Source organism: Sporolactobacillus sp. BBK16-2 (assembly GCF_059878335.1).
In genome coordinates this window covers 1,266,450-1,381,792 of the sequence record NZ_CM187611.1, presented here as the reverse complement: position 1 = coordinate 1,381,792, position 115,343 = coordinate 1,266,450, and the positions used below count along the sequence as shown (strand labels likewise).

Annotated in this window: 107 protein-coding genes, 2 pseudogenes and 2 other annotated features (1 of these 111 only partly in view); of the genes and pseudogenes, 35 read left to right on the top strand and 74 right to left on the bottom strand. The window is 42.0% G+C overall.

Translation table 11 applies throughout. The annotated features are described in order from the left end of the window. From AC6F33_RS06860 to AC6F33_RS06850, 3 genes are all read right to left on the bottom strand, one after another. Positions 1 to 2,682: the 5' portion of a pyruvate carboxylase gene (locus AC6F33_RS06860; RefSeq protein ID WP_500778000.1), read on the bottom strand. 762 nt of this gene lie to the left of the window's left edge; 2,682 of the gene's 3,444 nt are visible here — the first part of the coding sequence; its start codon is at positions 2,680 to 2,682; its stop codon lies beyond the left edge, outside the window. Continuing rightward, positions 2,663 to 3,829, bottom strand: coding sequence for an FtsW/RodA/SpoVE family cell cycle protein (locus AC6F33_RS06855; protein WP_500777999.1), 1,167 nt, complete (start codon positions 3,827 to 3,829; stop codon positions 2,663 to 2,665). Before AC6F33_RS06855 ends, AC6F33_RS06860 begins: the two co-directional genes overlap by 20 nt. Before the next feature lie 192 nt (positions 3,830 to 4,021). Further along, positions 4,022 to 4,303, bottom strand: coding sequence for an Fpa/YlaN family protein (locus AC6F33_RS06850; RefSeq protein ID WP_500777998.1), 282 nt, complete (start codon positions 4,301 to 4,303; stop codon positions 4,022 to 4,024). A 167-nt stretch (positions 4,304 to 4,470) separates the two neighbouring features. Between AC6F33_RS06850 and AC6F33_RS06845 the strand changes: the two genes are divergently transcribed. Next, on the top strand, positions 4,471 to 4,683 hold the full coding sequence (locus tag AC6F33_RS06845; protein ID WP_500777997.1) for a YlaI family protein: 213 nt from the start codon (positions 4,471 to 4,473) through the stop codon (positions 4,681 to 4,683). Positions 4,684 to 4,748: 65 nt separating this feature from the next. Here the strand turns inward: AC6F33_RS06845 and typA are convergent, their stop codons facing one another. Next, positions 4,749 to 6,602 (bottom strand): translational GTPase TypA, encoded by a 1,854-nt coding sequence (gene typA / locus AC6F33_RS06840; RefSeq protein WP_255746108.1) that lies wholly within the window; start codon positions 6,600 to 6,602, stop codon positions 4,749 to 4,751. A gap of 193 nt (positions 6,603 to 6,795) precedes the next feature. On the opposite strand from typA, the gene AC6F33_RS06835 reads away from it, so the two are divergent. After that, a complete protein-coding gene (locus AC6F33_RS06835; RefSeq protein WP_255746106.1) occupies positions 6,796 to 6,981 on the top strand; it encodes a hypothetical protein in 186 nt (61 codons plus the stop codon). 12 nt (positions 6,982 to 6,993) lie between these two features. On the opposite strand, the gene AC6F33_RS06830 is transcribed toward AC6F33_RS06835, so the two are convergent. Together AC6F33_RS06830 and AC6F33_RS06825 are read right to left on the bottom strand one after the other, a co-directional pair. After that, the gene (locus AC6F33_RS06830; protein ID WP_500777996.1) at positions 6,994 to 7,824 is read right to left on the bottom strand and encodes an inositol monophosphatase family protein; all 831 of its coding nucleotides are present in this window, start codon (positions 7,822 to 7,824) and stop codon (positions 6,994 to 6,996) included. Between the two features lie 167 nt (positions 7,825 to 7,991). Beyond that, positions 7,992 to 8,180, bottom strand: coding sequence for a YkzI domain-containing protein (locus tag AC6F33_RS06825; protein WP_255746102.1), 189 nt, complete (start codon positions 8,178 to 8,180; stop codon positions 7,992 to 7,994). A gap of 216 nt (positions 8,181 to 8,396) precedes the next feature. On the opposite strand from AC6F33_RS06825, the gene AC6F33_RS06820 reads away from it, so the two are divergent. Beyond that, the gene (locus AC6F33_RS06820) at positions 8,397 to 9,053 is read left to right on the top strand and encodes a YktB family protein (protein WP_500777995.1); all 657 of its coding nucleotides are present in this window, start codon (positions 8,397 to 8,399) and stop codon (positions 9,051 to 9,053) included. A gap of 61 nt (positions 9,054 to 9,114) precedes the next feature. Here the strand turns inward: AC6F33_RS06820 and lpdA are convergent, their stop codons facing one another. The 4 genes from lpdA to pdhA all read right to left on the bottom strand — a co-directional run bounded on the left by lpdA (position 9,115) and on the right by pdhA (position 14,031). After that, positions 9,115 to 10,524 carry a dihydrolipoyl dehydrogenase gene (gene lpdA / locus AC6F33_RS06815; RefSeq protein ID WP_255746099.1) on the bottom strand — a complete coding sequence of 470 codons (1,410 nt, stop codon included), beginning with the start codon at positions 10,522 to 10,524 and terminating at the stop codon, positions 9,115 to 9,117. 2 nt (positions 10,525 to 10,526) lie between these two features. Next, the gene (locus tag AC6F33_RS06810) at positions 10,527 to 11,813 is read right to left on the bottom strand and encodes a dihydrolipoamide acetyltransferase family protein (RefSeq protein WP_255746097.1); all 1,287 of its coding nucleotides are present in this window, start codon (positions 11,811 to 11,813) and stop codon (positions 10,527 to 10,529) included. A 152-nt stretch (positions 11,814 to 11,965) separates the two neighbouring features. Then, the gene (locus AC6F33_RS06805; RefSeq protein WP_480947477.1) at positions 11,966 to 12,943 is read right to left on the bottom strand and encodes an alpha-ketoacid dehydrogenase subunit beta; all 978 of its coding nucleotides are present in this window, start codon (positions 12,941 to 12,943) and stop codon (positions 11,966 to 11,968) included. Beyond that, complete coding sequence (gene pdhA / locus AC6F33_RS06800) at positions 12,940 to 14,031, bottom strand: pyruvate dehydrogenase (acetyl-transferring) E1 component subunit alpha (protein WP_304654741.1); 1,092 nt, start codon at positions 14,029 to 14,031, stop codon at positions 12,940 to 12,942. Before pdhA ends, AC6F33_RS06805 begins: the two co-directional genes overlap by 4 nt. A gap of 393 nt (positions 14,032 to 14,424) precedes the next feature. Between pdhA and def the strand changes: the two genes are divergently transcribed. Next, complete coding sequence (gene def / locus AC6F33_RS06795) at positions 14,425 to 14,982, top strand: peptide deformylase (RefSeq protein ID WP_255746091.1); 558 nt, start codon at positions 14,425 to 14,427, stop codon at positions 14,980 to 14,982. A 56-nt stretch (positions 14,983 to 15,038) separates the two neighbouring features. Here def and AC6F33_RS06790 read toward each other — a convergent pair whose 3' ends face one another. Next, complete coding sequence (locus AC6F33_RS06790; protein WP_255746089.1) at positions 15,039 to 15,827, bottom strand: Cof-type HAD-IIB family hydrolase; 789 nt, start codon at positions 15,825 to 15,827, stop codon at positions 15,039 to 15,041. A gap of 274 nt (positions 15,828 to 16,101) precedes the next feature. Between AC6F33_RS06790 and AC6F33_RS06785 the strand changes: the two genes are divergently transcribed. Then, a complete protein-coding gene (locus AC6F33_RS06785; protein ID WP_255746088.1) occupies positions 16,102 to 16,311 on the top strand; it encodes a DNA-dependent RNA polymerase subunit epsilon in 210 nt (69 codons plus the stop codon). 4 nt (positions 16,312 to 16,315) lie between these two features. Then, entirely contained in the window at positions 16,316 to 18,022 is a 1,707-nt protein-coding gene (gene rnjA, locus AC6F33_RS06780) for a ribonuclease J1 (protein ID WP_255746086.1), read from the top strand. A gap of 55 nt (positions 18,023 to 18,077) precedes the next feature. Here the strand turns inward: rnjA and AC6F33_RS06775 are convergent, their stop codons facing one another. The 7 genes from AC6F33_RS06775 to ccpC all read right to left on the bottom strand — a co-directional run bounded on the left by AC6F33_RS06775 (position 18,078) and on the right by ccpC (position 26,935). Beyond that, positions 18,078 to 19,094, bottom strand: a complete 1,017-nt coding sequence (locus tag AC6F33_RS06775) for a cytochrome d ubiquinol oxidase subunit II (protein ID WP_500777994.1) — start codon at positions 19,092 to 19,094, stop codon at positions 18,078 to 18,080. Between the two features lie 224 nt (positions 19,095 to 19,318). Next, positions 19,319 to 21,133 carry an ABC transporter ATP-binding protein gene (locus AC6F33_RS06770; RefSeq protein ID WP_500777993.1) on the bottom strand — a complete coding sequence of 605 codons (1,815 nt, stop codon included), beginning with the start codon at positions 21,131 to 21,133 and terminating at the stop codon, positions 19,319 to 19,321. Continuing rightward, complete coding sequence (locus AC6F33_RS06765) at positions 21,130 to 22,899, bottom strand: ABC transporter ATP-binding protein (RefSeq protein ID WP_255746082.1); 1,770 nt, start codon at positions 22,897 to 22,899, stop codon at positions 21,130 to 21,132. The genes AC6F33_RS06770 and AC6F33_RS06765 overlap by 4 nt, the downstream gene beginning before the upstream one ends. A gap of 378 nt (positions 22,900 to 23,277) precedes the next feature. Next, entirely contained in the window at positions 23,278 to 23,826 is a 549-nt protein-coding gene (locus AC6F33_RS06760) for a peroxiredoxin (RefSeq protein WP_255746080.1), read from the bottom strand. Between the two features lie 331 nt (positions 23,827 to 24,157). Continuing rightward, the gene (locus AC6F33_RS06755; protein WP_500777992.1) at positions 24,158 to 25,267 is read right to left on the bottom strand and encodes an N-acetyldiaminopimelate deacetylase; all 1,110 of its coding nucleotides are present in this window, start codon (positions 25,265 to 25,267) and stop codon (positions 24,158 to 24,160) included. Between the two features lie 41 nt (positions 25,268 to 25,308). Then, positions 25,309 to 26,019, bottom strand: coding sequence for a 2,3,4,5-tetrahydropyridine-2,6-dicarboxylate N-acetyltransferase (gene dapD / locus AC6F33_RS06750; RefSeq protein ID WP_255746076.1), 711 nt, complete (start codon positions 26,017 to 26,019; stop codon positions 25,309 to 25,311). Between the two features lie 46 nt (positions 26,020 to 26,065). Then, the gene (gene ccpC, locus AC6F33_RS06745) at positions 26,066 to 26,935 is read right to left on the bottom strand and encodes a transcriptional regulator CcpC (RefSeq protein ID WP_255746074.1); all 870 of its coding nucleotides are present in this window, start codon (positions 26,933 to 26,935) and stop codon (positions 26,066 to 26,068) included. 150 nt (positions 26,936 to 27,085) lie between these two features. Between ccpC and AC6F33_RS06740 the strand changes: the two genes are divergently transcribed. Continuing rightward, entirely contained in the window at positions 27,086 to 27,295 is a 210-nt protein-coding gene (locus tag AC6F33_RS06740) for an aspartyl-phosphate phosphatase Spo0E family protein (RefSeq protein WP_255746072.1), read from the top strand. A 251-nt stretch (positions 27,296 to 27,546) separates the two neighbouring features. Here AC6F33_RS06740 and AC6F33_RS06735 read toward each other — a convergent pair whose 3' ends face one another. Beyond that, the gene (locus AC6F33_RS06735) at positions 27,547 to 28,554 is read right to left on the bottom strand and encodes an inorganic phosphate transporter (protein ID WP_255746619.1); all 1,008 of its coding nucleotides are present in this window, start codon (positions 28,552 to 28,554) and stop codon (positions 27,547 to 27,549) included. A 128-nt stretch (positions 28,555 to 28,682) separates the two neighbouring features. Beyond that, positions 28,683 to 29,303: a DUF47 domain-containing protein gene (locus tag AC6F33_RS06730; protein ID WP_255746071.1), complete on the bottom strand. Its 621-nt coding sequence runs from the start codon at positions 29,301 to 29,303 to the stop codon at positions 28,683 to 28,685. A gap of 390 nt (positions 29,304 to 29,693) precedes the next feature. On the opposite strand from AC6F33_RS06730, the gene AC6F33_RS06725 reads away from it, so the two are divergent. Beyond that, on the top strand, positions 29,694 to 30,962 hold the full coding sequence (locus tag AC6F33_RS06725; RefSeq protein ID WP_500777991.1) for an MFS transporter: 1,269 nt from the start codon (positions 29,694 to 29,696) through the stop codon (positions 30,960 to 30,962). A gap of 48 nt (positions 30,963 to 31,010) precedes the next feature. Next, entirely contained in the window at positions 31,011 to 31,613 is a 603-nt protein-coding gene (locus tag AC6F33_RS06720) for a TetR family transcriptional regulator (protein WP_255746068.1), read from the top strand. 56 nt (positions 31,614 to 31,669) lie between these two features. On the opposite strand, the gene yfkAB is transcribed toward AC6F33_RS06720, so the two are convergent. From yfkAB to AC6F33_RS06680, 8 genes and pseudogenes are all read right to left on the bottom strand, one after another. Beyond that, a complete protein-coding gene (gene yfkAB / locus AC6F33_RS06715; protein ID WP_255746066.1) occupies positions 31,670 to 32,800 on the bottom strand; it encodes a radical SAM/CxCxxxxC motif protein YfkAB in 1,131 nt (376 codons plus the stop codon). 116 nt (positions 32,801 to 32,916) lie between these two features. Beyond that, the gene (locus AC6F33_RS06710; protein ID WP_255746064.1) at positions 32,917 to 33,183 is read right to left on the bottom strand and encodes a hypothetical protein; all 267 of its coding nucleotides are present in this window, start codon (positions 33,181 to 33,183) and stop codon (positions 32,917 to 32,919) included. Positions 33,184 to 33,408: 225 nt separating this feature from the next. Beyond that, positions 33,409 to 33,474, bottom strand: a pseudogene (locus tag AC6F33_RS06705) (YjcZ family sporulation protein); the annotation flags it as partial. A gap of 255 nt (positions 33,475 to 33,729) precedes the next feature. Then, positions 33,730 to 34,332, bottom strand: coding sequence for a response regulator transcription factor (locus AC6F33_RS06700; RefSeq protein ID WP_500777990.1), 603 nt, complete (start codon positions 34,330 to 34,332; stop codon positions 33,730 to 33,732). Further along, entirely contained in the window at positions 34,329 to 35,447 is a 1,119-nt protein-coding gene (locus tag AC6F33_RS06695) for a sensor histidine kinase (protein ID WP_255746062.1), read from the bottom strand. Before AC6F33_RS06695 ends, AC6F33_RS06700 begins: the two co-directional genes overlap by 4 nt. 110 nt (positions 35,448 to 35,557) lie before the next feature. Beyond that, on the bottom strand, positions 35,558 to 36,280 hold the full coding sequence (locus AC6F33_RS06690; protein WP_255746061.1) for an ATP-binding cassette domain-containing protein: 723 nt from the start codon (positions 36,278 to 36,280) through the stop codon (positions 35,558 to 35,560). A gap of 10 nt (positions 36,281 to 36,290) precedes the next feature. Beyond that, on the bottom strand, positions 36,291 to 37,016 hold the full coding sequence (locus tag AC6F33_RS06685) for a hypothetical protein (RefSeq protein ID WP_500777989.1): 726 nt from the start codon (positions 37,014 to 37,016) through the stop codon (positions 36,291 to 36,293). Between the two features lie 191 nt (positions 37,017 to 37,207). Continuing rightward, positions 37,208 to 38,461 carry a coiled-coil domain-containing protein gene (locus AC6F33_RS06680; protein ID WP_255746058.1) on the bottom strand — a complete coding sequence of 418 codons (1,254 nt, stop codon included), beginning with the start codon at positions 38,459 to 38,461 and terminating at the stop codon, positions 37,208 to 37,210. 324 nt (positions 38,462 to 38,785) lie between these two features. Here AC6F33_RS06680 and AC6F33_RS06675 point away from each other — a divergent pair, with 324 nt between their 5' ends. From AC6F33_RS06675 to AC6F33_RS06665, 3 genes are all read left to right on the top strand, one after another. Beyond that, positions 38,786 to 39,292 carry a hypothetical protein gene (locus tag AC6F33_RS06675; protein WP_500777988.1) on the top strand — a complete coding sequence of 169 codons (507 nt, stop codon included), beginning with the start codon at positions 38,786 to 38,788 and terminating at the stop codon, positions 39,290 to 39,292. Between the two features lie 370 nt (positions 39,293 to 39,662). Continuing rightward, positions 39,663 to 41,651, top strand: a complete 1,989-nt coding sequence (gene ltaS / locus AC6F33_RS06670; protein WP_480947484.1) for a lipoteichoic acid synthase — start codon at positions 39,663 to 39,665, stop codon at positions 41,649 to 41,651. A gap of 143 nt (positions 41,652 to 41,794) precedes the next feature. Further along, positions 41,795 to 42,520, top strand: a complete 726-nt coding sequence (locus AC6F33_RS06665) for a metallophosphoesterase family protein (RefSeq protein ID WP_370645901.1) — start codon at positions 41,795 to 41,797, stop codon at positions 42,518 to 42,520. A 191-nt stretch (positions 42,521 to 42,711) separates the two neighbouring features. Here the strand turns inward: AC6F33_RS06665 and AC6F33_RS06660 are convergent, their stop codons facing one another. The 10 genes from AC6F33_RS06660 to AC6F33_RS06615 form a co-directional block, all read right to left on the bottom strand. Then, positions 42,712 to 42,945 (bottom strand): YtxH domain-containing protein, encoded by a 234-nt coding sequence (locus tag AC6F33_RS06660; protein ID WP_255746048.1) that lies wholly within the window; start codon positions 42,943 to 42,945, stop codon positions 42,712 to 42,714. A 140-nt stretch (positions 42,946 to 43,085) separates the two neighbouring features. Next, a complete protein-coding gene (gene tyrS, locus AC6F33_RS06655) occupies positions 43,086 to 44,336 on the bottom strand; it encodes a tyrosine--tRNA ligase (RefSeq protein ID WP_255746045.1) in 1,251 nt (416 codons plus the stop codon). An 89-nt stretch (positions 44,337 to 44,425) separates the two neighbouring features. Then, positions 44,426 to 44,651 (bottom strand) — a binding site (T-box leader). 177 nt (positions 44,652 to 44,828) lie between these two features. Next, a complete protein-coding gene (locus tag AC6F33_RS06650) occupies positions 44,829 to 47,033 on the bottom strand; it encodes an ATP-dependent Clp protease ATP-binding subunit (protein ID WP_255746043.1) in 2,205 nt (734 codons plus the stop codon). Positions 47,034 to 47,218: 185 nt separating this feature from the next. Beyond that, a complete protein-coding gene (locus AC6F33_RS06645; RefSeq protein ID WP_480947485.1) occupies positions 47,219 to 47,662 on the bottom strand; it encodes a universal stress protein in 444 nt (147 codons plus the stop codon). A 227-nt stretch (positions 47,663 to 47,889) separates the two neighbouring features. Next, positions 47,890 to 50,133: a CDP-glycerol glycerophosphotransferase family protein gene (locus AC6F33_RS06640; RefSeq protein WP_304654740.1), complete on the bottom strand. Its 2,244-nt coding sequence runs from the start codon at positions 50,131 to 50,133 to the stop codon at positions 47,890 to 47,892. Between the two features lie 96 nt (positions 50,134 to 50,229). Continuing rightward, entirely contained in the window at positions 50,230 to 51,387 is a 1,158-nt protein-coding gene (locus AC6F33_RS06635) for a CDP-glycerol glycerophosphotransferase family protein (RefSeq protein ID WP_255746040.1), read from the bottom strand. Continuing rightward, on the bottom strand, positions 51,380 to 51,778 hold the full coding sequence (gene tagD, locus AC6F33_RS06630; RefSeq protein ID WP_255746038.1) for a glycerol-3-phosphate cytidylyltransferase: 399 nt from the start codon (positions 51,776 to 51,778) through the stop codon (positions 51,380 to 51,382). Before tagD ends, AC6F33_RS06635 begins: the two co-directional genes overlap by 8 nt. Before the next feature lie 239 nt (positions 51,779 to 52,017). Continuing rightward, positions 52,018 to 52,446: a GtrA family protein gene (locus AC6F33_RS06625; protein WP_255746035.1), complete on the bottom strand. Its 429-nt coding sequence runs from the start codon at positions 52,444 to 52,446 to the stop codon at positions 52,018 to 52,020. After that, positions 52,439 to 53,428 carry a glycosyltransferase family 2 protein gene (locus AC6F33_RS06620; protein ID WP_255746032.1) on the bottom strand — a complete coding sequence of 330 codons (990 nt, stop codon included), beginning with the start codon at positions 53,426 to 53,428 and terminating at the stop codon, positions 52,439 to 52,441. Before AC6F33_RS06620 ends, AC6F33_RS06625 begins: the two co-directional genes overlap by 8 nt. A gap of 155 nt (positions 53,429 to 53,583) precedes the next feature. Then, a complete protein-coding gene (locus tag AC6F33_RS06615; RefSeq protein ID WP_255746030.1) occupies positions 53,584 to 54,216 on the bottom strand; it encodes a hypothetical protein in 633 nt (210 codons plus the stop codon). A 273-nt stretch (positions 54,217 to 54,489) separates the two neighbouring features. On the opposite strand from AC6F33_RS06615, the gene AC6F33_RS06610 reads away from it, so the two are divergent. After that, the gene (locus AC6F33_RS06610; protein WP_304654739.1) at positions 54,490 to 54,675 is read left to right on the top strand and encodes a YjcZ family sporulation protein; all 186 of its coding nucleotides are present in this window, start codon (positions 54,490 to 54,492) and stop codon (positions 54,673 to 54,675) included. Between the two features lie 167 nt (positions 54,676 to 54,842). After that, positions 54,843 to 56,171: a hemolysin family protein gene (locus AC6F33_RS06605; protein ID WP_255746027.1), complete on the top strand. Its 1,329-nt coding sequence runs from the start codon at positions 54,843 to 54,845 to the stop codon at positions 56,169 to 56,171. Positions 56,172 to 56,232: 61 nt separating this feature from the next. Here AC6F33_RS06605 and cydC read toward each other — a convergent pair whose 3' ends face one another. The 5 genes from cydC to AC6F33_RS06580 form a co-directional block, all read right to left on the bottom strand. Beyond that, a complete protein-coding gene (gene cydC / locus AC6F33_RS06600; RefSeq protein WP_255749621.1) occupies positions 56,233 to 57,993 on the bottom strand; it encodes a thiol reductant ABC exporter subunit CydC in 1,761 nt (586 codons plus the stop codon). Further along, positions 57,993 to 59,717, bottom strand: coding sequence for a thiol reductant ABC exporter subunit CydD (gene cydD, locus AC6F33_RS06595; RefSeq protein ID WP_255749642.1), 1,725 nt, complete (start codon positions 59,715 to 59,717; stop codon positions 57,993 to 57,995). The genes cydC and cydD overlap by 1 nt, the downstream gene beginning before the upstream one ends. A 71-nt stretch (positions 59,718 to 59,788) precedes the next feature. Further along, positions 59,789 to 60,802, bottom strand: coding sequence for a cytochrome d ubiquinol oxidase subunit II (gene cydB, locus AC6F33_RS06590; RefSeq protein ID WP_255749622.1), 1,014 nt, complete (start codon positions 60,800 to 60,802; stop codon positions 59,789 to 59,791). Further along, positions 60,789 to 62,192: a cytochrome ubiquinol oxidase subunit I gene (locus AC6F33_RS06585; protein ID WP_255749623.1), complete on the bottom strand. Its 1,404-nt coding sequence runs from the start codon at positions 62,190 to 62,192 to the stop codon at positions 60,789 to 60,791. Before AC6F33_RS06585 ends, cydB begins: the two co-directional genes overlap by 14 nt. A gap of 359 nt (positions 62,193 to 62,551) precedes the next feature. Next, entirely contained in the window at positions 62,552 to 62,884 is a 333-nt protein-coding gene (locus AC6F33_RS06580; protein ID WP_255749624.1) for a MerR family transcriptional regulator, read from the bottom strand. 195 nt (positions 62,885 to 63,079) lie between these two features. Here AC6F33_RS06580 and ykzB point away from each other — a divergent pair, with 195 nt between their 5' ends. Next, complete coding sequence (gene ykzB, locus AC6F33_RS06575; RefSeq protein WP_255749625.1) at positions 63,080 to 63,217, top strand: protein YkzB; 138 nt, start codon at positions 63,080 to 63,082, stop codon at positions 63,215 to 63,217. A gap of 63 nt (positions 63,218 to 63,280) precedes the next feature. Next, positions 63,281 to 63,451, top strand: a complete 171-nt coding sequence (locus AC6F33_RS06570; protein ID WP_255749626.1) for a Fur-regulated basic protein FbpA — start codon at positions 63,281 to 63,283, stop codon at positions 63,449 to 63,451. Between the two features lie 33 nt (positions 63,452 to 63,484). On the opposite strand, the gene AC6F33_RS06565 is transcribed toward AC6F33_RS06570, so the two are convergent. Then, positions 63,485 to 64,060 carry an RBBP9/YdeN family alpha/beta hydrolase gene (locus tag AC6F33_RS06565; RefSeq protein ID WP_255749627.1) on the bottom strand — a complete coding sequence of 192 codons (576 nt, stop codon included), beginning with the start codon at positions 64,058 to 64,060 and terminating at the stop codon, positions 63,485 to 63,487. A gap of 257 nt (positions 64,061 to 64,317) precedes the next feature. Next, a complete protein-coding gene (locus AC6F33_RS06560; RefSeq protein WP_255749628.1) occupies positions 64,318 to 64,923 on the bottom strand; it encodes a phosphatidylglycerophosphatase A family protein in 606 nt (201 codons plus the stop codon). A gap of 544 nt (positions 64,924 to 65,467) precedes the next feature. On the opposite strand from AC6F33_RS06560, the gene AC6F33_RS06555 reads away from it, so the two are divergent. Continuing rightward, the gene (locus tag AC6F33_RS06555) at positions 65,468 to 66,151 is read left to right on the top strand and encodes a DUF421 domain-containing protein (protein ID WP_480947490.1); all 684 of its coding nucleotides are present in this window, start codon (positions 65,468 to 65,470) and stop codon (positions 66,149 to 66,151) included. An 85-nt stretch (positions 66,152 to 66,236) separates the two neighbouring features. Here the strand turns inward: AC6F33_RS06555 and AC6F33_RS06550 are convergent, their stop codons facing one another. Both AC6F33_RS06550 and AC6F33_RS06545 read right to left on the bottom strand, forming a co-directional pair. Next, positions 66,237 to 67,232, bottom strand: coding sequence for a hypothetical protein (locus tag AC6F33_RS06550; protein ID WP_480947491.1), 996 nt, complete (start codon positions 67,230 to 67,232; stop codon positions 66,237 to 66,239). A gap of 161 nt (positions 67,233 to 67,393) precedes the next feature. Further along, the gene (locus AC6F33_RS06545; protein WP_480947492.1) at positions 67,394 to 68,530 is read right to left on the bottom strand and encodes a BMQ_0737 family morphogenetic spore coat protein; all 1,137 of its coding nucleotides are present in this window, start codon (positions 68,528 to 68,530) and stop codon (positions 67,394 to 67,396) included. 226 nt (positions 68,531 to 68,756) lie between these two features. Here AC6F33_RS06545 and AC6F33_RS06540 point away from each other — a divergent pair, with 226 nt between their 5' ends. Continuing rightward, a complete protein-coding gene (locus AC6F33_RS06540; protein ID WP_255749632.1) occupies positions 68,757 to 69,059 on the top strand; it encodes a hypothetical protein in 303 nt (100 codons plus the stop codon). Positions 69,060 to 69,113: 54 nt separating this feature from the next. Continuing rightward, entirely contained in the window at positions 69,114 to 69,353 is a 240-nt protein-coding gene (locus tag AC6F33_RS06535) for a hypothetical protein (RefSeq protein WP_255749633.1), read from the top strand. A gap of 6 nt (positions 69,354 to 69,359) precedes the next feature. Here AC6F33_RS06535 and fabI read toward each other — a convergent pair whose 3' ends face one another. Beyond that, positions 69,360 to 70,136 (bottom strand): enoyl-ACP reductase FabI, encoded by a 777-nt coding sequence (fabI, locus tag AC6F33_RS06530; protein ID WP_255749634.1) that lies wholly within the window; start codon positions 70,134 to 70,136, stop codon positions 69,360 to 69,362. 293 nt (positions 70,137 to 70,429) lie between these two features. On the opposite strand from fabI, the gene AC6F33_RS06525 reads away from it, so the two are divergent. Both AC6F33_RS06525 and prpE read left to right on the top strand, forming a co-directional pair. Further along, on the top strand, positions 70,430 to 71,596 hold the full coding sequence (locus tag AC6F33_RS06525; protein ID WP_255749635.1) for an FtsW/RodA/SpoVE family cell cycle protein: 1,167 nt from the start codon (positions 70,430 to 70,432) through the stop codon (positions 71,594 to 71,596). A 127-nt stretch (positions 71,597 to 71,723) separates the two neighbouring features. After that, positions 71,724 to 72,464, top strand: a complete 741-nt coding sequence (gene prpE / locus AC6F33_RS06520; RefSeq protein ID WP_480947495.1) for a bis(5'-nucleosyl)-tetraphosphatase PrpE — start codon at positions 71,724 to 71,726, stop codon at positions 72,462 to 72,464. On the opposite strand, the gene AC6F33_RS06515 is transcribed toward prpE, so the two are convergent. From AC6F33_RS06515 to yjbM, 3 genes are read right to left on the bottom strand one after another with little or no spacing between them, the layout of a single operon-like run. After that, positions 72,445 to 73,383 (bottom strand): RluA family pseudouridine synthase, encoded by a 939-nt coding sequence (locus tag AC6F33_RS06515; RefSeq protein ID WP_255749637.1) that lies wholly within the window; start codon positions 73,381 to 73,383, stop codon positions 72,445 to 72,447. The genes prpE and AC6F33_RS06515 overlap by 20 nt on opposite strands. A gap of 32 nt (positions 73,384 to 73,415) precedes the next feature. Continuing rightward, complete coding sequence (locus AC6F33_RS06510; RefSeq protein WP_500778139.1) at positions 73,416 to 74,255, bottom strand: NAD kinase; 840 nt, start codon at positions 74,253 to 74,255, stop codon at positions 73,416 to 73,418. Between the two features lie 56 nt (positions 74,256 to 74,311). Beyond that, a complete protein-coding gene (gene yjbM / locus AC6F33_RS06505; RefSeq protein ID WP_304654946.1) occupies positions 74,312 to 74,938 on the bottom strand; it encodes a GTP diphosphokinase in 627 nt (208 codons plus the stop codon). Between the two features lie 171 nt (positions 74,939 to 75,109). On the opposite strand from yjbM, the gene AC6F33_RS06500 reads away from it, so the two are divergent. From AC6F33_RS06500 to AC6F33_RS06490, 3 genes are read left to right on the top strand one after another with little or no spacing between them, the layout of a single operon-like run. Continuing rightward, entirely contained in the window at positions 75,110 to 75,694 is a 585-nt protein-coding gene (locus AC6F33_RS06500) for a CYTH domain-containing protein (protein ID WP_255749639.1), read from the top strand. Between the two features lie 7 nt (positions 75,695 to 75,701). Then, complete coding sequence (locus AC6F33_RS06495; RefSeq protein WP_500777987.1) at positions 75,702 to 76,436, top strand: lytic transglycosylase domain-containing protein; 735 nt, start codon at positions 75,702 to 75,704, stop codon at positions 76,434 to 76,436. 16 nt (positions 76,437 to 76,452) lie between these two features. Further along, positions 76,453 to 76,617 (top strand): hypothetical protein, encoded by a 165-nt coding sequence (locus AC6F33_RS06490; protein WP_480947496.1) that lies wholly within the window; start codon positions 76,453 to 76,455, stop codon positions 76,615 to 76,617. 70 nt (positions 76,618 to 76,687) lie between these two features. Here the strand turns inward: AC6F33_RS06490 and AC6F33_RS06485 are convergent, their stop codons facing one another. The 3 genes from AC6F33_RS06485 to AC6F33_RS06475 all read right to left on the bottom strand — a co-directional run bounded on the left by AC6F33_RS06485 (position 76,688) and on the right by AC6F33_RS06475 (position 81,676). Then, positions 76,688 to 78,382, bottom strand: a complete 1,695-nt coding sequence (locus AC6F33_RS06485) for a M3 family oligoendopeptidase (protein ID WP_480947497.1) — start codon at positions 78,380 to 78,382, stop codon at positions 76,688 to 76,690. 204 nt (positions 78,383 to 78,586) lie between these two features. After that, positions 78,587 to 79,933: an ISLre2 family transposase gene (locus AC6F33_RS06480; protein WP_255749778.1), complete on the bottom strand. Its 1,347-nt coding sequence runs from the start codon at positions 79,931 to 79,933 to the stop codon at positions 78,587 to 78,589. A gap of 486 nt (positions 79,934 to 80,419) precedes the next feature. Next, the gene (locus AC6F33_RS06475; RefSeq protein ID WP_255749748.1) at positions 80,420 to 81,676 is read right to left on the bottom strand and encodes an MFS transporter; all 1,257 of its coding nucleotides are present in this window, start codon (positions 81,674 to 81,676) and stop codon (positions 80,420 to 80,422) included. A 353-nt stretch (positions 81,677 to 82,029) separates the two neighbouring features. Between AC6F33_RS06475 and AC6F33_RS06470 the strand changes: the two genes are divergently transcribed. After that, a complete protein-coding gene (locus AC6F33_RS06470; protein ID WP_500777986.1) occupies positions 82,030 to 82,908 on the top strand; it encodes a LysR family transcriptional regulator in 879 nt (292 codons plus the stop codon). Positions 82,909 to 82,983: 75 nt separating this feature from the next. Here AC6F33_RS06470 and AC6F33_RS06465 read toward each other — a convergent pair whose 3' ends face one another. Then, positions 82,984 to 83,964 (bottom strand): YitT family protein, encoded by a 981-nt coding sequence (locus AC6F33_RS06465; protein WP_480947500.1) that lies wholly within the window; start codon positions 83,962 to 83,964, stop codon positions 82,984 to 82,986. Between the two features lie 417 nt (positions 83,965 to 84,381). Between AC6F33_RS06465 and AC6F33_RS06460 the strand changes: the two genes are divergently transcribed. The 4 genes from AC6F33_RS06460 to AC6F33_RS06445 all read left to right on the top strand — a co-directional run bounded on the left by AC6F33_RS06460 (position 84,382) and on the right by AC6F33_RS06445 (position 87,324). After that, a complete protein-coding gene (locus tag AC6F33_RS06460) occupies positions 84,382 to 85,284 on the top strand; it encodes a DsbA family protein (RefSeq protein WP_255749751.1) in 903 nt (300 codons plus the stop codon). A gap of 194 nt (positions 85,285 to 85,478) precedes the next feature. Next, the gene (locus tag AC6F33_RS06455) at positions 85,479 to 86,708 is read left to right on the top strand and encodes a DNA polymerase IV (RefSeq protein ID WP_255749752.1); all 1,230 of its coding nucleotides are present in this window, start codon (positions 85,479 to 85,481) and stop codon (positions 86,706 to 86,708) included. Then, the gene (locus tag AC6F33_RS06450) at positions 86,705 to 87,070 is read left to right on the top strand and encodes a YhjD family protein (RefSeq protein WP_480947501.1); all 366 of its coding nucleotides are present in this window, start codon (positions 86,705 to 86,707) and stop codon (positions 87,068 to 87,070) included. The genes AC6F33_RS06455 and AC6F33_RS06450 overlap by 4 nt, the downstream gene beginning before the upstream one ends. Positions 87,071 to 87,153: 83 nt before the next feature. Next, positions 87,154 to 87,324, top strand: a complete 171-nt coding sequence (locus AC6F33_RS06445) for a hypothetical protein (protein WP_255749754.1) — start codon at positions 87,154 to 87,156, stop codon at positions 87,322 to 87,324. A gap of 60 nt (positions 87,325 to 87,384) precedes the next feature. On the opposite strand, the gene pepF is transcribed toward AC6F33_RS06445, so the two are convergent. The 3 genes from pepF to mecA all read right to left on the bottom strand — a co-directional run bounded on the left by pepF (position 87,385) and on the right by mecA (position 91,401). Next, positions 87,385 to 89,199, bottom strand: coding sequence for an oligoendopeptidase F (pepF, locus tag AC6F33_RS06440; protein WP_500777985.1), 1,815 nt, complete (start codon positions 89,197 to 89,199; stop codon positions 87,385 to 87,387). Positions 89,200 to 89,283: 84 nt separating this feature from the next. Further along, a complete protein-coding gene (locus AC6F33_RS06435) occupies positions 89,284 to 90,567 on the bottom strand; it encodes a competence protein CoiA (RefSeq protein ID WP_255749756.1) in 1,284 nt (427 codons plus the stop codon). A 132-nt stretch (positions 90,568 to 90,699) separates the two neighbouring features. Then, entirely contained in the window at positions 90,700 to 91,401 is a 702-nt protein-coding gene (gene mecA, locus AC6F33_RS06430; RefSeq protein ID WP_255749757.1) for an adaptor protein MecA, read from the bottom strand. A 309-nt stretch (positions 91,402 to 91,710) separates the two neighbouring features. Here mecA and AC6F33_RS06425 point away from each other — a divergent pair, with 309 nt between their 5' ends. Further along, positions 91,711 to 92,394: a TerC family protein gene (locus tag AC6F33_RS06425; RefSeq protein WP_255749758.1), complete on the top strand. Its 684-nt coding sequence runs from the start codon at positions 91,711 to 91,713 to the stop codon at positions 92,392 to 92,394. Positions 92,395 to 92,501: 107 nt separating this feature from the next. Here the strand turns inward: AC6F33_RS06425 and spxA are convergent, their stop codons facing one another. Both spxA and bcaP read right to left on the bottom strand, forming a co-directional pair. Continuing rightward, positions 92,502 to 92,897 carry a transcriptional regulator SpxA gene (spxA, locus tag AC6F33_RS06420; protein ID WP_255749736.1) on the bottom strand — a complete coding sequence of 132 codons (396 nt, stop codon included), beginning with the start codon at positions 92,895 to 92,897 and terminating at the stop codon, positions 92,502 to 92,504. A gap of 309 nt (positions 92,898 to 93,206) precedes the next feature. Further along, positions 93,207 to 94,628 (bottom strand): branched-chain amino acid transporter BcaP, encoded by a 1,422-nt coding sequence (gene bcaP, locus AC6F33_RS06415; protein ID WP_255749737.1) that lies wholly within the window; start codon positions 94,626 to 94,628, stop codon positions 93,207 to 93,209. Between the two features lie 743 nt (positions 94,629 to 95,371). Here bcaP and AC6F33_RS06410 point away from each other — a divergent pair. Continuing rightward, positions 95,372 to 95,533, top strand: coding sequence for a hypothetical protein (locus AC6F33_RS06410; RefSeq protein WP_255749738.1), 162 nt, complete (start codon positions 95,372 to 95,374; stop codon positions 95,531 to 95,533). Positions 95,534 to 95,570: 37 nt separating this feature from the next. Here AC6F33_RS06410 and AC6F33_RS06405 read toward each other — a convergent pair whose 3' ends face one another. The 5 genes from AC6F33_RS06405 to AC6F33_RS06385 all read right to left on the bottom strand — a co-directional run bounded on the left by AC6F33_RS06405 (position 95,571) and on the right by AC6F33_RS06385 (position 101,405). Further along, entirely contained in the window at positions 95,571 to 96,566 is a 996-nt protein-coding gene (locus AC6F33_RS06405; protein ID WP_255749739.1) for an ABC transporter ATP-binding protein, read from the bottom strand. Beyond that, the gene (locus AC6F33_RS06400) at positions 96,559 to 97,584 is read right to left on the bottom strand and encodes an ABC transporter ATP-binding protein (RefSeq protein WP_255749740.1); all 1,026 of its coding nucleotides are present in this window, start codon (positions 97,582 to 97,584) and stop codon (positions 96,559 to 96,561) included. The genes AC6F33_RS06405 and AC6F33_RS06400 overlap by 8 nt, the downstream gene beginning before the upstream one ends. A gap of 18 nt (positions 97,585 to 97,602) precedes the next feature. Continuing rightward, positions 97,603 to 98,610 carry an oligopeptide ABC transporter permease gene (gene opp3C, locus AC6F33_RS06395; protein WP_500777984.1) on the bottom strand — a complete coding sequence of 336 codons (1,008 nt, stop codon included), beginning with the start codon at positions 98,608 to 98,610 and terminating at the stop codon, positions 97,603 to 97,605. Continuing rightward, entirely contained in the window at positions 98,607 to 99,539 is a 933-nt protein-coding gene (locus AC6F33_RS06390; protein WP_010027719.1) for an ABC transporter permease, read from the bottom strand. Before AC6F33_RS06390 ends, opp3C begins: the two co-directional genes overlap by 4 nt. Positions 99,540 to 99,719: 180 nt before the next feature. Then, entirely contained in the window at positions 99,720 to 101,405 is a 1,686-nt protein-coding gene (locus tag AC6F33_RS06385; protein ID WP_500777983.1) for a peptide ABC transporter substrate-binding protein, read from the bottom strand. A gap of 282 nt (positions 101,406 to 101,687) precedes the next feature. On the opposite strand from AC6F33_RS06385, the gene AC6F33_RS06380 reads away from it, so the two are divergent. Both AC6F33_RS06380 and trpS read left to right on the top strand, forming a co-directional pair. Continuing rightward, on the top strand, positions 101,688 to 102,071 hold the full coding sequence (locus tag AC6F33_RS06380; protein ID WP_255749744.1) for a DUF3899 domain-containing protein: 384 nt from the start codon (positions 101,688 to 101,690) through the stop codon (positions 102,069 to 102,071). Between the two features lie 63 nt (positions 102,072 to 102,134). Further along, positions 102,135 to 102,382, top strand: a binding site (T-box leader). Positions 102,383 to 102,445: 63 nt separating this feature from the next. Further along, positions 102,446 to 103,438, top strand: a complete 993-nt coding sequence (gene trpS, locus AC6F33_RS06375) for a tryptophan--tRNA ligase (RefSeq protein ID WP_255749745.1) — start codon at positions 102,446 to 102,448, stop codon at positions 103,436 to 103,438. 81 nt (positions 103,439 to 103,519) lie between these two features. Here the strand turns inward: trpS and AC6F33_RS06370 are convergent, their stop codons facing one another. The 5 genes from AC6F33_RS06370 to AC6F33_RS06350 all read right to left on the bottom strand — a co-directional run bounded on the left by AC6F33_RS06370 (position 103,520) and on the right by AC6F33_RS06350 (position 110,099). Further along, complete coding sequence (locus AC6F33_RS06370) at positions 103,520 to 104,395, bottom strand: helix-turn-helix domain-containing protein (protein WP_255749746.1); 876 nt, start codon at positions 104,393 to 104,395, stop codon at positions 103,520 to 103,522. 245 nt (positions 104,396 to 104,640) lie between these two features. Next, the gene (locus tag AC6F33_RS06365; RefSeq protein ID WP_255749747.1) at positions 104,641 to 105,390 is read right to left on the bottom strand and encodes a DUF3603 family protein; all 750 of its coding nucleotides are present in this window, start codon (positions 105,388 to 105,390) and stop codon (positions 104,641 to 104,643) included. Between the two features lie 447 nt (positions 105,391 to 105,837). After that, on the bottom strand, positions 105,838 to 107,166 hold the full coding sequence (ltrA, locus tag AC6F33_RS06360) for a group II intron reverse transcriptase/maturase (protein ID WP_255749773.1): 1,329 nt from the start codon (positions 107,164 to 107,166) through the stop codon (positions 105,838 to 105,840). Between the two features lie 676 nt (positions 107,167 to 107,842). Further along, the gene (gene fabF, locus AC6F33_RS06355; protein WP_255747074.1) at positions 107,843 to 109,081 is read right to left on the bottom strand and encodes a beta-ketoacyl-ACP synthase II; all 1,239 of its coding nucleotides are present in this window, start codon (positions 109,079 to 109,081) and stop codon (positions 107,843 to 107,845) included. Positions 109,082 to 109,163: 82 nt separating this feature from the next. Then, the gene (locus tag AC6F33_RS06350) at positions 109,164 to 110,099 is read right to left on the bottom strand and encodes a beta-ketoacyl-ACP synthase III (RefSeq protein WP_255747072.1); all 936 of its coding nucleotides are present in this window, start codon (positions 110,097 to 110,099) and stop codon (positions 109,164 to 109,166) included. 202 nt (positions 110,100 to 110,301) lie between these two features. On the opposite strand from AC6F33_RS06350, the gene AC6F33_RS06345 reads away from it, so the two are divergent. Continuing rightward, positions 110,302 to 110,652 (top strand): YppG family protein, encoded by a 351-nt coding sequence (locus AC6F33_RS06345; RefSeq protein ID WP_255747070.1) that lies wholly within the window; start codon positions 110,302 to 110,304, stop codon positions 110,650 to 110,652. A gap of 90 nt (positions 110,653 to 110,742) precedes the next feature. Here the strand turns inward: AC6F33_RS06345 and AC6F33_RS06340 are convergent, their stop codons facing one another. Both AC6F33_RS06340 and AC6F33_RS06335 read right to left on the bottom strand, forming a co-directional pair. Continuing rightward, positions 110,743 to 111,417, bottom strand: a complete 675-nt coding sequence (locus AC6F33_RS06340; protein ID WP_500777982.1) for a hypothetical protein — start codon at positions 111,415 to 111,417, stop codon at positions 110,743 to 110,745. 430 nt (positions 111,418 to 111,847) lie between these two features. Continuing rightward, complete coding sequence (locus AC6F33_RS06335) at positions 111,848 to 112,174, bottom strand: metal-sulfur cluster assembly factor (protein WP_370645942.1); 327 nt, start codon at positions 112,172 to 112,174, stop codon at positions 111,848 to 111,850. A 183-nt stretch (positions 112,175 to 112,357) separates the two neighbouring features. On the opposite strand from AC6F33_RS06335, the gene AC6F33_RS06330 reads away from it, so the two are divergent. Next, positions 112,358 to 112,609 (top strand): NifU N-terminal domain-containing protein, encoded by a 252-nt coding sequence (locus AC6F33_RS06330; RefSeq protein WP_255747067.1) that lies wholly within the window; start codon positions 112,358 to 112,360, stop codon positions 112,607 to 112,609. A gap of 145 nt (positions 112,610 to 112,754) precedes the next feature. Here AC6F33_RS06330 and nagE read toward each other — a convergent pair. Both nagE and AC6F33_RS06320 read right to left on the bottom strand, forming a co-directional pair. Then, a pseudogene (gene nagE, locus AC6F33_RS06325) lies at positions 112,755 to 114,664 on the bottom strand (N-acetylglucosamine-specific PTS transporter subunit IIBC). Between the two features lie 216 nt (positions 114,665 to 114,880). Continuing rightward, entirely contained in the window at positions 114,881 to 115,081 is a 201-nt protein-coding gene (locus tag AC6F33_RS06320) for a hypothetical protein (RefSeq protein WP_255747064.1), read from the bottom strand. Between the last annotated feature and the right edge of the window lie 262 nt (positions 115,082 to 115,343).

Below are 115,343 nucleotides of genomic sequence, written 5' to 3'. Positions count from 1 at the left end.
ATTATTCTGTACCATATAAAGTGTCATATCACCGACAACTTTGGATGACGGCGTTACTTTGACAATATCGCCAAACAAAAGATTAACGCGGCGATACATATCCTTTACTTCTTCAAATCGATCGCCAAGTCCAACGGCAATTGCTTGCTGACGAAGATTGCTATATTGTCCGCCAGGCATCTCTAGTTTGTAAATCTCAGCATTCGATGTTTTCATTCCGCTTTCAAATGGGTAGTAGTATTGACGAACTTTTTCCCAATAATGGCTCAGCGATTCTAATGCATTAATATCAACATCCGGTTTCCGATCATTTGCACCGAGCGCATAGTATAAGGAATTCATACTTGGTTGAGAAGTCATGCCTGCCATCGCTTCAATGGCAACGTCGACAATATCGACACCGGCTTCAATTGCCCGAACATAGGTATAAATGCCATTTCCACTCGTATCATGTGTGTGCAAATGTATCGGAAGTGAAACTGTATCTTTTAATTCTGAGATCAATCGATAAGCAGCTTCAGGCTTAAGAAGACCTGCCATATCCTTGATTCCGAGAATATGGGCTCCGGCCGCTTCTAAGTCTTTCGCCATTTTTTTATAGTAGTCCATATTATATTTTGTCCGAGATGCATCCAAAATGTCGCCTGTATAGCAAATGGTTCCTTCAGCAATTTTTCCACTTTCAATAACCGCATCAAGAGCGACACGCATACCGTCAAGCCAATTCAAGCTGTCAAACACGCGAAAGACATCGACACCATGCTTTGCTGCTTCTTTAACAAATGCCTTAATCAAATTATCAGGATAGTTCTTGTAACCCACTGCGTTGGATCCGCGCAGCAGCATCTGGAGAAGAACATTCGGCATTTTTGCTCTTACTTTGTTCAATCGTTCCCACGGATCTTCTCTTAGAAAACGGTAGGTTGTATCAAAGGTCGCACCGCCCCATGCTTCTTCTGAGAATAAATTCGGTAGCAGATGCGCTGTTTGTGCTGCGACCCGCACAATATCCTTAGTCCGCATACGAGTGGCGAGCAGGCTTTGATGTGCATCGCGAAACGTTGTATCCGTTAAGAGTACTTGTTTTTGGGCTTTAACCCAATCAGCTACACCTTGTGCGCCATGCTGCTCCAAAATTTGCTTTGTGCCCCCAGGAAACGGTTCGGACAACTTAACATCAGGTACCGGCGGAACATCAAAAACCGGCTTTTTATTTTTATGAATACCAGGATAACCGTTAATTGTAATGTTGCCGATATAGGACAACATTTTCGTTCCGCGATCAAGGATTTTATCAAATACAAAAAGTTCCGGAGTTGTGTCAATAAAGGTTGTAGACACATTACCCTCCAGAAAATCCGGATGTTGGACAACGTTGATTAAAAAAGGAATGTTTGTTTTGATTCCTCTGATCCGAAATTCCTTCAAGTTGCGAAGCATTTTGACCGCAGCGCTCTTGAATGTACGTGCAGAGGTAGAAAGCTTCACGAGTAACGAATCATAATACGGCGTAATAACTGATCCTGTAAAAGCATTGCCGGCATCAAGTCGAACGCCAAAACCTCCGCCACTTCGATAAGCAACAATTTTCCCTGTATCCGGCATAAATTGATTGCTAGGATCTTCTGTTGTCACGCGACATTGTATCGCATAACCATAAGTACGGATATCTTTCTGTTCAGGAATAAGAACAGGATCTTCGTGCAATCCATAGCCTTCCGCAATAAGTATCTGTGAAGATACAATATCGATACCGGTAATCAATTCTGTAATTGTATGTTCAACCTGAACACGCGGGTTGACTTCAATAAAGTAAAATTCTCCTGATGGTGTCACAAGAAATTCTACAGTCCCGGCGTTCAAATAATTGACACTTTTCATTAATCGGACAGCGGCATCACAAATATCGTGGCGCAATTTGTCTCCAAGTCCGCGACTAGGAGCAACTTCGACAACTTTTTGATGTCGTCGCTGCACGGAACAGTCACGTTCATAGAGATGAACAATTTCGCCGGATTGATCCGCCATAATCTGTACTTCAATATGACGTGGATGATCCAAATATTTTTCAACGTAGACATCTTCTTTGCCGAACGTCTGCTTTGCTTCAGAGGTCGCTCTTGCATAAGCTTCTTCAACGCCCTGAGCGCTGCGTACAATTCGCATACCACGGCCGCCGCCGCCAAGCACAGCTTTAATAATAATCGGATAACCATGGGTACTTCCAAATTCTTTCACTTCATCTACCGAAGTCACCGGACCGCCGGAACCAGGAATGACTGGAATATTTGCACTGACTGCTGCTTCTCTTGCCGCTGCTTTATCGCCAAAAGTAGTCAGATGTTCCGATTTCGGACCAACAAAAATAATTCCTTCTTCTGCGCAACGCCGCGCAAAGTCAGCATTTTCAGAAAGAAATCCGTAACCGGGATGAATCGCATCAACGTGATGCGCTTTTGCCACTTCAATAATACTTTCAATATCTAAATACGCTTCAATTGGATTTTTTCCCTGGCCGACCAAATAAGATTCATCTGCTTTATAACGATGATACGAGCTAATGTCTTCCTTGGAATAAATGGCAACCGTTCGAATACCAAGTTCCGTGCAGGCACGGCAAATTCTAATGGCAATTTCGCCTCGGTTAGCAATCAACAATCGTTTAATTTTTTGCTTTAACATTCTCTCTCTTCCCTTCTACTTGGCTATTCGACCTTTTCATATTAACAAATGCAGAAATGTTTATTAATACACATATAGAAAAAACCATCATAATCAATGATGAACCGCCGTAGCTCACAAACGGCAATGTGACACCTGTAATCGGCAGCAATCCGGTAGCAGCGCCTAGATTGACAATTGTTTGAATCGCCAGCATGCTGGAAATGCCAATTGCGAGCAGACTGCCAAACACGTCCTTGCATCGAATTGCAGTCACAAAGCCCTTAAACACAAGATAGCCAAGACAAAAAACCACAAACAAAATTCCCAACAAACCAAGCTCTTCTCCAATGATTGAAATAATAAAATCAGTTTGCGGTTCAGGAAGAAAACCTGTTTTTTCGATGCTGTGCCCAAGTCCTCTTCCGGCAAAGCCTCCTGAAGCAATAGCTATATATGAATTAATCAGTTGTCGTCCTGTATTATCGGCAACCGAAAAAGGATCATATGCAGCCGCAAAACGTCCTAATTGATTACTGCTTAAAAACTTTTTGTAAAAGAGCAAGACGAAAAATGCAGCGATCCCGCCCAAAACAAATAAGTGTTTTGCCCTAAGCCCTGCACATAATACCATCACTGTCGCTATGGAGATTAGAATCATGGCAGTACCAAAGTCAGGCTGAGCAGCAATCATACAAAAAAAGGCGATCACAACAATAAGTGGTGGAAGCACAGACGTTTTGAAATCTGAGATCGCGTTCTGTTTATTGGAAAAAACAGATGCTAAATACAAAATCACAGTAAATTTCACTAGCTCTGCCGGCTGAATATTAAATGAACCCAGATGAAACCATGATTGTGCATTATTAACTGTATTTCCAAGTGCAAAAAGCAGAAAAAGTAAACCAAGCGATAAAATAATCAGCGGTTTGACTAGTTTGTGATATGCCTGATAAGGAAAAATCAGGCCGAAAATGCCGGCTGGAATTGCTAGACAAAGCCAAATTAACTGATGAATAAAAAAATAGCTTGGCGACTGCGGAATTTCAAAAAAAAGTCTTGCCCATACTGAACCGGCACTGTAAACCATGATTAAACCGAAACCAATTAAAAGCAGCATGACTACAAGCAGAGAGTAATCATAATGATGCAACAGCCTTTTCAACATGAGATCCACCTATCTGATCCATTATCGTGATATTCGGGATACCTTCATAGGTCCACACGTATGAAAGCTTGTCACCTTCATGTCCATCCAGAACGTAATTTCTCTACTGGAAGGCAACGCAATCTCACTTTGCTCGACAAAAAAACCCAAACTGTAGCCGGAAAACAGGCTACAAGTTTGAGCAAATTAGAATCATTTTCGTGTCGATGCTTCGTGAAGTGCAGAAACCTGTCGTTCAAGAGAACTGAGCAGTTCTCTTCCCTCGTCCGCACGCACAACACCTAAGCGAACCGCGAAATCAATTTCACGGGACAAACCGAACATTTGGGTATCCAATACTTCTTCATACAGGGGGCATTGGGGCATAGTCAAATTATCCATTTGTACCCCTATCAGCTTCAGAATTTTCTGTGCGTCGGCCTGCAACAATTCATAGGCTTTTTCCCGTTTGCCTATTTTTATTTCGACTGACATCCTGCTCCCCCCTTGTCTCATTTACTTGCCTAATTTTTATCTTACCCTCTGTTTTACTAAAATGCAAGATTAATCACAATTACAGATCATAAATGATTTTAAATTGAATCAGTCGGATTTCGTCAGCACGTTTAAACCTGTTATACTATGTCCAAGGAGGTTTTTCCATGCAAGTAAAATGCGCACTATGCGAGAAGATATGCCGGCTTGACGATCAGTCAGTGATCGCGAAACGACTCAGAAACCGGCCGATCCATACTTATTTATGCGACACCTGCAAAAAGAGAATCAGTGAACGTACACGAGCACGCTGGGCAACCGGAAAATTTACTTTGCACCTGCCAGTAAATGAGGACAAAAAGAAAGCAAAGCGTTCTTGATGAGCAAATAAAAAAAACGTCTGCAATCTCCAGTTAGGAGTACAGACGTTTTTTATTTGTTTCGATCAGCCATTAAACTTAGGAATTTTGCTTCCACGTCTTTCGAAACGTTCACGTTCACCCTTATTCAGAATTTTTTTGCGCATACGCACACTCTTCGGTGTAATTTCGCAATATTCATCATCATTCAAATAGGATAGTGAATCTTCAAGAGACAATTTACGTGCTTCCTTCAACGTTACCGTTTGATCCTTATTGGAAGAACGTACGTTGGATGCGTGTTTTGCTTTCGTTACGTTTACCGTCAAATCGCTTTCGCGGTTATGTTCACCAACGATCATGCCCTCATATACATTGACACCAGGACCCACAAACATTTCACCGCGATCTTCAAGAGCCGCCAGAGAATAAGCAGTTGTCTGACCTTGATCCATTGAAATGAGCACACCATTACGGCGTCCGCCAATTTCTTCTTTGATGAACGGTGCGAAGTGATCAAACGTATGGTTCAGAATTCCATAACCGCGTGTATCGGCCATGAACTGACGGTTATAGCCAATCAAGCCACGAGAAGGAATTATGAAAGTCAGACGTGTCTGTCCTGGTTGTTCCTGCCTCATGTCTTTCAATTCAGCTTTACGTTTGCCCATTGATTCAATGACTGCGCCTAAATATTCTTCAGGTACGTCGATTTGAACATCTTCATAAGGTTCACATAGCTTTCCGTCAACTTCTTTTGTGATAACGCTTGGTTTCGAGACAGACAATTCATAGCCTTCACGACGCATCGTTTCAATCAGGATGGACAAATGAAGTTCGCCTCGTCCAGACACTACCCAAGAATCATGAGAGTCAGATGCGGATTCAACTTTCAGACTGACATCACGTTCCATTTCAGACATCAGACGATCTTCAATCTTCCGGCTCGTTACATGATCGCCTTCCTGACCCGCAAATGGACTCGTGTTAGGCAGAAAGGTCATTTTTAAGGTCGGTTCGTCAATACGCAGTGGGGCCAGCGGGTCCACTTTGTCGACATCATTGATCGTATCACCAATATCAATATCCGAAACACCGGTAATCGCGATAATATCTCCGGAGCATGCTTCTTCAATTTCTGTTCTTTTCAGAGCATGATAACCGAATAACTTAGTGATTCGGAACTTTTCAACACTTTTTCCAGCATCTTTAACCAAAACAGCTTCTTCACCAAGTTTAATCTTGCCGCGATAAATACGGCCGATCCCGATACGGCCAACATAGTCGTTATAATCAAGCATCGTAACTTGGAACTGCAAGCTTTCGTCACGATTATCAACCGGAGCAGGTGCATATTTCAGAATCATATCCAAAACAACACTCATATCCTGATCAACATGTTCCGGATCTGTACCCGCAACACCATTTACAGCTGATGTATACACAACAGGGAATTCCAGTTGATCTTCATTAGCACCGAGATCGATAAACAAGTCAATAACTTCATCAACAACTTCAGCAGGTCTTGCCATTGGCTTATCGATCTTATTGACGACAACAATTGGCTTCAGATGTTCTTCCAAGGCTTTCTTCAATACAAATCGTGTTTGCGGCATACATCCTTCATAAGCGTCAACAAGTAAAAGAACGCTGTCTACCATCTTCATAATTCGTTCAACTTCACCGCCAAAATCGGCGTGCCCGGGCGTATCCACAATATTTATTGTATGGTCTTTGTAAGAAAGACTCGTGTTCTTCGCCAATATTGTAATGCCGCGTTCCCGTTCAATTGCGTTCGAGTCCATTGCGCGTTCGTTAATGTGCTGATTCTTACGGAAAGTTCCCGATTGCATCAACAATTTATCAACCAAAGTGGTTTTTCCGTGGTCGACGTGTGCGATAATCGCGATATTCCGCAATTCTTCCCTAAATTTTGTCATTTATTCTTTACTCTCCTCATAATATCCAATCGCTTCGCGTGAGATAGCCGAAACATACACATGCAAATTATTCTCTCACAAGAAACCGTTAGTTGTCAATTTTTTCTGTTGCCATCGAAATTTAATTTCATTTTATTTGTTTTCTTTGTGCTTTTTCCTAATACGCTTTATCATATCTTTATGAGGTGATCACATGTTCCGTATATCAATATATTTGCTTATTTTTCTTGTAGCTATGAGTTTGGTCGGAATCGTTGCAGGAATGATCTTCACACGTCCGCTTTTTACTCTGCTTTGCGCATTTGCCGTCATTCTTTTCATGTGGCTCGGTTTTCTGCTAAAGGCTGTGCAACAAAAAAATGACGAAAACAAACAGTAACAGGATACAAAATTATTCAGGTTCTTTAATAAATCTGCCCTGATTCACTTGTTCACGAATATGATCGGACATATACTGATGAAGACCAGGACGTGCGGCAAGCACAGATTGTTTTGTCAAAATATCAATAGGGCTGCCGTCTGCTCTAGAGCAAAGGCCACCGACTTCCGTCAAGAGTATTAAGCCCGCCCCATAATCCCACGGTGAGAGTCGCATTGTGAAGTAGGCATCCAAATAACCTGCTGCAACATAAGCGAGTTCCAGAGATGCTGCACCGTATGCTCGGGTTCCGCTGCTGCGCCTGACAATCTCAGTCATTATTTCTTCGTGAATTCTCCGATTTGGTTTCAACCACGTCGGACTGAGGTCAATCAGCGCATCGTCAATTGCAATGTCTGTAAGAGCAGACAATTTTCTTGTATTTTGATAGGCACCGCTTCCAGTGATGCAGTGAAATAATTCATCAGCCATAACGTCATAAATGAACGCTGCTTTTCCGTTTCCATTTTCATAGATGCCAATCGATATAGCAAAAAATCGCTTCTGCATTACGAAATTCAAGGTGCCGTCAATCGGATCGAGAAGCCATAAAACACCACGTTTATCTTTTACCCCGTCTCCGTAACCTTCTTCAGAAATAATCTTGTCATTAGGATAATCCGCTCGGATTTTTCCGATCAAAAATTGTTCAATCGAACGATCCATATTCGTTACGAGATCGTTATGAGCACTTTTTTCACTGACTTCAAGCGGTTTGGATAATGACGCACGTAATTGATCCGCTGCTTCCTTGATCCAACTGGTCACTTTTTCTCCAAGAACTGTCCAGTCTCGATTTACCATCTGTTGTCACTCCGTTCCTGCACGTTCTTCTGATGCTTGCATTTGGTTCATTAAAATAATAGTACATCATTTAATAAAAAAAAGAAAAATCACCGCTTCGGCCAGCGGTGATCATGTCATTGAATTTGTTTATTATTTAAATCAATAAATACAGGTCTGTCTATTAATTATATTTCGAGAAGCAACATTTCCCGACGAAGAACTTCAAGCTTCTGTTTGCATCGATGAATTGTTTTGTCATCCTTTTTTATCAGCGCTTTATGCAGCAGTGTCAGCTCCCGATCAATTGCAATACGCACTTGGGGAATTCTTCTTTCCGCATCCTTCCTGTTCAGAGTCTGACTAATCTGTTTCATGGCGGATGCCACATCCCTTCAATTTTTAGTTCAAAAAGGGGGTTCTTTGTTTCAATACTGTACTTAGCTGAACGATGGATACTGTTTTCTTTAGTTTATGCTGAAAGACCGTGCGTATTGCCATAAAATTGACGGTTCTTGAAAAGTGACAAACCCATTTTTGCATGCGGGACTGTGGTACACTATGAAAAGAGATCACCCGCAAAAGGAGTGGATATGATGTCACAAAATGGCTTTACAGAGCAAGAATTTAAACTTATGAGCTTGCCCGGTTTGGAAAACCGAATGCACGCAATTCGTGAAAATGTGCAGCCAAAATTCAGTATGATCGCCGATCGAGTGATTCCGTATTTGAATAAAAGTGCCGATGCAGAAATGCCTTTTTATCCGCATATCGCTCGTCATGCACGCCGAACGGTTAATCCACCGGACAGCACTTGGCTGGCACTCGCGCAGGACAAACGCGGATACAAAAAATATCCCCATTTCCAATTTGGTATTTGGCCGACGCACCTCTTCTTCTGGCTGGCAGTCATTGAGGAATATCCTGATAAAGCTCGCCTCGGTGAAGCGTTGCTCAGCAAGGTCCCAGAACTTATGAGAAAAACACCGGCCCATTATGCCTGGTCTGCAGATCATATGAAAGATGAATATCGCCTTCACCATGATCTTAATGAAGAAAAACTGAGTCAAATGTTTCTTCGCCTGAAAACGGTAAAAAAGGCGGAATTACTTTGCGGCGTTGTCATTCCAAAGAATGAAGCGATTAAGAAAAACATTGATGAGCTAGCCGATTATTTGGAAGAACAAACGGAAACATTAAAGCCGCTTTATACATTGGCACGAACATGCTCCGAAGTCACGGTTTCTTGAAGATACACTGGATGAAAAACGGCCTGGGTGCAAAAGTACCCAGGCCGTAAACTATATCTGTTTATTTTGCAATATGGATCGGATGTCCGAGCACCACATCCGCTGCCTCCATTGCAATTTCACCTAATGTCGGGTGTGCATGAATGGTTAACGCGATATCTTCAACGGTCATTCCTGATTCAATCGCTAAGCCGAATTCTGCAATCATATCGCTTGCGTTTGTACCGACAATCTGAGCGCCGAGTACCAACCCGTCTGAAGCACGGGAAACGATCTTCAAGAAACCGTCCGATTCGCCAAGTGAGAGTGCACGCCCATTTGCAGCAAACGGGAACTGTCCGGCTTTCACTTCATAACCTTCTTTAACTGCCTCCTCCTCAGATAATCCAACAGAAGCAATTTCAGGATCCGAGAAAACGACGGCCGGCATGGCATGATAATCAACTTCGGAAGCCTCTCCGCTTATTGCTTCAGCAGCAATTTTTCCCTCGTATGATGCCTTATGAGCCAGGGCTAAGCCTGCTACAATATCGCCGATTGCGTAAATTTTATCATTCGTCGTCTTGCCTTGTTTATCAACCTTGATTAATCCGCGCTCAGCCAACTCGATGCCTGCCAAGTCCAAACCAAGGTCCTTTGTATTTGAACGTCGCCCAACAGTCACCATCACATAGTCCGCATCAAAAACTTGTGCTTTGCCCTTCACTTCCGCAGTCACTGAAACACCACTTGCCGATTCTTCTACGCCTTTGGCAAGCGCATTCGTGTAAATGGTCACTCCTTTTTGTTTCAGTTTCTTTTTCACCGGAGCAATTAACCGCTTTTCAAATGCCGGCAAAATGGATGGGGTTCCTTCAAGAATAACGACTTCAGTGCCAAATCCGGCAAATGCCGAGCTTAATTCAATACCAATATAACCGCCACCGATAACGACCATTTTCTTAGGAACTTCTTTTAAAGCAAGTGCTCCAGTTGATGAAAGGACTCGGTCACTCCATTTAAAACCAGGTATTTCGATTGGACTCGAACCTGTAGCAATAATGCAATGATTAAATTTATATCGTGAAGACTCATAGCCATGGTTCACGCGCACAACATCCGTATCAACAAACAAAGCTTCGCCCTCAACGAGTTCAATACCATGTGCCTTAAAAAGGCCTTTTACACCACCAGTTAACCGTTCCACGACCGAGCCCTTCCACTCCTGAACCTTAAGAAAATCAACAGTTACATGCTCAGCTTTAATGCCGTAGGTCTCAGAGTGATTCATTTGTTCAAAGCGATGGCTCGCTGATATCAATGCTTTTGAAGGGATACAGCCGACATTCAGGCAGACACCTCCAACGTGCTCTTTTTCAATGACAATAACTTTTTGTCCCAGCTGGGCAGCTCGAATAGCCGCGACATAACCGCCGGGACCAGCACCAATGACAACCGTATCCACTTCTGTTGTAAATTCCCCTACTACCATCTCTACCCCTCCAAAATAAGGCGTTGCGGATCGAATAACAGCCTTTTTATTTTGTTCATTGCCCTCTGAGCAGTCGCACCATCGATGAGACGGTGATCAAAGCTCATAGACAGAGCAAGCATAGGTGCAGCAACAATTTCCCCATCGCGAACGATGGCTTTTTCAGAAATTCTTCCGACCCCAAGGATAGCGGATTCGGGCTGATTAATAACAGGAGTGAACCACTGGCCGCCTTCTGAACCAATATTTGAAATCGTACAGGTTCCGCCATTCATATCCTCAGAAGTCAATTTACCGTTACGCGCTTTTTCTGCAAACTGCTGAATTTCAGTTGCGATCGCGTACAACGATTTTGATTCGGCATGCTTGATCACCGGAACAACCAGCCCCGCATCAGTATTAGTCGCAATGCCGATATTATAGTAATGTTTATAGATTATTTCCTGGTTCTCTTCGTCAAGTGAGGCATTCAACACCGGAAAGTCCCTCAGCGCGGAAACAAGCACCTTTACAATATACGGTAAATAGGTTAATTTTACGCCAAGATCCTGTGCCTCTTCTTTAAATTGCTTTCGATGTGCAACAAGTTTCGTTACATCTACATCGTCCATAATTGTGACATGCGGCGCATTCTGCATCGAGTGTGTTGTTGCTCGCGCAATTGCCCTTCGAATACCACTGAATCGTTCACGGGTTTCCAAAGCACTCCTCTTAACGTCAGGTGAAGTCTGATGCCCCTCACTGCTCTCGTCAATGGCCTCTGTTTGAAGCGATGGAGTTGTCTCCTCTTTTTCCTCCGGAGCAATGAGAAATTGATCAATATCTTCTTTGAGTACCCGACCATTCCGACCGGTCCCGTTTACTTGATTCAAATCAATATTTTTGTCCCTTGCATATTTTCGAACGGACGGCATGGCAATGACACGATTGCTGCCATCTGTGTTACCGGAACGATTCACCTTTATTTCGTCTCGCTCGGTTTCTACAGCTGAATGTTGAACATTTTCCTCATTAGGAGCAGTGCTTTCATCAACAGATTCAGCACCTTCTTCATCAGATTGAAGTGTAACAACGACTGTTCCTACTTCAACAACTTGGCCTTCCTCAGCCTTTAATTCCAGAACCGTTCCATTCACCGGAGAGGGAATTTCAACAACTGCCTTGTCGTTTTGGACCTCTGCCAAGGGATCATCCTCATGCACCATATCGCCTGGTTTTACGAACCACTTAAGAATTTCGCCTTCATGAATCCCTTCACCGATATCCGGTAATTTAAACAAGTAGGTCAACGGCGTCACACTCCTTTCGCTTCCTCGAACAATATATCTGCGTAACCATTTTTCTTAAAAGACAATACCTCTGCACATTCACGTTGCGGCAGTAATGAAAAGATCCGTCTCTTGCGCGATGTGGTATTTCGACAGATGCTTATATAAAAGGATTAGAAGGTTATTGTTTCTTTCACTTTGTCTATAATATCTTTTTCGTTAGGCAGCCAGACATCCTCCGCAGCAGCGAAAGGAAAAACGGAATCCGGAGCAGCTACTCTTCCCACCGGTGCGTCAAGGTGAAGCAATGCCCGATCATTTATTTCCGCAATCACTTGAGCCCCAATACCCGCCTGTTTTTGGGCTTCTTGTACAACAACTGCTCGATTTGTCTTTTTAATTGAATTCGTTATTGTCTCCGTATCCAGCGGACTGATTGTCCGAAGATCAATTAGTTCGCATTCAATGCCTTCTTTGCTTAGTTGCTCAGCCGCCTTGAATGCGGTACGCACCATTGCTCCGTAGGTAATAATTGAGATATCTTTTCCTTCTCGGACAATTTTGGCTTTGCCGATTTCAATTGTATATGCATCTTCAGGTACTTCTTCCCTGAACGAACGATAAAGCTTCATATGTTCCAAAAAAATAACAGGGTCGTTGTCGCGAATTGCAGAAATCAGCAAACCTTTAGCATCATAAGGATTTGATGGAATAACAACCTTTAGACCGGGACATTGCGCGAAAAGTCCTTCGAGGTTATCCGCATGCAGTTCCGGGGTTTTCACTCCTCCTCCAAATGGCGAACGAACCGTAACCGGCGCGTGATACATACCGCCGGACCGATATCTCAAACGTGCAAGCTGCGAGGCAACACTGTCCATTGCCTCGAATACAAACCCAAAGAACTGGATCTCCATGATTGGCCTATAGTTTTGCAGCGCGAGCCCAAGTGCAAGTCCTCCAATACCAGATTCGGCTAGAGGTGTGTCAAAAACACGCTCCTCGCCGAATTCGTCATAGAGTCCTTCCGTTGCTCGAAAAACACCGCCGTTTTTCGCCACGTCTTCTCCAAATACAAGTACATTCTCATCATTGCGAAGTTCCGTTCGCATAGCGTCCGTAATCGCTTGGATCATCGTCATTTGTGTCATCGCTGATCCCCTTCCCGCGCACTATACTGCTCAATCTGTTCTTTAATAGCTTGCGTTGGCTTTTCATACATATTGCCAAGCAAATCGGTAACTTTTTGCTTTGGAACGCCGTCCGCTTGTTTCAGTGCTTTTGCCACGTCTTTTTTTGCCTGCTCTGACGTTTGTTCTTCATCTTCACGCGACCAGATCCCTTGCTGCTCAAGGTATAGGCGAAAACGAACGAGCGGATCCTGCTTCTCCCATTCATTTGTTAATTCATCTGTACGGTATCGTGTCGGGTCATCGCCGGCCATCGTATGTGGTCCATAACGATAGGTTAGTGTTTCAATCAATGTCGGTCCTTTTCCGGCAATTGCATGCTCACGTGCTTCTTTTGCCGCAGCATAGACAGCAAGCGGGTCCATTCCGTCAACTTGAATACCTCTGATTCCGGCAGCAACGGCCTTCTGTGCCAACGTCTCTGCTGCCGTCTGTTTTTCCACTGGTACAGAAATAGCAAATCGATTATTTTGACAGATAAACACAGCCGGTGCCTTATAAACGCCAGCAAAATTCATTGCTTCATAAACATCGCCTTGCGACGTCGCGCCATCGCCAAAGTAACAAAACGCAATTTGTGATTTTCCGCGTTTCTTTAAACCAAGTGCGATTCCTGCAGTCTGTGTTGCCTGGGCTCCAATAATGATTTGGGGCATAACTGCATTAAGTTCTTTCGGATATTGTCCGCCTTCAAAATGTCCTTTCGAATAAAGAAACGCTTTATAAAGCGGGAGGCCATGCCAAACAAGCTGTGGAATATCACGATAAGAAGGGAGCAGCCAATCTCCCTTGTCCATTGCAAATTGACTGGCAACCATTGACGCTTCTTGACCGGCCACAGGTGCATAAAATCCTAGCCTTCCTTGTCTATTCAATGAAAGCGCACGCTGATCCCAGATTCTCGTATAGACCATACGCCGCATTAGTTCCCGTAATTGGTCATTAGTCATTTCAGGCTTTCTTTGATTGTCTACGACATGCCCTTGCACGTTAAGAATACGTAACGTTGGAAAAAAGTCTTCGATCTTTCCAGAATAATTCACAGGCAAGTCCCTCACCTCTTCCCATCAGTATGCGTGTTTTCTTGCGATCTTAAAAAGAGACATATATCACTTAAGCGCTTACAGCGATAAAGATTTCTCAACATAACTATTTCATCATTCACGCCTTCAATTCATCTTCAATCAAAAGTGGATAAATAACTCCGTAGATATGTGATCAATCCATCATTCTTTTCTAATTTTAGTTTATAATATGTCATTCAATGAAGTCAAACGTAACGGTTTAACGGTTATTTCATACCTTCTTAGAAATAAAAGCACAAATCAAAACAGGAGAGTAAACATTAGGAATTATTAATGATACACTAGTAACAGATTAGAAATAAAGTGAACAGACATTTTCGACGCTTTATTGAATTGGTTGAAGGAGTGACTTAATTCATGATTACAATGAACGACATAATTAGGGAAGGAAATCCCATTCTGAGACAAGTTGCGAAAGAAGTTCCCCTCCCGGCAACGGATGAAGAAAAAAACACAGTGAGACAGATGCTGGAATTTCTGAAAAACAGTCAGGATGAAAAAGTTGCTAAAAAATATGGACTGCGCGCGGGGATCGGGTTAGCTGCCCCTCAAATTGCACTCAGCAAACGGATAATTGCACTGTACTTGGATGATGAAAACGGCAAGCATTATGAATACATGCTCTTTAATCCGAAAGTCATCAGCCATTCAATTGAAAACACTTATTTGGAGGGCGGTGAAGGCTGCCTATCTGTTGATCGTGAAGTGCCGGGCTTTGTACCGCGTCATGCTCGAGTCAAAGTTAAGGCATTCGATATTGATGGTAAGCCTGTTACGCTTCGTCTTAAAGGTTATCCTGCAATTGCAATCCAGCATGAAATTGACCATTTGGACGGTATTCTCTTCTATGATCGGATTAATAAAGAAGATCCGTTTAAAATTCCGGATCACGTCATGGAAAAAGATATTTATTAAATGTTTGACAAACAAAGAGGATCGCGTTTTGCGATCCTCTTTGTTTACTAATAAAATTACAACAGGCCAATCTGCTTTAATCCATTATAAATTCCGTTCTGGTGAACCGGAGTGGTCACAAGATCCGCAGATTTTTTAGCTTTTTCAACTGCGTTCCCCATTGCAATACCGGTACCCACATAAGAAAGCATCTCAACATCATTATTACCGTCGCCAAAAGCACAAGCTTCATCAGGTGTAAGATTCAGCTTGTTTAACAGCTGCTTGATCCCCTCAGCTTTTGATCCCAATTTTGGAATAACATCCACCCCGTATTGATGCCAGCGTACATAACGAAACTGATTAAACGGTGCGTTTTGAAGAAAGCGCGCATCATCATTCTCTGAGTAAAAAAGCAAACCTTGATATATTTCGTGGTGTTCAAAAAAATGGGGATCACTTTCAGGAAAGGAAATCGGGAGCTTTAAGCTTTCAATGCTTATCCGTGCCTTGCTATCAGCTTCGCCATCCATTTTCAACAATTCTTCAGTTACAAATGCCAGCGACCAGCCAATTTCTCTAGTCTGTGACACGAGTGCATCCAATACATCAGAAGCTAATGGATTCGTGTACACCGGCACGTCATTGTGAACGACATAGGAGCCGTTAATACTGACAAAAGAGTGAATATCTAATTGCTCACGCAATGCTCGGAACATGAACGGGGAACGACCGGTTGCAATCGCAGTAATTATTCCTTGCTCTTGTAAATTATTAATCGCTTCCGCTGTGGAATCCGGAACCGATTTATTCTGATCGTACAAAGTATCATCAATATCAAAAAAAACAATTTTAGGCTTCGTCAAACGTATAATCCTCCTTCTGTTGAATAAGACGATTAGGCCAATCCAACACGCATAACAGCATTTAGAATCTTTTTCCCAATTCATTATATCAGTTCCGAGGACTATTTTCGTAAATCGGGTATGATTTTTTATTGCTTGTTAAAGCTAAATTCAAACTGGCAAAAATGACAATCAAATCTTTTGAATTCACGCAGAAACAGAGCTAGACAGTGAAAAAGATCAGCATTTCATATATAATGATTTGTAGAACATTTTTCTGGAAGGAGTATGAACCATGATTTATAAAGTATTGTATCAAGAATCAAGAGACGAGGTCCCGGTACGCGAGCAAACAGAGACACTCTATCTTGAAGCAAGCGACGTTCGCGACGTTCGCAAAAAAATGGCAGACAAACCATATAACGTAGAATTTATTCAACCACTTACAGGTAAATTTCTCGAATATGAAAAAAAGTCTGCTGAATTCAAATTGGAGAAGCTGTAACCCTATGAAATTTGTTAAAAACCATCAAACTGCCGTATTCTCTCTTGGCGGACTGGGAGAAATCGGCAAGAACACCTATGCTGTTCAATTTCAGGATGAAATCATTGTTATTGATGCCGGCATCAAGTTTCCCGAGGATGAACTGCTTGGTATTGATTATGTGATTCCTGACTACAGCTACTTGGTGAAGAACGCCGATAAAATTAAGGGACTATTCATCACGCATGGTCATGAAGACCATATTGGCGGTGTTCCTTATTTGTTGCGTGCGGTTAATGTACCAATCTATGCCGGAAAACTTGCGGCAGGATTAATTCGAAATAAACTGGATGAACATAATCTTCTACGTCAAACCGTGATCCACGAAATCACGGAAGACGATGTCATCAAGTTTCAAAAAACATCGGTCAGTTTCTTTCGAACGACTCACAGTATTCCCGATTCCTATGGGGTTGTTGTGAAGACACCTCAGGGTAATATTGTTGAAACCGGTGATTTTAAATTTGATTTCACTCCCGTCGGCGGACAAATTGCCAACTTGACGAAAATGGCTGAGATCGGCAAAGAAGGCGTCCTCTGCCTCATGTCCGACAGCACAAACGCTGAAGTGCCCGGATTCACGATGACTGAACGGGAAGTCGGCGAGAATATTAAAGATATTTTTCGCAAAGTGGACGGACGAATTATATTCGCTACCTTTGCGTCCAATATCCATCGGCTTCAACAAGTTGTCGATGCCGCGGTTGCTACGGGGCGTAAAATCGCTGTGTTCGGGCGCAGCATGGAAGCTGCAATAACAATCGGCGAAGAGCTCGGCTATGTTCAAGCTCCAAAGGATACGTTTATTGAACACCAGCAAATCAATCATTTACCTGATCAGGAGGTCACTATTTTGTGTACTGGGAGTCAAGGCGAGCCCATGGCTGCTTTGTCTCGAATCGCGAACGGTACACATCGCCAGATCCAAGTCCAGCCGGGCGATACAGTGATTTTCTCCTCTTCTCCGATTCCGGGGAACAAGGTCAGCATCAATCGTACAATTAACCAGCTTTACAGAGCAGGTGCTGACGTCATTCATGGTAAATTAAGCAACATTCATACCTCAGGGCATGGCGGTCAAGAAGAAGAAAAACTCATGCTTCGTTTGCTGAAGCCAAAGTTCTTCATGCCGATTCACGGCGAATATCGAATGCTGAAAAAGCATGTTGAGACAGCTCATGCTTGCGGTATTCCGTATGATCACTCGTTTATTATGAATATTGGTGATGTGCTCGCCCTTGACCAAAATTCAGCAAGAGTCACTGGAAAAATAACATCAGGTTCCGTTTATATCGACGGCAGTGGAATTGGAGACATCGGCAACATCGTCTTGCGTGATCGTAAAATTCTCTCGGAAGAAGGACTGGTCATTGTTGTTGTCAGTGCTGATATTGAGGCACACAAGATACTGGCTGGGCCTGACATTATTTCTCGAGGCTTCGTTTATATGCGCGAATCCGGCGATCTGATCAATGAAGCGCAAAGCTTGCTTGCCTCTCGTTTGCAAGAAGTTATTCAAAGAAAGTCTTTGCAGTGGTCGGAAATTAAAGGAGAAATTACAGATAGTTTAGCTCCGTTTCTTTATGAACGAACACGTCGCAGACCAATGATTCTTCCGATTATTATGGAAGTCGATGAAAAGGTAAATAAGCAAGTCGAAAACAGTAAATAAATTCAGAAGAACAAAAAAGCACAGCAGCCTGATAAAGGGTCGCTGTGCTTTTGTATTATTTATATTTTGGGATGGCAAGCTCGCGCAATACCCGCTTCTCTCTCAAAACGATCATTCCTATGAGTGCTGCAATCGCAATGATCAACGCGATGAAGAAAAACCAAGGTGATTGTGCCCATGCAGACAGCTGATGATCCATCACAATATCCGGATAGATTAAATAAGGAAAGTGAGAAACCGTATATCCGAACAACGCAAAAAAATACTGAAGCATGACAAGTGTAAAAATCCACTGATACTTCTTCAGGAATACAAGTGTCACAGCACTAAGCAGACTGATAAGCGAAAACATGAACATCCATGAATAGTCTAACGTACGCAAGAAATGTTCAGGGTTTTGCATTTCAAGTCCAAGAAAAACTAATCCGCTAGCAAAAACCATAGGCATACTCAGAAAAAGTACCTTATTTCTAAAATGCACGGTTAATTCATGATCTCCAATCTTCGAAGCAAAGAGAACCAAGTGCATGGCACTTATGTAAAAGATACTGATGATCGCAACAATCATGACCGACCAAAAATAGAAATTAGAAAGAAGGCGTATGATAAATGGAAGCAGCCCTCTTGCACCAACATCGGAAAAACCGCCTTCACTAATCACCAATGCGATACTCAGAACCGCAGGAATTAAGATACCGGTTATACCATTTCCAGCTAAAAAAACGCTTCGCATCCTATTCTCTTTTGGCAACAGTTCAGTCAAAGCAAAGAATGTTCCCTTGAGTACTGTTAAAAAGATAGCCAGTACTCCGCAGAATACGAGCGGTGTTTGGAAATTGAGAATCATCTCTGGAGACAAACCAATAATTGCCGTGAAAATCAAAACGAATCCTATATTCATTAACTCCGATACTGGTGACAGCCATTTTTGAAGCGGTGCATAGAGATAGTCCAAATGCTTAATACTCTGACCGTAAAATAAATAGAATCCTGTGCCAAAATCAATGGATGCCGTAATCATATACCCATAAACGACTACCCACAGCACAACCAGGATCAATTGTTGCATCATGATCCTTCCACTCCAGTCCGCAGGTCAAAAGATCCTTCGACACCTGCCTTCCCATTATACCAAAGAATTGATAATCTTCATCCAGTAGTGAATTGTTCTTGTCAAGTACGGTTTTATTTCACCGTCTTAAAAACAACGAGAAATAAATCGTTCCCGGCTTGATCCATCCGTAAGTAGAAAAAACAACCAATGGCCATCGCTGCGTGCTCTTAGTTTACTTGAAATTAAGAGACCCCATCAAGAGCATTATACTGACTGAGTACCAAATCAAAATACCTGCCTCGAAGGTCCATAAGTTCTTGATGGTTGCCTTTTTCAACAATTTCACCTTCATTAAGCACAACAATTTGATCAGAGTCGCGAATTGTGGACAATCGGTGGGCAATGATAATGGATGTTCTTCCCTTAAGCAGTTGCTTTAGAGCCGTTTGAATGACCATTTCTGTTTCCGTATCAATACTTGCTGTTGCCTCATCGAGAATGAGAATTTTCGGGTCTGAGAGCAGCGCACGTGCGAATGAAAGCAGCTGACGCTCTCCGACCGAAAGAATATTCCCACGTTCCTCAACCTCAGTCTGATATCCCTCAGGCAATCCTTGAATAAAAGTATCCGCACCAATTGCTTTTGCCGCTTGCATTACCTCTTCGTCAGATGCATCAGGCTTGCCAAAACGAATATTTTCCATGATTGTACCGGAAAATACATAGGTTTCCTGAATCACCGTTCCGACACTTGCACGCAGTTCACGCAAATCAAGGTCACGGACATCCACACCATCAAAACGCACTTGACCGGCCGTCACATCATAGAAGCGACTAATCAAGTTCGCAATTGTTGTTTTCCCCGAACCGGTATGCCCAACCAATGCCCAAGTCGCTCCCGCCGGAATATGGAACGTAATTCCCTTGAGTGCTTTTCTTGACCCATCGTACCTGAATTCTACCTGATCAAAATCAATTGTTCCATAGATGTTCTTCATGCTTATTCCATTTTTTTTATTAGGCACACTTGGCTTTTCATCAAGAAATTCAAAAATCCGCTCTGAGGAAGCCATCGCAACAAGCAGTTGATTATACACCTGACCAAGTCGGGAAATCGGTCCCCAGAACATACCGAGATAAAATGCGAACGAAACGAATGTGCCTATTTCTATTGAGTTCCTGTGAATGAGAAATACACCAAACCAGATGAGAATAGCCGATCCTACTGCATTGGACAAATCAACAAAAGGACGAAACATTGCATTTTTCTTAGATGCTTCCTGCCATGCCAAAAAGTTCTCCGTATTCACACCGTTGAAATATGCTCGATTCTCTCTTTCCTGTGTAAATGACTGCGTCACACGTATACCCTGAATACTCTCATTCAAATGAGAGTTCAGCTTCGACATTTTCATACGTACCTTTTGCCATGAACGTCGAATACTGCGTCGCAGCTTCGTTGAAATGAAGAACATCAGCGGAATAACAAGTAATACCGCAACTGCCAATGGTGGGCTGAGTACAAAGAGGATCACAAAGATACCAATCAAAGTAACAACATCCATCAATGTATTAATGACACCGTTCGTAAATAAATCCTGCATTGAATTCACGTCATTTATGACTCGGACGAGAATTGAACCGGCAGACCTTGAATCAAAAAAGCGATGTGAAAGATATTGAATATGATTAAATAAACGTTCACGCAAATCATGAATCACATACTGACCAAGTTGATTTGTTGTACGAATCCGGTACCAATTGCTCACAAATGATATTCCATAGAGTAGTGCGGTAATCGCAACCAGCCAATAAAGTAAGGTGTAGTTCTTCGCGTTAATCGCTCGGTCAAACGCATAAACACCAATGATAATCGGAATAATCAGCCGAACAGCCGTCGAGACAATCATTGCTGCAATTGCTTTAGGAATCAGCGTTTTCAAATAAGGTTTCAAGTAATTTAAAAGACGAAGCAGTTGTTTCCAGTTAAATGGCTTTTCAATGACCCGATCTTCCGGATAAAAGAATCGTTCTTTCTGTGTTCCGCTCTTCATCATCGACTTCTCCCTTCTCGGACGACTTGTTGTTTCACAAGATCGCGATCTTTGTACTGAATATTATAAATTCGCCGATAGATTCCTTCTTGCTGTACCAATTCTTTATGCGTACCGCGCTCTTTAATTCGTCCATGCTCAAGTACGAGAATTTGATCTGCCATCTGAAGCGAGGAAATACGATGGGCAATAATAAACGTTGTTCTCCCTTTCATTAATTCTTTGAATGCTTTTTGAATTAATCCTTCCGTCCGCATATCGACGGCACTTGTTGCATCATCAAGAATTAAAATACTTGGATTGACAAGAAGCGCACGTGCAATAGAAATTCGCTGTTTTTGACCACCGGACAGTCCCATACCTCTTTCTCCCAGCACGGTGTCATAACCGTTTGGAAGGCTTTGTATAAATTCATCCGCCTCAGCACGCTTTGCCGCTCTGATCACTTCATCCAGTGTCGCATCAGGTTTGCCATAAGCAATATTGTCGCGAATGGTTGAAGAAAAGAGAAAGTTTTCTTGGAACACATAGCCGATATTTTTCCTAAGGCACTTTAAATCATACGATTTAACCGGGCATCCATCGACCAATACCTCGCCGCTGGTCGTATCATAAAATCTGCCGATTAATTGAGTAATGCTTGTTTTTCCAGAACCTGTTGCTCCCATCAGTCCAATAATGTTTCCTGATTTCGCTTCGAAGCTTATATGACTGAGTGCTGTCGTTTTTTCATTCGGGTAGATCAGCGACACATTACGGAATGCAACATCCCCAGCAAGATGTTCTTTTTGAAAAGGGTGATCAGGTGACGTAATATCGCTTTTTTCATCAAGAATTTGCAGCAACCGTTCTCCCGACGCTTTCGACTGAGAGAAGGTATTGATCATAAATCCGAGATTCATCAGCGGATCCATGATATACCAGACAAGACTGAAAAAGGCAACCAAGGCACCGGGAGCCAGTCTTCCGCTCATGACAAAATAACCACCAAGAGCAAGCAGCAGAACCACGCTGATATTGCCAATCAGTTCCATGAGTGGAAAGTATTTTGCCCAAATATCTGCTGTTATTAGGTTTCTCGTTCTGTATGTTTGATTGTTTTTAGCGAAACGATCAATTTCAAAGTTTTCTCGTCCGAGTGATTTAATTGTATTCATGCCGCTAATATTTTCTTGAACGCGTGTATTCATGCTTGCAAGTGAACGCCTAATTTTTCGAAATGCCGGATGTACACGTTTATCAAAACGAAATACACTGACACAGAGAAAAGGCGTCATTGCTAAAGTAACAAGCGCCAATTCCCAAGAATAATAAAACATCAGAGCAAGGCTGAATCCTACAAGAACAACAAAATTAACCAGCTGAGTAAATCCTGCCGAAAGAAAAAAACGGAAGCCCTCGACATCAGCTGTCAGACGTGACATCAAATCTCCGGTTTTCGCATTGTCATAGTAGTGATACGGCAGATACTGCAGTTTCTTGTAAAGTGCTTCTCTCAAGCGAAAAACCGAACTCACTCCGAACATATCGCCCCAATACTGGCTGAAATAGCTTGATAATCCCTTAACAGCCATGATAATTACAAATCCTAAAGATAACATTGGAACAAGTGAAAATCTCTGACGAATCACCGCTTGATCAATTGTAAGCTGCAAGACAATCGGATAAACAATTGTAATCGCACTGCTCAGTATCAGAAATAAAAGTGAGCCGAACAAATAATGACGATCCGGCCAATAAAATTGCTTAAGCTTTTTAAATATCTCCAATGTACGCCTTCCTCTCCCTACCCTGCCCATGCATAAAACGCAGGTTAAAAAATATAAATATCTTTTACAATAACGACAATTTTATCAGAACGAGAGCAAACAACAAGTCATTCGCTCTTATTTGTAATCTTTGGAACTACTGATTATGAATTTTATAGGCTCATTAATGACCTGCCTTCCAAGCCTTTCATTCAGACTAATAAAAATTTAATTGCTTGGCTGGTTAAACATCTGACCCGTCAGCGAACTCGATCCCTGGAGAAATCTAGTGCAGTAACTCTTATACGCAAAGAAACAGGGCAATCTTAAGCCGATTACCCTGTTTTTTATGAGCAGCAATGAGCTGCCAGTTTATATCATTGATTTTAATATCTGAAATCACACATGCAGCGTTTCGTCACCGGGATGCCAATTTGCCGGGCACAGTCCGCCTGATTGAAGCGCTTGAAGTACACGAAGTGTTTCATCAACGTCGCGGCCGATGTTATTGTCATTAACAACTGAGTAGCGAAGATCGCCTTCAGGACTGATAATAAACAATCCACGAAGTGCAACGCCTTCTTCAGGAATGAGTACGCCATATTTTTCAGCAACTTCATGTGTGTGGTCTGCAGCTAAACTGAAGTTGATTTTACCAATGCCGCCTTCTCTTCTTGAAGTCTTCATCCATGCTTGGTGTGTATAGATTGTATCACAGGAACATCCAATTATATCTGCTCCCAGTGCTTTGAATTCATCGTAACGATCACTGAAGGCAGTAATTTCAGTCGGACATACAAATGTGAAATCCATTGGGTAAAAGAAGAAGATCGTCCATTTGCCGGCTTTGATGTTCTCTTCCAAATTTGCTTTGCCGAAAGAGCCATCCGCATTCACACTATCAAGATTAAACAAAGGGGCCTTTGCACTTACAAGACGTTCTACCATATTTTAATCATTCCTCCTGAAAATTATCTTCTTTCCTCACTCAAAATGAGGCTATGACATTATTATAGTATGGACTTTATTTTAAGTCAATGTTAATTAATAATTAATTTAAATTAGCATAAAATACTTATGTATCAATAATTAATAAATGTAATCAGTAAAATATATTATCATTTAAAATAAATATTATCAAATAATATGATTCCCCATTTTCTTTGATTCATTCAAGATAAATGATAACACGTTACACGTTGTTCTCCCATTAATACGCTTAAAGGTGAAATAAAAAAAGAGCGAAAAATAAATTCGCTCTGGAAATGTACTGATTTAATTAAACGCCATCTCTTATATAGGTGCTGACTACCTTCACTCCTTGGGCAAGTGCTACCTCATCAGGCTTGAAATCAGCAGAATGCAGACTTGACGTTTGCCCAACACCAAGCCAAAACATGAATCCCGGCAATTCTTTTAAGAAATAGCCAAAATCCTCTCCAGTCATTGCGTCATCGCAAATCACATATGGAAATTTGTTCTTTTCGCAAAAGCTGATGAATGGATCCACATATGTTTTGCGGTTGAATACTTGGTAATAATTTGCTCCGTAATCAATGACGCCCTTACATTGGTAAGCAATCTCAGTTGCCTTTACATGGCGCTCAATGTCCTCTTTAATCAATGTCATGGTGTCTTGGCTTAATGTTCGAATCGTACCTTCAACGCGGGCATATTCTGCAATAATATTCTGTTTAAAGCCGCCTGTTATTTTCCCGATTGTGAGCACCGCTGAATGAAGCGGATTAACTCGTCGGGCAACAATTGTTTGAAGTCCGACGATAAATTGGCTCGCCGCAACAATTGTATCGTGAGTCAGATGCGGATTAGCTGCATGTCCGCCTTTTCCACGGAAGTCGATAAACAATTCGGATGTATTAGCAAATAGAATACCTTCCTTTGTGGCAACTGTACCAGCCGGAAAATCCGGTGACACATGTAAAGCGAAAATCAAGTCCGGTTTCCACGCCTTAAATTCCTCACTGGCCATCATCGGAAGTGCTCCACCTGGGCCTTCTTCAGCGGGCTGGAAAATAAATAAGACATTCTCTTTAACCGGATGAAGTACAATATTTTCCAGAGCGCCAAGTGCAATGGTCATATGGAAATCATGCCCACACGCATGCATGTTTCCTTCATGCTTTGACTGAAACGAGTACCCAGTATTTTCTTTGACCGGGAGCGCGTCAATGTCAGTACGAAATCCGATGAGTCTTGAAGGATCAGTACCGGAAATGTGGACAAACAATCCGGTTTTCCACTTTTTTATTTGTATTCGATCTTGCGGAAGTTTCTTAATTTGATCCAGCAGGAATGCCTGCGTTTCCACTTCTTCAAATCCAAGTTCCGGTATCTGGTGCAACGCGCGCCTGATCGCAATATAATCCATTGTTGATCCCTTCCCATTATGCGAGCAATCACCCGTATTTATTATAATTGACGCAAGTCCTGCATAATTTCTGTTTTGGAACGTGTCTTCTCATCAATTGTTTTCAGCACACGTGCTGGCGCACCGACGACTACGGTATTTGCAGGAACATCTTTTGTTACGATTGCTCCTGCAGCAACAACCGCTCCTTTGCCGATATGCACACCTTCAAGAACAACCGCATTCGCACCGACAAGAACATCATCCTCGATGACAACAGGTTGTGCGGAAGGCGGTTCAACAACACCGGCGAGAACTGCTCCTGCACCAATATGACAATTTTTTCCTACCGTTGCTCGTCCGCCAAGAACTGCGTTCATATCAATCATCGTGCCATCCCCGACTACTGCGCCAATATTTATGACGGCTCCCATCATAATAACTGCTTGTTTGCCTATTTCAACTTTTTCACGAATTAACGCTCCAGGTTCAATACGTGCTTCAATTCCCTTAAGATCAAGTAACGGGACCGCTGAGTTACGCGCATTATTTTCTACAATATAATCTTCGATCTTGTCCTTATTCGCTGTGAGTACAGGCTCAATTTCCTGCCAGTCGCCTATTATTGTACCTGCATGTCCGCTAATAAACGCATGAACCTGTTCACCGAAGGATAAAGACGCTAAATCGCCTTTTATGTAAACTTTTACCGGTGTTTTCTTAACACTGTTTTTCAAAAATGAAATAATTTCATAAGCATCCATCTGCTCCATTTTTGTTCCTCCTAATTAGTCGTTTCACTTGCTATATTATCGAATTTTATGTGAAAAGTCTATGTTTTACCAGGCTCACAAAGGCATGCACCTGTTTAAGGCTAAGCGTTTCTTGATCGTACAGCAGCCAATTCTCTCTATAAATAGGATTGCTATGGGCGTCTAACAACGGTATGCGATTAATGATGTCCTGTTCCGTGAGACTGAGTGACGGCAGAACTGAATAACCAATGCCGTGTGTGACCATGAGTTTACACGTCTCAATCTGATCAACCATTATTGTGCGTACCGGAACCCTGAGGTTTTGTGAATGCCACCAATTCTGGATCACTTGATCATAGGATGAGTCGCTGCGGAATTGAATATAGGGTCTTTCTTCATAATTCAATTCACCCAACGTTGAAATCTTCGAATCCACAAAATTAAGCGGATCGGAAAACAGGTGCAGCTTTCCTCCACCCCATTTCGGCATTCCGCGAACAATTGCTACATGGCAAGCCGCACGGTACATATGCTCCAATATTTCGCTTGACCAGCCTGTCGTCAAGGAGATTTTCACAAGCGGATGCTGTTCAACAAAAGCCTTAAGCACATCAGGAAGCCAATACTGCCCATTGACCGATGATACAGCCAGTTTTAACGTACCATGAATCTCAGATTTATGAGTTTGAATCTCGGCACGTGTCTCTGCAGCACGTTCAAGCATTTCCCGTGCAAATTGTTCGACAATCTCACCTTCTGATGTTAGTACAACTCCTCGTTTTGATCGAATGAATAATTGAGCATTCCATTGGCGCTCAATAGACTGCAGTCTCTGACTCAATGCAGGTTGTGAAACAAAAAGTCGTTCAGAGGCTTTTCTCATACTTCCTTCGTCCGATAATACAGTAATTAATTCAAGATCAGATAATTTCAAAGTCTTTCCCTCCAACGATACGTGATCAATCTCTTAGCTGAACCTCCCCATTCTCATTATGCCTGCTACATTTGGTAGACAAACAAAAGAGACATGCTATAATATATTTAATATTGCTAGATGTTGATGCTCAAGGAGGGCTTTTTGTTCATGTCTGAGTTATCAGAGGTACTTATTTACCAGGAAAATAGTAGCGTTTACTCTGAAGCTATTGAGAATAAGCGGAAAAATTTATTGGATACCGCTAAAAAGTATGGCCTGTATGCCGAACAAACGTTACTTTGCAGTCAAGAACTTGATTTAATGATTGTTGAAGTTCAAGAAAAATGTTCAGCGATTTCTCAAAGCGCACAGGTCTGAGATAGAGTCACCGTACTTCCTTTCGCCCCTAGCTCTTCCCGGCTTCTGGCCGGCATTCATTTTTTATTTGCCTCTTTTTGTAACCGCTATCACGAAATATTAACCCACTATGAGAAGAATTTTATTATTTGTGATTACTCGCTCGGCATGTTTTCAGCAGAGCTCATTCTAAAAACTATCCATTTATTTATATACTCTTTTATCTTATAAAAAAAGAAGCTCGTATCAACGAGCCGATTTAACATACTTAATTAAAGAATCCAATTCAATAGCCGATAAATCACAGCAGCAACAATCGCTGTAAAAGGCAGCGTAATGACCCATGTGATGACAATGTTCAATGCCATTCCCCAGTTTACGCCTCTAACACGTTCCGCTGAACCAACGCCTAATATAGAAGAAGTAATAACATGCGTTGTACTGACCGGAAAATGGATAAATGTAAATCCAAAAATAATTGTAGCAGAAGATAGATCGGCAGCTGCTCCATTAATCGGTTGAATTTTCATGATTTTACTTCCTACCGTGTGAATAATACGCCAGCCGCCTACCGATGTTCCCATCGCCATAGCAAGTCCGGCAGCAACACGTACCCACATAGGTATTTCAACTTTTGTCAAATAATTTGATGCCACCAGAGCCATCGTAATAATCCCCATTGTTTTCTGAGCATCATTTGTTCCATGAGCAAAAGATTGCAATGCCGCTGTGAATATTTGAAAAATCCTAAAGTGACGATTTGTCTTCACTAACGAAAAGTTATGGAAGATGAGCGTGAAAAGTTTCATGACAATAAAGCCAATTGTAAACGCCGCAATCGGTGAGAAAATCAGCGCTTCGAAAATCTCAATAAATCCTTGATAGTTTAAAGAGCCAAAGCCAAGCGCAGATATCCCCGCACCCGCCAGGGAACCGATAATTGCATGAGACGAACTGCTGGGCACACCTAAATACCATGTTGCAAGATTCCATAAAATTGAGCTGATCAGCGCCGCCATTACAATGATTAAACCAGTCGTTTCATCTTTAATGGTAAATGGGTCAATAACCCCCTTGCTGATTGTTTGGGCTACACCCGTAAATGTAATGGCCCCAAGGAAATTCATGGTACCTGCCAAAATAATTGCAACCCTTGGGCGCAAAGCACGTGTAGAAACAGAGGTGGCTATCGTATTTGCAGTATCGTGAAAGCCATTAATAAAATCAAACATAAACGCCAAAAACACAATCATCAGCGTCAACGCAAACAAACTTTCCATGATCATAAAACCCTTTCCTCGTAAAAAATGAATGCGTGGTTTTCAGGAATTGCTCAGTCATTCATTGATTTTCAATCGTAATCATTGCGGAAAGATTTCCCCACAAAGAAACGGGCACAAAGACGGAATCATGCGTTTCGCATCATGATTGTTTCCAATGTGTCGGCAACATCTTCACAGCTATCGGCAACGCTTTCCAACATTTCGTATAATTCTTTATACTGAATGATCTTAATTGCATCTTTTTCATTCTTAAATAAATTTGTAATGCATTTAACAAGCAGATCGTCGCACTGAGTTTCATAATCATTGATTTTGATGACGCTGTTTCGAATACCTGACAAGTTCTTTTTACTCATCAATGTGATGGCCTGATTAATTTCCTTACAGGATTCATATAAAATGCCGACAAACTCAACCATATATTCATCAGCATGAGAAATCCCATATATTTCAAGTCGCATTGACCATTCTTCAAATCCATCCAGGACACTGTCCATTTTCATTGCTAATTCCAAAATATCTTCACGTTGCAAAGGAGTGACAAAGGTCTTATTTAGAGCAATGATAAGTTCATGAACGTAAGAATCTCCTTTACGTTCAAAGTTTTTCATTTTCTGAGAAAACTCGTGTAAGTCAGCTTCATTTTTAATTTTACTTTCATCAAAAAATTTAGCTGCATCCTCTAGATTAAGTGAGATGATTGAAAGCATATTCAAAAACTTGTCATTTTTCGACAAAAAGTGCACAAAGTCCACCTCTCCATATCATAATTAAAATTATTTTTTTAACGAGTCGCACAGAAAAAAATTTACAACATTCAATTTCAATGCCATCACGACTGAAAAAGAGCCCAATTTCCATTTTAACAGAACACAATAGATTTACAATCCGTTTTCGAATTGTTAAAAAAAGATTAACACATTTTTCGACGAAATTCACATTAACCAGCAATTATGCGGTTTCATTCTCAACGATCTTAAAACACGGAATTATTTTTTCATCTTATTTGCTGCTCATTGAAATAAAAACAACATAATACGTTTACAAAATTTATTTCTAAATACGCATTGAAAATGACACAAGTGTCGTTTATAATAGCGACATTGGTGTCATTATTATTTTTGGAGATGAATGATATGTCGATTAATTTTTGGAAACTGCTTTCAGGGCGTGCACTCAGCACAATTGGAATGAGTTTGTACAACGTTTCACTGATTTGGTACATTTACCACCTAACTCAAAACACTTTTTACACTGGCTTAGTCGGTTTTCTTGCGCTCGCTCCCATGATGTTTCAATTTCTGGTCGGACCGCTTGTTGATCGGATGAATAAAAAAAGATTGCTTTGGACGACCGAACTCGGTCAAATCATTTCGGTGGTCATCACTTACTTTATGTTTACTGTTTTTTGGCACTCTGCAGCAGCGCTCATCGTGCTCACGCCGGTCGTCGCTGTTTTAGGTATGTTCAGTAATCCTGCGGAAATGTCCTTAATTCCGGAATTTGTTCAAGAAGGACAATACTCCTCAGCAAACGCTCTGATGAACGTGAGTTATCAAGCATTCTCCATCATCTTCACTAGTCTGGCTGGCATTCTGATCGTCTTTATTTCACCCTTAACGCTCTATCTTTTGTCAATTATCTTCAATTGCTGCAGTATCGTCTGCTTTCTTCTGATTAAAAGAACAATGGAAATCCAAAAGGAAGCGGATAAATCAACAGATCTGAAGAAAAATTTATACAAGTATTGGAAAAATCTCACTTCCGGATTAAAAATGGTATGCGGCTCATTTATTATCCAATTTATACCGGCAACCGTTATTGCCAATCTGGTCTTCGGAATGCTCAACGCCACATTGCCCGCTTATGCCGCAGAACGCGGCGGCGCGCAATGGTATGGCTTTTATCAATCGGCGGAAACAATTGGCATACTCATCGGCGCGGCGACTGCGCCATTATTCAAAAAATGCTCGCTAGGAAAGCTAATTATTTTCGGTTTTTTCTTATCTGGAATCTCATGGCTGATCTCTTATTTTACACCATTGAACAGTCTGTCACTTATCTTATATGCAGCAAGTCTGATTCCAACCGGCATGACTAATATTCTTTTTGTTTCAGCGTTGCAGAAGGCTGTTCCACAAAAACACTTAGCACAAATCTATACCATAATGATCAGTGCAGGCGGATGTGCCATGCCGCTTGGATCTTTATTTGGAGGACAAATAGCACATCTATGGGGTGTTGGTCCTATTTTCATAAGTATTGGGGCAAGTCTCTTATTTGTTTCTCTCTATTGGCTCGTTCTGCCGATCTTGCGCCAGATGCCTGAACCAGATAAACTTGGCACAGGAACATATAGCCTTAATTTGAGTGAAACTCGCGCCGGTGATACACCAAGCTCATGATCGATAAAGAGTTGATTGTGATATACTGAAAAAGCAGGAGGGGTGACGATGCCAAAGGTGAGTGAAGCTCATTTTGCGCAACGAAGAAAGCAAATTCTTCAGGCCGCTCAAATTGTTTTTTCCAATAAAGGTTTTGAACCGGCCACGATGCAGGATATTGTAAATGAAACCGGGATGAGCCGCGGCGGGGTTTATCAATACTTTTCAAGCACTGAGGCCATGATGCGCGCATTATTGGAAGAAAACAACACAGATTTCGAGAAATTTATAAATTCACTTATACAGAAACACACAAAAATGTGGGATGCAGTTCAAGATTATTTAGAAGCACTATCACATGAGGCAGGCACTCCTTTTTCTATAGCGGTCTATGAATACTTCGTCACCGGATGGCGCAATGAAGAACGAAAAACGTATTTAAGAAATCGTTACCTGAAGGGACAAAACATTTTCTCTCGCATTTTTCAAGAAGGTGTCCGTCGTGGTGAGTTCATTCCGCAGCAGCCTATTGAAGACATTACACGCTTTTTCATTAACACAACAGATGGAATTGCTTTAGAAGCAGCTCTACTGGGGCATAAAACGGTTGGTGCCCCAACTCAGATTGATGCGCTCCGACTTTATCTCAGAGCAGTATTAGGTATTCAATAAGAAAAAAGGTCCTCTGCAATCAAATCATGCAGAGGACCTTTTTATATATGCGGAAATCACCGCGAAATAAGTGCTTTCCGTTTCATAAAATCAACATCTTTATAATAAGTATTTTTGACAAGCACATTGGGACCAAGACATTTTACTGCTGGACAGTGACAATTCAACGATTTTGCAAGTGGAGTCGTCAACCAGTGTTGATAGGCATTTTCCAGTGTTGTTGTTTTAATGTTGCCCAGTGCCGGTGCATCGGCAAAGTCAGTGACAATAATATTTCCATCAAAAATGTTGACGTTAAGTCTTGACCTGCCGTCAGGGTCATTACGAACAGTCACATTTTTCTCGTGATACAGACGTTCAAGTAACGCCAGATCTTTCTCATTTTTGTTGCATGGGTAAAAAGGCAAGGTCCCAAACAGCATCCATACGTTCTGATCACGACAATCAAGCAAACGATGAATACCTGATCGAATTTCATCAAGCGAAGCAACTTGTAATACGCTGGCAAAATCGCTAGGATACATCGGATGTACTTCGTGACGTTGACACCCCATCGCCACCACTTGTTCATGAATCCGTTCAAGATGCGGCAGAGTTCGTTTATTAATCATCGTTTCCGCTGAAACAATCACTCCGCGAGCAGTCAATTCTCGTGCATTTTCAATCATACGATTAAAAAACAATTGTTGTGCTTCAATTTTCGGCTTCTTCTCCATTACTGCGAAACCTATATTGGAATAATCTTCGAAACTTCCATAGTTAAAGGAAATATGAAGCACGTCAAGATATGGGATAATCAGTTCATACCGCGCAAGGTCAAGCGTCAGGTTCGAATTGATCTGAGTTCTCAAGCCGCGTTCGTGCGCATACTTTAAGATGGGCACCACATATTCTTTTACTGACTTGAGTGACAGCATCGGTTCGCCACCTGTAATACTTAAAGCGTGCAGATTCTTTGCTTCATCAAGTCGTTTGAAAATCAAGTCTAACGGAAGAGCATTTGGATCACGTTTCTGCAATGTGTATCCTACCGCACAATGCTCACATCGCATGTTGCAGAGCGTCGTCGTGGTAAACTCCACATTCGTCAGTTCTAAGTGTCCGTAATGCTCCATATCAAAGTAAGCTTCCCACGGATCATTTTCAGGACTGATCGGTGCTGTTCTTATCTGTTCAATTGTTGTCATGCAACTCCTAGCCTTTCAATATGAATTTACACTACTCATACTATACCATATTGAAAAGATAATTCACGAGTTTGTCACATTTTCAAATGCATCCGTCTTGGTCAGGAAATCTTTGCTCAGGCAGTCTGAACACCTGCTAAATGTTTTGTAATATAGTCCTTTGTTTGATCAATTCCGCTTCCTTCGATAACGATCAGGCACTCCTCATCATGGGAAAACAAAATAAAGGAGAGCAGCTCTGACAGACGATGAACCTTTTGTGCTTCATTTTTCCCATAAACATAAATATTTTGATTCCATTGCGCGCAATAACCATAAAAATCAATGAATTTGTTTAGTTTCAGTTCCCTTGGGTTGAATTTGAAAGAAACGATGTTTGGCATAGCAGCTGGCACTTCCTTTCGCTTAAATAAGATACCTTTATTGTCACACATTTCACGCAAATACTGAACGGGGTTTTTTTGTCGACTAAACACTAGTTTGGAAGAAGCAGTTCATAAAAAATTTATTGATACCATGTCTTCCATACTCTCATAAAAATTTTGCATAAAAAAAGCCGGAATTTCATTTTTAAATGAACACCGGTTTATCATTAAATCTTTCCCTATTTAATAGAAAAGACCAACGATGACAAGGAGAATAAACATGACAACGATGAGAATAAACATACTGCATCCCCCTCTATTTTTCTATATCCTATTCGGTCATGTCCACTTCTGCAGCGGCCTTTGCACATTTTTCGACAAAAGCTCAGATCTGTTTTCATCATCACTGTGAAGTACCTAATGGATATATGAAATTATAAAGAACGCAGTTATCCGCTACATGTTAAGGTTCGCTAACATTTTAAAAGAGCAATATAATTAAAAAAAGAGAAAAGGTGACTATAAGTTCTACCTGTTTTGCACTGGTTTCTTTGATTTTTGCATTCAAATCCAGCCATTTTCTTTCGCTTTTTTGGCAGCCTCCTGCCTCGAATGCGCGTTAAGCTTCTGAATGGCGGTTGATAAATAGTTGCGGACGGTTCCGCCTGATAAATGAAGTATGCTTGCAATCTGCTTCGTTTCGTAACCGGAGAAGGCTTGACACAGTACCTCTTGTTCACGATTCGTTAATGGATTTGTAACGGAAAAATAAAAAGCTGTCGCCAGTTCAGGACTAATAAACCTGCCTCCATCGTTTATGAGCCTCAAATGCGCAATAAGCTCATTAATTGGTTCATCCTTTAATATGTATCCTGCTACCCCAGCTTTCATTGCGCGTTCAAGGTAACCTGGGCGTGCGAATGTCGTCACAATGACTGCTTTGCACGGCGTATCCGCATCCTTAAGTTTTTCGGCAATCTCGAGTCCAGTCATCTCCGGCATTTCGATATCTGCAATCATAAGATCCGGGCTCAACCGTCGAACGAGCTCAAATGCTTCTCTGCCATTACCTGTCTGGCCCACAACCTCAAAATCCTTTTCCATTTCGAGCAACTGAGCAAGCGCGCCACGAAGCATTCCTTGATCCTCAGCGATTAATAATTTCATTTTTCTTCAACCACCTTTTGTTCATTTAACGGCAGAGAAAAACGAAGGAGCGTTCCTTTATCTTTTGTCCGCACATCCACTGCTCCCCCAATCAAATGCATTCGTTCTTGCATTGTGTGCAAGCCGTTTCCTCTTGTATCCTTGTTTCGAATGCCGATCCCGTCATCAATAACCTCAAGAATTAATTTATGACCATCAATCGCCGCCTGAATGATGCAATGCTTGGCAGCACTGTGCCTGACGACATTAGTGATTGCTTCACGGAACGCAAGGCTCAGCATTGTCTCATCGGCTGCCTGAAGCCGCGGCCATTTTTCCGGATTATGAATAATCACTGAAATGCCTTTTGTTTCAAGAAAATACTTCGTTTCATTTAGTTCCTCTGCTAGCGAATGATGACGAATGGACGCAACAATCTCCCGCGTTTGTCCCAAAGCCGATCGAGTAATTCGTTCTATTTCTCCGATCTCTGATTTGGCACGACCCGCATCCTTATCAATCAATCGAAAGGCAAGCTCGCTTTTAAGAATAATCATCGTCAACGTGTGCCCCAGTGTATCATGAAGATCACGTGCAAGACGTCCACGCTCTTGTTCCTTAACCAAGGCAACAATCTGTTCATTCGCCTGGGCAAGCTGATGATGCAAATTTTTTGTTCGCTCGTGAAGAAAAATTGCGATCGGAATGGCAGCTTCTAATAGGAAAAAAAAGACCTGATCATGATAAATAAAAGCTAACGGCCAACCATCAATGATTTGCGACACCGACAGGTAAGCCGCGGCTAGTCCCGCAATTCCAATCGCCAAGTCTCTCACACGTTCAATATAACCGAAAAGAAAAACAAAACTAATGCCGTAAAGGAGCATTATGGCAGAATCGAGAGTTACTGAGGCAACGACGAGTGCAGCGACACCTAATAAAAAATGGACAAGTAGCGTCGTGTACTCAAGCCAGTACATCTGCCGAAAGACATAAAGCAGTACAAGTCCTGCAATCAACCCAATCACTTTTTCCGATAAATGATCGGCCTGCCAAACATTAATAAAGAATTGAGGAAAAATAATCAGTATCCAAAGATAGGGATATGGGCCTGTCGCTTTTGGAAATATTTTCAATCTTCGCGCCCTCTCTCTAAGCGGCTTTTCTTTAGAATACATGTTAATAAAAAGTCAGTAAACAAGTTAAATAAAAATTCGATTATTTTCAAAAAAACTGAAGCTTAATCTCATGACATTTCCCATTCATCGATAATACGCACGCAAATAGGCATTTTATTTTCTCTGCACGCTTGTATCCAATGCCGTTCATTTTCGTCAATGATGATTTTTCCTTTATCTAGAACATGCACCTGGTAATCTTCAAACCATTTAAGATCTTGAAGCTGATGGGTGGCATAAACCACTGTCTTTCCTCTCCTCTCCTGCAATCGACGAATCGACTGTGCGATTTGCATTCCGGAATAGAGATCAACACCGGCGGTTGGCTCATCAAAAAGATACAAGGATTTATCAATCAGACAATACAGAACGATAGTCAGCCAGCGACGCTCTCCAGGTGACATCTTGCCATATTGCATATCCCACAAATAAGTGATTTTTCTTAATGCACTCGGATCATCAAAAAGTTCGCTACACATCTCGGGTGATAAATCCCCACTCCTGTATTGACCGCTCCCGCATAAAATCAATTCAGCAAGATCTTTACCTTTTATCGTGCTTAGAATAGGAACTCCTTGGATCTGATAGAGTATTTCATTTCTTTGGATTGGATTCAGAATAGCCGCATCAACATTGAGCAAACCTGCGAAGGCATCAAGAAGAGTCGATTTTCCTTCTCCATTCATTCCAAGTAAAAAATGCGTCTTCCCTTGCACGAGATTAAATGATAGATCGTCAAAAATTAAGCGATCATTTTGCCGATACCTAAAATTCAAATGTTCTATTTTCATGCGTTTCACCTCAATTTCTAAAAATCGGTAAGAACTGTATTTTTTTTAAAGAAAATAAACCAATAAACAAATAGAAACAAGTTATTGTGATCGAAAACCAAATCTGAAACCCATGGATAGATGTTCCATCAAACAAAAGTCTTGCGATCTGAAAGGCATAATCAATGGGGTTGATGAATGATAAAACACGATTTATTTGATTGACCGACATGAAAATAAAGCAGAAAATCAGTATATTAGTTAACGGGATCATTGTTTCCTGTCGCAAGCGTAGAGCTGCAAAGAAAAGAAAGAGAAAAAATATTGGCGGACTGCTTAGAATAATCAGCAGAAAGGATTGAATCAACAGTTTTATTATTGGCAGATCGAATAAAAAACAGCTAAGAATATCCAAGATTAGAACGGATAGAGTGAGTAAAATAAATTGTGATATGTATTTGGCATAAATGATCGAGCAGACATTCCCTGAAATGAATAGAAACATTTTTAGAAATTGATCTTCTCTTAGAACAACTAATGAAGGGCCGCTGTTAATTATGGCATAAAGAACAACCATGTAGCTAATCCAGTAAAACACATGATTCTGGACAATCTGCTGATCCGACGTATGGAAGATAAAGGGACGCATCGTATAAATGATTGATCCAATTGGCACTCCGAGGGTAAAGATCAAATTAATTTTGTAATACATCATGACACGCAAAAAATGTTTAACCAGCGGAAAAGTGTTCATCATTCAGCCTTCTTTATTATTGAAATAATACCACTACAAAAAGAATAGCCAATGATTTGCAGCACGCATAGTCTCACATATCATATTTCTTTTATGACAGCTGTCATATTTGTTATATTTCGCTGATTTTATGACAAATTAAAAAACACAAGCAACTAAGCTTGTGTTTTAAAAATTTTATATTTGGGAATGAATTAGTTAAGGATTCTACGAACTACACCGCGGAAATGTGATTTCCAGTATGAGTTGTCCATGCTTACAATGGCAACGCCGGTGCTGCTTTGGGAACCAATGAAGCGTCCGCCACCTAGATAAATACCAACATGACCATTCGTTTTATATGTATCGAAGAATACGAGATCACCAGGACGTGCAGAGGCAAAGCTTACCGCACTGCCTTGACTTACCAGTGCACCTGTTGATCGACCGACTCCAATGCCATTTGCCGCAAATGCAGCATGAACGAAGCCAGAGCAGTCAAACTGACCAGCTGCAGGATTGGAAGCACCAAATACGTAAGTCGACCTGCCAATAAATCGATTGCCATAACCAAGGATACCGGAAATGCCCCCTGTCGCAACGGATGCTGACAGACTAACAGGCTGAGACTGTGCTGAATCATTTGATGAACTGCTACTATTTGATGAAGAATCACTAGCTGTTGAACTGCTTGAGTTACTTGAGCTGCTTGAACTGTTCGAATCAGTAGATTCACTGGATGGATTATAAGAAACCGGTTTGATCGATGCACGTTTCAGGTCTTCTGCAGCACTTGCTAAAGAAGCGAGTTGAGCTGATACACTGGCTTGCTTTTGATCCAATGCCTTAGAAGCAATTTTCTTCTTTTCCTGAAGTGCAACAACTTCAGTTAACGTATTCTTCAGCTTTTCCAAACGTGCAACATTGGCTGCTTGTTTTCTCTCAACACTTGCTTTCTTTGTTTTCACAGCGACTTGATCATTCTTTTGATCAGTAATAATTTTTTGATCCTGGTTCGTAATCGTTGTTAGTGCAAAGGTACGGTCAATAAAATCCCCGAAATTTTTGGAACCCAGTAAGACATCTAAGTAATTTACAGATCCGCCATTCTTATAGATCGAAACTAAACGATCATTTAACAGTGCTTTTCGTTTTTCAATTCGTTTATTGATTTCAGTTATTTCAGCTTTCAAGGCACTAATCTGATCATTATTTTGATTAATCTGTGCCTGTCCATCACTGATTTCGCTTGTCAATTTCAACTGTTTCTTATTCATCTCGGCAAGTTCATTCTGAATGGCTTGCTGCTGCTTAGTCAGCTGATCTCTCAGTGATTTCTGAGCAGAAGTTTTGTTATTAATATCACTTAATGATGGTGAAGCGTATGTAACTGATGGAGCAATCGAAGTATATGTCAGTCCGAACGTCAGTGCCAGTGTCACGGTTGCTTTTTTCTTATTCATTTTCATGATCGGCCTAGTTCCTCCCCAAAACAATCATTCTCTTTTTTTACCGTACGTTTTATTAGGTTCTATTATTTTCTCTTTATCGACTTTTTAATTATAGCACCCTACCTTTTCAAACTGATATTAAGCTTATATGTCGAAATGAAATATAATTGTAACATTAGCTCGATATCCCACGAATTAAATCATTTATCCTTTGTAATAAATTTGTCATTTAAATAAATTTTTCAGAAAAAGAATTTATTGGGACAACAAATGAAAGGAATAGGACAATTTGAACGTGACATACATTAACTGAGTAGAACAAAATGAGCGGAGGTAAATGCCATGTTTCTTATCTTTGGTTCGGTTTTGCTGACAACTGTTCTCTACAACCAGTTTAGAGAAAAACCATTAACCGGCCGTCTTTATCGGCAACCACTGGCATTGTTATTTTGCGCGGTTTGTGCACTTTCCACTATGCAGCCACTGCCGCTCATTGACTGGATCATGCTCGTTACAACTCTGTGTTTTTCATTCGGGCTCGGATTGATCCAAGGTCGTTTTACCCCGCTTTTAAATCATGACGGCGCATGGTATCTTTCTGGATCCATCATGTCGGTATTAACTTGGTCGCTGTCAATACCCATTCGTTTTGCGCTCAAATCCCTATCAATCCATTACTTGTCAATGACTCCTTCATTAAATGGTTCTTCGAGCTTTATTATTTACTTCATATTTATCTCTGGATTTTTATTTGGTCGTTACACGATGCTAATGGTTCGATATCCTTCACTGCTGAAAAATGTTGGAAAAAATGAGCAGAAATTAAAACGGCTTCGTGAAGCACGATAACCACATAAAGGTTAACGGCATCCATCAACCAAACAACACACATCAATCTGATGTTCCAGATTGATTTTTTTAATCCAAGATTATGACAAAATTCCACTTCTTTCCTATATAAAATGTTAATTTCGCTGTTGGACAAGTTCTTCTTTTGAAATTTAAATAATGGTACAGGATTTAGTGCATACATTTCTTGACTTTAAATTAAAATGATATAAAATTATTGAAGGTTTTCCGTGTATTTTTTTTTACACATTTTTAATATAACTTCATATTAATCCGTATGATATAATTTGGGACTATAACGATTTTAAATTTAGATGTGAATAGTACCTTAGTTGAATCATTTACCTTGATTTCAGGAGGTTGAACAAACGTGAAGCAATTATTTACTGGCGGACAACGTATACTAACAAAAAAATATGCATTCTTCTTGCTCACAGTCATCCTATTTTGGCTAAAAACTTACTTTGTCTACTTAACTCAGTTTAACCTCGGTGTCAACGATAAGATGCAGCAATTTCTGCTCTTTCTAAATCCGGTAAGTTCTGCACTTTTATTTTTTGGTATCGCTATTATTTTTAAGGGACGCTTGCAGCAATGGCTGCTAATCATTATTAATTTTGTCCTATCATTCTGGCTGTATGCAAACATTGTTTACTACCGCTTCTTTAGTGATTTCATTACATTCTCTACGATGACTCAATCAACGGGCAATGCCGGTGACTTAGGAGGAAGCATTGCGTCGTTGATGAATGGATACGACGTTTTATTTTTCATCGATACTTTAATTGTTCTTAGTCTCGTTCTCTTTAGAATCGCTCGCCCGTCTGCTGAGCGATGGAACATTCGCGCAATCTTTACTGTCTTTGTTTCCGCAGTCATGGTTTTCATTGTTAACTTAAGCCTTGCGGAAACCGACCGGCCGGAACTGCTTAGCCGAACATTTGATCGGAACTATATTGTAAAATATTTAGGCGCTTATAATTTTGCGATCTATGATACCATTCAGAATGCCCGCTCAAATGCTCAGAGAGCGATGGCAGACAGCAGCGATATTAATGATATTCAAAATTTCACCAAATCAAATTTCGCCGCTCCGAACCCGAACTATTATGCAAAAGCCAAGGGAATGAATGTCATTTATATATCCTTGGAATCTTTGCAGAGCTTTGCCATCAACTACAAAATGCCTAATGGTCAAGAAGTTACGCCTTTTTTAAACAAGCTAACGGCAGGCGCCGATGACACCACCTATTTTAAGAATTTTTATCATCAAACCGGCTCAGGTAAGACATCCGACGCTGAATTCATGATGGAAAATTCGCTCTTTCCTCTCTCGCAGGGACCTGTATTCCAGATGAAAGGACTAAATACGTATCAGGCTGCTCCTGCAATTATGAATCAGCGCGGCTATGAGACTGCGGTATTTCATGGTAATGTCAAGTCATTTTGGAATCGTGATCAAATGTATAAATCACTTGGTTATGAGCGTTTCTTCGATTCTAAGTATTATGATATGAGTGCTGAAAACACAAAGAATTACGGCATGAAGGATAAACCGTTTCTTAAGGAAACAATACCTTATCTTTCGAATCTGAAGCAGCCGTTCTACAGCAAATTAATCCTTCTGTCTAATCACTTCCCGTTCGGCATGGACAAAGAGGACACAACGTTTCAGCCTGGAGACTTTGGTGACAGTGTTGTTAATAATTATTTTCAGTCTGCCAATTACATGGATCAGGCTGTTGAGCAATTTTTCACAGACTTAAAAAAGGCCGGTCTCTTTGATAACACGGTGATTATTATGTATGGTGACCATTATGGTCTCTCAGAAAATCATAACGATGCCATGGCGAAAGTACTAGGCAAAGATGAAATAACTCCTTTCGATAACGCTCAGTTGCAGAAAGTACCACTGTTTATTCATATTCCTAAGGTAGCAGGTGGTACAGTTTCAACCTATGGCGGAGAAGTTGATGTAAGACCGACACTGATGAGTCTGCTCGGTATTAATACCAAAAACTACATTCAGTTTGGAACAGATCTTTTTTCAAAGCAACATCGTCAAATTATTCCTTTCCGCAATGGTGATGTCATTACGAACAAATATTCAATTGTCGGCGGAAATGTCTATGCTAATAACGATGGCAAGAAAGTTGAGGACTCACTTGGAAAGCCATATGAAGATATGGCTAAAAAGATGCTTGACTACTCAGACAAGGTTATTTATGGTGACCTGCTGCGCTTTTATCATCCTAAAGGATTTGTTGCACCTGATGTATCAAAAATCAACTATAATACTGATCAAAAGATTCCACCTGACTCAAACTACGGTGTCTCTTCCACTCAAACGAAAAAATAACGAGCCCTTAACAGGGCTTTTCTTTTTTTTACTTTTTGAAAGGTGAGTACTTGGTAAAATGAAAAGGTATCAATTTTTATTGATGATGAGGTATATTTCTCTTTGGTTCTATCAAAGCTTGCATAATAGATTGTAATTTGTCTATGATAGTTATAGAAAGAGAGGTTATTGGTTTGCAGACAGTCAAACGCTTGCTTGTAATCAGTGATATGCATGGTCAGATCGACGCGTTTAATGCGTTACTCGATAAAGTTAATTATTCACTTGAAGAGGATCTGCTCTTCTTGTTAGGGGATTATGTCGACCGTGGACAGAATCCAAAAGAAGTAATAAAAAAAGCACGCCAACTTGAAAAAGAAGGTGCGATTACTCTAAAGGGCAATCACGAGGATATGATGGAAAAAGCGCTTGTCGGGGAAAGCACTGAAGCTGTTTCTCATTGGGCTGCAAATGGCGGCGCACAAACCTTGTCGAGTTACGGTTTATCCATTGAGAATGTCTATAAGGACGTTCAGAATGGAACGCTTTCGCTACCGGATGAGCTCCAGGACGATTTAGAATGGATTCAGCACTTAAACGTTTATGCTGAAACGGAACATTACTTTTTCGTTCATGCAGGAGTCGATCCTGAAAAAGAGTTAAAGGACACCGATGAGACAACCTTTTTGTGGATTCGCACACCATTCTTTGAGGGCTATCAGGGGGATAAGACTGTTATTTTCGGGCATACGCCAACGTTGAATCTTCACGAAACGAGCGACGTTTTTTTTGGAAAGAATAATATAATCGGCATAGATGGCGGCTGCGTGTTCGGTGGCCAATTAAACTGTTTGGAACTTCCCTCCAAAACGACCTATTGTGTAAAATAGGAAGCAAACAATTGATTTATTTGCTAGTAGAGATTCCTCGGCTAGTTAAAACGGTTTATTAAATTATAATGAGCTAATAAAAGTGATTAAAGGTATGAACCCTAACAGCGGCCATGTTAAAAAGAGCTCTCCAAGTAGATTTGCACTGTCTGCTTGAAGAGCTCTTTTATTATTTGCTTAATGATTCTAACTTAGCTGAACGGCTCGTCATCTTTATGAAGCAGGCTCGTTGTCGCTTGTTTTACTTTGTCAACACCGCTGTCTACGATTTCCCTTACAGAAAGGTCCTTGCGCATCTCAGCTCCTGATTTCGGAGCAAACAGCAAAGCAATAGATGCACCGATCGCGCCGCCAATAATTCCGCCAAGCACCAGCTCCTTAATGCCAGTACCGCTGCATGTACACTTTTCATTTTCTGAAGCCATTATTTAGCCCCTCCTTAACCGCAATCTGAATTGGTAGCTGAATACCCATAGCTCTAAAGCATGTATCAACTACACTTAGTATACCATGTGATACAATCCCGTCCTAAAACTTCAATTTATTTTGCATAACTTAGAAAAAATTAGAATTGTATTAATGTGTATTTTTTCTTGCCACGGCGGACAATAACATATTCATCGTCAATTCGATCATCATTCGTCACCTGTGCATTCAAATCCATGCAACGCACCCCGTTAATATAAATTGCGCCATTAGAAATATCTTCGCGTGCTTGACGTTTGGAAGATACAACACCAGCTTCAACAAGCAAATCAAGCAGCCTGACCGCCTCTTTGGTTGTCGCGTTAAATGTCGGTACATCTTTAAAGCCCTGCTTAATTTCCTCTCCGCTCAGTTGTGCAACATCGCCGCTGAACAGCGCTTTTGAAATGTGTTCTGCCTGCTGCAATGCATGTTCACCATGGACCAGAATGGTCATTTCTTTAGCAAGTGTTTTTTGAGCCTTTCGTTCTTCCGGGTGTTCCTTGACCTCTTTAGCCAATGCTTCAATTTCAGCTTTCGTTAAGAACGTAAAATATTTTAAGAAGTTAACGACATCATCATCTGATGCATTGAACCAGAATTGGTACCATTCATACGGGGTTGTGCGCTCAGGATCCAACCAGATTGCTCCGCCCATTGATTTGCCGAATTTAGTACCGTCGCTCTTTGTGATTAAAGGAAAGGTCATGGCAAATGCTTGTTCTTCATGGCCGCGCTTCCGAATTAATTCCAAACCGGCAGTGATGTTGCCCCATTGATCGCTGCCTCCGACCTGCATTCTGCAATGTTTTTTCTCATAAAGGTTGAGGTAATCAAAAGATTGCAACAGCATATATGAGAATTCAGTAAACGAAATACCTGCTTCCAGCCTTGTCTGCACGGAATCTTTGGACAGCATATAATTCAGTGTGAAATATTTGCCGACATCTCGTAGAAATTCAATTGCGGACAATGAATTAAGCCATTCTGCGTTATTAACAAAGGTCGCATTTCCTTCATCAAAATGTAGAAAACGATTCAATTGACCTTTCAAGCTCTCTGCATAGCTGTCCACTACCTCTTTTGTATTCAGCTGCCTTTCCGTTGAACGACCGCTTGGATCGCCGATCATACCTGTACCGCCACCGACAACAGCAATTGGATGATGCCCTGCTTTCTGCAGACGCATCATGATTACAATGACGAGTAAGTTTCCTGCATGCAGACTGTTTGCAGTTGGGTCAAAACCGCAATAGAAGGTCAGCGGCTTCTTCAATGCCTCACGCAATGCTGTTTCATCCGATACTTGATTAATTAAACCTCGATACTTTAAATCATCAATAATATCCATAATTGGTTCAACCTTTCCTAATTAAATTGAATCTCTTTCATGTTAAAAAAGTTACTGCTAAAAGTTAAAAAAATAAAAAGCGCTCCTTAAAAAGGAGCGCTGATCGCACGGTACCATCCTTGTTAACTGATAAAAAAACAGTCACTTAATTAACTCATAACGGCTGCAACCGTCCTCTGCTACTAATTGAATATATGTTCACAGAAGATACTCGAGGAGGTAATTCGCTGCATCGATTGCTGCAAGGCTCGCACCAAACCGCCTGCTCTCTTAATAGCCGTTTCGACCGCTACTTATTCCTGTCATTGTTTTTCACTATATAATGTATAGTCATTCTGCCACTTTTTTTGATTCCTGTCAAATTTTCAATAACGAACTGATTCGTAAACTTTGACTTATCCTACAATCTTATTCATGCGTTCTTATCATTGAAACTATTTGCTTCAGTAAAAGAAAAAAGCACTGCTTTGCAAGTGCTTTTTTCGAATTGATTTATTCAACAGTTACTTTGATGTCTCCATCACTCTCATCAACGTTCATTTTCTTCGCATTACCATGGTCAATAAGCAAGTCGGAAATTTGATCCTCAACCTTCTCTTCAAGAACCCGACGCAATGGTCGTGCGCCAAATTCGGGATTGTAACCGAGCTCTGCCAATTTCTTTTTCGCTGCATCCGTGACACTCAACTCGATGCCCTGTTCAGAAGCTGCCACGCGGATATCACCTAACATTAGATCGACAATGGAAAGCAAATCTTCTTTTTTCAATGCATTGAATTTGATAATTCCATCCAAACGGTTCAAAAATTCAGGCTGGAAATAATCTTCAAGCTGTTTAATCATATCTTCACGACTGCTTGTTGTTCCAAAACCGACCGAAGCAGATTTATTCTTTATCCCGGCGTTGCTTGTCATGATAATAACCGTATCTTTGAAGCTTACCGTTCTTCCCTGGCTGTCTGTCAAGCGACCATCATCCAAGATTTGCAGAAAGATGTGCATTACGTCCGGATGTGCTTTCTCAATCTCATCAAGCAAAATAATGCTGTATGGTTTGCGACGAACTTTCTCAGTAAGCTGTCCGGCTTCGTCATGGCCTACATAACCCGGAGGTGCTCCGATTAAACGAGACACTGAGTGCTTTTCCATGTATTCACTCATATCAAGACGGATCATTGAATCGCGTTCACCAAACATTTCTTCAGCAAGCGTTTTTGCAAGCTCGGTCTTTCCGACACCGGTTGGTCCTACAAACAAGAACGAACCAATTGGACGTGTTGTTTTGCGAAAGCCTGTGCGATTGCGGCGAATGGCACGTGATACTTTTTGGACGGCTTCGCTTTGACCGATTACTTTTGCATTGAGGCGGTCAGCCAAATTACGCATTTTGTTTTGTTCATCAGCCTGCAATTTGCGAACCGGAATCCCTGTACGTGTCTCAACAATTTGCTGAATCAGTACATCATCAACAACCGCATCTTTGCCGGTAACGGGCAATTCAGAACCATTGGCTTTGATTTTCTCCAACTGTTCCAACTGCTTCTGATACGCATGTTCTTGATCACGAAGACGTGCAGCAGTTTCAAATTGCTCATTTTTTGTCGCTTCTGCCTTAGCCGCAGAGATCTCTTCAATTTTCTTCTTAACACTCTCTGTATCAACAGGAGTAAGATTCAAATTAACCTTAGACCCCGACTCATCCATTAGGTCAATTGCTTTATCCGGAAGAAAACGATCCTGAATGTATCGCGCCGACAGCGCCACGCATGCCTTGATTGCTTCATCCGTATACCGAACATGATGGTACTTTTCATACTTCGATTGAATGCCTTTTAAGATCTGAATGGTCTGTTCCTGAGTCGGCTCATTGACAATGACCGGCTGGAAACGCCGCTCCAAAGCTGCATCTTTTTCAATTTTGCGGTATTCATTCAAGGTCGTCGCGCCGATAATTTGCAATTCGCCACGAGCAAGTGCCGGCTTCAAAATATTTCCTGCATCCATAGATCCGCCTTCTGCAGACCCGGCTCCGACGAGCAAGTGTACTTCATCGATAAAGACAATGCAGTTCTTCCGCTTTTCAATCTCAGCCATCAACTGTTTCATTCGCTGCTCAAATTGACCTCTGATTCCTGTACCCGCAACTAAGGAAGCAACATCAATCAGATAAATTTCTTTATTTGCCAGCTTTGCAGGTACCTTTCCTTCGGTAATCTTTAAAGCGAGTCCTTCAGCAATCGCTGTCTTACCAACACCTGGCTCTCCGATAAGGACCGGATTATTTTTATTTCTTCTATTTAGCGTTTCAATAACTAATTGAACTTCGCGCTCACGACCAATGACCGGATCAATTTTTCCCTGTCGTGCAGCTTCGGTCAGATTTCTTCCGACTTGATCCAGAAATCCGCCACGACGGTGACCACCGCCGCCACCTCCCGCTGACTTTCCGTTCATCCCGTCAAAATTCAAACCGTTTTCCTGAGCTCTATTTTCACCGGAGGCCATTGACGGTTGAATAAAGCTGCGGAATAAATCATCAAATGGCGACCCGCCGCCCTGAAAAAATGAAGGCATATTAAAATTATTTTTCATTTTTGCGTAGCACTCCTCACAAAGATGAAGATGTTTTTGCTGTCCATTAATCATTACATTCATTTCAACAACTGCTTGATTTAATTTACACTCATCACAAAGCATAAGATCAAACCTCCTTCAGTTTGATTTAATGTCAATTAGGATTTGGATTCTTTTGACCTTATTTGACCTTATGACTATATTATAATCTGACCTTCTTTGACTTTCAAGTATAAAGGATAAAAAAATAAAAAACCTCTGCAATGACGATATTTGCAAAGGTTGTTAACCATATCAGTAAAAATTAATTATTTGACGATCATAACCGGGCATTGCGCGAGTTGAAGCACTTTATTGCTGACACTCCCTAGGATCATCTGTCCAAATGCACCCATTCCTCGGTTGCCCATAATAATTAAATCTTTCTTCGTATCATTTGCATAATCACAAATTTCTTGTGCCGCAATACCGTAAAGATGTTTTTTGCGGAACGTCACAGATGTATCTTTAGATGCTTTTTCGATAGTGTCGTCGAGCATCTGATTTCCTTCTCTTTCTTCAACCTCTTTGACATCCGCATCCAGTGATGGACCGACCATAGAATAGAAAGGAAAATAGACTGGAGATGGGCTCACATAAAGTAATGTAATTTCGGCATTCTTCTTTCCTGAAGCGATCGAAACTGCTTCATGAACAGCGCGGTTTGCCGGCTCAGAACCATCAACAGGAACGAGAATCTTATACATAATCATCACCAACCTTCCAAAACTCTTTAACTTACTACACCTATACTATACCACCTTTCAAAATTTGTAAGCGTATTTTAAGACAATAATTCCCTAATTTTATGACATTTTTTCTACACTTATAACAATGATTAAAATTTCCGATTTTCGAAAAAAAAGCTGTTTCAAAGCCAAATATTCGACTTAGGAACAACTTCTTTAACATTGCTTGATTCCATTTGAACTAATCAATTTTATTTAAATACAGTTTTCACTACCTTTTCCGAAGAATGCCCGTTTTCAAGCGAGCAGAACTTATCAAAAAATGCATCAAAACGATCAGATACGGCAAATCCGGATGCTGCAATGTTCTGCACAGCCTGAATTACTTCCTCTGTTGTCAAAACAAGCGGTCCTGGTGCTTTCTGTTCAAATTCAAAATAAAAGCCGCGCAGGTGATCACGATAGTCATCAATATCATACGTAAAGAAAATCATTGGCCGTCTTAAATTCGCAAAATCAAAGAAAACGGATGAATAGTCCGTAATCAAGAGATCAGAGATCATGTAAAGTTCACTAATGTCCTCATGATGTGAATAATCATAAGCAAATCCTTCATATTCAGTTAAATCAAGGTTATCAGCAATCAAGTAGTGCATGCGCATGATGATTATGAAATCTTCTCCAAGTTCCTTTTGCATGCGTCGCAGATCCAGATCCAATTCAAAACGATAACGACCTTTACCATAGAATTGATTATCACGCCATGTCGGTGCGTATAAAATAACTTTCTTATCTTTTGGCAAGCCAATTCGATCCTTAATTGCATCGATCGTTTCTTGATTATTCTTCTGATATAGAAAATCGTTGCGTGGATAGCCGGACTCGATCATTGTATTCTCAAAGCCGAACGCACGAGCAAAAATTTCCGATGAATACCGGTTTGGTGATATTAAATAATCCCACCGAGCAGACTCTGCCAGAAAATTCCGTTTGTACTTCTCAGTATTTGTTCCTGGCATGTGTACTTCTTCCATATCCAAAGCTAGTCGTTTTAATGGTGTTCCATGCCATGTTTGAAGATAAATCGTGTGTTTCGGTTTTGACATCCAAAGCGGTAAGCGCACATTCGTCACCCAATAATTAGCACGGGTCATGAGCATCAGCCATTTCCATGAAAAACGCTTGACGTACGGCAATTGATGCTGTTCAAACAATTCTGTATACTTGGCGTTAGCGCTCCAGATCAATTGATATTCAGGGCAATGCTCACGCATATACTCATAGATCGCACGCGGATTGCAACTGTATTGGCGACCGAAAAAGCTCTCAAACATCACTAAATTCTTTTTCATCGGCAGATGAGAAAGGGCTTGAAATGTTCGGTGATAAAGAGATGTAAATACTCTGCTCTTCTTTACACGATTCAAGCCGCGTCTTGCTTTCCCTTTAAGTGCATCAGCCACGGTATACGGCGCGATGCGGAAAGCAAGGCTGTGATTGCGATTTCGCTTCACAATCAGGCTCTTCTTCAATCCATTCAGTTTAATGATGTGGCGGCCAGTGATCACCTTATGTCTGGCAAGAATACGCACTGGACGTTCAGAATACAGCATCCCGTTCTTTTTGTGAGTCAGTTCCAGCCTGAAATACAGATAAACGGGCTCTTCGATATCAGCAAACTGCGATGCAATGGGCTTGAGATCAATGGCAAGAGAAAAACCTGCCCAATCATAATTACGATTTAAAGATGCGGCAGCCTCTGTTAAATCCGGACGTTCTACATTCTCAGTCCGCCATTCCGCAATGACCTCTTCTTCGCTGTTTAAAAGCATGATTTTCTTTTGGATATCAGGCTGCGAAAGCACATCAGAAAACGGGAAAACAACATGTCCTTCGAGAGTAAGCATAAAAGTTCTGCTGATCTCCGCACGATCAATTCGAGCCATTACGTGAACTTCCTCAACACGCAGTGAAAGGCCATTCTTTTTTGTATAAAAAGGAATGAGCATTTTGTCTTGCTCTTCATTATAGAGGCTAAACAAATCGAGCGGTTGCAGCGGTCGCAGTGCATGCAAGCGAATAGTCAAGCGAAAACCCTCTTCGAGCTCACTTCGATCAACAATCTCCATCTCTTCAGTCTGAGCTTCGTCCAAATTTGAATAGACCTGATCTAATAACGACTGGTCTACAGGTACAGATATGAAAAAGTCCCAATAGTCGCGTTCAAACAAGCGATTCTGAATTGCCGGCAACATAATTTTGATCTTTGCATCCCAATAGTCATTTTCGTCTTTGCTCACAGACTCAATAGGAAATACAAACGCAGCATCGCCAAAACGATCGCACACGTGTATTTCCATGCGTTTTATGTAACTTTCATCTGCCATTGGATTGAAACGAATGGTGACGTTCCATTCTCCCGGACTCGCCTCAAAACTTAAAATCCGTGGTTTTATTAATTTTTTTATCTGTTTTTCGGCTTGCTCACTGATCATTTCCCCTGCTCCTCCTAGATGTAGTAGGATCTATCCATTCATTTTTACTCTTCTTGTTTTTTTTATTGGTTGTAACCACTATGACCATTACTCCATTCATTTGTTCATACAGGCAGTCAAATAATCCACAATCTTACTGCTCGACTGACCCGTTGAATAGCGATTCCATTTCTCCGAAAAAGCCGCAATTTGCCGCAAGTCAAAGGTGTCACGCTTAATCAGCCGAATGACTTCATCAGTGGAGTTCGCAACTGGCCCTGGAACCATTTGCTCATAATTTTCCCATAATCCCCTGTTTTTTTCATAAGAATTCAAATCATATGGGAAAAAGATCATCGGACGATTCAGCAATGCAAATTCAAAGGGAATGGATGAATAATCAGTCACTAAAAGATCCGTACCGAGCAGTAACTCGTTTACGCTGTTCCATTTGGAACCATCAATTAAAAACTTATGATCCCAGCTGAGATTAATCATTTTTCCTCTGTCAGAAGGGTGCAGACGAAGAATCAGCACGTAATCTTTGCTGAGTTCTTCCTCCATCCTATTTAAATCGAGTCCAAGCTCCTCCAGAGGCTGATCTCTGAAAGTTGGTGCATATAAGATGATTTTCTTGCCCGAACTCATTTTGTTTAACGAATCTTTTATCTCTGCCTGCTTCTTTAAATCAAAAAAAAGATCGGTTCGCGGTATCCCCAAATGAATGAAATGGGCATCACCTAAACCGAAGGACTGCCTAAAAATCGCCTCCATGGCATCGGAACCGACAACAATCTTATCAAAGTGCCGATATACGGTTGAAAACCGCGCACGCGCACGCGCAGACCTAAAGGTAACTGAATGATCTTTTAAACCAAACGTCTTAAAAGCTCCGCATGCATGCCAAAGCTGGATGCATAATACATCTTTTTTAAAATTGACCACCGAAAGAAAACCGAAATAATTATCAACCACAACCAGTTTCGCTGTCGCCAAATGATAAGCTGAGCGAACAAACTGCCATATATTCATGGTTTCAAACGGAATCACCATTTCACCTGTGCTGCCGAAATGAGTGAAAACAGCTTTTCCTCGGCACAGAAAAACAACTTCTGTTTCAGATCCTCTGTGCTTCATTTCATCATAGACAAATTGATTATTGTCTGTATAAGAACAGACAAAAACGATCTTCCTGTGAAGCCTAAAAATTTTGCAGAGCGTAAAAATGACTTTAAAAAAAACAAGATAACAGTTAATCAGAAATTCCTTAGCCATTTTTCACAGTAAACAAATCATGTTTGATCTTTGTGGTTGAAATACCAACTGTACGCGGCAGATAAACAACTTCACAATAATCTTTCAGAAAATCAAATTTTCCCTTCCAGTCATCACCCATGACAAAGATATCCACATCATTATCTTTAACATCGGCGATCTTCTGGTCCCAATCCTTTTCAGGGATTACCTTATCGACATAGCGAATCGCTTCGAGAATCAACTTGCGGTTCTCATAGCTGTGGTAGGCCTCTTTATGTTTCACGGCATTAAACTCATCCGTCGAGAGCCCGACAATTAGATAATCGCCAAGTTCCTTCGCGCGTCTCAATAAATTGATATGTCCATAGTGCAATAAGTCAAAGGTGCCGTAGGTTAAAATTCTTTTCAATTTAATTCGCTCTCCTTAAAAATCACAATGTGCGCAAGCCCATCAATCCATAACAGTAACTAAAGTGTCTACACAACATTTATTCTGCCCAAACGCAGTTTATCAAATCAAAAATACAGGCTTATATGACCTGTCAAACACTCACCTTTAATGGTTCGACATAAGCTCTAATTCAATGGCACGTATGAATACAAGCATTCTACATTTTGCGTCCCTAAATGTCAATCGGTGCGCCGCATTTAGGCTCTAAACACCCATAATTTACTTAACAAAAAGTTAACACTTAAACCAATGAGTGTACTGATTAATTTATTTATGTACAGAGGCAGAAACAACATGCTGTGCATAGCCAGCAAAGTGATGCCCAGTACAGCGAGATTCAGAACAATAAATCGAATCAATCGTGAAAGCGACCGTTTGGATTCTGAGAACGTAATTTTGGAATTCCAAATATAACTATTCAGCATACCGGCGCCATACGACAGAACCTGTGCAGCTGCATAAAAAATGGAGAAAAAATGTGCCAGTACAAAAAATACAATAAAATCAACTGCCGTGTTACTCACGCCAACGGAGCCAAAAATAAATGCTTGTTTGATCCATCGCCATTTTAAATTATCTTTTTTTATTTTTTGATCAATGTACTGCCCTCTACTTCGGCTACTCATGGAACTTATCCTTTTCACTTAATTTTTTATTGTGCAGTGTATTGATTTCTATAGTATACCGTGGTCTCTTTTTTGTTTCCGTGAAGATCTTGCCAATGTATTCGCCAATCACGCCGATTGCCATGAGCTGCATACCGCCAATCATCCAGATCGACAAAATCAGTGAAGTCCAGCCGCTAATTGTATGATCTAGAAACCAATTGATCAACGCATAAGCAGCAATTGCGCCTCCAATCAATACAAAAAGAAAGCCGATACTCATCACCAATTTAATTGGCACAATGCTGAATGAAGTAATGCCGTCGACTGCGAATGCAAGCATTTTCTTCAACGGATACTTTGATTCACCTGCATACCGTTTTTGGCGGTCATAATACACTTTAGACGATTTGAAGCCGAGCAACGGGATAATGCCTCGAATAAAGAGGTTCTCTTCTTGATAGCGCATGAATTCCTGTACCGCTCTTCGGCTGAGCAAACGAAAATCCGCATGGTTCGGTACCAGGTTAACTCCCATTTTAGCCATGAGTTTATAAAAAACACGTGCAGTATTTTTTTTAAAGAATGTATCTTGATCACGCCGTTTCCGTACTCCGTAGACGACATCAGATCCCTCCAGATACTTGTAAACAAACGCAGGAATCATTCGGGCATCATCTTGCAAATCAGCATCAATAGTGATGACACAATCCGCTTCTTTATTCACCGTTTCAATACCTGCAATAAGCGCATTCTGATGCCCAAAATTTCTGCTCAGCCTTAATCCTTGTATTGACGGAACAGTTTCAGCGCGTGCACTTACAAGCTGCCACGTTTTGTCCGAGCTTCCGTCATCGACAAAGAGGATAAAACTCTTCCGGCTGATCGTGCCCGTCTCTGACAAAGAATTAAGGATCCCGGTCAATACCTTTATTGTTTCTGGCAGTACAGCTTCTTCATTGAAACAAGGAACAATAATGCAGAGTAGTAGTTCTTCGTTCATAAATATCCGCCTGTCTTTTTGGCACCCCTGCCATTTTGCATGTTCATTCATACAAATCTGCAGGCCATTATTTGTCAGCCATTTTAGTATAGCGCTGCACTCGATTGCTAAAAGCAAAATGAAATTCTTTTCACAAAATTAGGTTTGTTTGACGCTCACACATGAGACAGTGCATCGATTGCAAAGCCGGACCAGCTCTCCATTCGATCATAAACATCAGGGTTTCTTAATTCATCAAGTGTATTCCAGCTTCCTTCCAATTTGTCCTTTTCACGAACATCGACTTGAGCATCATTCGGCAAGACGATGACGACAAGAACTCCGATGTGAACTTTGCCGACTTCAGATTTATCATCATTAATTAAACCAATGGTTTTCATGTCTGCGGTTTCGGCATTCTGTACAATTAATTCCTCATTGATTTCTCGATCCAAATTCTGAGCAAGGACTTGCTGAAAATCATCTGCGCCCTTAACTTCATTCATATGTCCTCCGACCCCGATCGATAATTTTCCATAAAGGCGTTCTTCGCCGCCTCCGCCTAACCGCTTATATGTAAAATAGCGCTCACCTTTCTTCAACACTGCATATGGAATAGGCTGCTTGTATAACGGATTCTCTTCCGCATCGCCCCGTCGCATAACCAAAAAGTGGTCAGACATTCTTTTCTTTAACGTGGCAACCGATTGTTCGTATCGCTCTGTTCCTTGAAAAACAAGGCTGCTGTCTCCAGCTCCGAATAAATCAGATCTGCCTACAACAATTATTTGTTCATCCATTTTTCCCATCTATTATTCCTCCAAATCACAACATACTCAATCACAAGGTTGGGGTAATCATACGCTCTTGTCAAGCAACTGGCGATGAAATCTTACGAAACAACGCGCCTTTGCGTGCTGCTTGAAACTCGGATTTTCCCTTTTCTAAAATAAAAAAGGGAACATAAATGTTCAACCAACAAATAGGCATTCGCATAGATTCAAGGATTGGGCGTTTATTTCATCGCCAAATACCCCTGGTTAACATAGAATATCATATCTCGTGATAAAGGAGTGACTTGAATGGGCAACTTTGGTTTCGGCGGATATCCGTCAAATGCTCCATATGGTGGTGCAAGTGAAGGCTGCGGCTGCGGTGGCGGCTACCCTTCTTATCCTGTAGGTGGCACATCCTGCGGTAGTGGGTTTGCGCTCATCGTTGTATTGTTCATCCTGTTAATTATTGTTGGCGCTGCATTTGTTTGCTGATTAACAGATTATGAAAATGCCCGACGGTATCCAACCGTCGGGCATTTTTCTATAAAATGAGTAACCACTTGCAAAGATTGTGTTTCTTCTTTCAAAGCATTCCATTTTTCGTGTATACTGAAATAGTGTAATTCGATTATTTATTTGGAGGTGAAACCTGGGTATTCATGACAATACTCAGGGCTCATTTGGACGATACCATTGGCTTATTAATCGTCATTTTTTTAATTATATTAACTGCTTTTTTCGTAGCTGCAGAATTTGCGATTGTTAAAATTCGCCCCACCCGCTTGAATGAACTAATCAAGCTGGGCAACAAGCGTGCTGCTGCTTCAAAGAAAATTGTAGATGAATTAAATGCTTACCTGTCAACAACACAACTCGGTATTTCGGTTACTGCGCTTGTCCTCGGCTGGATTGGGGAACCGGCAGTTGCCCACCTATTTAATCCTGTATTTCAGTTGTTTGGCTTGAATAACGCGTTAATTCATACCCTTTCAGTGCTGACCGGCTTTTTCCTGATCACGTTTGCCAGCGTGGTTCTTGGTGAATTAGCACCTAAAGGAATTGCGATCCACAAAGCGGAGCAAATTACACTGAACATTGCCTATCCTCTTATTTGGATACATCGCCTGCTCTTCCCATTTGTATGGCTGCTTAACACATTGTCAAACGGAGTTATCCGCCTGCTTGGCGTTAAACCTGAAGATCAGCATGACAGCGCACTGACCGAAGGCGAATTGAGGCTTACACTGGCCGACAGCTTTAAAAGCGGGGAAATCAGTCAAGGCGAATTACGTTATATGACACGCATCTTTGATTTTGATGAACGAACTGCTCGAGAAATTATGGTGCCGCGAACCGAAATAGTCTGTATCTACAAAGAAGATCCGTTTGAAGAGTCGCTTCAAACGCTGCATAACGAAAAGTTTACTCGTTTCCCACTTGTAGAAGAAGATAAAGACCATGTCGTCGGCATGATTAATATTAAGGACATGTTCACCGATGTGCTGAACAAAGATCTTCAACCGATGGATCACTATATTCGTCCGATTCTATCCGTGCTTGAAACGATGCCGATTCGCACGCTTTTTGAACGCATGCAGAAAGAAAGCATTCATATGGCCATTCTCACTGATGAGTATGGCGGCACATCAGGTCTTGTCACCGTTGAAGATATTCTGGAAGAAATCGTCGGAGAAATTCGAGATGAGTACGACGAAGGCGAAGAGCCGCTAATTAAACGTATTAATCCTGATCAGGCTCTCGTTGATGGCAAATTACTGATCTCTCATGTGAATCAGCAATTTCAAATTGACATCGAAGAAGAAGGAATCGATACAATCGGCGGATGGATTCTTGCCGAGGATCCAAATGTCGAAGTTGGCTCAACCCTTAATTATGATCATGTGACTTTTGAGGTTAAGAAAATGGAAGCCCATCAGATTCGAAAGATTATGATTACTAAGGTTAAAACGGTTCCAAATAATTCTTAATCAGTGAGCATCTTGTAAATAGTAAAAAAGAGGAGCGCTGTTCCGCGCTTCTCTTTTTTGTCTATCGATTTTGTTTTTCAATTGCCTGTCTTAAATAAAGGGGTACATCCAATTCGTAAAGACTGCGGTACCGTGCAGATTGACTGAAAAGCTGATCATGTCTGCCTTGCATGTGCACCTTACCATTGTCCATAAAAATAACTTGGTCCATTTTTTCTGTCCCGGTCAGGTGATGCGTGATCCAAATTAATGTTCTGCCCTCAAGTGTATCAAAAATCTTCTTTAATAAAGTCCTTTCAGTAATTGGGTCTAAACCGACAGTAGGCTCGTCCAAAATGACAATCGGCGTCTTTCTTAATAGTATACGTGCAAGAGCCAACCGTTCTTGCTCACCACCGGAAAATATGGAACCTGCTTCATGCATTTGAGTATGATATCCTTGCGGGAGCTGTTCAATGAGCGCATCCAACTCCACTTGTTTTGCCGCATTGACGATTTCATCCATCGTTGCCTCAGGACAACCGAGCGACAAATTGTTCAGGACAGATGTATCAAATAGATGCGGATTCTGGCTGAGAACGGATATTTGTTTTGATCGATCCGACCCAATTTGGTGAGCAGGAGTTCCATTTAAAGTCACCGTTCCCTTTTCAGGGACAAGTGTACCGTAAATTAAATGGGCGAGCGTCGATTTTCCTGCCCCGCTTCGTCCAATCACCGCAAGCTTTGTCCCTTGAGGCAGCTTCAGCGATACATCATGAACGGACCAGTCAACATTTTTTGCATATCTAAACGAGACATGGCAAATATCAATGGTGATCTTCTCAGCAGCTACTTTCCAATTCCCATCAGTTCGAATCTCTGTCGTCTGAGCTTGAGGCGTTTCAATTCTGTTCAGACGATTGAGTGCTCGTTCGTAGTGCGGCAAACGTTCAACTGCTTCTGAGAGAGGCACAAGCGCTTCTGCAACTGTAAATACCACCAGTGCGAATGCAGCGATTAATGTCGGATCAATCCTTCCTTCATGAGCAAGACGCCCGGACCATAGTACCAGAAGTACGACACAAAGACCGACAATTAATTGGGCAGCAAAATCGCGCCACTTTCTGAAAGAATGTAAGGAATGTTCCGCTGACCGCGATTCCCCCTCCAGCTGCTCATACTTTTCAAGAAAACGTTCCTGTCTGCCTGACATCATCCAATCTGCGGAACCCAAAACAGCATCGGTTAATTGTACGTAAAGTCTGTGCCTGCTTTGCGAAATAATGCGATGCCTTTTTCTCATCCATATTAAGGACGCAATTGGAAAGATGAGGAGCAGGAGAAGTAGATATAGTGCCATAAAACATGCGAAACCTAAATCAAACAGTCCAAGCATTGTAATCCATAACGCGTAAATAATAAGCGCAATTCCGCCGGGCAGTACGGTTCTTAAGAAGAGATCTTGAAGATGCTCAATATCTTCCGAAAGAACACTTAAAATGTCGCCTGTTTTGTATTTTGACTGAATAAACAAGGCGGATCGCTCAAGCTTTTCATACAAATGCGTGCGCATTTCAGAAAGTATTTTTAAGATCGTATTATGGCTTGCCAGTCTTCCCGCGTAATTAAATACTGCTCGGAAGGTACCAAAGGTCCGCACACCAACGATTGGAACATAAATCATCAGTATATTCTCCGGACGCAGGGCTGCTTTGGAAATTAAATAGCCGGATGTAAAAAGCAAGCCTGATGCGCAAAGAATGGCCATAAAACTGAGCAGACCGGCAAAAAGCAAGCCTCTCCAATGTTTTTTTATTGATGGTTTGAGCCACTCATTCATCAGATCCCCTCCAATTGAGAGCGAACCATTGCACGGTACACACCATTTGCTTGAATCAGTTCGTCCTGTGTTCCGATTTCAGCAATCTTACCGTCCTTAATGACGATCATTCGATCCATCTGTTCCATCCAGTGCAAGCGATGCGTCGCCAGCAGAACCAGCTTATTCTCAAATAACCGCAGCATCGGCTTTTTCAGTTCGTATTCTGTTTCAATATCAAGATGCGCCGTCGGTTCATCAAGCAATAAAATCGGACGGTCGCATAAAAAGGCACGCGCCAGTGCGACACGCTGCTCTTGGCCTCCGCTCAGCTGCCTTCCTCCATTGCCTATACGTTCATACAGTCCATTCGGAAAACGGCTCACAAGCGTATCCAGCCCTGCCTCATCTACTGCATGTGCGACCTGCTGCTGCGTTGCTTCCGGGGCATAAAAAGCAATATTATCACGCAGCGACGCACTGAATAGATAAGGATGCTGCGGAAGGTAGGTCACTTGCTGCCGCCATTCACTCGAGGTAAATACCGCAGCTTTGCCATTTACCGTTGTCGTGCCTGAATTTGCGTTTATAAAGCCGCCGATCAAATCGATCATTGTGGATTTACCCGCTCCACTGACGCCGATTATTCCTATCTTTTCGAAACCTGAAAACTGCAGATTCAGGTGATCAAGTGCTTTCTTACTTGAACCCTGATAAGCGACCGATCCGTTTTCAATAGCTAAAACCGCTTGTTTCGACCATCGATCGATATGAGATTCGTTTGTTGCCACCTGTTTCCCAATGGTTTCTTCCTTAGCATAGACATTTAATTTTCGTGCAGCTTCCTTGCCGTCAAGTGTGGCATGGTAATCCTGACCAAGTTCCCGAACCGGCAAAAAATATTCAGGGGCAAGAATGAGCACGGTCAGCGCCGGTTCCAATAAGATATGTCCGTCAACAAGCCGGATACCAAGTGCCACCGCAACAAAAGCGATCGACAGCATTGTAAAAAAGTCCAGAGCGAATGATGACAGAAAAGCGAGGCGCAATGTACTCATTGTCATCGTTCTGTATTTATCACTGACTCGATTAATCGTCTGCTTATGTCGTTTACTAATACCCAGATAGTAAAGTGTAGGCAGTCCTCTTAACGAATCAATAAAGTGGTTGGACAGCACGCGATAGGAGGCCCAGCGATCATCCATCTTTTTCTGTGCAGCGAGCCCGAGTAAAATCATAAAAATGATCAATATCGGCATGGTCAGGAGCAAAATAACTCCGGACATACGATCCGCCCAAAAAACATAGGCGAGAATTAATAATGGAATAATTCCATTCGCTGCCATCTTAGGAACAAAAAGTTCCAGATAATTCCGAGTTTGGAGCACTCCTTCGAGTGCGAGAGATACCATGGACCCGGTCCCTTCTTTTTTCACCGACCGCGGTCCGGTTTCAAAAAGCTTCCTCAGAAATGATTTCCTCAATTCAGAGCTTGTTCGATCAGCAAAACGATAGCAAGCTTGCTTGATAATGAGGATGAGTAAATATCTGAGCATCAATGCAACGAAAAAAAGGAGCAGATCGGAGCTTATGCTCGCAATCTGTTTCCCTGAAAAAAGGCCGGATACGCTCCGGCCCAAATATATCGCTTGCAAAATAATACACAATCCTTGAAATACCGTCAAGAACGCCGTTAATGCGAAAAGCGGCTTGGCGCCTTTATAAGACAACAGTTCCCGATCCATAAACAGGCTTGGCAATCATTTAATCTCGTTGTCACGAGGGCCAAGCGCCCACATCCTTTCCTTACTTTCTCTTAGTATTCCATATGTTCTTCTTTCGAAACTCTCTTTCTAAATACATAATAACTCCAAATCGAATAGCCGAGAACAAACGGAAGCAATGTAACCGCAACAATGGTCATAACAGTTAGTGAGTAGGAACCTGATGCTGAATTGTACACGGTTAAATCATAGGAAGTCTTGATGTTGCTGATCATCAGTCTTGGGAACAAACCAATAAACAATGAACTGATTGTCAGAACAATAACTCCAGCGTTCATTCCGAATGCCCATCCGTCACGCTTCTTACTTAAGAAAAATGCCGACAAAACCAGCAGAACGACGTCCAACGCATAGATCGGATACAGGAACACACCGCGTTTCGCAAACAGATCAGTGACAAAGAATGTAACCACAACAAAAACAATTGCGGCAACTGCCAGTATCCAAACTATTTTTTTAGCCAAGTCACGCGTGCGCTCTTGAATATCATTCGTCGTCCTTAGGCAAATAAAGACGAGCCCATGATAGAGGCACAAAAGTGTGATCAATACTCCGCCAAGAGCCGTGTACGGATTAACAATGCTCGTAAAGGTTGCATACATATTCATATTTTTATCAATCGGAAGTCCATAAACGAGCGATGAAAAAACGACTCCCCATAAGAATGGGCAGAGCAGGCTGGCGATAAAGATCGCCCAATCCCAAGTGCCTGACCATTTTGGGTGAGCGACCTTCGCTCTGTACTCAAACGCAGTTCCTCGCGCAATCAAGAGCAGCAGGAGGAAAACGAGCGGAACATAAAATCCGCTGAACAAGGTCGCATACCAGTTCGGAAAAGCGGCGAACATCGCACCGCCCGCTGTAATCATCCATACTTCATTTGCGTCCCAAAACGGCCCGATCGTGTTAATCAACATACGCCGCTCTGTTTCATTACGTGCGACAAACCGCGTAGCCATGCCGACACCGAAATCATAGCCTTCAAGGAAAAAGAAGCCAATAAACAAGACAGCAATTAGAAGAAACCACAATTCATTCAGTAACAACGTGATATCCCTCCCCGTCAAACGGATCGTTTGATTGAATCGTCATTTTATTATCGAGTGAAGGTCCTTCTTTAAACGTGCGTACAAACAGGTAAACCATGACGATGGCCATAATTGAGTACATGCTCATAAACGCAATGATCGAGAATAGCAGTTCTCCTGCCGACACATTGGGCGACACACTGGCAGCCGTTTGCATAAAGCCAAACACAGTCCACGGCTGACGGCCAATCTCCGTCATTAGCCATCCGGTTGTGCTGCCGATAAAAGGGATAGCGATTGCTGCGACCATGGTGCGTAAGAACCATTTATTATTCAGGAGTTTCTTTTTCCAGACAAGGAACGCGCCGACAATGCCGAGCAGACAGAGCAGTCCACCCATAACCGTCATGATGCGGAACGTCCAAAAAGTTGTTTTCACAGGCGGAATATAATTCCCTGGACCATATTTTTCCACATATGCCTTTTGAAGACTTTCGATCCCCTCTACGCTTCCGCTGAATTTTCCGTACGAAAGGAAACTCAGCAAGTAAGGAATCTTTATTTCTCCTGTATTTTTATGGTTTTTCGTATCGATCTTCGCAATAACGGTCCACGGAGCAGGATCGCTTGTATTCTGCCAGGTCCCTTCACTTGCGGCCATTTTCATTGGTTGCGTTTTTACTAGATACTGTGCCTGTGAATGTCCGACAAGCGCAAGCAGAACTCCTGACACGAGCCCGATCATTATGGCAATTTTAAATGATTTTAAATAGAAATCCACATGATTTCTTTTCAGCAATGCAATCGCACTGATACCGGCAACAACGAAAGCGCCGGTGGCAAATGAACCGAAAATAGTATGCGGGAATTCAACCCATAATTGAGGATTTGTTAAAAGTGCCAAGAAATCATTCATTTCCGCTCTTCCATTGTTGATATGAAAGCCAACCGGATGCTGCATAAATGAATTGGCAGTCAGAATCCAAAGGGCTGATAAACTCGTTCCAGCCGTAACCAGCCAAATGCAGGTAAGATGAACCTTTTTCGACAGTCTGTCCCACCCGAACAGCCACAGTCCGATAAATGTTGACTCCATAAAGAAAGCAAGCAATGCTTCAATTGCAAGAGGCGCTCCGAAGACATCGCCCATAAATCGCGAGTATTCGGACCAGTTCATTCCAAATTGGAACTCCTGCAGAATTCCTGTCACAACCCCAATCGCAAAGTTAATTAAAAAGAACTTCCCCCAAAATTGAGTCATTTTCTTGTAAATTTCATTATTCTTGACAACATACATCGTTTCCATAATTGACACAATCAGCACGAGGCCGATGGACAAAGGAACAAAAAAGAAGTGGAAAATTGTTGTTGCCGCATACTGAAATCTCGCTAAACTCAATACGTCCATACTCTCTCCTCTTTTCAAGTTGGTGACTTTTCATTGATGCCACCATTTATCTATAGGACATAAATCACATTCCCGACTTCTTCAATCGGGTTTAAATGTACAAAAGTGTAACAGATGTCACATTCCACTTCTTACTTTACAACTTCCATAGCATACTTTCCCTCTTAGCTAATGACAATTTTGTGAACAAAATATGGCGCATTTTTTTCTGTTTTGTGACAAAGCTCATGAAATCCATTGGCCTTACTGACCTAAATTCAATTTTTTCGCTTTCTCAAGACTTTCCGGCCATAGGAATTCTGTTTATAAATACAAAAAGATCCGGCATCGCTGCCGGATCCAGATTAATTCAAGATTCATTAATCTCTTTTGTTAAAGTACGCATTCAATTGTCCGCGGATCATGCGTTCCCTCAGCTTATTATCATAACGCTTGCTCTCTTTTTTCTGCATTTCTTTACGTAGTTCGGAAGTCTGCATACCGTCTTCCATTTTATTGGCTATATCCATAAGCGCTTCCACATCTGAAAAAGAATACTTTCGGTTTCCTCGCTCTGTTCGTTCAGGAAAAATCAATTTTCTTTTTTCATAATAACGGATTTGACGTTCGCTGAGACCTGTAAGTTCACAAACAGTTCCGATCGTGATGACTTTCTTGTACAAATAAGCGTCTTTTGGAGAATGCGTCGCCATTCATTTATCATCCTCTCTTCGCAACCAACATGACTCATTAATCACGAAACAATTTTGTAAGATAATATTACATCATTATTTCCCATACATCAATCGGCATGTGAGAATTAATGACAAATGAATGGACGAAATAATTCATCCCGTTTAAACTAATAGATGGGTTATGTACGACGAATGGCTATAGGAGGCTTCTCAATGGAACAGGAAAAAGCGGCAAGTTTAGCAAAACGCATTATTCAGCTTGATCTGAAACGTGACGAATTACTGGAAGAATTAATTATGGTCAGCGGTAATGAGGCACTTGAACTATTAAGGCGTGTCCAAAATGCATAAATAAATTTCTTTACCTGCTCACGTGTGATCGAATATTTTTATAAAAGACAAGAGGTGTGGGTGATGACTGATACACTCACAAAAAATTACGAAGAGAAGAAGAATAATCTCATCGGCAAGATGCTGGATCATGGGATTTTTAAATTTAAAAATCATCAACTCTATGAGCTCTCCTTAACCGAGCTCGAGATTGCTTACAAAAGGTATTTGAAAGATAACTCATATATGAAATAAGCCAGAGGGCTTCCGCCTCTGGCTTATTTTTTCTCAAACCGTTGTGCATGGCCAATATGCAGCATCTTCTAAGCAAAAACGAAGTATCCACGGCCATGGTCCGTACCCTGATTGGATATTAATATGCCCTTGCTCAGGAAAAATCAAACAAGGCACATGAAAGTCAAAATACTGTTTCATTTCCTCTTGGGGCAGAAAGCGGTCATTGGTTGATAAAATTAGTAATGTTTTCTTTGCAATGCTCGGTAATGAAGCTTTATCTTTTGGAAGCGGAAAAAAGTTTTGAATTTCTGGGTTGTCCAAATGCTCAGATGGCGGACAGACCATGATTACTCGATCGACCTTTCTTGCGTTATGCTGTGATGCATAATGGATCCAAAGGATACAGCCCAGACTATGTGTCACCACTACCAAGGGTTCATCTTTAGGAATCTCATCTATGGTCTCTTCAAGACAGTTGATCCAACTTTCTCTTACCGGATGATCCCACTGAGGAAATTGAGGAAACCAGACACGCTCTCCCCTTTTTTTCAATTCTTTAGTCAGCCACTCTTGCCAATGTCCGCTCGTACTGCCGCCAAGCCCATGTAGCACAAGAAAACAGGTCATATTCAGCACCTCATCAGTTAATTACGTTACCTCATAAAGAAAAAATTTTCTTGCCGAGTCCTTGGACACCGGCTGAACTCCCACATTATGTACAACGACATGCACGCAGTTAGCGGAAGTTTCTTCGAAGTTCTTCTTCTCTTTTCTTATACTAGGCACCCGCTAATTTCTTACTCTTTTGCGTTTTCTTTTTGTATTAAAAATCCGTTTAATACATTATATCATCAAATAAGCGGATCCAAGAGATCCGGATCCGCTTATTTTCTATTAGATTGCGAAACACGTTTTTCTTCGTCATCTCTTACTCGATGTGCAAGTCGGCTCGAAGCGTCCGCTGCAATGCTTGCAATCAAATCATCAAGGAATGTGTTGACTTTGCCCTCTTTTTCAAGATCCAGTCGGCCGATGATTTTAGGCTTCACTTTATCCAAATAGCCAAAAGTCGTAGCTGCAATACTGCCGAAACTGGACACAGCACCAAGCGCAATCGTTTCATCTACGCCGAACAAGCCTTCATCCTGATCAACAAGTGACTGCAAAGGTTCAGACAACAGTTTTTTTTCGGCAAGACGATCCAGTTCTATTCCTACGAGGATTGCATGCTGCAACTCTCTTTTGGCAAGTACCCCTTGAACATTCTCCACACATGTATCAATCGTCAATCCGGACATAAATGGCTTCTGTAAATCCAAAACGATTTCAGCAATGTCCTCAACGGTGACACCACGCTCGGCCAAAGCTGCTTCAACAGCATTGGCAATGGCCTGAGACGTCACTCTTTTTTTATGTGCCGAATAAAAGGTAGCACCCTTCGGCAGCCCCGGTGCGTAGGTCATGCTTTTTGAAAAAGGTTGTTCATTCATTCATCTTTTCTCCTTCCAAAGACAGATCAAGACTCGTCATTCTGTTCATTATTGAATTTTTGCATACGGCTGATTCAGCCGCTCCAAAACAAAATACGACCGAAAAGAACGTATAAGGCGCAGATCATTCATTAGGATTATTAAAGAAAGCACCAAAACAGTCGCAATAGGCTGATCTATACTGCTGAACGCCCAAAATTGCGTAATCCGCCTTCTTTCATTTTATGCTGAAGAACAAAAAGAAATGACGGAAGACTGACAAAGTCACAAAAGTGTTGTAAAAAGCACGTCAAAATGGTTTGCTCGCTCATCGAGAGACTGCAACGTTATCATAGCGTAATCACCCTGTCCAAGCAAGGACGAGCTAAAAACGGCTCTATTTCTGTATGAGAACCTTGATTTTCTTTTTATTCACAAGACACGTGCACTATTTATTTTGAGATCATTTTTTCTTCCGTAATCGTATAAAATCTGTTGCTTTCTCTAAAACTAAATGAGCTTTGTTGTCAGCATGACAGCTGAATCCGGAAGGTGGTATGCGCCCATGAAGGAATTTATCTCCATTTGCATTGAATTAAGTGTCGGATTGTTCGCCCTGCTTCTTCTTACAAAAGTTATGGGCCGGGCATCAATGTCTGAGTCGACTCCCTTTGACTTCATTTCAATGATCGTTGTTGGTGATTTTGTCAGCGATGCAATCTATGATCCGCAAACTCATGTTTTCAAGGTTATTTTTACGATTCTGTTTTGGGGGATTTTGATTTATCTTATTGATATTATTACATTGAAATACCATCAATCACGCGGTTTCTTCGAGAGTCAGCCCGCCTTAATAATCAATAAGGGGCAAATAGATCGGAAAATAATGAAAAAAAACCGTATCGACATGAATCATCTGCAAATGCTTCTACGGGATCGGGATATTTTCTCGTTGCGTGAAATTGAATTTGCTATACTGGAGCCGAACGGTAAAATCTCCGTTATTCGAAAATCAGAATATGAACAAACAAAGCGCAAAGATTTGAAACTCGCTGACGAAGCGGTATCTCTTCCAATCACATTAATCAGTGACGGAACGATTATTGAGAAAAATTTGCCTTTAATCGGTAAAACAGAAGCGTGGCTAATTGACGAGCTGAAAAAACGCTCCATTGAGGAGCCAAGTCAAATCATGATCGCCGAATGGCGAAATGAGGACGGGCTGTTCCTTCAAAGGATACATTCTTAAACCCCAAAAGGTGTATAACTATTCCAAAATTTGCTGGCTCTAGACTCACCTGCAAATGCCAAATGACCATCATATCCTATGCCATTCAGTCGATATCACTTTTCTGCTCATGAAACGATGTGTTCACAACAATTTCATTACCGCACCTGACCTTATACACATTGTCTCCAAAGAAAACAAAGCACTCAATGCGTACAGAATCCAAGTAGCTGTGATCAATAGGTATTTGAAAATTAGTAAACGCCGTCGATTGCTTTGGGTTTATAACGAGTGAATCAGATGGCCTCACCCATATTTCCCCAGACTCATTCTTCTCGCTCCCATCCTCCGTGTCCAAAATTACCCAAACATTTTCTTCTTGTTCGCCTTCCGCTAAAGGCAAATCTTCTTCGTGAACGACATGCCCTTTTAGTGCAGCAATATCTCCCGGATGAAAACGGAAGCAGATTGTCGGCGTATCCAGAGGCAGCGAGCCTGTATTTTCAATGAGCACATCCCCTTGAATCAAACTTTTCTTCCCGCTCAGAATCCAAACGTAATTAATATAGGAAACAGCTCCGTATTTTACTGGATGATGACTGTCCGCATTTGGAACGGGAAGCGTCTCTGTTCGTTTGCGCTCGTTTTTTAACCGATGTTCCAGTATTGCCAGCCGTTTTTCATAGGCTTCAATTCGTCTGTTTTTATCATTAATTTCTGTTTGCACTTCACCAAGCAAGCGTTCATAACCTTGGACACGGCGATGATATTCATCACTTGATAAATCAGATTTCGACCGCTGATTCTGCTTCATCATTTCAATGGTTGCTTCAGCGGAATCAAGCTTTTCCTGAATCTCTTGTTCATGCTGTTTCAGAGTCTCATAATCCTTGTTCAAGCTGGATAGTTGGTGCTTGAGCTTCTCATAACTCTTGTCAACTGCTTTTGTTTTTGCTGTTTTTTCATCCAGCTCTTTTTTTAACTGTGCAACTTCTTCCTTGGCGAAGATCATGCTTTGCTCCAATTTTAGCGCCTTATTCCGATAAAATTTCTGCCTGTCTTCCAATGAAGCTATTGTTAACATGTCCTTTTGGCTGGTCATGACTGGCGCCTCCCGAAAAATGTCATCACTGAAACCAGTATATGAAGGAATAGCTCGTCCATTGCTTGCCCATCTTTTTTTCTACTCAATGTGTCAGTTTTGAAGAAAAGTAAATAAAAAAAATAGAGAGTGAACAAATCACTCCCTACGTCCAATCATGCTTAGCCGAGATTTATTTTGATATTTCCTTCGTCTACTTCGACCAATCCAGTCGCAAATGTTACTTTTCCACTCTTTTTATTAATAAGCTTCAGACTGAATTTATCTTGACCGTTTCCATCAGCCAGATCAAGTTCAAATCCTACTTCTTTATCATCGGCATGACCGACGCCGGAAATTTTTAGAATAGAATAGCCATTCTTTTCAAAAGCATCAAGTGAAGAAGGATCAAAGCGGTCAGCCTCAAATGTAAAGTCCTTATCATGCTTGTCATCATCAAGGTCTTTGTATTTGAATTTTAGACTGCTTTCATCAAGATCATCACTGTCAATTGCGACTTTGATCGCTGCACGGCCATCGTACTCACATTCATCAGTTACGGGACCGGATGCTTCTCCTCGTGCACTGACCGTATGATGCTTCCTTGGGAAGATATCATCGCATTCTTCTGGAAAATCAGGTGTCGGGCACGGATCATCGTAATCCGGATCATCTACGCGGATATCATTGCCACGCGGTTTGCAGAATTTAGCCTGAACAGACAGTTTAACCTCTGCCTCAACCTGAATATCAGCACAGAAGAATACTTTCAGTCTAATAAATGGCGGGAACGGTCCATTGAGAATAACCGCATTATCTAGAATGCGTGCTGAGATTTTCGATACTCTGCAAAGAAGATCCGTTCCTTTCGGATAGCAAAGCGCAAACGGCTCAAGAGCGCTGACATCCGTTTTCAGTTTAGTGACCACTTCTCCCTCTCTGTCGACAACAAGAACAGTAATTGTTGCCGTGAACAGAATAGTGACAAGCTGAGCACTCACTTCTTGCCCATAAAGATGTCCTTCTACAGATTGTTTGCCGCCAACCTGCTCGCAAAAGAAATCTTTATGCTCACCTTTTTTTACCTCACTATTGTCGAGCGGAAATAAAGGCGGAGTTTTCGGTGTTTTAACCACTACGCGCAGTGGTCTTCTACTTGGGTCGGCCAAAGCGCATTCAATGTCTTCAAGCTGCGCTTCAGTAAACTGAAGTTTTAATTTTGTACCGATTTTGTCCGTAACCCAGTCGTAGACCTTGGGAACTCTGATACATTCATCCTTAAGCCTGCTTTTTGGCTTGGAGATTAGTTTACTTCCCATTTAAAACCTTCCTTTCTGTCAAATGTAAAAAAACATGGTTGGTTGTTTCCCTACATAGTATGGGTATGGCACGGGGATTGGCACAATTATGACTGCCCATTTTTTGTGCGGATAACTAGAAAAGTTCAGGGAACTGTTCAACTAGTGACGATGATCATCCGTAATAATTTTTCTCTTGAAGCAAAAGGTACGGATGGTCGCCTAAATAATATAGGAGGTGAACGGCTTGAATAACAATCATGAAGTTCAGGGAGAAAAGCAAAAGCTAAGTTCTATTCGGCACGTAAAATGGCCGACATGGCCGAGTAAGAAAAAAACTGCATCTCATCCAGAACAGAAGCAGCTAGCAGAAAAACAGCCTCAGATCGATGACCAGATTTCCCCTGCATTTGATGAACAAGACCCAGAATCAAGCAGTGAATCGATCCATCCTTTTCATCATGAGGAGGATGATCTGCATTCCGTCGAAATTGATCCTTTCCATATTAACAGCGATGATCGCCCATACGATCCGCCGCATTCTGAATAAAATGATGAAGGACAAAGAAAAAGGAGATGCGTTCGGTGAGTAGAGAAGAAGCTGATGAACAAATTCATGATAATCAGCAAAAAAACAAAGCTGATGATTTTTTTGAAGCCCCGAAGAAAAGAAAAAGCAGTTGCAGTACTTGCGGTCACGTCACTTGGCGGCCAAAAAACAATTAAAGAAAGAAAAAACGGTACCCATTCTCTCTATAGAGAAACGGATACCGTTTTTTTCTGTTCCACAAATAAGAAAGTGAAATTTAAGGTAATCATGAATTCGCCCAATGCAAAGTCATGAAGCTATTCAGATGCTAATGATGTTGAATCCTGCATCAACATGAATGGTTTCACCGGTAATATTCTTAGAAAGATCGCTGAATAGGAAAAGTGCGGTATTGCCGACATCTTCAGGACTAATCGAACGGCGAAGCGGTGCTTTCTCCTCAATAACCTTCAAAACACCATTGAAATCAGAAATTCCTTTTGCCGAAAGTGTACGGATCGGTCCGGCAGAAATGCCGTTCACACGAATATTATCCTTGCCAAGATCATTTGCCAAATACTTTACACTTGCATCCAAGCTGGCTTTTGCTACACCCATAACATTATAGTTTCTAACAACGCGTTCGCCGCCGAGATAGGTCATAGTGACAACGCTTCCACCCTCAGTCATCAAGCCTTTTGCTTCTTTAAGCACAGCAGTTAATGAATAGGCACTGACATTCTGCGCAAGCAGAAAACCGTCACGCGTCGTGTTCATATAGTCGCCGTCAAGTTCTTCCTTTTTGGCGAAGGCGATGCAATGAGCAAGTCCGTCAATTTTGCCGACATCTTCTTTAATTTTTGCAAATGTCGCTTTGATCTCTTCGTCAATCGTGACGTCACACGAATAGAAAAGACTGTCCTTCCCATCAAGTGTTGCCGCCAGCTTTTCCACAGATTCGCGAAAGCGTTCGTTATTGTACGTAAAAATGAGTCTAGCTCCGGCACGATCAAGTGCCTGCGCAATACCCCATGCGATGCTGCGTTTATTAGCAACACCCATAACTACATATGTACGCCCTTTAAGCGTTAATTCCATGTCCAATCCTCCCTATAGATCACGTCAATCCAATGGCTATTATATCATGAAAGAACGCCTGCGTCCTTTCATGCTTAGGTCTGCAGTCATTGATTCTCAAAATCCGCTAAAAAAGAGAATGTATAATCGAATACTTGTATAGCCCTTGCATTCAGAAATACAGTATATCTGCATTTTACTTGATCCATCTAAATGTTTCTTTTTTTCATGCTTTACGCTATCATGATTAAGTATTACCGATGTATTACTATAAGTTACCTCCACGAAACTTTTTTCAGAAGAAGGACAGACTCATGTTGAACAGAGATTCCCTTGCAAAAATAGATTATACGTTGTTTTTTATCATTTTCTTGTTCGCCTGCATCAGCTATTTATCAATCTCTATGGCTCCGCTCAAATCCGGTGCGCCTGCTCTAAGCATGGCTCACCGTCAAATTGCATGGTACATTGTCAGCATATTCATTGCTATTGGTATCATGTTCTTTGATTATGATCGTCTGAAACGGATGCACTGGATTTTTTATGGAATCGGAATGACACTGCTTTTAGGTCTCACCTTCGCCCAACTGGGTGTGCCGATTCCAATGGTCGATAAGTCTCACGGAGCCATGAGCTGGTATGCGCTCCCCGGTATCGGACAGCTGCAGCCTTCCGAGTTCATGAAATTATTTATGATTGTATCCATAGCTACAACGATTGATAAACATAATGAAGAATATTCGATTCGAGGACTAAGGGAGGACATGCTGCTGCTCGGCAAAATTGCGCTTGTATCCTTTCCTCCTTTTATGCTGGTCTTTGCTCAGCCGGACCTTGGAACCGCACTCGTCATGTTCAGTATCATCGTTTCCATGACCTCGGTCAGCGGCATCAATTGGAAACTGATTTTAGGCATTTTTGCATCGATTATCTGTGGATTAGCTTTTTTCGCCATCAGCTGGTTCCACTTTCCTGAAATCATTAATATTTTCCTTAAATCGCACCAAAAGGATCGTTTTTTAGCTTGGCAGGATCCGCAGCGTTATTCTTCTGATGTAGGCTACCAGTTGATCCAGTCTCTTAAATCCATTGGTTCCGGAGAATTTTTCAATTACCGGTTTAACTCGTCAATTACCTTGCCTGAGTCCTATAATGACTTTATATTCGCTGTAATTGGCGGGAGTTTCGGTTTCATTGGCGCGGTAACGGTCATCTTGCTGTTCTTTCTGTTTGTTTCCCGAGTAATCAAAGCAGCTGTTGAAACGCACGACCCATTTGGAAGTTATATTTGTACCGGGATCGTCGGCATGGTCATGTTTCAGGTATTTGAAAATATCGGCATGACCATTCAAGTCATGCCCGTCACCGGGATCACCTTGCCTTTTCTAAGTTATGGAGGAAGTTCGCTGCTTGCCAGCATGATCTGTGTCGGTATTGTTCAAAGCGTACGAATGCAAACACAAAAGTTCATGTTTTCCTAACAGCCGCGGTCAGCGGCTGTTTTTTTTACAAGCAGTCAGCGGCAAAATGATAAGAAATATCAGCAATGATTCGTTTAAAGTAAGTTGGGAAAAATAGTATTGAATACGTAATTGAGGGATGATATACATGTACGATGTGATTGGTGATATCCATGGCTGTCTCACAGAATTTACTCAATTGACAGAGAAACTCGGTTATCGATGGGTACATCAACTGCCCATCCACCCTGAGCAAAGAACACTTGTTTTTGTCGGCGATATCACGGATCGCGGTCCGTCTTCCGTTGAAATGATCCGAATTGTTGCCAATTTAGTAGAGCAAGGGCTTGCCTTGTACGTTCCCGGCAATCACTGCAATAAGTTGTACCGGCTCCTGATTGGAAGAAACGTACAGGTCGCGCACGGACTTGAAACAACCGTACAAGAACTCAACCAATTGGACAATCGCCATCGTGAACAGATATCGGAACAATTTATCGCACTCTACAAAAAATCGCCGCTGATTCTTTACCTCGATCAGCAGCAATTAGTTGTTTGTCATGCAGGCGTGCAGGAAAATAATTTATTTAAACCGCTCACGAGTGCGATGAAATCCTTTGCTCTGTACGGTGATACTACAGGAAAAAAAGATGCAAATGGACTTCCTGAACGGCGCGATTGGGCAAGACAGTACCACGGTAAACCTCTGATTGTATATGGCCATACTCCGGTGGTGAGACCGCGCTGGAAAAATCATACGTTGAACTTAGATACCGGATGCGCGTTTGGCGGTATGCTGAGCGCACTACGCTATCCAGAAATGAAACTGGTTGCTGTTCCATCCTCCATGCCGCGAATCTCGGATCGCTTCAGATCGTTTCCAGATTGATTGGATTTGCTAGAAGTGTCTGCATATCGTCTGGACACTGTTTATGCAGATGGATCGGCTCGCCGGTAAACGGATGTATAAAGGAGACTTCAAAACTATGCAGTGCCTGTCGTTCAATCCGCTCTAACGTTCCACCATACAGATCATCACCCAAAAGCGGATGCCCAATTGATGCGAAATGAACACGGATCTGATGTGTTCTCCCGGTCTGCAGCCGCACGGCGACGAGTGTCCAGTTACTATATCGCTCAAGCACCTTGTAATGAGTAATTGACCGTCGACCATTCTGCCAATCGACCATTCGCTCAATTGCACTTCCCGCACGGCGGCCGATCGGTGCATCGATTACACCCTGATCCTGGTGCACCGTTCCCTCGACACATGCCAGATATCTGCGATGGATTTCTTTCTTCTTCTGCATCTTAAAAAAGCGCTCATGACTGAAGCGATGCTTGGCAACTAACATCAAGCCGGATGTGTTGCGATCCAGTCGATTAATAATATGGACGGTTGACGCAAGATTTTCTTCTTTAAAATAACGCAGCAAGCCGTTTGCTAACGTTCCGGACGGATATTGATGAGATGGAATAACAGGTATTCCTGCCGGTTTATTCACAATGAGGACAACATCATCTTCGTATACAATATCGAGTGGCATTGACTCATCGGAAAGAAACTCACTCGGCATCTCCGGTGGAAAGACAATGGTTAGCTTCTCACCCTTCTGAAGTACATGACGCACGGAACGTTCCTCACCGTCAACTAGTAATTTACCGCCTTTATATTTAATTGCGGACAACGCACGCCGTGATACTTTGATTTCTTTTTTTAGATAATCGCGCATAACCATTCCCTGTTCAGCAGAACTCATGGTTTTCACTATGGTATAACACTGCTTCTCCATTTTATTCGGAACCATATATTCCTCATTCACGTCCTTATCTTAGATAACTAGCCAATAAACGAATCACGTACGCGGCGCCAAAATGGAAAACGGCGAAAACGAGCAAAGCGGATTTTTTCTTCTGCGACGCCAAATTCAATCTGTTTCACTTGATCATGGACACTTGATAAATGATCCACTGAAAGAGTAAAGGATTTGTCCATGACCGGCATGACCTGACAACGGTGATGCTCAGGCATTATGAGTGGTGAGCCCACCGTTCGATAAACCCGATTATTAATCGATGCGATCTCAGTCAACTGGATTGAAGAAAGTGAGGGGTGAATAATCGCTCCGGACAGTCCCTTGTTGTAAGCTGTGGAACCTGTCGGTGTAGAAAAACACAGCCCATCTCCTCTAAAACTCTCAAATTTTTCACCCTTGATCATCACATCCGCAACAAGCAGCCCTTCAACACTGCGCACCGTACATTCATTTAATGCCAAAAAATGTTTCGATTGCGTACTGTCCATGAAATCAACGGCAATACGCAGAAGCGGATACTCAACCATATCAAAGCTTTTTTCAATGACTGATTGAATAAGACCGTCAACCTCTTCAGCGGTCCAATCGGCATAAAAGCCTAAATGTCCGGTATGCAGCCCTACAAATGCCGTTTTACTCAAGCGATCAGAATAGCGATGAAAAGCCTGAAGCAGCGTACCGTCACCGCCAACTGAAATAACAAGGTCCGGTTCCATGTCATCATAGATGAGCTTGTGCAGCGTCAATTGCTCAAAAATGCGCTTCCGCAACGCAGAAGAGAGCTCATCTCCTCTTTTTTCAATCGCAAATTTTTTTAAGCTGCCAGCGGGAACACTCTTTATGTACCGCGGTTTTTGTTCCATCTCGCCATAACCTTCTTCCAACTTATTCATTGCGGATCTACGTCCTGCTCTAAGGCTTATTTTTCTTCATCAGCGTTTTTCTGAAGAAAACGCAGCTGGGCTACACGAATTTCATCTCTAATTTGGGACATTTCCTCATCTAGACGAAAGGCAGCCTCAGCGGCACTGAGCAGCCTTTTTTTTACATCAATCGGTATTTTCCCATTATATTTATAGTTCAATGAATGCTCAATCGTCGCCCAAAAATTCATTGCCAGCGTGCGTACCTGAATTTCAACCAAGATCTTCTTCTCACCGCTCACTGTCTGCACAGGATACTGAACAACAACATGATAAGAACGGTAACCGCTTTTTTTCTTCTCATTGATATAATCACGTTCTTCGACCACCACTAAATCCGTGCGGCCACGAATCAGTCGTACAACCCGGTGTATATCATCCACAAATTGGCACATGACACGTATCCCGGCAAGATCCTGCATTTGTGTATTCAACTGAGCCAGCGGCATCCCTTTTCGTCGCGCTTTCTCCATAATACTCGGTATCGGTTTTACTCTGCCTGTAACAAATTCAATCGGTGAATTTTCCGAGGTCACCTCATAAAGATCACGATAGCCGCGCAATTTAACTTTAAGTTCATCTACTGCTTGCTTGTAGGGCGCAAGGAATATATCCCACTCCATTCCAATCACTCCATCTGGTCAAAGACAAGAACAACGTGTCGTCATTAATGCTGCTCGTCCACCTGAAAATTTACTTCGGTCTGTTGTTTCTTCACACCCATTATGTCATAATTTAGAGGAAGTTACGAGTATCTGCTTTAGCACCATAGATGAGGGCGGGGCGTAAGACAAATGGCTCAGGAATTGGAAATTGAATATAAGAATATGTTGACAGGTGATGAATTTTCCAAACTTTGTACGGTATTTGGACTGAAAACAACCTCGTTTTTCAAACAAGTAAATTATTATTTTGACACCCCCACCTTCGCTTTGATGAATAAAAAAACGGTCCTGCGTATCCGAGAAGTCGGAAAACAGCATGACTTTACATTAAAACAACCGCATAACGGCGTTATTCTTGAGACTCATCAAGAGCTTGATGATGAAGAAAGCCGATCCATGATCCAGCTTGGGATCGTTCCTCCCGGTGAAATCGAACAAGCGATCACAAAAGTAGGCGTGGATGCAGATCAGCTTGTGCTCATTGGCGAATTGACAACGAAACGCTGTCAATTCCCCTACCAATCCGGTAAATTGTTTCTGGATCACAGCTTATACTTAGATCATAATGATTACGAGTTAGAATATGAAGCGGCAGATCAAGGTTCAGGATCGGACATCTTCAATACATTGCTTCTTGAACACTCAATACCCCGCAGGGCATCAAAAAGTAAAATGATTCGTCTTTTTCAAGCGACACAGGAAAAAAGGAGCTGAACCGGCAATGTCTACTGACACAAACACACTTGCCCAACTTCTATCCATGTCGGTCATGTCCGGCAATCAGATTTTCTCTGATCAATCCAGTACCTCGTCCGTACAAATGAATACTCAAAGCTCAAATTTGTTCGGCACATTGCTTTCATTAATGATGAATATGGACAGCACAAGTACATCGGGCAGCAACGGATTGAGCAGTTTGAACACTAATCTTTTAAGCCCAGCAGCAATGACTTCTGATCCGTCACTTGCCACGGATTCAAGTACAGCATCCGATCAGTTGCTGTGGCAGCAGTTCTCTTCCTCTGTCTCGCCATTGTCGATGAAGAACCCATCTTCCACCACCGGCGGCACATCAGATTATAATGAAATCATTCAGGCAATGAGCAAGAAGTACTCTGTTGATGCCAACCTGATTCGATCCGTTATTGACGCTGAGTCCGGCGGCAATCCGAATGCTGCCAGTGCGGCTGGCGCGCAAGGACTCATGCAGCTGATGCCCGGAACAGCAACAGGACTGGGAGTCACTAATGCTTTTGATCCTGTCCAAAATATTGAAGGCGGAACTAAATATCTGCGCAAACTGCTTGATCGTTTTAACGGAAATTATTCGCTTGCCTTGGCTGCTTACAACGCAGGATCAGGTAATGTAGAAAAATACGGCGGAATCCCTCCATTTGCCGAAACACAAGCTTACGTGAAAAAAATTATGAGCAAAATCCAAACGGCTAACGTATGAAAGGCGGTACCTTCTTATGGATGAAGAAAAGCTGAAAGCTCTTGAGGCCAAAGTTGATGCTCTTGAAAAAAAGGTTAAAGTTCTTGAAGCAGATAAACAGCGACCATTGATGGGATCGAACGTTTGGGTGCTAGTTCCCGTTGCCGCGATTATCATGTGGGGTTTGCAAGGCCTCTTTTAATTTTTTCAAAAAAAGTTCCCGCATCTTTTGGATACGGGAACTTTTTCTATTCAATGCACATCCATTAGCATTAAAAACTGCTGTCATCAACTTGATCCAGCCAATCAGTCACGGCATGAACAACTGATTCGACACAGCCTTCTTTAAACGGTGATTCCAGACCGGCAGTCTTAACTAATTCCAGGAACGATCTGCTTCCGCCCTGCTTGCACAGATTTAAATAATCTTTCCATGCAGCATCATAATCTTCCTGCGACTTCTTCCAGAACTCAAATGCACATACTTGAGCCAATGTATAGTCGATATAATAGAACGGTGATTCATAGATATGTCCCTGACGCTGCCAAAATCCGCCGCTCTCAAGGAATTCAATGCCGTCATAATCACGGTATGGCAAGTACTTTTTCTCAATAGCCTTCCATGCCTGCTTGCGTTCCGCCGGGGTCATTTCCGGATGTTCATAAACGACGTGCTGAAATTCATCAACACTCACGCCGTAAGGCAGAAATAAGAGCGCATCGCTCAAATGTGAGAATCTGCGTTTATCAGCATCTTCTTTAAAGAACAGATTCATCCACGGCCATGTAAAAAATTCCATGCTCATCGAATGGATTTCTGCACCCTCAAAAGTTGGCCAGCGATATTCAGGAATTTCAGTATGTGTTGAATAAACCTGAAATGCATGACCAGCCTCGTGTGTCAAGACATCTATATCGCCTGCTGTGCCGTTAAAGTTAGAAAAAATGAATGGTGATTCATAGTCAAAAATATATTCGCAATATCCGCCGCCGGCTTTACCTTTAGTTGCCAGCAGATCCATTAAATGATGATCAAGCATAAACTGGTAAAATTCACCTGTTTCCGCCGACAACTCTGAATACATCTTCTTTCCGTTATCAATGATCCATTCGGCGTCTCCCTTCGGAGCTGCATTACCAGTCGTGAATTGGAACGGCACATCGTAAAATTTTAATTCATCAACATTGATGCGTCTGCGTTGACGTTCATAGAGACGGTTCGCGGCAGGAACCACATATTTGCGAATCTGCTCACGATAATTTTTGACCATATCGCGGTCGTAGCCAATACGAGCCATTCGATAATAGCTGAGATCAGCATAGTTCTTAAATCCAAGTTTATGTGCCATTTCTGTCCTGATTTTCACCAATTGATCATAAATTTCGTCAAACTCTTGTTCATGATCAGTAAAGTAGCCGAAATATGCTTTAAGCGCCGCACTTCTCACTTCACGATCAGGAGATTGCTGGAATGGTGCCAGCTGAGCCAGCGTACATTCCTTGCCTTGAAACGGAATTTTCGCGGCAGCAATTAATTTAGTATACTTTGATGCCCACTTATTTTCTTGCTGCATCAGCGGAATCACTTCAGGTGAAAAGGATTTGAGCTGTGCTTCGGCAAGTGCGAAAAGCTGTCTGCCCCATTTCTTCTCCAGCTCCGCACGAAACGGAGAGGCGAGGAGCAATTTGTAGAACTCGGTCGTTTTCCCTTCAAATATCGGCATCGTTTCATCGGCAAAATCATTCTCATCTTTATAGAAAGGATCCTCCGTGTTGATCGTATGCCTGATTTCAACAAGTCGAAACATTGTGTCCAAATGCGTACGCATGCGATTGATTTCTTCAGCAGAATGTTCCGCTTTATCAAGCGTCTCAGCATTTTTAAATGCGTCAAATGCTTTACTGAATGCTTCTTCGTATTTAGCGACATCCGGTCGTTCGTATTTATAATCTTCAAAAACCGTCACTGCAAAACACCCCTTTTTTAAATCTTTCTTCTCTTTCTTCCTCGTTTTTCCACATCTCAACTATTATATAAAGAAAACTTGGTGAAGCCAAGCGAGAGCGAAGGCTGGGTTGAGTCAAGCAATTGTAGGCAGAAATTTTTATGACTAGGTAAGTAAGCGTATTCACTGTTTTAGGGGTTGTCCTTGTTGAATCTTTGTTGTCTTTTAAAAACCTTTCATCGCCTTCAGTGCCCGGTGCATCGGAATGCCCGACTTACCTTGCAGATACTGTAGGTTGCCTCGTGCCCATTCACCCACGGTATGCGTGACTTTCTCCACGTAGTGTTTCGGCGGTTTTGTCTCGTCCTGCTTGACTTCATTCCAACGGTCCATTCGACCAAACAGCGTTTGGAGACCCATGTGATCCATCTGGGCAGCCAGGCCGTTCATCATCGCCTGTTTCCCTTTCTCGACCCAACTGCGCCCATTTTTCATGCGTTTGGCCAATTGGCTCATCGTCGCTTCCGCACTGCCCATCGTCCGCATCCCGTCCGTGTTAATCGCGAATGTTTCCAGCCATTTTCGATAATCGCCTAATGCTTCCGGATAGTTCTCAAGTTGCTGGATGAGTGCCTCCAGCCGTTCTTCCTGTGTTTCGCTTTCAAGAGTGCCAACCGCACTATTGAGTTCAGTCACCACCGCTGTGCCATCCCAGGCGCGCAAGGCTTTTCGAATGTTTTTGTACCGAGGATGTCCGAAAAACAGACGGCGAATGTCCCGAATCACGTGGAAGCGGTCGATACAAAAGAAGGCGCGATCTCGGAAATAGTCGCGACAAGCCGTTATCCAACTGGCTCCGTCTCCGTTAATGACTAGCTTGTGCACGGTGGGGTCGTAATCATAGGTCTCTGTCAAGAAATCCTCGAGCGCTTCCCAAAATGGCTGCTTCCCTCGGTGGATAAAATGACGCTTCTCTTTCAGTTGGATCCGCTTCCCGTTTTTTTCCCATCCTTGATGGATCTTGGCCACGCGTTCCTCCTTGCCTCGCACGCCTTTTCCCTGATGCTTGACAAACAAACCGTCGACCTCAATAAAAAGAACTTGATGATGGATCGTTTCCTGTGGTTTCGGGATCGGTTTCGTCTCAAGTAGATGTCGCCTAATCGCTTCATGACTGATGACCGAGTAGCCAAGAAACGTCTCCAGAGCCCGGGCTGCCTTGCGATAGGATGGGCCCTGAATCGCCAATTCAATCGCTGCTTCTTCAACCATCGGGCTGAGATGGCCGGGATTTTCAAAGTCCAAATATCGATCCAAGAGATAGACATATTCATTCTTGGTTCGGTCGCGATAGTACGCGCGTTCGACCGTGAGTTCACCGAAAAGGCTGGTGATTTGAAGCCGACGTCTACTCACAAACCGGTACTGTTTTTTATCCCGTTCGTCGGCAATCTGTTGATCCATTTCCTCCAAGAGTTTTTTCATCACTTGAGCAAAGGTTTCCTGTACCTGTCGCCAGATAAGTTGTTCCAGTTGTTTTAAATTCATGTACGCTGTGGTATTCTGTTTCATGAGGGTGCTCCTTCCGAATCGTTGTTGTCAACTTTGATTCTACCAAGGAGTCACCCTCTTTTCCATAGAAATCGCTTCTACTCCCTACCGCGCTACCGCTTGGTGTCCTTGATTTCCAGTTAACGGCGATTGCCATAAACTGGAAATCAAGGCTATTTTTCTGCCTACAAATATTTTACTCCTACCGAAGGCTGAACCCTAGTTGCCCTTATACTTGTTTCCTCTAATCCTTTATCCCTTTTACCATCCTAACGAGTATAAAGAAAACTTGGTGAAGCCAAGCAATAGCGAAGGCTGAACCCTAGTTGCCCTTATACTTGTTTCCTCTAATCCTTTATCCCTTTTACCATCCTAACGAGTATAAAGAAAACTTGGTGAAGCCAAGCAATAGCGAAGGCGGCCTATTACAGGAGCATAACGTTAATAGAAAAAACCGATGCTCATTCCTTTCGGATTGAACATCGGTTTACTTCATAATCATTTTAGTCAAATGTGCTGTCCCGTAACTTTTTGATGATGATGGCTTGGGTGATGGAGACGGAAACGATGACATTCACCATGTGTTACCAATCTGCGTACATAGTAACATAACAAAATGCCGATCAGACAAAGCATAGATATCGAGGTGACGACCCCACCCCAGCCATACGATTCGAGAAATAATCCACCAACAGGTCCGATAACGCTTGAACCAACATAATAGAACAACAGGTAAAGTGATGAAGATTGTGCTTTCTCACGCCTGTTCGCCAAAATGCCGACCCAGCTGCTCGCAACCGAATGTCCGCCAAAGAAACCAAAGGTAAACATGGCCAAACCGAAAATTTTCAGCACTAGGAATGATGACATCGTAATCAGCAGACCGCAAGTCATCAAAATGATGCACAGTGCAATCACTCCGGAACGACTGGTGTGATCGGAAAGCTTGCCCATCCATGTCGAACTGAATGTACCGACAAGAAAAATGATAAAGACAAATCCAACCACAGTCTGACTTAAATTATACGGTTCTTCCATAAGCGGAATACCAAAATAATTATATACCGTCACAAAGCTCCCCATCAGAATGAACCCAATTAAATAGAGGAAAACAAGTGCCGGTGATTCAATATTTTCAAGGAAACCTGCAGTCGTTCTTTTAATCGACCCGCGTTTCGCATCAAAATGCTTGGACTTCGGTAACAGCATGATGAATAAGGCACCCATCACAAGATTCACCAATCCTAAAATGGCGATCGCCATATTCCAGGAAAACGTGTCACTGAGTGTTCCAACGATCAGCCGACCAGCCAAACCGCCAAGGCTATTGCCGCTGACATAGATGCCGATCACATAGCCAAGCACTTTTTTGTCAAATTCTTCATTGATATAGGCCATCGCAATAGACGGGTAACCGGCAAGCAGCGCACCTTGTATAAAACGAACGGCAATCAAAAGCGGCAAGTATTGGATGAAGCCGACAATAATGGATAGAAACGCCGAAGAAACAAGCGCCAGCACCATCACTTTCTTTCGATCATACATGCCTGAGGTAAATGAAACAAATAATAGAAAAATAGCCAGTGCGCCGGTCGCCGCCGACAAGGTCAAGCTTGCCATAGCCGGCTGCACATGAAATTGAGCGGCAACAACAGCAATGACAGGCTGCGTGCAATAAAGATCAGCGAACATGATAAAGCTTCCCAGAAACAAAGCCACTAATGTCTTTTTAAAGGCTTTACTTTCCGGTGAAATATAATCCATGGAAAATTCCATCCTCTCTGTTTCTCTTTGTAACATCCATACTATGACAATCCCTATTCGTTGTCTAATAAATTATGTGAATGATATTCATGCATAAGGATTTAGAACCGGAGCACCCGATCCCCCGTCAAAGCACACATACATTGCAGCTGCCTATTTTATGAGTTATATTCTTCGGAGTAATGCAATTCAATAAAATGCCTTATTATCGGGATTTTTCACTATAACTATGTTAATATATAGGATACACCTTCAGCACGTATGCTGTTTTATGACGGCATTTTAATCACAAAGTGACTGTAGAGAAGCGTTTTTTCGCTATCATTCTCCACCCTTTTTAGGAGTGATCATTTATGGAGTGGCAACAGATTGAATATTTTCAAAAGGTCGCCCAGCTGCAGCATATGACGCAGGCAGCGGAGGCTCTGTCAATCTCACAGCCCGCGCTCAGCAGGTCGATTGCACGCCTTGAAGAAGAACTGGGCATTTCTCTTTTCGAACGGCAAGGAAGAAGTATTATCTTAAATCAGTATGGCAAGGTGTTCTTAAAGCATGTCAATCGGATCTTAAAAGAGATTGATGATACGAAAAAGGAAATTCAATCCCTGCTTGATCCTGAATACGGTGAGGTTTCCCTAGGATTTCTGCACACGCTCGGCGTAAACATGATTCCAAATATTCTTCGTGCCTTTCAAAAAGAACATGCCAATACACGAATCAAGCTTTATCAAAACAATAATGTATCACTACTCAAACAGCTTCAATCGGGGGAAATTGATCTGTGCCTTGTGCATCATGCCTTCGATGATCCCCATATTCAATGGGAAAAGCTTTGGGACGAAGAGCTTTTTCTGATGCTTCCGAGCACCCATCCGCTCGCGCGCAGAGAATCCATCGTCTTGGATGAAATCCAATCCGAACCGATGATTGCGCTTAAAGAAGGCTATGAGCTGCGCAAGATTGCCGATAAGCTTTGCCGAAAAGCTAATTTCACACCAAACATCACATTTGAAGGCGAAGAAGTGACCACACTTGCCGGTTTGGTTGCGGCGGGACTTGGCGTCGCCTTGCTTCCCGACCAAAAAGACATCGACGACAGTAAAGTGGCCAAGTTGCATGTAAAGTGGCCAAGCTGCTCAAGACAGATCGGGCTCTCATGGTATGAAGACCGTGCCCTGTCTCCTGCTGCCACCCACTTCAAACGTTTTGTCTTTACCCACTATCGAGAATGAAAAAAGAGGGGCGCTCAGGTGAACGTCCCTCTTTTTTCATGCCATTTCTTTCAATTTATCTTTTCCATGAAACAATTACTTGACAATCGACGTGCCGAATAACTTCTGAAACCGTTCATAATCTTGGGAGCCCAGCGTCTGCTCCACCTTTAAGGTGTGTTCTCCATGCTTCATGGCCTGAATTGCCCGCTGCTGTTCTTCCGTGTGGAACGTACCGATAATTTTATTTGTTTCAAGAATATTTGTAAACGCATTCGGGTCAATGCTCTTAATCAACCGCTCCATTTTATACAATTCATAATGACTGATGACCATCATTAACGTACTCTTTTTGGTGCCGGTAAACCCTCCGTATGACGGAATCACCGTCATTCCTCGGTCAAATTGATCCTGGATTGCTTCAACCAGCCGATCCGACTGATCCGTGATCGTCATAACCGTCAATTTCTGATATTTTGTGTGAATCATATCAATCACATAACTATTTACAAAACGTGAAATTAACGTATAAAGTGCGTACTGCCATTCGTACACCGCACCGGCAATCACAATAATAATACCGTTCAAAATCAAAAAATATTTACCTGATGATGCATTACGATTACGCCGCGTTAAAAAAATGGCAATGATATCCAAACCGCCCGTTGAAATACCGTATTTCAAGGCAATTCCAACACCGATCGCAGAGATCATTCCGCCAAATATAGAATTGAGCAGAATGTCTGAAGACAGCGGATGCACCGGCAGAACAGTTAAAAATAATGAGGTCAGCATAACTGTAATGAAACTAAATAAGGTAAAACTCTTTCCGACCTTATACCATCCAAGTACGGCAATTGGCAAATTTAAAACGAGAATCAGCAAACCGATCGAAAGATGAAGGTTCAACCCATCAAACAGGATATCTGAAATCAATTGGGCAGCACCGTTTATTCCTGCCGCATAGACATGAGCCGGCACAAGAAAAAGATTCATGCTGAGCGCACATAAAAAAGCGGCACAAACTGAAATACATGATTTTTTGATTAATTCGCCAATGGAAAAAGCAGGTAACATATCGTTCTTCCTTCATTCACTTTATTTTTTCTTAGTTCCCCGGGTCTCAAATTATAGCACCTTCATTTGCGGATTCAACCTCTGGCAACATTTTCCCAACACTTTCACTTGTTAAACTAAACACATTTTTCAAACATTTATTTATGCCGCAAAAAACAGCTTGAGTGCCGATTAGTTGCCCTCAATGATCGGAACTTGTTACAATATAGAAAGTTTCAGGACGATGGAATCATAAAGTTGTGCTTCCACCATTCAATGAATGAAACTGAAAAGAATATAATAAAGGCAGGTTGACTTTATCAATAATGGATAAAGATATGATGAGATGGATCAATCCGGCTATCGGCACAGTCCATCTGAATCAGGGGCCATTTCTGAGGCCGCCCTATTTAAAATTTCTTCCAGAGGTGGGATCCCATGACACGTTTTGAGGAAGGGTCTATATGTGAGGGAACACCGGGAAACGAGTCGTGTACATTAAGAACCGGCAGGAAACGAACCTTCCAGCGAGTCGAAATTTTAACATTCATTGATCCGCTTTGCCCTGAATGCTGGGGTTTTGAACCTTTACTTAAAAAATTTATTTTTCAATACCATGACTATTTTACATTTCGCGTCTTGTTAACGACAAAGCATGACACGGTAAATCGCTGTCAATTCACTCGTGCAAAAAGAATTGCTGAGGAATGGGACAAATATGCCCGCCTGACCGGCATGTGCTGCGACAGTGATGTGTGGCTGGAAAATCCGCCTTCTCCTTATTCGATCGCTTATGCGATTAAGGCGGCCGAATTCCAAGGAGGTGCGGCCGGGCAAATTTTTCTTCGCCGCGTACGTGAGCAGATTTTTCTCAGAAGACAGGGCTTGAATAAATTTGAAGAGCTGCTGGGTGTCGCTCGCCTTGCCGGACTGAATGAACAGGAATTTTCCAATGACTATCATTCCTGTCGTCCGATTAAGGCTTTTCAGTGTGATCGCCGATTAGCAAATGAATTGGCAATCACCGAACTTCCGACCTTGGTTTTCTCAGCACCATGCAATGACTCTGAAGCCATTAAGGTAAACGGACATTACCCTTACTCCGTCTATGTACAGATTTTGACCGAACTCCTGGGCGAGCAGCCGATCCCGGCGCCAAATATCTCGCTCAAAGACTATTTTCAACAACAATGCTTTCTGACCACTCAGGAAGTCGTCGTAATCTATGACTTAACGGAAGAAGAGGCATTAAAGGAACTGCGCAAATTGCAGCTCCAGCAAATTATCGAACCGGTTTCTCTGAAAAGCGGTGAATATTGGTCCTATATCGGTCATTCGTAATGACCGTATCATTTGATCGTTTGAATGTTGCAAGAACCATAATTGCCTTGCTCCTAAAAAAGGAGCAGGGCTTTTTCATTGTCTTAAATCATTCCATAACTCTATTATAACGAACACATGTTTTTATTTCCAGTGTTAAAAGAACGTTTGTTCGTGTATAATAAATCCATATCCAATTAATTGAGGTGTCGCACATGGATCGAGTGATCTTCCTGATCGATATGCAAACGTTCTACGCTTCTGTTGAAAAGGCTGATTTCCCGGAATTCAGAAACAAGCCTCTGATCGTTGCAGGTGACCCGAGGCAGCGAAGCGGCATCGTCCTTGCCGCTTGCCCGATTGCCAAGCATTTCGGCGTACTGACGGCCGAGCCGCTTGGTCAAGCGTTAATTAAGTGTCCGCAGGCGGTTATCCGTCTGCCACGCATGCAGCATTACATTGATGTATCTACAGCCGTGACACGATTTCTTAGACAGTTTACCGATCTGGTTGAGCCTTATTCGATTGATGAACAGTTTATTGACGTCAGCGAAAGCTTGCCGCTCTTTGGTTCACCCTCAACCATTGCACGGAAGATTCAACGATGCATGCAGGAACGCTTTGGTGTCTATGCCCGCATTGGAATCGGACCCAATAAAGTAATGGCCAAGATGGCTTGTGATCATTATGGCAAAAAGAACAAAGCAGGAATTTTTGAGTTAAATGCTGAGAATATAAAAAAATACCTCTGGCCCCTGCCCATTGGTGAATTGTTTGGCGTTGGCCATCGAATGGAGCAGCACTTCATTGGAATGGGAATTCGCCAAATCGGTCATCTCGCCCGTTTTCCGCTCGCTTTACTGCGCAAGCGTTGGGGTGTGAACGGAGAGCTGTTATGGCGAACCTCACACGGCTTGGACAGTGCTCCCGTCTCCATGAGCACCTTTACAGAACAAAAAGCGATCGGGCACCACATGACCCTGCCCTTCGACTACCCGGAAATGCGCGATATTCGTGTGATCCTTCTTGAATTGAGTGAAGAGGTCGCTTATCGAGCCCGTGTGAAACACTATATGGGGCTTGTTGTCTCCGTTGGCATTTCCGGAACTTTTGAGCGCCATACCGGTTTTCATCGCCAGATCAAGCTGCCCTTCGCGACAAATTTTGGCATGGATATTTATCATGCGGTTAATCGGCTTTTTACAGAAAGCTGGGACTGCCTTCCGGTACGAGCCGCTGCAGTCACCCTTAGTGATCTTCAGCCAGTATCAAGCAGCTATCAGCTCGATCTCTTCGCTCATATTGAAGAAAAAACAAAATTAAGTGCTGCAATCGACACAATTTATCAAAAATATGGAAAGACGGCCATCTTTCATGGCACCTCACTTATGTCGTCCAGCCAGTTGCGCGCACGTGCGAATAAAATCGGGGGGCATTTCAAATGAATGATCATGGAGGATTTCTGCCCGCCTCGGAAATGACTGAAAAAGAAATGAAAATTGCCGCCGAATATATGCTGCTTCCGCTCATTAAAATGGCATTTGAACGTGATCGAACAGCTATTGTCCATGCGGACACTAAATTCAAACCGCTTTATTTGGAACTATTGGATGCCATAATTGCTCACGTAACACTGGATCTGCGAAGAAATAAGCAAGATATTTTCAACAATCACATCCGCATGACTAAGCGCGGCTGGTTCAATTATGAGGTCTATGTACGGGGCCGCCTATTTGAATTCGTCTATCAAAAAAGTGTAGCCATGGATTGGATTTACGAACGAGTGCGCAGCTATCTCAAGCTCTAGCATCTTTTCTTACCTTCTAGATGAATGTTTACTCCGAGACATTCATAGGCTTGTTTTTAGAGAAACTGCAGAGGATGAATGCCATGAAACTTTTTGTTTTCTGTCTTCTGACCGCCGTTACGTTTTTTTGTTTTTATCATTTCCTGCTTGGATTGCTGCATTTAGAGTCCCTGCTGCTTTCCGGGGCGATGCTCTTCACAATTATTTTCTTCATGATGTGCTTCGTGACACGGCATCGGCGCAGCAATGAATGAAAACGACAAGGACTGAGAATTTAATCCTCAGTCCTTGTCGTTTTTTAAACAGTATTTTTTTCAACTAAACAGCAGGTGTTCAGTTTCATCCAGAACTTTGGCAAAGACATCCATTGCCTGTTGTACCGGTTTAGGATCCGTCATATCAACGCCTGCTTTTTTAAGCACTTCAATCGGTGAATCAGAGCTTCCCGATTTCAGATAGTTTTTGTAGCGCTCAACAGCCGGCGCGCCTTCCTGCAGAATTTGCGAAGAAAGAGCTGAAGCGGCGCTGAATCCTGTTGCATATTGATAAACATAGTAATTGTAATAGAAATGCGGAATACGCGCCCATTCAAGACCAATTTTTTCATCTACGACAATATCCGTTCCAAAATAAGTCTTATTCAGGTTGTAATACGTTTCCGTCAAAAGATCTGCAGTCAACGCCTCTCCGGCACGCGCCTTCTCATGAATGATGTGCTCAAATTCTGCAAACATCGTCTGCCTGAAGACCGTTCCTTTAAAGCCCTCCAATTGATTGTTCAACAGATACAGTTTTCTCTTCTTATCATCCGTATTTTTAAGCAGATAGTGGTTCAACAGCGCTTCATTGCATGTAGAAGCAACTTCTGCAACAAAGATTGAGTAGTCTGAATAAGGGTACGGCTGACATGTACGGGAATAATAGCTGTGCATCGAATGTCCAAGCTCGTGTGCCAATGTGAACATGCTGTCGACATTATCCTGCCAGTTCAACAAAATGTAAGGCATGGTGCCATAGCTGCCGCCAGAATAACCGCCGCTCCGCTTGTTCTGTGTTTCACGCACATCAATCCAACGCTTTTTAAAACCATCCAGAATAACATTCAAATAATCTTCGCCAAGCGGTGCCAGTGCTTTAATTACAATTTCCTTCGCTTCATCATAAGTAACTTTGATCTTCGCATTCGGGACGAGCGGTGCATAAAGATCATACATGTGAAGTTCATCAACATTGAGCGCCTTTTTACGCAGCGCCACATATCGGTGCATCAACGGCAGGTTGTCATGAATGGTTTTAATTAAATTGTCATAAACCGTTTCCGGAATATCATTACCAAACAAAGCCGCTTCGCGTGCCGACTTATAATGACGCACATTTGCATAGAACGTATCGCGCTTGATTTGACCGCTCAATGTCGAAGCTAGAGTATTCTTGAATGCACCGTACGTTTTATAAATGCCTTCGAATGTATCTTTGCGCACTTGCCTATTTTCACTTTCCATGAGTGTGCCATAACGCCCGTGTGTAATTTCAACGTCTTCTCCGTCCTCACCCTTAATCGTTGGGAACTTCAAATCCGCATTGTTTAGCATGCCGAACGTTGTTGATGAAGCGTCGGTAACCTCTTCAGCCGCCGCAAGAAGTGCTTCTTTTTCACTATCCAGCACATGAGGACGCGTCCGAATGATTTCATCAAGTGCATGGCGGTAGAGTTGCAGATCCTTACTGCTGTCAATAAAACTGTTCAGCGTTTTCGGATCAATAGCTAAAATTTCAGGAACAGCAAAAGCTAATTTGCTTCCTGCTACCGCAGCAAGATTGCCGGCGCGGTCATTAAGCGCTTGAAAAGTCGCATTTGCCGTATTTTCATCTGATTTCATGTGTGCATAGACGTAGACCTTATATAAAAGTTCCGTCAGTTCATCCTGTTTCTTAAGCAACGCAAATAATGTTTCGGCAGAATCTCCTATTTTCCCTTTAAACTGTTCCGCTTCAGCGATCAAATCCTTAACCTTTTGAAACGCACGTTCCCACGCATCCGCATCAGGAAAAATCGCCTCGAGATCCCATGTTTCCTGAACCGGAATATCCTCTCGTTTTGGGAGCGCAGTTGTCTTTTCACCAGCCATTGCGGCACCTCCAATGTCATTGCTTTTCCAAAAAATGTATCAACCATATCGTACTTCTTTTTTATCATTTACGCAAAATTTAGCTTATTCTTTAATTGGATTTGAAAGAAGCGTCTCTTCTAATCGCTCCAGAACACGACGATCATCCTCCAGTAATCGAGAAATCACCAGATCTTTTGGGGGCAAATAGACAAGCCGATAACGATCATCCATTTTCTCAGCAATCCCCAACCGAATCAGCTGCTCCAAATAAATTCTGACAAGTTGATTTGCAGTTTTCAATGGACAAAGCGGAAGGTGCCGAAGTTCATACAGCGACCCCATCCCCCTCTGTACAGCTTTCTCAATAATTTGTCGGGGCATAACATAGCGTTTCGGTTCAATAACACCCATAAAAAGATATACCCACATTTGCCATAACAGAGGCGGATTCATAAGATGGATAAATGAATGATGCGGCAGACCTACAAAGGCGGGATAACAAGCGAAATAATGGTTTAATTGATAAGTTTGAGCACGCAGCATGTATTCTTCGCGCGTCATATGATAGGGGATTGCCTGCCGCTTTCTCTTTTTCATTTCCAGCCAATAACGCTTAAATTGGGCTGGTGAAAATTTCTGCGGCGGAGAAATTAACTGATAAGGTTTGCATACTGAGAGCGTAACGCTCTTTTCCTGGGAAATAAAATGTGTCTTCGAAAGTGGAGAAAGGCCATGAACGCAGCGGATAACCTTTGTAGACGGATCATAAAACCAAACATAGTAACGAGAAGAAAACGGATGTGTTTCGGGAGAGACCCTTGATTGGCGGATTGCCATGGAGGTAAAACCAGATAGACGAATCCTCTCCCATTGTCGATGATAGTGATTAATGCCGATGACCCATATCGGTGTGATATATGCATCGAGGTATCCCATTGAACGCGAGGCAAACACCTCTTCAGGGATCATGCTGCATTGATACTCAATTACAGCAGGTTCAATTCCCGGCAAATATAAATCCGGTCTCTGCCTGAGCTCGGGCAGGTAATGTTCCAATTGCGGCGATCGACCCGCATCGTCACACCAATGAAAAAGATCTTCTTTACCTGACAAATGTGCGGACGTTTCCGGTTCACTGTCGACAAAACACGCATGATGTGGCTGATGTGCAAAATGCCAACATCGTTTTGTGCCCGTTTTCAGATGCACCGGTGCTTGGCAAACAGGGCAATAAAACCCATGGATTTTCCCCATCTGCAGCAGCGTTTCACGAGGCCATACTCGGGCAATCAGTGAAATTCGTTCAGCATTTTTCGTTGATGCGATGAGCACAAAATCACCACCTGTTCCTTCTATTTTTATGATTTCGACAGTGTAGACTGTCATTCCTTCTCATGTGTAAGAAAATCCCCGCACAATCCTCATACAAACAGGCAGTTCAACAGCCTCTCTGGAAAAAACAAAAAGCTTGCCAATCGGCAAGCTTTTCAGATCATCTCTTGTAGGTGCTTAGTAGACTTATGAAAGTAAAGGAAAATGAGATTTTATTGTCTGTAAGGCATGGTCTGATATTAATTCCTTACCATATTCCATAAGAACATAATGCGTCATACTTGTGTCAAGACCAAATTCGAGCATTTTGCTTAAGGCATCATCTTGACAATCATCCGTTAATTCATCATCGAATGTGATGTTTAAATAATAATAACCTTTGTACGCATATAATACGGTATCCATATTCTCATGCGTCTCAAAAGCATGGCTCAGCGAAATCAAGTTCTCAAGATCATCGAATTCGATAATGAAAGAAATCGGCTGTGAATCTTCCTCAGTTTCATCGTCCTGTTCTTCGCCGTCCTTCATAGTATCATCTTCGGACATGTCCGATTGATCTGGGTCCTGGTCCTCGTGATCATTAATTGGAATATCCAAATGCTTATTTTCTGAGATCGGCAACTGGAGATTCGCACCGTCCTTCGAAATTTGAGCACGAGTTACAATAATCTCCATGCCCTTCTCAAGCGCTTGAACCTGAATCCAAAGCGGCCCTTCAAGTGAGAACGATTCTTGACTATGTGCCTCATCCATCATTTGCCAAAAGAGCTCTTCACTGCGATCACGATTATACCAAATTTCCTCACGGTCAAAGCCAAGGTCTTCAATATCCAAATAACTGATGTAGAATTTCAGTGTGTTTTCGTTAATTCGCTCGATTTTCAACGCTATCTCTCCCTTCTTCATCACTAGTTATGGGAGTGACCAACCGCCAATGGACAATATCTATCCTGTACCTCTATTGTATGATAAAACGTTCACTATTGAAATAAAAAGTAATCCTTATTCCAAACATTCCGCACTTGCCTTCTCAGCAAGCAAAATAAGTTTAATTGTTTCATTTTATTGATCGTGTAAATTATTTATGCAAAGAAAACAATAGAACGGCAAATGTCTGTCAAACAGATTAGCGGAATGATTCGGGACAAGTCCGCATAAGTTTGAACGGAGGCAGAGGAAAGGAGCTATCAACGCATGTCTTTTGATCTCAATACCCTGTTTTTCATTCTAAAAATAATTTTTATAGATATTATTTTGGGCGGAGACAACGCGGTCGTTATTGCACTTGCTTGCCGCCGACTCGCAGAAAAGCAGCGGAACGAAGCCATTTTTCTCGGTACCGGGCTTGCCGTCATTGTGCGGATCTGCCTGACGGCGATCGTTGTGTCTTTACTCAACATTCCGTTTCTGATGCTTGCAGGAGGCATTTTCTTAATTGTCATTGCCGTTCGCCTGATGACAAATAAAGAAGAAAAACATAATGTTCGTGCAGGCACGTCCATGTTTGCTGCTGTCCAAACCATTGTATTCGCAGACGTCGTCATGGGTTTTGACAACATGCTTGCCATAGCTGGTGCTTCAAAGGGCCATATCGGCTATATTGCAATCGGCCTTATCTTCTCTGTTCCCATCATTGTATGGGGGAGTAAGCTGATTCTCATCGCTTTAGAGCACTTCCCGATCTTGATCTATGCCGGTGGCGGAGTTCTTGGCTATACTGCATCGGAAATGATTATGAGCGAACCGAAAATGCAATGGCTGTTTGAAAATTCTCAGCATTTTGCCCATTTTTTCCCAGCCATCCTTATTAGCACATTAATTATTGTCGGTTGGCTGACCAATTTTTTTTCATCAGCTCGAGTCGCCGGTAAATTATAATATCTAAAGTACCTTTATTCAAATGAGAACGGCTGCACGTTAACGAGCAGCCGTTCTCAACAGGCAACAAACGGATGCCCAAGGGCATCCGTTTGTTGCTCATTTCTTTAGTTAACCAAGCGCTGAGCTTCCTGAAGCTGGAATGTACGTACCTTTCTCGGAAGAAAACGACGAATTTCATCATCATTATAGCCAACCTGCAGCCGCTTGTCATCAAGCATAATCGGTCTCCGCAACAACCCTGGATTATCTTTAATCAATTCAAAAAGCTGCTGGATCGACATTGTTTCCAACTGAATATTCAATTCTTGAAATGCTTTTGACCGTGTCGAGATAATTTCATCCGTCCCATTCTCGGTCATGCGCAAAATATCTTTAATTTCTTCAATCGATAACGGTTCGGAGAAAATGTTTCGTTCTCTAAAAGGTATATCATGTTCCTTCAGCCAAGCTTTTGCCTTTCTGCACGATGTACAACTTGGTGATGTATATAATGTAACCATAATTCGCCCTCCTTTGGATAATAGAAACGTTCTATTCTCTAAGGCTTCTTTTATTATATAATAATTCTTATAAATTTTATACCCTTTTTTATGTGAAAATAATTTCATATTTCATCATTATATGCGCCTTCTTTCACCTTTTTTCGACAATAAGATTATTTTCATTATTCCCGCTCATTCTCATTACGAAACATTACACACGAATTACAGGCTCATTAACGAACAACACTGAACTTTAGATAGCATAAAAAAAGGAAAAGAAGTATAGCCTTCTTTTCCAAGAAAATATATTTTCACTTAAAAATCCTATTACTGATTTTGCTGTTTCTGCAACTTGCCAAGTTCACTGTGTTTGAAACCGAAAAGTAAATAGATCACAAGGCCAATGCCAAACCAAATTAAGAAACGAATCCATGTCTCTCCTGATAAATTGACCATCAGAAACCCGCATGAAAGAACGGCAAGGAATGGAATCACATAAACAAACGGCACCTTAAAGTTCCGTTTGATGTCTGGTCGTTTCACACGCAGTATGACCACACCGATCGAAACAACGATAAAAGCGAAGAGTGTACCAATATTTACAAGCTGCGCCAATTCATCGAGCGGAACAAGTGCTGAAAAAATCGTTGCCATAATCCAAGTCAGGAGAATACTGAATACAGGCGTCTTGGATTTTTTTGATAACTTTGCAATTGATTTTGGCAGCAGACCATCTCGACTAATTGCAAAAAACAGCCGAGTCTGTCCATACATCATCACAAAAAGTACCGTAGTAATACCAAGAATAGCCCCCAGAGAAACAAATCCTGCTACCCAGTCCTGATGAACAAAGCGAAGAGCAAATGCAACAGGATCGCCTACATTTAATTTGGTGTAAGGAACCATTCCTGTCAACACGATCGAGACAGCAATGTACAGGACCATACAAACGGCAAGTGACGACAGAATACCGATCGGCATATCACGCTGCGGATTCCGCACTTCCTCAGAAGCCGAAGACACTGCGTCGAAGCCGATGTAGGCCAGAAAAGCTGTTGCTGCACCTTGTACAACGCCGCCAAAACCGTAAGGCATAAATGGCGTCCAATTAGATGGCTGCACATAGAATGCACCGACAACGACGAAAAGCACAACGACACCTATTTTTATAAGTACCATGATATCGTTAATTCGGCTTGATTCCTTAACCCCGCTGAGCAGGATTGCCGATAACAGAAGCACAATCACCGTTGCCATCACGTCAACGTAAGTTCCTTTACCAGGATCAAACGCGGCACTTATTACGGTAGGCAAGTGAAATCCGAATCCCTTCAGCAATTCTTGAAAGTAAGCAGACCATCCACTAGCCACAACTGAGCAGGCAAGGCCGTACTCAAGGATTAAGTCCCATCCAAGAATCCATGCGAACAATTCACCGAAAACTGTATAGCTGTACGTATATGCACTGCCTGAAGCCGGAATCATCGAAGCGAATTCCGCATAGCACAAAGCTGCGAATGCACATGCGATTCCTGATAAAACAAAAGATAAAATAATAGCTGGCCCTGCATTGTTCGCAGCAACAATACCTGTCATAACAAAGATTCCGGTACCGATCACCGCTCCAACACCAAGCATGGTCAAATCAAAAGCTCCCATTGCTTTCTGCAGCCCGCTCTTGCCGCTCGCCTGATGAATCGTATAATCCATCGGCTTTCTTCTGAATAACGTGCTAAGCAAACGCCTCATCCTTAAAATCTCCTTCTGTATATCCTTAATAACACAACTTAATGAATTCTATTTATTCTTTTTTCAGAATTTTGACAATCTGACTTTTTCTCTTTATTTTTCCACTAAGTTGTAAAAATCATTCTACATGTTACCTGGTCTTATGTAAAGGTACTAATTACAAATTATTTGACTTTTTTAGAAACACTGAAGTTATTTAAACATTTTCCATGCAAAAAGGACTCCCCAAAATGCAAGAAGTCCTCACTCATTGTTCAATATATCTATGTGGATAGTTCCACTACATTACGCCGGCAATTTTAAGTTTGATGACGGTGCATCTTGTGACTTAGGTTGCAACTGTCCTAATGTCTCCTTCAACCATTTTCTGATTGAATTTTTGCGCCTCCGCCTTACTTCCTTCGGTTTCACCGATAATCGCCTCCTTAAACCATTTATACAAAGTTTTATTCCCGTGACTCACGCAGAAGTGTACCTGTCTCTTTTTATTCTCAACCCGGTATGCCTGCTTGTCAAGGTAATTTTTCGACTTGTCTCCGTTTGCACCTGTCCAGAAAATGTATCTTGCACAACTTGAGATTCACATATGCATGTGATAAGCTTGGACATCAGTATTAACAGAACAGCGCATCGCAACCACATTTGTAATGAAGATGGCCAACTGAATCCTCTTTCTCTTATACTATACGTGAGAAAAACAAAAAGTATTCAAAAATATACCCTACCCTAAAGGAGTTGATGTCATGGCGCGATTAATCACAGTCATTCTTACCCTTTTGCTCGTTTTGACCATTCTTTTGTATCATTTTTATCATGTATTGACTATGCCAATCATCACTATTTTACTGCTCATCACTGTCATCAGCTATTTTGTGCAGCTCTATAGTATCTACAAAAAAAAATAACCCTGCGCCGATATAAATAGGCGCAAGGGTTATTTTTTTAAGCTTTTTCAGTTTTCATTTCCTCGTCATGAAGATGGCAAGCCACCCAGTGATCTTTTTCTACCTCATGCCATTTTGGTCTTACTTTCGCGCACACATCCATTGCAAATGGGCAACGCGTCCTGAAACGGCAACCGCTGGGCGGATCAATTGGACTTGGCACGTCACCTTCCAATATAATCCGTTCACGTGAACGTTCAATATTAGGATCAGCAACCGGAATTGCCGACAGAAGCGATTGAGTGTATGGGTGAAGAGGATGTTCGTACACTTCATCGCTGCTCGCAAGCTCGGCCATATTTCCGAGATACATCACACCGACTCGATCACTTATATGCTTTACCATTGATAGATCATGTGCGATAAACAAGAAGGTTAAGCCTTGTTTTTCCTGCAATTCCTGCAACAGATTGACAACCTGAGCCTGAATGGACACATCAAGCGCTGAAATCGGTTCATCGGCAATAATAAAATCCGGATCAACAGCAAGTGCTCTTGCAATTCCAATACGCTGCCTTTGACCACCGCTGAATTCATGCGGATAACGATTAGCATGTTCACGATTCAAGCCGACTGTTTCCAGCATTTCATAAACACGTTCCATGCGTTCTTTTGGTGATTTGGCTAAATGGTGAATATCAATTCCTTCTGCAATGATGTCTTTAACCATCATTCTCGGGTTAAGCGATGCATACGGATCCTGAAAGATCATTTGCATGCGTCTTCTTAACTCCTTTCTTGTTTTTGCAGAGAGTTTGCCGCTTATATCATGGTTGTCAAACACCACTTTGCCGTCAGTAGGCTCGTAAAGACGAATAATCGTTCTTCCGGTCGTGGACTTGCCGCAACCTGATTCGCCAACCAGCCCAAGGGTCTCACCTTTGTAGACATCAAAACTAATCTCATCAACCGCTTTTAAGATATCTTGACGCGAAATAGTGAAATATTTCTTCAAATTTTTAACTTGAAGCAATTTCTCTCTTTGTTCAGTCATTATTTGATCCTCCTACACCAATTGTTGCAGGCGGTTCCACCTTTGGTGCCCGCTCATCAAGCAGCCAACAAGCTGTCCTTTGCGTGCTCGACATTTCTGTGTACTCAGGCATATGATCCGTGCATACTTTCATCGCATAAGGACATCTTGGAGCAAATGGGCAACCCTTTGGCGGATTACTCAGATCTGGAGGAGTCCCTGGAATCGCCAATAATTTATCGGTTTTGGCATGCAATTTTGGCATAGAAGACAACAGTCCCCATGTATACGGATGCTTTGGATTATAAAATATTTCATCCAAGGTACCAGTCTCTACAATCTTTCCTCCATACATTACAGCAACACGTTGTGCCAAATTGGCCACTACACCTAAATCATGGGTAATTAAAATAATTGCTGTTCCTGTTTTCTTCTGCAAATCACGCATAAGATCAAGAATCTGTGCTTGAATCGTCACATCAAGTGCCGTTGTTGGTTCGTCTGCGATAAGAATTTTCGGATTGCAAGCTAATGCAATGGCAATAACAACACGCTGTCTCATCCCGCCTGAAAATTGGTGTGGATATTCATCCACACGTTTTTCCGGATTTGGTATACCTACCAATTGCAGCAGTTCAATTGCACGTTTTTTTGCATCATGCTTCGTCATTCCTTGATGCTTAATCAAACCTTCCATAATTTGTTTGCCGATCTTCATCGTTGGATTCAAGGCGGTCATCGGATCCTGAAAAATCATTGAAATTTCCTTACCACGGATTTTCTGCAGCTGCTTCTTGGAATATTTAACAAGATCATTGCCTTCAAACAGAATATCCCCGGTCGCAATTTCACCTGGAGGACTCGGAATCAGTCCCATAATTGCTTTCGATGTCACCGATTTTCCGGAACCGGATTCGCCAACAATCGCCAGGGTCTCCCCTTTATTTAAATTCAAACTGATACCGCGGACAGCTTGTACTGTTCCACCAAATATATGAAATTTCACACTCAAATTATTGATTTCCAATAAATGACTCATAATGAATACCTCCTGCCTTTATCGACGCAGCTTCGGATCAAATGCGTCACGAAGCCCGTCTCCCATAATATTGAAACAAATCAACAGGAGCGAAATGATGATACCAGGATATAGGGTCTGATAAGGATGAATCTGAAGCATTTGATATCCATCATTAATTAACGAACCAAGCGATGACTGCGGCGAACGAATCCCTAATCCGATAAAGCTCAGGAATGCCTCAAAAAAGATTGCACTCGGAACTGAGAACATTGTATTAATGATGATCATTCCAATTGAATTTGGAATTAAATGCTTAAATATGATTCGTCCATCACTTGCACCTAGTGTTCGTGAAGCAAGGACAAATTCCTGATTTTTCAGTTTCAGCATTTCGCCGCGAACAATACGCGCCATTGATAGCCAGCTTGTCGCCAAAATTGCCACAGTGATTGCAAACAGACCTGGCTGCATAATCAAAATAAGCAAAATGATCCAGACAAGGTTCGGAATACCGGCGATGATTTCAATGATACGCTGCATAACATTATCAATCATACCGCCAAAGTAGCCGGAAATACCACCGTAAACAACTCCGATGAGCACATCTGCAAGCGTCGCAATCAAGGCAATAATCAACGAAATCTGCGTTCCATGCCAGGTTCTTGTCCAAAGATCACGTCCAAGCTGATCAGTACCGAACCAGTAGGCGGTTTTAACATTCTTTTCTTTGTAAACATCCACGCCATTTTCATGACCGCTGAAAGCCGGAATCCATTCCAAACCACTGATTTTAGGCGGAAGGTTGGCGCGTGATACATCTTGATTATCGATGTCATAGCCAAAGAAATGCGGCCCAACAATTGCAAAAAACACAATTAAGGCAATAATAATCATCGATATAAAGGCACCTTTATTGGTGACGAATCGTCGAAGGGCATCTTTCCATGCACTGACGCTTTCACCAGCGATCTTATCAGCTGCTGTATCACCCAAGTCTGCAGGAGTAAATAAGTCTTTGGTTATGTCATGATTAGACGATGTCATGATGGCTTCCCTCCAGACACGCGGATTCTTGGATCAATCACGCCGTACAAAATATCAACAATAAAAATCGTAACAATAAATAGAGCGGCATACAGTTCGGTTGTCCCCATAATCATCGGATAATCATTGGTGACAATCGCATCAATGAATTGAGATCCAATACCAGGAATAGCAAAAATATTTTCAATGACTAACGATCCCGTAACAACAGCTGCTGTCATGGGGCCGATTACGGTAACAATCGGAATCATTGCATTGCGAATCGCATGCTTATAAATAACGGCAGATGTGCTCAACCCTTTTGCTTGAGCAGTTACTATGTAGTCTTGATTCAAGACTTCAACCATCTCTGTCCGCATAAATCGAGCGATTGATGCCATGACTCCGACACCAATAGAGATGACCGGTAGTACATGAGTCATGGGGCCGCTCCATCCGATTACAGGGAAAATTCGGATTTGTACCGAAAAGAAATACTGCAGAATTGCCGCAAAAATAAACGAAGGGATTGAAATAAACACAACGGTCAATGTGACCATACCCCAATCAAGAAATCTGCCGCGATAAATTCCCGAAATGATCCCTAAGAGGATGCCCAATATCGTTCCAAAAATCATCGATTCAATGCCAAGCTGCATCGATACTGGGAAACGCTGCATTAAAAATTCAGTGACCGGCTGCATCCCATACTGAAACGAGCCACCGAGATCACCATGAATAAAGTTCCACATATACTGCAGATATTGGACTGGAACAGGTTGATCAAGGCCATAATAATGCTTCAACTGATTTAACTGTTCCGGTGAGAGACGATTGGCAAACTTAAATGGTGTACCAGGCAGCATCTTCATGGACAGAAACGTCAGCGTAACCACAACGTAAAAAGTGACAATCATATAGCCAATTCGCTTTAAAATATATCGGCCCACAAAACGTAACCTCCTAAATAACAATTATCTATCTTGTATTTCCTAGTATTCAATATTAAATATTTTATCATAGTAAATGAATAAAGGTTTTATAAAATTAATGGAAAGGAGAGTACATGTCAGGGCTGACACATACTCTCCTTCAAAATGCCTCACATATCATCCATTGATTTATATAAATTAGTGCTGTGTAACATAAGCACGGGCAAAATCAATTTCAGGACCGTATGATGGGAATGAAAGATCCTTAACATAAGGTTTTTCCACCCAAGTATGTCCGGATTGATAGAGAGGAACAATTGGGTATTCAGACATCATCAGTTTTTCAGCTGCAAGAAGATTATCCCAACGTTTCTGTTGGTCAGCTGTACCTGTAAGTGCTGACTGTAACAGGCTGTCAAATTTCTTATTTGACCATCCTGTGGTATTTTGTGGGTTTTCAGACGTCCACATATCCAGGTAAGTCATTGGATCCTGATAATCTGGGAACCAACCGCTGAATGCAAGGTCAAACTTGAATTCTTGATTAAGTTTCAGATAGTTTGCCCAAGGTTGAGCATTGATTGTTACCGTTACGCCAGGAAGGTTTTTCTTAATCTGGTTCGCAACATATTGGTTTAGTTGTTGTGTTGAGCTGCTGTCTTGGCTTAAGAAATTAAGTTTCAAGGTCTTAATGCCAAGTTCTTTTTTTGCCTTATTCCAATATTCCTTAGCTTCGGAAGCAGAACCAGCTGGGAAGCCATCCGGGTCAGCAGAACGGAAGTCCTTGCCATCCGGACCAGCGACAAAGTTTTTAGGAACAATGTAATTAGATCCTGCAGAACCGTTGTTTAGGATTGATTTAACTAATCCATCACGATCAATTGCAGCGTTCAGTGCTTTACGCAAATTGAGGTTCTTCAAATTTTTGTTTGTCTTTTGGTTGATGTAGAGGAAGAAAGTACCGGATTCCAAAGCCGATTTCATTTCACTTGCGTTTGTTTTCTTGAATTGATCAACATATTCAGCGGAAAGTCCGACTTCGTCAATCGAACCTGTTTTGTACATATTGATCGCTGTACCTTGTTCTTTTACGACTTTGAAATCAACAGTGTCAAGCTTTGTTGCTTTTGCATTCCAGTAGTTTTTGTTTTTCTTATAAGTCCAGCCAGTACCTTTTTGCCAGTTGGACAGTACAAACGGACCACTATAGAGCATTGTATCTGCGGATGTTGCGTATTTGCTTCCGTTTTTCTTAACAACATCTTCACGTACCGGGAAGAATTGCGGTTGAGACAAAATGCTGTAGAAGAACGGTGGAGCCGGTTGATCCAAGGTTATTTGCAAAGTCTTGTCATCCAGAGCTTTAATACCTAATTGATCATACTTGCCATACAGTGGATCATCCTGATTTTGGATTTTAGCTGCATTCTTAATTCCTACAGATGCAAACAAGAAGTTATAAGCCGGTTTTGCTTTTGGATCATTCTGACGATGCCATCCATAAACAAAGTCCTGAGCAGTTACAGGTTTGCCGTCTGACCATTTCTGATCACGAAGTGTAAACGTATAAGTTTTCTTATCTGCGCTTACCTTTGGCGCACCCTTTGCTAAATCCCATTCGAACTTGTTGTTGTGCATTCTTGTCAGACCGGATTGCGTCATATCAATCGCATTTGTTGACGTCGTATCGGTTGCAAGATTTGGATCAAGAGTAGGGATATCAGCAGTAATTGCAAATCTTAACTCTTGTTTCGACGCTAATTTGTTTGAAGCGCCGCTTTTTTTGCTACTGTCACTACTGCTTGAGCTTCCGCAAGCGGAAAGCACAAGACTCAGTGCCATGATAAAAGAGAGCACAAGTGACCATTTTGCTTTCTTCTTCATAAAGTAATAACCTCCCCTAAATTTGCTATCTTTGTTTAGGTTTAATCCTCCATATTAAAACGAGTAAAGAGAACCGCTTAAACCTACAAATGCTATTATACAAGTTCTTTTTTTTTTTTGCATTCTTTTTTTTAAAAATTCGGCCGCTTAATGATGCAGAAAATGTAGAATATATTGATGCTACAACATTTTTCCGCTTATTTTTTTTTGCCGTTATGTTATAATTTCTAACAATGATTACAAAACAGGCGACTTATTTTGCTAAATAATAGAGGTGCTTCAATGAATATTTTTAAGTCAAAACGTTTTTTCCTTATTTTACTAATCTTGGTTATTGAATTCGTTTTAACACTATTTTCACAATTAATTTTTTCTTCTCTCTCATACTTGGCTTTTATTAATCACTTGTCCGTTATCAGTTTGCTATTTTTCAACTTTGGTCTCATTGTTTTTATTGTCCAAGGCGGTTTTTTTGACGGTGTCGTTTATAGTTTCAAACGTTTTGTACGTGCAACACGCAAAAAGACGTTTCAGGAAGAGGACACTGAAGCTCCAATGGCGGAATATAGACATCGGGACGGAAAGAGATCATTCATTATTTGGCCGCTTCTCCTCGACAGTCTTTTTTTGTTTCTTCTTTCCATTTTTCTTTCTTGGTCCTTATGATTAAATAGATTTGATTTTAATTAGCGTTTTATATATAATTATGTCAATATTGAACAGACTTATAGTAAAGCAATGAAGAAGAAGAGTACCTGCAGAAAGTCTTTAGAGAGCTTGGGTATGATGGAAACCAAGTGTCGGACTGCTTGGGAATGGACTTCTGAGCTTCAATCCGAACCTCGGGATTCAATCCGTCAGTAGGCATAGACGTTTCCGTACGTTACAACGGTAATGATTCTCGAACAGAATCAGATGAAAGATGTTTCTGCACAGCAGAAAAATTAGGGTGGTACCGCGGTCTATTCGTCCCTTGTGGATGGATAGGCCTTTTTATATTGTCTAAAAGAAAAATAATAAAATCAGGAAGGTGACTTATTTTGGCAAAAATATTTTCCGGCGTTCAGCCGACGTCCATTCCGACCCTTGGGAATTATCTTGGTGCCATGCGCAATTTCGTTACACTGCAAGAAGGCAATGAATGTATCTATTGTATTGTCGATGAACATGCCATTACGGTACCTCAAGATCCGAGGGAGATCCAAACAAACATCCATAATCTAGCGGCGCTTTATTTGGCCATGGGAATTGATCCAAAACAATCCATTCTTTTTATCCAATCGGAAGTTCCTTGCCACGCGCAGCTTGGCTGGATCATGCAATGTACTAGCTACATGGGCGAACTGGAACGTATGACTCAATTCAAAGACAAATCTCAAGGAAAAAAAGCAATTCCAGCAGGTCTTCTCACCTATCCGCCTCTGATGGCAGCAGATATTCTGCTCTATCAGACAGATCTTGTTCCTGTTGGTGCTGATCAGAAACAGCACATGGAATTGACACGTGATCTTGCTGAACGGTTCAACAACAAATACGGCGAAACGTTTACGATTCCGGAACCTTACATTCCTCCGGTTGGTGCGCGAATCATGTCACTCGCTGAACCAAAAAAGAAAATGAGCAAATCGGATGCGAACCGCAAGGCAACCATTTTTACACTAGACAGTGAAAAGGATATCATCAAAAAAATCAAATCGGCGACTACAGATGATGAAGCATCCATCCACTACGACCGGGATGCTAAACCGGGAGTCTCCAACCTGCTGGATATTTTCTCTCTCTGCTCAGGCCGATCCGTTGACGATCTGGTCGCTTCCTATCAAGGAAAGGGCTATGGGGAATTTAAAACCGATGTTGCCGAAGCGGTCGTTAAAGTATTGAATCCGATTCAGGAACGATTCAATCATCTGATCGAGTCTTCCGAACTCGATGAAATCCTCGATGAGGGTGCAGAAAAAGCCTACGCTATTGCAAGTAAAACTTTAAGCAAAGCCGAGAAGGCCCTCGGAATCGGACGACGAAACAAGCATTAAGACAAGGAACAAAAAACAGCTCTCGAGCGATTACATGTGCTCGGCGGCTGTTTTTTTATTCATAAAAGTTTAGTTTCAGGTTTAATCATTTTTTAATATAGTAGAATCCAAAACGTCCTGAAGATATTTGGCATGAGTACTGGCTTGTGATGCACTATCCAGCTCAGTAAAAATTTGGATGGCTTGTAAAGCTATTTTTTCTCCGCGCTGGCGATTTCCTAACTTAATCGCGTAAATTCCTTTTAAAAACATAAGCTTAATTTTCATGTATGAATCTTTTTCTTTATCCAATGATTCGTCCAATAGAATTAGAAATGTGTTCGCTTCAGGCAGCCTATTGTTTTCTAATAGTGCCACAATGGTGTTTAATAATATTTTTTGTTTCTTGACGTCCCCTCTTCCTAGCGGATTATAATCCATACTTTTCTCATAAGCCATGCGCGACAGTGCAACCATTTGATCGACCGGAAAACTGAACATCGAATTTGTATAAATCACAAGTTCATAGTATCCCCAGACATCCACATTAGAAAAGTATTCACTCAGAATTTTTACCATCTTCGGATCCGGCTTTTTCTTGGAAATTCGCCGTATATACAGCTCGGCCACGATAGAAAAATGCAGATAATAATTTTTTCCTTCTATTAAATACTTTCTATTTGTACGATCACGAAGGACTTGAAGCATATGCAGATTATCTTCCATTACGTAGCCCTTCAAGTCATCAAAGAATTTCTGAAAATGAGTAACTTCATAGTCGTTATTTACATAGAGAAACTCGTCCATTGACACATTCAATTTGTTAAGCAAATTAAGAAGATGTGTAAATGATATGTCACAGTCGCCACGTTCAAAGCGGGAGAGAAAGGCAACCGATACTTCTCCTTGTGCAAGTTCCGACAGCGTCATTTTTTTTGATTTTCGGATGTATCTTAATGTAACTCCAGGATGATTCATAAGCACACCTTTTTTTAATATAGTAAAATTTAAGCAGTTCATAAAGTATGTTTCGCAGAAGGACAATGCTTTGCGTCCCTCATCACAAGTTGAACTTACTTATAGTTTATCAAAAATAACACGACAATAAGCAAAGCGAGCATTTAATTAATAAAAAGTTTAATTAGATATTCTGATTTGATATAAAGCAAAAAAAGACCAAGCAGCAACATTCTGCCTGGTCTGTCTTATTATTCAGCTTTCTCTCATTGAACTTTCGTGCCCTGTTCTAACTCCCACAGCTTTTCGAAATAGGATTGACCCTTGATCATCCGTTCGCAAAGATCACTATGCTTGTCCGACCAACCCTTTTTCATTCCTAAAATCAATCCTTGCCATGCCTCATCAAAGGTCATTCGGCGGCTTTCACTATATTTAGTCGGATACCACTCTGTATACCAATAGCGCATTTCTTCGACATTCCCAGATGAATAGAGCTGATCAAGCGCCATAAACAGCAGCTGCTTCAGCTGTCTTTCTTTTCTTGTTAAGCCCATCATACACTCAGGATTAAGTGAGAGCATATGATATTCTTTTTTGCGAAAACATCCGGCAGGAAGCGGATAGTGGTCGATATCCATTTTTGCTCCCTTCTGCAGGATCAGACTCTCTTGTCTTGGGATCATTCGACTCTTTCGCACAGGAATCGAATAGCCCAAGGTATCGGCGACAATACAGCGTTCTCCATCGGTTGCGATAAAGCAATATTCAATAATCTCTCGTTGATTGTTTTTACAGATCACGCTTCGATTCCGAACATCTTTCAACAATTCTTGGGGAAGATCCTGCAAGTCGTTTTCAATGTAGTCAAGGAGTGGTTTTTCTACTTTAATCAGAGGAATCTGGTCGAGAAGCTCTATAAAATCATGTTTACGCCATTCGAAAAATTCGCATACATTATAGCTGTTCTCTTCACCCTCAAACCAATTTACCCAGATATCACTGACAATTTCCATGAGGCTCCATCTCCTCTGTTTGATTTGACAACATTATGGACATTATTGGAAGATTTTATTCGGATCGAGCAGATTTTTTGTGCCTCATATCTTCTCATGTTCATTTTATGCATTAATCTATGAATCTATGTATTTACGTACCTCGGCGCTCGTAAAAAAAAAATACTATATAAGAAAAAAACGGGCAAAAAGAGTCCGGTCCTTAATCTCCAGTCATGTGTCATTGGTTTGTGTCTTTACGGTGCTGAATCATTACTTCGGTTGCTCGCTGGCACGGCTGATCCCGCAGGCGTCTCGCACCTCTGCTTTGATTCTCGGCTAAGACACTGGTTTATTCTTTTAAATACGGGGCAAAATCTGTCGAGTAGGGCAGTGATTCACATCCTCTGTCCCCCTCACAGAACCGTGCGTGCGCTATTTACGCACACGGCTCTTCTTGTTCATGGTTCACAGAATATAGCTAAGTTCTGGGCGAAGTTGATAGATATTGACCTTGATTCGTGGTTGAGGCAATGGGCATCGTTTTAGAAATTGATTGAACTTTTCCCATGTATAAGATCGTTTTTGGCTTCTTCTGTTTAACCATTTATACAACAGCCGAATCACCTGTAATCGAAACGCATTCACACTTGGAATGTTGTCGGTGACACAATAGTAGTTGTAATAGCCGATCAGCGAGCGCTTGATCCGATCCATGATGGAGTCTATCTCTTTCGTTCGATGAGCTTTAAGCCACTGCCCGTGGGCTTTGAGCTTGGCGCAGACTTTCTTTCGACTGCTTTTTCGTTTTACTCGAAAGTGTCCACTTTTACTCCACCCACAGTAGTGGGTGAACCCCAGGAAGTCAAAGGTCTTTGGCTTCCTGTTTTCAATTCGTCTGGCATTTTCCCAAGCAAAACGTCCAAAAGGAATGATCCTCGCTTTTTCCTCTGCTAGCGTCAAATTAAATTTACCGATTCGCTGCTTGAGTTCACTATAGAATTGCTCCGCTTCCTGTTTGTACTGAAAGCAACAGACAAAGTCATCAGCGTAGCGCACCAAGTAGGCCTGTCCCTGACACTGCTTCTTCACCACTTTCATAAACCATAGATCAATCACATAGTGAAGATAGATGTTGGCTAGAATCGGCGAGATCAGTCCACCTTGCGGCGTCCCTTGTTCGCTTGCGTACCACGTCCCCTTCTCCATGTATCCAGCCTTCAGAAAACGCGCAATGAGTCTGAGTAGACTTGGATCATTAATGCGATGATTTAAGAAACGCATCATCCATTGGTGATCAACATGATCAAAGAAACCTTTGATGTCTACATCAACGATGTAGTTTGTATACCGTTTTTCGATGGAGACATTGAGCACTTTGAGCGCATCATGACAACTTCTATTTGGACGAAAGCCAAAGGAACAGTCAAGAAAATCCTGTTCATAGATGGCATTAAGGATTTTCGCAAGTCCTCGCTGTACAATTTTATCTTCATAAGCCGGAATGCCCAACGGTCTTTTCTTCGTTGAACCCGGCTTATCAATGTACACGCGACGCACCGGAAGCGGCCGATAGCTTTTCTGCTTCAGTCGCATGACTAGGTGGGAGAGGTTATCCGCCACGTTTTCTTGATAGGCAACTTTTGTTACTTGGTCAATGCCTGTTGCTTTGTTGCCTTGTAACTCCCGATGACACTGTCTCAATTCCTCTTCATCCATTAAGTGCGCCAGTGACGTGAACGCCATCCCCGGATTCGCCTTCGCTAATTCTGCTATTCTTACCTGTTTTGTGTTCATCTTTACTGCACCTCCGTGTGTGCCGATGTGTCCCCGATAAGATTCATGAACAAGAGAAACACCTTTCCTCGACTGGCATTACCCAGCGTCATTAGTACTATGTGTTTCCTCCGACTTCCCAGTAGACATTTAGCGTCCTCACATTTGATTGCTTGGTTCACTATACTTTCATTCGAAAGATCCGCTGGGATCTCCCGAGTTGCCGTCCCTTATCAATGCTCAGCGTGCCATGGTCTCAGACCCCGGGGAACCCCCAATCCTCTTACCCTATCGATGATTGGAGTGTTGCCTTCTGGAAGTATAACGCCATCGGCGTTCCCGTTTTCATAAGTTTTCGAGGCTCATTCCCTTCAACCACATGGCTTACGGCCCACTGACTCGCTGTCTACGCTTAAAAACTAACGTTGCCCTTAGTTCTCCAAGACTCGCTACGGATGAGTGGCTAACTCTTTTCCGACGGGATTCTCACCCGCTATAAGGCACGACCTTGCTCGGTCGCTCTATACTTTCTTATCTTGTAAGAAAAAACGGGGAAAAAGAGTCCGGTCCTTAACTTCTGCAGAACGCGATCGCTTTCGCGTTGCATACAAGATGTATGCGTACATACTTACCTCTTTATTTGTGCAAAAAAAAAAACGCCTGCGAATGAATCGCAGACGCTTTAAAAAAGTAAATTTTAAACTTCGTATCTTTTAAACGCAAGTGTCGCATTATGACCGCCAAAACCAAATGAATTGCTAAGTACCACATTAACTTCTTTTTTCAGTGCTTCATTCGGCACATAATTCAGATCACATGCCTCATCCGGCGTCTCATAGTTGATGGTCGGCGGAACAATTCCTTCTTCAATTGCTTTAATACAAAGAATTGCTTCAACACCGCCTGATGCGCCAAGCAAGTGACCAGTCATTGATTTCGTTGAACTGATTGCCAAATCATAGGCACCGTCTCCAAACACTGCCTTAACAGCTTTCGTTTCTGTGGAATCATTGGCTTCTGTACTCGTTCCATGTGCATTTACATAATCAACTTGATTCGATTTCACACCAGCATCATCGAGTGCCATTTGCATCGAACGGATTGCACCTTTTGCTTCAGGATCCGGACGTGTCACGTGAAAAGCATCGCTCGTGGCACCGTATCCTGCGATTTCGGCATAAATATGTGCGCCGCGCTTTTGAGCCGATTCCAAAGATTCAAGAAGCAGCACACCTGCTCCTTCGCCCATGACGAACCCGTCACGATTTTTATCAAACGGACGGCAAGCCGTCTTCGGATCTGGATTCGTAGAAAGTGCCCGCGCCGACGTAAACCCGGCAAAGGACATATTTGTAAGTGGTGCTTCACTTCCGCCGCAAAGAATTGCGTCGTTGTCTCCACGCTGTATAGCCTTATACGCGCTTCCGATTGAATCTGTTCCAGTAGCGCAAGCCGTTACCGTGCACGAGTTAATTCCTTTCGTTCCAAGTAAAATAGAAACTTGTCCGGACGCCATATCCGGAATCATCATCGGAACAAAAAACGGACTTACACGTCTGAAGCCTCTTTCCAAAGCGACGCGCAGTTCTTTTTCGTAAGTTTCCATTCCACCAATACCAGATCCAATCCAGACACCGGTACGTTCAGCATTCGTTTCATCTATTGTATAATTAGCATCTTCGACTGCCATTTTTGCTGCCGCTACGGCAAATTGCGCAAAACGGTCCATGCGAAGCGCTTCCTTGCGATCAACATATTTTTCAGGATCAAAATCTTTCACTTCACCGGCAACCTTGGCGCGAAAATCGTCAGGGTTTACACGTGTGACAATACCAATGCCCGATTTGCCGGCAATTGCATTTGCCCATGTTGTCGCAACATCGTTGCCAAGTGGCGTCACAGCTCCTAATCCGGTCACAACGACTCTTCTTTTCATTCAATTCTCTCCTTTTGATAGGATTGGAACCTTTTTATCATTAGGTAATCAATAAATGATAGCTATACGATATAATTATAAATTATTTGCCCCATTTAAGCGTGAGCGCGCCCCAGGTGAGCCCTCCACCGAAGCCTACCATCACAAGCACATCTCCGTCTTTAACTTTCCCCTCTTCAACAGCGTCGACTAACGCCAGAGGAATCGAAGAGGCAGATGTATTTCCGTACTTCTGAATCGTCTTAATCATTTTTTCTTCAGGTATTTCCAGTCTCTCACGCGAAGCTTCCATAATTCTTATATTCGCCTGATGAGGAATAAGATAATCAATATCTTCTTTTTTCAGACCAGCTTTCTCTACGACATGAACAGCCGATTCACCCATTTGACGAACTGCAAATTTAAAAACTTCCCGTCCGTTCATTTTAATGTATTTGCCGTCCTGATACAAATAAGAGCCGCCGCTTCCGTCGGCGCCTAATTCAAAGGACAGAATTCCATGACCTTCCGAAACATTGCCAAGAACTGCCGCCGCAGCTGCATCGCCAAAGAGAACAGCGGTACCGCGATCATCCCAATTTGTAATCTTTGACAGTTTTTCAACACCGACAACCAGAACATGGTGAAAAGTGTCGTTGTCAATAAACTGTTTTGCTGTAACCATTCCATAAATAAACCCGGAGCATGCGGCACTAATATCCATTGCAGGTATCCGCCTTGCTCCCAGTCGATCTTGAAGCATGCATGCAACAGAAGGAAAAGGATGATCAGGCGTAACCGTTGCAACGAGAATCAAATCAATGTCAGAAGCTGTCAAACCTGCGTTTTTGATCGCCTGCTCGGCAGCGGCAAATGCCATGTCCGAAGTGTCTGTTTCATCATTGGCGATTCTCCGCTCTTCAATTCCGGTTCTTGTCCGAATCCATTCATCTGAAGTATCCATGACTTTCTCTAAATCAGTGTTCGTAACCACACGTTCGGGAATAAACTTGCCCATTCCCAGTATTCCTGCGGACATCCGCAAATCCCCTCTCAGATCTTAACAGTATATATAATGACTTGGTAACAATATAATACACTAAAAATCATTTGTCCAACAAGCTTCCCGATAAAAGGACACCTGTCTCCGGTTAAATCATCACCTAAAGGCGAATGAATCACACATTCATCACTTAAAGGCATAAGATATGATAAAGACCAGATGTAAAGGAGGGAGACTCTTGATTCAACCTGCTCAAAATCCAAGAGACAGTCACTTTGACCCATTTACGTATCTCATGTTCGGTTCACAAATCCCGCCAGTGCAACAAACACAAACCTATCAACCGCCACAAGCATTCTATCAGAACAGCGGCTGGCAAGCAAGTGGAATGCAAGTACCGCCTGTACAGCCGGTGCAACCGACACAGCCTGCACAACCCGGATTCTTAAAACCGTTTCTCGGCCAAGACGGACATATTGATGTGAGCAAAATGGTAAATGGCGCCACCCAGCTGGTCAATGTCATTAATCAGACAGCACCGGCGATCAAACAATTGTCTCCGCTGCTCAATTTCTTTAAAAAGCCATGATTGAAAATGGCAATAGTAAAAGAACTGCAAGGGTGAACTCAGATCCACTCAGCAGTTCTTTTAATTCGATCAAAAGAAAAAGAAGTTTAATCAAGATTTTCTTTGCAGCCATTTCTCATAATTCCGCGGTAAAAGGCTCCTGAGTTTTTCATTTATCGCATCATTCGAATCAAGTCCTTTTTTAAAATGGACGACATCAAGTCCTTCATGTTCCTGCTCCATTAACCCGTTAATTAGTGCTGCTATGATTTCACCATCGCACTTGTCGGAAATTAAATTCAAATCCGTCCGTAAAATAATTGCCTCTTTCCTCTTACTTTCGTGCAAAAGATTAATGAAGAACAGTTCCATTTCATTGGCAGCTCTTCCGCGAACAGAAGTCGGACAGGCCGCTCTTCTTTTCCCGTTTTTATCAACATGCTGCCCGCATACCTCCAGGGAAGAGAGAAAAAGCACACGTTGACATTGCGGCGAATCAGTAAGTAGATGACCCATCTTTTTCTTCAATTCATCATTGCTTTCCTGTTTCATCCGGAAAGTGTCAGCAAGAATAAGATGCTTTGCTACTGAACGCGGCTTGTCTCGGTCATTATGAAAAAGTGCGTTGCGACCCAAAAAAAGCTCATTCTCTTCCTCACGATCTTTCTCTTCATCAGTAACTGCCGAACTAATTGAATAGACGACAACTCCCGCCTCAAGCAGTCTTTCAGTAAGAAGAAAACCAATAGACGAGAGTCCGCCAAACACCATTGCTTCTTCCATCATTTTCCCCCCTGCTCACGCAAGAAAATATATATATAAAACGGGTAAATGCTCAAGAGCTGCATCAACTAGCACGACTGCAGGAGTCTTGTGCACGTTTGCTTCACAACCTTTACTTGGGAATAATTATTTACTTTTGTACATAATACATGGCACTTTATCACCATTGTATTTTCATTCAAGTGTCCAGTACCACCTTAAACGGGTTGAATGGTTCTTTATTTGTTAGAAAACTTGATTTCATCAGATTTTTGAAAGCAAATTTTTAGTTGCACTTACATGAACTATTGCTGATCTGTACTATTTTTTTGATATGTATAAAGAAGATATGCCAAAAATGGTGTGATCATCACCTGCGGGGGCTTTTGGGTTCGAAACACAAAAAGCCGAGGCAGGATATACATCCTGCTCCGGCTGATACGTGGCAAATGGTTTACTCTGATAGTCCAAGTGCAATTCTAGCATACCGCGACATGCGCTCTTTCGTCCACGGTGGATCCCATACAAAATTCACTTCTACTTGATTTACTTCTTCGATCTCTCCAAGCGTACGCTTAACGTCATAGGAAAGGGACGCAGACAATGGGCAACCCATAAAGGTCAGCGTCATGGTCACAATTACATTGTTTTCTTCATCTATGTCGACGCCATACACGAGCCCCAGGTTGACGATATCCACACCGAGTTCAGGATCAATAACATCTTCCAGCGCTTCAAGTATGCGGTCTTTCAATTCCTCAGAAGAACTGTTCTCAGCCACTGCAAATACCTCCTTCCTCATTTGGGTTACGTTTAGTATAACCGAATATCTGGTCTATTTCATCTCTCAGACAGTCTCTTGTCCACAGCCTCAGTATTCTAACAATGCGCTCCATTCCATCATGATATATAATGAAGAAAACGACACAATAGAATCCGTTTATTAACAGAAAGGAAGATACAGATGAACTTTACGATGACTTCTACGCCAAACCCGAACGCATTAAAATTCACCGCTGAAGGACCTCTTTTTTCAAATCGAGTCGAAGTTTTCAAAGATGACCAAACAAATTCCCCATTTTTAACAAAATTGATTGAAATAGACGGCGTCATCAGCCTTTTCGGCTTTAATGACTTTGTAACCATCTGCAAATCTCCGGATGCCGCATGGGAAAATCTGCTTCCTCACGTCAAAGAAACGCTCGAAAAATTCTAATGACACCATTACCTCTTCTTAAGGTGGATACTTCTTTCAATGTACAGGTTGCCTTATGTTTGCTGTATTTTTCAGTAAAACAATGAACGAATCAACAAAAAAAGTCTGTGCTATAAATGCGCAGACTTTTTCATTAATAAATCAATTAATCAAAGGTAATAATATCAGATTCGTTAAGTGCGACGTAACCACTCTTTTTAAGTACAACATGCTTTGAAGGATCAAGGTTTGTAAAAATTACAGGACTGATCAGTGATGGAACTTTATCTTTAAGTGCAGGAAGGTCAAAAGACATCAGTTTCTGCCCTTTTACAACTGTATCGCCTTCCTGCACATAATTAACAAACCCATCACCATTCAGCTTGACCGTATCAATGCCGACGTGAATCAGGATCTCTAAACCATCGCTTCCCGTCAAACCAATCGCATGCTTTGTTGGGAACACACCGCTAACCTTTCCATCGACAGGAGAAACAACAACCCCTTCATCCGGATCAACAGCAAATCCGTCGCCCATCATTTTTTCAGAAAAAACCTTGTCCGGAACATCGGTAATCGGAAGCATTTTGCCTTTAATGGGTGCGCATACAGATTCCGCCCCGACAGATACAGTGGCTAAACCAGACTCTGTCGATGAACCGTCCGCTTCTTCCTTCGTAAGATCCGCAGAAGATTTGATCAAGTTCTTCATCGCATCAGCCACAAATTCTACATCCGTGCCTATGATAATCTGCAAGCTTTTCTTATTCAGCTTGACTACTCCGTGCGCACCATGATGCTTGATTGCAGCACTGTCCGCTGCCTCTGAGTTCGCGACGGTTAGTCGAAGGCGCGTGGTACAATGATCGACATTTGTAATATTCTCTTTACCACCGATATCCTCAATAAACCGAGCAGCCATCACTTCATATTTATCATTCGTATTGAGGGCAAGGGCCTGATCCGGATTTTCTTCGACGAGGTCATCATCCTCACGACCTGGTGTCTTCAGATCAAACCATTTGATGGCAAAGTAGAAAACAACGAAATAGATCACAGCAAAAATAACGCCGACAACCAGCAGCAACAGCGGCTTTTGGGCAATTCGATAATTAATTATATAGTCAATTGCTCCTGCTGAAAAACTGAACCCGTCATGGATGCCTAGAGCATAGGTGATCGCTAGTGATAGCGCGGTCAACAAAGCATGGATAACATAGAGTACGGGTGCGAGGAACATAAATGAAAATTCAATCGGTTCTGTAACACCAGTAACAAAGGAAGTAAGCGCAATACCTGCGAGCATCCCGGTGACCGCTTTACGTTTTTCTTTTTTTGCTGCAGCGATCATAGCAAAGCATGCAGCCGGCAGACCGAACATCATGATCGGGAAAAAACCGGAAAGAAGCAGGCCGGCATGCGGATCACCATTGAGAAAACGGGTGATTTCACCGTGGAAACCTTTATACGTACCAAACTCAAACCAAACAAGTGTATTAATGACATGGTGCAGTCCAAGCGGCAAGAGCAAGCGGTTTAAGAGACCATAAATAGCTGCACCAAATACACCTGCGTCATAAAGCCATGTCGCAAGTTGTGACATACCGTTCTGAACATAAGGCCAGACATAACCAAAGATAAAACCAAGAACCAGCATTGCTCCTGAAGTGACAATAGGAACAAATCGGCGGCCGCCAAAGAATGCAAGCCAATCAGGAAGTTTAATATTGTGATAACGATTATAGAGCATGCCTGCAATGATTCCGGCAATAATACCGCCAAGAACACCAAGGTTTATTGTCTTGTCTTATTTAATGAAGTCGCACAGGCGCTGAGTACGAAAAAACCCATTGCTCCGGCAAGAGCAGCTGCTCCATTGTTATCCTTAGCAAATCCCACGGCAATACCAATTGCAAATATTAATGCAAGATTTGAAAACACCGCATTTCCTGCAGCTGCAATGAACGGTATATTGAGCAAGTCAGGCTGACCGAAACGCAATAATAAAGCTGCTGCGGGCAGCGCAGCGATTGGAAGCATGAGCGATTTGCCTATTCTTTGAAGAAAACCCAACATAATATCTCTCTCCCCTGTTATCAATAATAAAAAGATAAAGTCATAGACCACAAAATGATGGATCGCTTCTCACAAACAAATACTTGCCTCCTTTATCTCTGTCACATTTTATCTACTATTCTGTCATTTTTGCATAAAAGCAGTGGGTTGTCTAGACATTCAATCAAATTATTTGTCAGATTAATTTACTTGTTATGTAATTTAATTTCACATTTATTAAACAATATAGAACAGAAAAATGTCTGCACCAAATGCAAATTCGAATTCAGTATTGTTAACGAGGCAGGTAGCGGCTGTATAGCTCAATGGATTCTGATACATTAAATCCTCTTCGCTTACCTTTAACACTTCAAAAATTTCGTGTTTACTCGTATCTGGTAAATCCGACAAATGACTATCTAAGGATCGCTTAATCATAGGTTTTCTCTTTTCTATTCGTCTACAATCAGCAAACGTAAACATGAGGGCCTTATGTACCTTTTTTTCTCTTACTCTAATCGTGTATATTTACTTTCTATGAACATTCCACAGGTTTTCAGTGACGTTTGTCCTATTCATTACTAGGCATTTACTCCTGTTTTTACCAATTAATCGCGAATATTGTCAAATTATTTCGAATAAAGATGCTTAATCTATCAATCAATCTAGCGTATAATCAATTTTATTTAATAGAGAAAAG

Bases quoted from the DNA above. Each gene is read 5' to 3' on its own strand.
- AC6F33_RS06465 (WP_480947500.1), bottom strand. From the start codon at position 83,964: ATGTTACCTGCTTTTTCCATTGGCGAATTAATCAAAAAATCATGTATT.
- ltrA (WP_255749773.1), bottom strand. From the start codon at position 107,166: ATGAACACAAAACAGGTAAGAATAGCAGAATTAGCGAAGGCGAATCCG.
- AC6F33_RS06490 (WP_480947496.1), top strand. From the start codon at position 76,453: ATGGATGAAGAAAAGCTGAAAGCTCTTGAGGCCAAAGTTGATGCTCTT.
- AC6F33_RS06500 (WP_255749639.1), top strand. From the start codon at position 75,110: ATGGCTCAGGAATTGGAAATTGAATATAAGAATATGTTGACAGGTGAT.
- AC6F33_RS06830 (WP_500777996.1), bottom strand. From the start codon at position 7,824: ATGGTAAATCGAGACTGGACAGTTCTTGGAGAAAAAGTGACCAGTTGG.
- AC6F33_RS06565 (WP_255749627.1), bottom strand. From the start codon at position 64,060: ATGACCTGTTTTCTTGTGCTACATGGGCTTGGCGGCAGTACGAGCGGA.
- fabF (WP_255747074.1), bottom strand. From the start codon at position 109,081: ATGAAAAGAAGAGTCGTTGTGACCGGATTAGGAGCTGTGACGCCACTT.
- AC6F33_RS06410 (WP_255749738.1), top strand. From the start codon at position 95,372: ATGGCGCGATTAATCACAGTCATTCTTACCCTTTTGCTCGTTTTGACC.
- AC6F33_RS06525 (WP_255749635.1), top strand. From the start codon at position 70,430: ATGTTGAACAGAGATTCCCTTGCAAAAATAGATTATACGTTGTTTTTT.
- AC6F33_RS06735 (WP_255746619.1), bottom strand. From the start codon at position 28,554: ATGGAAAGTTTGTTTGCGTTGACGCTGATGATTGTGTTTTTGGCGTTT.
- opp3C (WP_500777984.1), bottom strand. From the start codon at position 98,610: ATGACATCGTCTAATCATGACATAACCAAAGACTTATTTACTCCTGCA.
- lpdA (WP_255746099.1), bottom strand. From the start codon at position 10,524: ATGGTAGTAGGGGAATTTACAACAGAAGTGGATACGGTTGTCATTGGT.
- AC6F33_RS06700 (WP_500777990.1), bottom strand. From the start codon at position 34,332: ATGAAATTATTAATCGCTGAGGATCAAGGAATGCTTCGTGGCGCGCTT.
- bcaP (WP_255749737.1), bottom strand. From the start codon at position 94,628: ATGAGGCGTTTGCTTAGCACGTTATTCAGAAGAAAGCCGATGGATTAT.
- dapD (WP_255746076.1), bottom strand. From the start codon at position 26,019: ATGGAGCAGATGGATGCTTATGAAATTATTTCATTTTTGAAAAACAGT.
- AC6F33_RS06760 (WP_255746080.1), bottom strand. From the start codon at position 23,826: ATGGTAGAACGTCTTGTAAGTGCAAAGGCCCCTTTGTTTAATCTTGAT.
- AC6F33_RS06400 (WP_255749740.1), bottom strand. From the start codon at position 97,584: ATGAGTCATTTATTGGAAATCAATAATTTGAGTGTGAAATTTCATATA.
- AC6F33_RS06635 (WP_255746040.1), bottom strand. From the start codon at position 51,387: ATGGCTAAGGAATTTCTGATTAACTGTTATCTTGTTTTTTTTAAAGTC.
- AC6F33_RS06610 (WP_304654739.1), top strand. From the start codon at position 54,490: ATGGGCAACTTTGGTTTCGGCGGATATCCGTCAAATGCTCCATATGGT.
- AC6F33_RS06320 (WP_255747064.1), bottom strand. From the start codon at position 115,081: ATGATTAAGCGATCCTTAGATAGTCATTTGTCGGATTTACCAGATACG.
- AC6F33_RS06555 (WP_480947490.1), top strand. From the start codon at position 65,468: ATGAAGGAATTTATCTCCATTTGCATTGAATTAAGTGTCGGATTGTTC.
- spxA (WP_255749736.1), bottom strand. From the start codon at position 92,897: ATGGTTACATTATATACATCACCAAGTTGTACATCGTGCAGAAAGGCA.
- AC6F33_RS06535 (WP_255749633.1), top strand. From the start codon at position 69,114: ATGAACAAATTCATGATAATCAGCAAAAAAACAAAGCTGATGATTTTT.
- AC6F33_RS06570 (WP_255749626.1), top strand. From the start codon at position 63,281: ATGACTGATACACTCACAAAAAATTACGAAGAGAAGAAGAATAATCTC.
- AC6F33_RS06615 (WP_255746030.1), bottom strand. From the start codon at position 54,216: ATGGGAAAAATGGATGAACAAATAATTGTTGTAGGCAGATCTGATTTA.
- AC6F33_RS06685 (WP_500777989.1), bottom strand. From the start codon at position 37,016: ATGATGAACACTTTTCCGCTGGTTAAACATTTTTTGCGTGTCATGATG.
- rnjA (WP_255746086.1), top strand. From the start codon at position 16,316: ATGAAATTTGTTAAAAACCATCAAACTGCCGTATTCTCTCTTGGCGGA.
- typA (WP_255746108.1), bottom strand. From the start codon at position 6,602: ATGACAAAATTTAGGGAAGAATTGCGGAATATCGCGATTATCGCACAC.
- prpE (WP_480947495.1), top strand. From the start codon at position 71,724: ATGTACGATGTGATTGGTGATATCCATGGCTGTCTCACAGAATTTACT.
- AC6F33_RS06845 (WP_500777997.1), top strand. From the start codon at position 4,471: ATGCAAGTAAAATGCGCACTATGCGAGAAGATATGCCGGCTTGACGAT.
- AC6F33_RS06475 (WP_255749748.1), bottom strand. From the start codon at position 81,676: ATGGATTATATTTCACCGGAAAGTAAAGCCTTTAAAAAGACATTAGTG.
- AC6F33_RS06350 (WP_255747072.1), bottom strand. From the start codon at position 110,099: ATGTCCGCAGGAATACTGGGAATGGGCAAGTTTATTCCCGAACGTGTG.
- AC6F33_RS06645 (WP_480947485.1), bottom strand. From the start codon at position 47,662: ATGATTATGTATAAGATTCTCGTTCCTGTTGATGGTTCTGAGCCGGCA.
- AC6F33_RS06825 (WP_255746102.1), bottom strand. From the start codon at position 8,180: ATGAAACAGATTAGTCAGACTCTGAACAGGAAGGATGCGGAAAGAAGA.
- fabI (WP_255749634.1), bottom strand. From the start codon at position 70,136: ATGGAATTAACGCTTAAAGGGCGTACATATGTAGTTATGGGTGTTGCT.
- yjbM (WP_304654946.1), bottom strand. From the start codon at position 74,938: ATGGAGTGGGATATATTCCTTGCGCCCTACAAGCAAGCAGTAGATGAA.
- AC6F33_RS06710 (WP_255746064.1), bottom strand. From the start codon at position 33,183: ATGCCAAACATCGTTTCTTTCAAATTCAACCCAAGGGAACTGAAACTA.
- def (WP_255746091.1), top strand. From the start codon at position 14,425: ATGATTACAATGAACGACATAATTAGGGAAGGAAATCCCATTCTGAGA.
- ykzB (WP_255749625.1), top strand. From the start codon at position 63,080: ATGGAACAGGAAAAAGCGGCAAGTTTAGCAAAACGCATTATTCAGCTT.
- tyrS (WP_255746045.1), bottom strand. From the start codon at position 44,336: ATGGATATTATTGATGATTTAAAGTATCGAGGTTTAATTAATCAAGTA.
- AC6F33_RS06650 (WP_255746043.1), bottom strand. From the start codon at position 47,033: ATGCTTTGTGATGAGTGTAAATTAAATCAAGCAGTTGTTGAAATGAAT.
- AC6F33_RS06690 (WP_255746061.1), bottom strand. From the start codon at position 36,280: ATGAAAATAGAACATTTGAATTTTAGGTATCGGCAAAATGATCGCTTA.
- AC6F33_RS06820 (WP_500777995.1), top strand. From the start codon at position 8,397: ATGATGTCACAAAATGGCTTTACAGAGCAAGAATTTAAACTTATGAGC.
- AC6F33_RS06805 (WP_480947477.1), bottom strand. From the start codon at position 12,943: ATGACACAAATGACGATGATCCAAGCGATTACGGACGCTATGCGAACG.
- AC6F33_RS06340 (WP_500777982.1), bottom strand. From the start codon at position 111,417: ATGATGGAAGAAGCAATGGTGTTTGGCGGACTCTCGTCTATTGGTTTT.
- AC6F33_RS06725 (WP_500777991.1), top strand. From the start codon at position 29,694: ATGTCGATTAATTTTTGGAAACTGCTTTCAGGGCGTGCACTCAGCACA.
- AC6F33_RS06625 (WP_255746035.1), bottom strand. From the start codon at position 52,446: ATGAGTAGCCGAAGTAGAGGGCAGTACATTGATCAAAAAATAAAAAAA.
- pepF (WP_500777985.1), bottom strand. From the start codon at position 89,199: ATGGCTGGTGAAAAGACAACTGCGCTCCCAAAACGAGAGGATATTCCG.
- AC6F33_RS06385 (WP_500777983.1), bottom strand. From the start codon at position 101,405: ATGAAGAAGAAAGCAAAATGGTCACTTGTGCTCTCTTTTATCATGGCA.
- AC6F33_RS06665 (WP_370645901.1), top strand. From the start codon at position 41,795: ATGATAGTTATAGAAAGAGAGGTTATTGGTTTGCAGACAGTCAAACGC.
- AC6F33_RS06640 (WP_304654740.1), bottom strand. From the start codon at position 50,133: ATGATCAGTGAGCAAGCCGAAAAACAGATAAAAAAATTAATAAAACCA.
- AC6F33_RS06435 (WP_255749756.1), bottom strand. From the start codon at position 90,567: ATGACAGTCTACACTGTCGAAATCATAAAAATAGAAGGAACAGGTGGT.
- AC6F33_RS06835 (WP_255746106.1), top strand. From the start codon at position 6,796: ATGTTCCGTATATCAATATATTTGCTTATTTTTCTTGTAGCTATGAGT.
- AC6F33_RS06770 (WP_500777993.1), bottom strand. From the start codon at position 21,133: ATGATGAAGAGCGGAACACAGAAAGAACGATTCTTTTATCCGGAAGAT.
- AC6F33_RS06620 (WP_255746032.1), bottom strand. From the start codon at position 53,428: ATGAACGAAGAACTACTACTCTGCATTATTGTTCCTTGTTTCAATGAA.
- AC6F33_RS06480 (WP_255749778.1), bottom strand. From the start codon at position 79,933: ATGAAACAGAATACCACAGCGTACATGAATTTAAAACAACTGGAACAA.
- AC6F33_RS06755 (WP_500777992.1), bottom strand. From the start codon at position 25,267: ATGGATTATATTGCGATCAGGCGCGCGTTGCACCAGATACCGGAACTT.
- AC6F33_RS06370 (WP_255749746.1), bottom strand. From the start codon at position 104,395: ATGAATCATCCTGGAGTTACATTAAGATACATCCGAAAATCAAAAAAA.
- AC6F33_RS06460 (WP_255749751.1), top strand. From the start codon at position 84,382: ATGACACGTTTTGAGGAAGGGTCTATATGTGAGGGAACACCGGGAAAC.
- AC6F33_RS06855 (WP_500777999.1), bottom strand. From the start codon at position 3,829: ATGTTGAAAAGGCTGTTGCATCATTATGATTACTCTCTGCTTGTAGTC.
- AC6F33_RS06515 (WP_255749637.1), bottom strand. From the start codon at position 73,383: ATGGTTCCGAATAAAATGGAGAAGCAGTGTTATACCATAGTGAAAACC.
- AC6F33_RS06775 (WP_500777994.1), bottom strand. From the start codon at position 19,094: ATGATGCAACAATTGATCCTGGTTGTGCTGTGGGTAGTCGTTTATGGG.
- AC6F33_RS06380 (WP_255749744.1), top strand. From the start codon at position 101,688: ATGAATATTTTTAAGTCAAAACGTTTTTTCCTTATTTTACTAATCTTG.
- AC6F33_RS06445 (WP_255749754.1), top strand. From the start codon at position 87,154: ATGAAACTTTTTGTTTTCTGTCTTCTGACCGCCGTTACGTTTTTTTGT.
- AC6F33_RS06455 (WP_255749752.1), top strand. From the start codon at position 85,479: ATGGATCGAGTGATCTTCCTGATCGATATGCAAACGTTCTACGCTTCT.
- AC6F33_RS06425 (WP_255749758.1), top strand. From the start codon at position 91,711: ATGTCTTTTGATCTCAATACCCTGTTTTTCATTCTAAAAATAATTTTT.
- AC6F33_RS06560 (WP_255749628.1), bottom strand. From the start codon at position 64,923: ATGAATGAACAACCTTTTTCAAAAAGCATGACCTACGCACCGGGGCTG.
- AC6F33_RS06365 (WP_255749747.1), bottom strand. From the start codon at position 105,390: ATGGAAATTGTCAGTGATATCTGGGTAAATTGGTTTGAGGGTGAAGAG.
- yfkAB (WP_255746066.1), bottom strand. From the start codon at position 32,800: ATGACAACAATTGAACAGATAAGAACAGCACCGATCAGTCCTGAAAAT.
- AC6F33_RS06605 (WP_255746027.1), top strand. From the start codon at position 54,843: ATGACAATACTCAGGGCTCATTTGGACGATACCATTGGCTTATTAATC.
- AC6F33_RS06510 (WP_500778139.1), bottom strand. From the start codon at position 74,255: ATGGAACAAAAACCGCGGTACATAAAGAGTGTTCCCGCTGGCAGCTTA.
- AC6F33_RS06680 (WP_255746058.1), bottom strand. From the start codon at position 38,461: ATGAAAATGAATAAGAAAAAAGCAACCGTGACACTGGCACTGACGTTC.
- AC6F33_RS06850 (WP_500777998.1), bottom strand. From the start codon at position 4,303: ATGTCAGTCGAAATAAAAATAGGCAAACGGGAAAAAGCCTATGAATTG.
- AC6F33_RS06405 (WP_255749739.1), bottom strand. From the start codon at position 96,566: ATGACTGAACAAAGAGAGAAATTGCTTCAAGTTAAAAATTTGAAGAAA.
- cydC (WP_255749621.1), bottom strand. From the start codon at position 57,993: ATGAATGAGTGGCTCAAACCATCAATAAAAAAACATTGGAGAGGCTTG.
- AC6F33_RS06545 (WP_480947492.1), bottom strand. From the start codon at position 68,530: ATGGGAAGTAAACTAATCTCCAAGCCAAAAAGCAGGCTTAAGGATGAA.
- AC6F33_RS06470 (WP_500777986.1), top strand. From the start codon at position 82,030: ATGGAGTGGCAACAGATTGAATATTTTCAAAAGGTCGCCCAGCTGCAG.
- AC6F33_RS06660 (WP_255746048.1), bottom strand. From the start codon at position 42,945: ATGGCTTCAGAAAATGAAAAGTGTACATGCAGCGGTACTGGCATTAAG.
- AC6F33_RS06740 (WP_255746072.1), top strand. From the start codon at position 27,086: ATGTCTGAGTTATCAGAGGTACTTATTTACCAGGAAAATAGTAGCGTT.
- AC6F33_RS06330 (WP_255747067.1), top strand. From the start codon at position 112,358: ATGAACTTTACGATGACTTCTACGCCAAACCCGAACGCATTAAAATTC.
- AC6F33_RS06580 (WP_255749624.1), bottom strand. From the start codon at position 62,884: ATGGCGACGCATTCTCCAAAAGACGCTTATTTGTACAAGAAAGTCATC.
- AC6F33_RS06495 (WP_500777987.1), top strand. From the start codon at position 75,702: ATGTCTACTGACACAAACACACTTGCCCAACTTCTATCCATGTCGGTC.
- AC6F33_RS06450 (WP_480947501.1), top strand. From the start codon at position 86,705: ATGAATGATCATGGAGGATTTCTGCCCGCCTCGGAAATGACTGAAAAA.
- cydD (WP_255749642.1), bottom strand. From the start codon at position 59,717: ATGGATCGGGAACTGTTGTCTTATAAAGGCGCCAAGCCGCTTTTCGCA.
- AC6F33_RS06585 (WP_255749623.1), bottom strand. From the start codon at position 62,192: ATGGACGTATTGAGTTTAGCGAGATTTCAGTATGCGGCAACAACAATT.
- AC6F33_RS06785 (WP_255746088.1), top strand. From the start codon at position 16,102: ATGATTTATAAAGTATTGTATCAAGAATCAAGAGACGAGGTCCCGGTA.
- AC6F33_RS06675 (WP_500777988.1), top strand. From the start codon at position 38,786: ATGTTTCTTATCTTTGGTTCGGTTTTGCTGACAACTGTTCTCTACAAC.
- AC6F33_RS06720 (WP_255746068.1), top strand. From the start codon at position 31,011: ATGCCAAAGGTGAGTGAAGCTCATTTTGCGCAACGAAGAAAGCAAATT.
- AC6F33_RS06550 (WP_480947491.1), bottom strand. From the start codon at position 67,232: ATGACCAGCCAAAAGGACATGTTAACAATAGCTTCATTGGAAGACAGG.